This window comes from Streptomyces sp. NPDC058758 (assembly GCF_042746075.1).
Taxonomy (GTDB): domain Bacteria; phylum Actinomycetota; class Actinomycetes; order Streptomycetales; family Streptomycetaceae; genus Streptomyces.
Map to the genome: position 1 here is coordinate 1 of NZ_JBHYPS010000018.1, position 115343 is coordinate 115343.

The 115343-nt window shown below is 73.9% G+C and carries 94 protein-coding genes and 4 pseudogenes (1 of these 98 running past the window's edge); 63 read left to right on the plus strand and 35 right to left on the minus strand.

Features of this window, described 5'->3' with window-relative positions:
* The first annotated feature begins 110 nt into the window (after nucleotides 1–110).
* Nucleotides 111–569 (plus strand): YybH family protein, encoded by a 459-nt coding sequence (locus ACFW6A_RS21355; RefSeq protein WP_386642035.1) that lies wholly within the window; start codon nucleotides 111–113, stop codon nucleotides 567–569.
* Nucleotides 570–616: 47 nt separating this feature from the next.
* Nucleotides 617–859, plus strand: a pseudogene (locus ACFW6A_RS21360) (helix-turn-helix transcriptional regulator); the annotation flags it as partial.
* Nucleotides 860–1032: 173 nt separating this feature from the next.
* Here the strand turns inward: ACFW6A_RS21360 and ACFW6A_RS21365 are convergent.
* From ACFW6A_RS21365 to ACFW6A_RS21385, 5 genes and pseudogenes are all read right to left on the minus strand, one after another.
* Nucleotides 1033–1752 (minus strand): leucine-rich repeat domain-containing protein, encoded by a 720-nt coding sequence (locus ACFW6A_RS21365; RefSeq protein ID WP_351846141.1) that lies wholly within the window; start codon nucleotides 1750–1752, stop codon nucleotides 1033–1035.
* Between the two features lie 89 nt (nucleotides 1753–1841).
* Nucleotides 1842–3341, minus strand: coding sequence for a S1 RNA-binding domain-containing protein (locus ACFW6A_RS21370; protein WP_351846143.1), 1500 nt, complete (start codon nucleotides 3339–3341; stop codon nucleotides 1842–1844).
* A gap of 130 nt (nucleotides 3342–3471) precedes the next feature.
* Nucleotides 3472–4015 (minus strand): annotated as a pseudogene (locus tag ACFW6A_RS21375) (RNA polymerase subunit sigma-24); the annotation flags it as partial.
* A gap of 63 nt (nucleotides 4016–4078) precedes the next feature.
* Nucleotides 4079–4852 (minus strand): glycosyltransferase family 2 protein, encoded by a 774-nt coding sequence (locus tag ACFW6A_RS21380; RefSeq protein ID WP_351846145.1) that lies wholly within the window; start codon nucleotides 4850–4852, stop codon nucleotides 4079–4081.
* A gap of 14 nt (nucleotides 4853–4866) precedes the next feature.
* Nucleotides 4867–5229 carry a hypothetical protein gene (locus tag ACFW6A_RS21385; protein WP_351846147.1) on the minus strand — a complete coding sequence of 121 codons (363 nt, stop codon included), beginning with the start codon at nucleotides 5227–5229 and terminating at the stop codon, nucleotides 4867–4869.
* 139 nt (nucleotides 5230–5368) lie between these two features.
* On the opposite strand from ACFW6A_RS21385, the gene ACFW6A_RS21390 reads away from it, so the two are divergent.
* From ACFW6A_RS21390 to ACFW6A_RS21400, 3 genes are all read left to right on the plus strand, one after another.
* Nucleotides 5369–5551, plus strand: coding sequence for a hypothetical protein (locus ACFW6A_RS21390; protein ID WP_351846150.1), 183 nt, complete (start codon nucleotides 5369–5371; stop codon nucleotides 5549–5551).
* Nucleotides 5552–5797: 246 nt separating this feature from the next.
* Nucleotides 5798–6172: a PadR family transcriptional regulator gene (locus tag ACFW6A_RS21395; protein ID WP_351846152.1), complete on the plus strand. Its 375-nt coding sequence runs from the start codon at nucleotides 5798–5800 to the stop codon at nucleotides 6170–6172.
* Nucleotides 6169–6780 (plus strand): HAAS signaling domain-containing protein, encoded by a 612-nt coding sequence (locus ACFW6A_RS21400; protein WP_351846155.1) that lies wholly within the window; start codon nucleotides 6169–6171, stop codon nucleotides 6778–6780. Before ACFW6A_RS21395 ends, ACFW6A_RS21400 begins: the two co-directional genes overlap by 4 nt.
* A gap of 189 nt (nucleotides 6781–6969) precedes the next feature.
* Here the strand turns inward: ACFW6A_RS21400 and ACFW6A_RS21405 are convergent.
* Nucleotides 6970–7161 (minus strand): annotated as a pseudogene (locus ACFW6A_RS21405) (IS5/IS1182 family transposase); the annotation flags it as partial.
* A gap of 133 nt (nucleotides 7162–7294) precedes the next feature.
* Here ACFW6A_RS21405 and ACFW6A_RS21410 point away from each other — a divergent pair.
* Nucleotides 7295–7822: a GNAT family N-acetyltransferase gene (locus ACFW6A_RS21410; RefSeq protein WP_351846157.1), complete on the plus strand. Its 528-nt coding sequence runs from the start codon at nucleotides 7295–7297 to the stop codon at nucleotides 7820–7822.
* Between the two features lie 786 nt (nucleotides 7823–8608).
* Here ACFW6A_RS21410 and ACFW6A_RS21415 read toward each other — a convergent pair.
* A complete protein-coding gene (locus ACFW6A_RS21415) occupies nucleotides 8609–8908 on the minus strand; it encodes a sulfurtransferase TusA family protein (RefSeq protein WP_351846161.1) in 300 nt (99 codons plus the stop codon).
* Nucleotides 8905–9564 carry a class I SAM-dependent methyltransferase gene (locus ACFW6A_RS21420; RefSeq protein WP_351846164.1) on the minus strand — a complete coding sequence of 220 codons (660 nt, stop codon included), beginning with the start codon at nucleotides 9562–9564 and terminating at the stop codon, nucleotides 8905–8907. The genes ACFW6A_RS21415 and ACFW6A_RS21420 overlap by 4 nt, the downstream gene beginning before the upstream one ends.
* 566 nt (nucleotides 9565–10130) lie before the next feature.
* Here ACFW6A_RS21420 and ACFW6A_RS21425 point away from each other — a divergent pair.
* The 18 genes from ACFW6A_RS21425 to ACFW6A_RS21510 all read left to right on the plus strand — a co-directional run bounded on the left by ACFW6A_RS21425 (nucleotide 10131) and on the right by ACFW6A_RS21510 (nucleotide 34476).
* Nucleotides 10131–11696, plus strand: coding sequence for an alpha/beta hydrolase (locus ACFW6A_RS21425; RefSeq protein ID WP_386642046.1), 1566 nt, complete (start codon nucleotides 10131–10133; stop codon nucleotides 11694–11696).
* 707 nt (nucleotides 11697–12403) lie between these two features.
* Nucleotides 12404–12595 (plus strand): SflA family class IV lanthipeptide, encoded by a 192-nt coding sequence (locus ACFW6A_RS21430; RefSeq protein WP_351846170.1) that lies wholly within the window; start codon nucleotides 12404–12406, stop codon nucleotides 12593–12595.
* A gap of 2 nt (nucleotides 12596–12597) precedes the next feature.
* Nucleotides 12598–15309 carry a lanthionine synthetase LanC family protein gene (locus tag ACFW6A_RS21435; protein ID WP_351846172.1) on the plus strand — a complete coding sequence of 904 codons (2712 nt, stop codon included), beginning with the start codon at nucleotides 12598–12600 and terminating at the stop codon, nucleotides 15307–15309.
* Between the two features lie 465 nt (nucleotides 15310–15774).
* Complete coding sequence (locus ACFW6A_RS21440; protein ID WP_351846175.1) at nucleotides 15775–16956, plus strand: ROK family transcriptional regulator; 1182 nt, start codon at nucleotides 15775–15777, stop codon at nucleotides 16954–16956.
* A gap of 220 nt (nucleotides 16957–17176) precedes the next feature.
* Nucleotides 17177–18715 carry a sugar ABC transporter ATP-binding protein gene (locus ACFW6A_RS21445; RefSeq protein WP_351846177.1) on the plus strand — a complete coding sequence of 513 codons (1539 nt, stop codon included), beginning with the start codon at nucleotides 17177–17179 and terminating at the stop codon, nucleotides 18713–18715.
* A complete protein-coding gene (locus ACFW6A_RS21450) occupies nucleotides 18712–19743 on the plus strand; it encodes an ABC transporter permease (RefSeq protein ID WP_351846179.1) in 1032 nt (343 codons plus the stop codon). The genes ACFW6A_RS21445 and ACFW6A_RS21450 overlap by 4 nt, the downstream gene beginning before the upstream one ends.
* A gap of 66 nt (nucleotides 19744–19809) precedes the next feature.
* Nucleotides 19810–20853: a substrate-binding domain-containing protein gene (locus ACFW6A_RS21455; protein ID WP_351846182.1), complete on the plus strand. Its 1044-nt coding sequence runs from the start codon at nucleotides 19810–19812 to the stop codon at nucleotides 20851–20853.
* An 85-nt stretch (nucleotides 20854–20938) separates the two neighbouring features.
* Nucleotides 20939–22171, plus strand: a complete 1233-nt coding sequence (locus tag ACFW6A_RS21460) for a Gfo/Idh/MocA family oxidoreductase (protein ID WP_351846185.1) — start codon at nucleotides 20939–20941, stop codon at nucleotides 22169–22171.
* A gap of 32 nt (nucleotides 22172–22203) precedes the next feature.
* Nucleotides 22204–23211: a sugar phosphate isomerase/epimerase family protein gene (locus tag ACFW6A_RS21465; RefSeq protein WP_351846188.1), complete on the plus strand. Its 1008-nt coding sequence runs from the start codon at nucleotides 22204–22206 to the stop codon at nucleotides 23209–23211.
* 512 nt (nucleotides 23212–23723) lie between these two features.
* Nucleotides 23724–24842, plus strand: a complete 1119-nt coding sequence (locus ACFW6A_RS21470) for an inositol-3-phosphate synthase (protein ID WP_351846190.1) — start codon at nucleotides 23724–23726, stop codon at nucleotides 24840–24842.
* Between the two features lie 161 nt (nucleotides 24843–25003).
* The gene (locus ACFW6A_RS21475) at nucleotides 25004–26095 is read left to right on the plus strand and encodes an SCO3242 family prenyltransferase (RefSeq protein WP_386642053.1); all 1092 of its coding nucleotides are present in this window, start codon (nucleotides 25004–25006) and stop codon (nucleotides 26093–26095) included.
* Nucleotides 26092–26958 (plus strand): sugar phosphate isomerase/epimerase family protein, encoded by an 867-nt coding sequence (locus tag ACFW6A_RS21480; protein ID WP_351846192.1) that lies wholly within the window; start codon nucleotides 26092–26094, stop codon nucleotides 26956–26958. Before ACFW6A_RS21475 ends, ACFW6A_RS21480 begins: the two co-directional genes overlap by 4 nt.
* Nucleotides 26952–27596: an EboA domain-containing protein gene (locus ACFW6A_RS21485; protein ID WP_351846195.1), complete on the plus strand. Its 645-nt coding sequence runs from the start codon at nucleotides 26952–26954 to the stop codon at nucleotides 27594–27596. Before ACFW6A_RS21480 ends, ACFW6A_RS21485 begins: the two co-directional genes overlap by 7 nt.
* The gene (locus ACFW6A_RS21490) at nucleotides 27596–28444 is read left to right on the plus strand and encodes a TatD family hydrolase (RefSeq protein ID WP_351846198.1); all 849 of its coding nucleotides are present in this window, start codon (nucleotides 27596–27598) and stop codon (nucleotides 28442–28444) included. The genes ACFW6A_RS21485 and ACFW6A_RS21490 overlap by 1 nt, the downstream gene beginning before the upstream one ends.
* Nucleotides 28445–28454: 10 nt before the next feature.
* A complete protein-coding gene (gene eboE / locus ACFW6A_RS21495) occupies nucleotides 28455–29624 on the plus strand; it encodes a metabolite traffic protein EboE (protein WP_351846200.1) in 1170 nt (389 codons plus the stop codon).
* Entirely contained in the window at nucleotides 29621–31024 is a 1404-nt protein-coding gene (locus ACFW6A_RS21500) for a nucleotide pyrophosphatase/phosphodiesterase family protein (RefSeq protein WP_351846203.1), read from the plus strand. The genes eboE and ACFW6A_RS21500 overlap by 4 nt, the downstream gene beginning before the upstream one ends.
* A gap of 126 nt (nucleotides 31025–31150) precedes the next feature.
* The gene (locus ACFW6A_RS21505) at nucleotides 31151–32311 is read left to right on the plus strand and encodes a sugar phosphate isomerase/epimerase family protein (RefSeq protein WP_386486219.1); all 1161 of its coding nucleotides are present in this window, start codon (nucleotides 31151–31153) and stop codon (nucleotides 32309–32311) included.
* A gap of 41 nt (nucleotides 32312–32352) precedes the next feature.
* On the plus strand, nucleotides 32353–34476 hold the full coding sequence (locus ACFW6A_RS21510; protein WP_351846209.1) for a PQQ-dependent sugar dehydrogenase: 2124 nt from the start codon (nucleotides 32353–32355) through the stop codon (nucleotides 34474–34476).
* On the opposite strand, the gene pcaB is transcribed toward ACFW6A_RS21510, so the two are convergent.
* Both pcaB and ACFW6A_RS21520 read right to left on the minus strand, forming a co-directional pair.
* On the minus strand, nucleotides 34401–35990 hold the full coding sequence (pcaB, locus tag ACFW6A_RS21515; RefSeq protein ID WP_386642060.1) for a 3-carboxy-cis,cis-muconate cycloisomerase: 1590 nt from the start codon (nucleotides 35988–35990) through the stop codon (nucleotides 34401–34403). The two genes, ACFW6A_RS21510 and pcaB, sit on opposite strands and share 76 nt — an antisense overlap.
* Nucleotides 35987–38008 carry an FAD/NAD(P)-binding protein gene (locus ACFW6A_RS21520; protein ID WP_351846215.1) on the minus strand — a complete coding sequence of 674 codons (2022 nt, stop codon included), beginning with the start codon at nucleotides 38006–38008 and terminating at the stop codon, nucleotides 35987–35989. The genes pcaB and ACFW6A_RS21520 overlap by 4 nt, the downstream gene beginning before the upstream one ends.
* A gap of 470 nt (nucleotides 38009–38478) precedes the next feature.
* Between ACFW6A_RS21520 and ACFW6A_RS21525 the strand changes: the two genes are divergently transcribed.
* Both ACFW6A_RS21525 and ACFW6A_RS21530 read left to right on the plus strand, forming a co-directional pair.
* Nucleotides 38479–38889: a four-helix bundle copper-binding protein gene (locus tag ACFW6A_RS21525; protein ID WP_351846218.1), complete on the plus strand. Its 411-nt coding sequence runs from the start codon at nucleotides 38479–38481 to the stop codon at nucleotides 38887–38889.
* A 204-nt stretch (nucleotides 38890–39093) separates the two neighbouring features.
* Nucleotides 39094–40479 (plus strand): aspartate ammonia-lyase, encoded by a 1386-nt coding sequence (locus ACFW6A_RS21530; RefSeq protein WP_386642065.1) that lies wholly within the window; start codon nucleotides 39094–39096, stop codon nucleotides 40477–40479.
* 84 nt (nucleotides 40480–40563) lie between these two features.
* Here the strand turns inward: ACFW6A_RS21530 and ACFW6A_RS21535 are convergent, their stop codons facing one another.
* Nucleotides 40564–41994 carry a pre-peptidase C-terminal domain-containing protein gene (locus tag ACFW6A_RS21535; protein ID WP_386642068.1) on the minus strand — a complete coding sequence of 477 codons (1431 nt, stop codon included), beginning with the start codon at nucleotides 41992–41994 and terminating at the stop codon, nucleotides 40564–40566.
* A gap of 306 nt (nucleotides 41995–42300) precedes the next feature.
* On the opposite strand from ACFW6A_RS21535, the gene ACFW6A_RS21540 reads away from it, so the two are divergent.
* The 6 genes from ACFW6A_RS21540 (at nucleotide 42301) to ACFW6A_RS21565 (ending at nucleotide 48665) form a co-directional block, all read left to right on the plus strand.
* The gene (locus ACFW6A_RS21540; protein ID WP_351846226.1) at nucleotides 42301–43242 is read left to right on the plus strand and encodes an ABC transporter substrate-binding protein; all 942 of its coding nucleotides are present in this window, start codon (nucleotides 42301–42303) and stop codon (nucleotides 43240–43242) included.
* Between the two features lie 2 nt (nucleotides 43243–43244).
* The gene (locus tag ACFW6A_RS21545; protein ID WP_351846229.1) at nucleotides 43245–44210 is read left to right on the plus strand and encodes an amino acid ABC transporter permease; all 966 of its coding nucleotides are present in this window, start codon (nucleotides 43245–43247) and stop codon (nucleotides 44208–44210) included.
* Nucleotides 44211–44218: 8 nt separating this feature from the next.
* The gene (locus tag ACFW6A_RS21550; protein WP_351846344.1) at nucleotides 44219–44971 is read left to right on the plus strand and encodes an amino acid ABC transporter ATP-binding protein; all 753 of its coding nucleotides are present in this window, start codon (nucleotides 44219–44221) and stop codon (nucleotides 44969–44971) included.
* Nucleotides 44968–46185: a M20 family metallopeptidase gene (locus ACFW6A_RS21555; protein ID WP_351846232.1), complete on the plus strand. Its 1218-nt coding sequence runs from the start codon at nucleotides 44968–44970 to the stop codon at nucleotides 46183–46185. Before ACFW6A_RS21550 ends, ACFW6A_RS21555 begins: the two co-directional genes overlap by 4 nt.
* A gap of 125 nt (nucleotides 46186–46310) precedes the next feature.
* Nucleotides 46311–47603 carry a cyanophycinase gene (locus ACFW6A_RS21560; protein ID WP_351846235.1) on the plus strand — a complete coding sequence of 431 codons (1293 nt, stop codon included), beginning with the start codon at nucleotides 46311–46313 and terminating at the stop codon, nucleotides 47601–47603.
* 105 nt (nucleotides 47604–47708) lie between these two features.
* Nucleotides 47709–48665, plus strand: a complete 957-nt coding sequence (locus tag ACFW6A_RS21565; RefSeq protein WP_351846239.1) for an ABC transporter substrate-binding protein — start codon at nucleotides 47709–47711, stop codon at nucleotides 48663–48665.
* A 63-nt stretch (nucleotides 48666–48728) separates the two neighbouring features.
* Here the strand turns inward: ACFW6A_RS21565 and ACFW6A_RS21570 are convergent, their stop codons facing one another.
* Nucleotides 48729–49904, minus strand: a complete 1176-nt coding sequence (locus ACFW6A_RS21570; protein WP_351846243.1) for a MurR/RpiR family transcriptional regulator — start codon at nucleotides 49902–49904, stop codon at nucleotides 48729–48731.
* Between ACFW6A_RS21570 and ACFW6A_RS21575 the strand changes: the two genes are divergently transcribed.
* Nucleotides 49903–50082 (plus strand): DUF6480 family protein, encoded by a 180-nt coding sequence (locus tag ACFW6A_RS21575; protein ID WP_351846245.1) that lies wholly within the window; start codon nucleotides 49903–49905, stop codon nucleotides 50080–50082. The two genes, ACFW6A_RS21570 and ACFW6A_RS21575, sit on opposite strands and share 2 nt — an antisense overlap.
* A 176-nt stretch (nucleotides 50083–50258) precedes the next feature.
* On the opposite strand, the gene ACFW6A_RS21580 is transcribed toward ACFW6A_RS21575, so the two are convergent.
* The 3 genes from ACFW6A_RS21580 to ACFW6A_RS21590 are packed head-to-tail and all read right to left on the minus strand — an operon-like array spanning nucleotide 50259 to nucleotide 52948.
* Nucleotides 50259–51290, minus strand: coding sequence for an NAD(P)/FAD-dependent oxidoreductase (locus ACFW6A_RS21580; RefSeq protein WP_351846248.1), 1032 nt, complete (start codon nucleotides 51288–51290; stop codon nucleotides 50259–50261).
* Nucleotides 51287–51802: an isoprenylcysteine carboxylmethyltransferase family protein gene (locus ACFW6A_RS21585; protein ID WP_351846250.1), complete on the minus strand. Its 516-nt coding sequence runs from the start codon at nucleotides 51800–51802 to the stop codon at nucleotides 51287–51289. The genes ACFW6A_RS21580 and ACFW6A_RS21585 overlap by 4 nt, the downstream gene beginning before the upstream one ends.
* Nucleotides 51803–51811: 9 nt before the next feature.
* The gene (locus tag ACFW6A_RS21590) at nucleotides 51812–52948 is read right to left on the minus strand and encodes a type III polyketide synthase (RefSeq protein ID WP_386642077.1); all 1137 of its coding nucleotides are present in this window, start codon (nucleotides 52946–52948) and stop codon (nucleotides 51812–51814) included.
* Between the two features lie 45 nt (nucleotides 52949–52993).
* Here ACFW6A_RS21590 and ACFW6A_RS21595 point away from each other — a divergent pair, with 45 nt between their 5' ends.
* The gene (locus ACFW6A_RS21595; protein WP_351846254.1) at nucleotides 52994–53854 is read left to right on the plus strand and encodes a UbiA family prenyltransferase; all 861 of its coding nucleotides are present in this window, start codon (nucleotides 52994–52996) and stop codon (nucleotides 53852–53854) included.
* A 400-nt stretch (nucleotides 53855–54254) separates the two neighbouring features.
* On the opposite strand, the gene ACFW6A_RS21600 is transcribed toward ACFW6A_RS21595, so the two are convergent.
* Nucleotides 54255–55259: an NAD-dependent epimerase/dehydratase family protein gene (locus tag ACFW6A_RS21600; protein WP_386642081.1), complete on the minus strand. Its 1005-nt coding sequence runs from the start codon at nucleotides 55257–55259 to the stop codon at nucleotides 54255–54257.
* Nucleotides 55260–56377: 1118 nt separating this feature from the next.
* Nucleotides 56378–57466: a helix-turn-helix transcriptional regulator gene (locus ACFW6A_RS21605; RefSeq protein WP_351846255.1), complete on the minus strand. Its 1089-nt coding sequence runs from the start codon at nucleotides 57464–57466 to the stop codon at nucleotides 56378–56380.
* 739 nt (nucleotides 57467–58205) lie between these two features.
* Here ACFW6A_RS21605 and ACFW6A_RS21610 point away from each other — a divergent pair.
* From ACFW6A_RS21610 to ACFW6A_RS21630, 5 genes are all read left to right on the plus strand, one after another.
* A complete protein-coding gene (locus ACFW6A_RS21610) occupies nucleotides 58206–59093 on the plus strand; it encodes an ATP-binding cassette domain-containing protein (protein ID WP_351846258.1) in 888 nt (295 codons plus the stop codon).
* Entirely contained in the window at nucleotides 59090–59902 is an 813-nt protein-coding gene (locus ACFW6A_RS21615) for an ABC-2 family transporter protein (protein WP_351846260.1), read from the plus strand. The genes ACFW6A_RS21610 and ACFW6A_RS21615 overlap by 4 nt, the downstream gene beginning before the upstream one ends.
* A complete protein-coding gene (locus ACFW6A_RS21620) occupies nucleotides 59899–60696 on the plus strand; it encodes an ABC-2 family transporter protein (protein ID WP_351846263.1) in 798 nt (265 codons plus the stop codon). Before ACFW6A_RS21615 ends, ACFW6A_RS21620 begins: the two co-directional genes overlap by 4 nt.
* Before the next feature lie 99 nt (nucleotides 60697–60795).
* A complete protein-coding gene (gene vioD / locus ACFW6A_RS21625) occupies nucleotides 60796–61917 on the plus strand; it encodes a capreomycidine synthase (RefSeq protein ID WP_351846266.1) in 1122 nt (373 codons plus the stop codon).
* Between the two features lie 19 nt (nucleotides 61918–61936).
* A complete protein-coding gene (locus ACFW6A_RS21630; RefSeq protein ID WP_386642085.1) occupies nucleotides 61937–62659 on the plus strand; it encodes a LuxR C-terminal-related transcriptional regulator in 723 nt (240 codons plus the stop codon).
* Between the two features lie 91 nt (nucleotides 62660–62750).
* On the opposite strand, the gene ACFW6A_RS21635 is transcribed toward ACFW6A_RS21630, so the two are convergent.
* From ACFW6A_RS21635 to ACFW6A_RS21655, 5 genes are all read right to left on the minus strand, one after another.
* Nucleotides 62751–63749 (minus strand): hypothetical protein, encoded by a 999-nt coding sequence (locus ACFW6A_RS21635; RefSeq protein ID WP_351846272.1) that lies wholly within the window; start codon nucleotides 63747–63749, stop codon nucleotides 62751–62753.
* Entirely contained in the window at nucleotides 63746–64762 is a 1017-nt protein-coding gene (locus tag ACFW6A_RS21640; RefSeq protein ID WP_386642088.1) for a TauD/TfdA family dioxygenase, read from the minus strand. The genes ACFW6A_RS21635 and ACFW6A_RS21640 overlap by 4 nt, the downstream gene beginning before the upstream one ends.
* A gap of 53 nt (nucleotides 64763–64815) precedes the next feature.
* On the minus strand, nucleotides 64816–65787 hold the full coding sequence (locus ACFW6A_RS21645) for a D-2-hydroxyacid dehydrogenase (RefSeq protein ID WP_386483793.1): 972 nt from the start codon (nucleotides 65785–65787) through the stop codon (nucleotides 64816–64818).
* Nucleotides 65784–65987, minus strand: a complete 204-nt coding sequence (locus ACFW6A_RS21650) for an MbtH family NRPS accessory protein (protein WP_351846281.1) — start codon at nucleotides 65985–65987, stop codon at nucleotides 65784–65786. The genes ACFW6A_RS21645 and ACFW6A_RS21650 overlap by 4 nt, the downstream gene beginning before the upstream one ends.
* 83 nt (nucleotides 65988–66070) lie before the next feature.
* Nucleotides 66071–68071, minus strand: a complete 2001-nt coding sequence (locus tag ACFW6A_RS21655) for a carbamoyltransferase C-terminal domain-containing protein (protein ID WP_386642091.1) — start codon at nucleotides 68069–68071, stop codon at nucleotides 66071–66073.
* A 367-nt stretch (nucleotides 68072–68438) separates the two neighbouring features.
* On the opposite strand from ACFW6A_RS21655, the gene ACFW6A_RS21660 reads away from it, so the two are divergent.
* The 10 genes from ACFW6A_RS21660 (at nucleotide 68439) to ACFW6A_RS21705 (ending at nucleotide 83373) form a co-directional block, all read left to right on the plus strand.
* A complete protein-coding gene (locus tag ACFW6A_RS21660) occupies nucleotides 68439–71918 on the plus strand; it encodes an amino acid adenylation domain-containing protein (RefSeq protein WP_386642094.1) in 3480 nt (1159 codons plus the stop codon).
* Nucleotides 71915–72970 (plus strand): guanitoxin biosynthesis L-enduracididine beta-hydroxylase GntD, encoded by a 1056-nt coding sequence (gntD, locus tag ACFW6A_RS21665; protein WP_351846291.1) that lies wholly within the window; start codon nucleotides 71915–71917, stop codon nucleotides 72968–72970. Before ACFW6A_RS21660 ends, gntD begins: the two co-directional genes overlap by 4 nt.
* A gap of 15 nt (nucleotides 72971–72985) precedes the next feature.
* Nucleotides 72986–74146: an alanine--glyoxylate aminotransferase family protein gene (locus tag ACFW6A_RS21670; protein WP_351846294.1), complete on the plus strand. Its 1161-nt coding sequence runs from the start codon at nucleotides 72986–72988 to the stop codon at nucleotides 74144–74146.
* Nucleotides 74143–76629: an amino acid adenylation domain-containing protein gene (locus tag ACFW6A_RS21675; RefSeq protein WP_386642098.1), complete on the plus strand. Its 2487-nt coding sequence runs from the start codon at nucleotides 74143–74145 to the stop codon at nucleotides 76627–76629. The genes ACFW6A_RS21670 and ACFW6A_RS21675 overlap by 4 nt, the downstream gene beginning before the upstream one ends.
* 83 nt (nucleotides 76630–76712) lie before the next feature.
* Nucleotides 76713–77966, plus strand: coding sequence for a cytochrome P450 (locus ACFW6A_RS21680; RefSeq protein WP_386642102.1), 1254 nt, complete (start codon nucleotides 76713–76715; stop codon nucleotides 77964–77966).
* 64 nt (nucleotides 77967–78030) lie between these two features.
* Nucleotides 78031–78780 (plus strand): thioesterase domain-containing protein, encoded by a 750-nt coding sequence (locus ACFW6A_RS21685; RefSeq protein ID WP_351846303.1) that lies wholly within the window; start codon nucleotides 78031–78033, stop codon nucleotides 78778–78780.
* A complete protein-coding gene (locus ACFW6A_RS21690; RefSeq protein ID WP_386642105.1) occupies nucleotides 78777–80060 on the plus strand; it encodes a cytochrome P450 in 1284 nt (427 codons plus the stop codon). Before ACFW6A_RS21685 ends, ACFW6A_RS21690 begins: the two co-directional genes overlap by 4 nt.
* Nucleotides 80048–80830, plus strand: coding sequence for a thioesterase domain-containing protein (locus tag ACFW6A_RS21695; protein WP_351846309.1), 783 nt, complete (start codon nucleotides 80048–80050; stop codon nucleotides 80828–80830). Before ACFW6A_RS21690 ends, ACFW6A_RS21695 begins: the two co-directional genes overlap by 13 nt.
* Before the next feature lie 279 nt (nucleotides 80831–81109).
* On the plus strand, nucleotides 81110–82366 hold the full coding sequence (locus tag ACFW6A_RS21700) for a DNA glycosylase AlkZ-like family protein (protein WP_351846312.1): 1257 nt from the start codon (nucleotides 81110–81112) through the stop codon (nucleotides 82364–82366).
* A gap of 527 nt (nucleotides 82367–82893) precedes the next feature.
* Entirely contained in the window at nucleotides 82894–83373 is a 480-nt protein-coding gene (locus tag ACFW6A_RS21705) for an NPCBM/NEW2 domain-containing protein (protein ID WP_351846315.1), read from the plus strand.
* Between the two features lie 109 nt (nucleotides 83374–83482).
* On the opposite strand, the gene ACFW6A_RS21710 is transcribed toward ACFW6A_RS21705, so the two are convergent.
* Both ACFW6A_RS21710 and ACFW6A_RS21715 read right to left on the minus strand, forming a co-directional pair.
* Nucleotides 83483–84220 carry a dienelactone hydrolase family protein gene (locus ACFW6A_RS21710; protein WP_351846317.1) on the minus strand — a complete coding sequence of 246 codons (738 nt, stop codon included), beginning with the start codon at nucleotides 84218–84220 and terminating at the stop codon, nucleotides 83483–83485.
* Nucleotides 84221–84387: 167 nt separating this feature from the next.
* Nucleotides 84388–85053 carry an NADPH-dependent F420 reductase gene (locus ACFW6A_RS21715; protein ID WP_386642110.1) on the minus strand — a complete coding sequence of 222 codons (666 nt, stop codon included), beginning with the start codon at nucleotides 85051–85053 and terminating at the stop codon, nucleotides 84388–84390.
* Between the two features lie 103 nt (nucleotides 85054–85156).
* Here ACFW6A_RS21715 and ACFW6A_RS21720 point away from each other — a divergent pair, with 103 nt between their 5' ends.
* The 3 genes from ACFW6A_RS21720 to ACFW6A_RS21730 all read left to right on the plus strand — a co-directional run bounded on the left by ACFW6A_RS21720 (nucleotide 85157) and on the right by ACFW6A_RS21730 (nucleotide 86783).
* A complete protein-coding gene (locus ACFW6A_RS21720; RefSeq protein ID WP_351846322.1) occupies nucleotides 85157–85549 on the plus strand; it encodes a helix-turn-helix domain-containing protein in 393 nt (130 codons plus the stop codon).
* A gap of 429 nt (nucleotides 85550–85978) precedes the next feature.
* Nucleotides 85979–86344, plus strand: a complete 366-nt coding sequence (locus tag ACFW6A_RS21725; protein WP_351846325.1) for an RNHCP domain-containing protein — start codon at nucleotides 85979–85981, stop codon at nucleotides 86342–86344.
* 25 nt (nucleotides 86345–86369) lie between these two features.
* On the plus strand, nucleotides 86370–86783 hold the full coding sequence (locus ACFW6A_RS21730; protein WP_351846328.1) for an RNHCP domain-containing protein: 414 nt from the start codon (nucleotides 86370–86372) through the stop codon (nucleotides 86781–86783).
* A 219-nt stretch (nucleotides 86784–87002) separates the two neighbouring features.
* Here ACFW6A_RS21730 and ACFW6A_RS21735 read toward each other — a convergent pair whose 3' ends face one another.
* The 7 genes from ACFW6A_RS21735 to ACFW6A_RS21765 form a co-directional block, all read right to left on the minus strand.
* Nucleotides 87003–87839: an aldo/keto reductase gene (locus ACFW6A_RS21735; protein ID WP_351846330.1), complete on the minus strand. Its 837-nt coding sequence runs from the start codon at nucleotides 87837–87839 to the stop codon at nucleotides 87003–87005.
* 21 nt (nucleotides 87840–87860) lie between these two features.
* The gene (locus ACFW6A_RS21740) at nucleotides 87861–88208 is read right to left on the minus strand and encodes a nuclear transport factor 2 family protein (protein ID WP_386642113.1); all 348 of its coding nucleotides are present in this window, start codon (nucleotides 88206–88208) and stop codon (nucleotides 87861–87863) included.
* Entirely contained in the window at nucleotides 88205–88648 is a 444-nt protein-coding gene (locus ACFW6A_RS21745) for a heme-binding protein (RefSeq protein WP_351846335.1), read from the minus strand. The genes ACFW6A_RS21740 and ACFW6A_RS21745 overlap by 4 nt, the downstream gene beginning before the upstream one ends.
* A gap of 44 nt (nucleotides 88649–88692) precedes the next feature.
* On the minus strand, nucleotides 88693–89898 hold the full coding sequence (locus ACFW6A_RS21750) for an MFS transporter (RefSeq protein WP_351846338.1): 1206 nt from the start codon (nucleotides 89896–89898) through the stop codon (nucleotides 88693–88695).
* A 395-nt stretch (nucleotides 89899–90293) separates the two neighbouring features.
* Nucleotides 90294–91646, minus strand: coding sequence for an MFS transporter (locus tag ACFW6A_RS21755; protein WP_386642117.1), 1353 nt, complete (start codon nucleotides 91644–91646; stop codon nucleotides 90294–90296).
* 159 nt (nucleotides 91647–91805) lie between these two features.
* Nucleotides 91806–93458, minus strand: coding sequence for an amidohydrolase (locus tag ACFW6A_RS21760; protein WP_351855442.1), 1653 nt, complete (start codon nucleotides 93456–93458; stop codon nucleotides 91806–91808).
* 182 nt (nucleotides 93459–93640) lie between these two features.
* Complete coding sequence (locus ACFW6A_RS21765; RefSeq protein ID WP_351855440.1) at nucleotides 93641–94540, minus strand: Lrp/AsnC family transcriptional regulator; 900 nt, start codon at nucleotides 94538–94540, stop codon at nucleotides 93641–93643.
* A 222-nt stretch (nucleotides 94541–94762) separates the two neighbouring features.
* Between ACFW6A_RS21765 and ACFW6A_RS21770 the strand changes: the two genes are divergently transcribed.
* The 10 genes and pseudogenes from ACFW6A_RS21770 to ACFW6A_RS21815 all read left to right on the plus strand — a co-directional run bounded on the left by ACFW6A_RS21770 (nucleotide 94763) and on the right by ACFW6A_RS21815 (nucleotide 108224).
* The gene (locus ACFW6A_RS21770; RefSeq protein WP_351855438.1) at nucleotides 94763–95740 is read left to right on the plus strand and encodes a C-terminal binding protein; all 978 of its coding nucleotides are present in this window, start codon (nucleotides 94763–94765) and stop codon (nucleotides 95738–95740) included.
* Nucleotides 95737–96522: a class II aldolase/adducin family protein gene (locus tag ACFW6A_RS21775; protein WP_351855436.1), complete on the plus strand. Its 786-nt coding sequence runs from the start codon at nucleotides 95737–95739 to the stop codon at nucleotides 96520–96522. The genes ACFW6A_RS21770 and ACFW6A_RS21775 overlap by 4 nt, the downstream gene beginning before the upstream one ends.
* Before the next feature lie 356 nt (nucleotides 96523–96878).
* On the plus strand, nucleotides 96879–97124 hold the full coding sequence (locus tag ACFW6A_RS21780; RefSeq protein WP_386642123.1) for a hypothetical protein: 246 nt from the start codon (nucleotides 96879–96881) through the stop codon (nucleotides 97122–97124).
* An 18-nt stretch (nucleotides 97125–97142) separates the two neighbouring features.
* Nucleotides 97143–98429, plus strand: a complete 1287-nt coding sequence (locus ACFW6A_RS21785) for an alcohol dehydrogenase catalytic domain-containing protein (RefSeq protein WP_386642126.1) — start codon at nucleotides 97143–97145, stop codon at nucleotides 98427–98429.
* 187 nt (nucleotides 98430–98616) lie between these two features.
* A complete protein-coding gene (locus ACFW6A_RS21790) occupies nucleotides 98617–99954 on the plus strand; it encodes a hypothetical protein (RefSeq protein ID WP_386642129.1) in 1338 nt (445 codons plus the stop codon).
* A gap of 137 nt (nucleotides 99955–100091) precedes the next feature.
* Complete coding sequence (locus tag ACFW6A_RS21795; RefSeq protein WP_386642132.1) at nucleotides 100092–103532, plus strand: phosphocholine-specific phospholipase C; 3441 nt, start codon at nucleotides 100092–100094, stop codon at nucleotides 103530–103532.
* 408 nt (nucleotides 103533–103940) lie between these two features.
* Nucleotides 103941–104663, plus strand: a complete 723-nt coding sequence (gene cseB, locus ACFW6A_RS21800) for a two-component system response regulator CseB (protein ID WP_351855424.1) — start codon at nucleotides 103941–103943, stop codon at nucleotides 104661–104663.
* Nucleotides 104660–105919 (plus strand): ATP-binding protein, encoded by a 1260-nt coding sequence (locus tag ACFW6A_RS21805; protein ID WP_386642135.1) that lies wholly within the window; start codon nucleotides 104660–104662, stop codon nucleotides 105917–105919. The genes cseB and ACFW6A_RS21805 overlap by 4 nt, the downstream gene beginning before the upstream one ends.
* Nucleotides 105920–106394: 475 nt before the next feature.
* Nucleotides 106395–106925 (plus strand): annotated as a pseudogene (locus ACFW6A_RS21810) (D-alanyl-D-alanine carboxypeptidase family protein); the annotation flags it as partial.
* A 189-nt stretch (nucleotides 106926–107114) separates the two neighbouring features.
* Nucleotides 107115–108224: an endonuclease/exonuclease/phosphatase family protein gene (locus ACFW6A_RS21815; RefSeq protein ID WP_386642162.1), complete on the plus strand. Its 1110-nt coding sequence runs from the start codon at nucleotides 107115–107117 to the stop codon at nucleotides 108222–108224.
* Nucleotides 108225–108253: 29 nt separating this feature from the next.
* Here the strand turns inward: ACFW6A_RS21815 and ACFW6A_RS21820 are convergent, their stop codons facing one another.
* Together ACFW6A_RS21820 and ACFW6A_RS21825 are read right to left on the minus strand one after the other, a co-directional pair.
* The gene (locus ACFW6A_RS21820) at nucleotides 108254–108859 is read right to left on the minus strand and encodes a GPP34 family phosphoprotein (protein WP_386642138.1); all 606 of its coding nucleotides are present in this window, start codon (nucleotides 108857–108859) and stop codon (nucleotides 108254–108256) included.
* A gap of 212 nt (nucleotides 108860–109071) precedes the next feature.
* The gene (locus ACFW6A_RS21825) at nucleotides 109072–111972 is read right to left on the minus strand and encodes a LuxR C-terminal-related transcriptional regulator (RefSeq protein ID WP_351855412.1); all 2901 of its coding nucleotides are present in this window, start codon (nucleotides 111970–111972) and stop codon (nucleotides 109072–109074) included.
* Nucleotides 111973–112621: 649 nt separating this feature from the next.
* On the opposite strand from ACFW6A_RS21825, the gene ACFW6A_RS21830 reads away from it, so the two are divergent.
* Nucleotides 112622–114229 (plus strand): S8 family peptidase, encoded by a 1608-nt coding sequence (locus ACFW6A_RS21830; RefSeq protein WP_386642142.1) that lies wholly within the window; start codon nucleotides 112622–112624, stop codon nucleotides 114227–114229.
* Nucleotides 114230–114338: 109 nt separating this feature from the next.
* Here the strand turns inward: ACFW6A_RS21830 and ACFW6A_RS21835 are convergent, their stop codons facing one another.
* Nucleotides 114339–114950, minus strand: a complete 612-nt coding sequence (locus tag ACFW6A_RS21835; protein WP_386642145.1) for a class I SAM-dependent methyltransferase — start codon at nucleotides 114948–114950, stop codon at nucleotides 114339–114341.
* A 234-nt stretch (nucleotides 114951–115184) separates the two neighbouring features.
* On the minus strand, nucleotides 115185–115343 hold the final stretch of the coding sequence (locus ACFW6A_RS21840; RefSeq protein WP_386642148.1) for a glycosyl hydrolase family 18 protein. 1710 nt of this gene lie beyond the right edge of the window; 159 of the gene's 1869 nt are visible here — the last part of the coding sequence; the start codon falls outside the window, past its right edge — the gene reads right to left on this strand; the stop codon is at nucleotides 115185–115187.

Consider the following 115343-nt stretch of genomic DNA (forward strand, 5'->3'; position numbering starts at 1 on the left):
CCCCACAAGGGCCTGGCGGGCGGGGCTTTTTGCCCGCGGCCCGCCCGCCCTTAACTCCCCCCGGGCCGTCTCGTCCTTCTGGCAGCGGAACACAACCGGAGGAGTACACGATGACCACCCGCGAATCCGAGATCCGGACGCTCCTGGAGCGCCGCGCCGACGCCCAGCAGAGCAAGGACATCGATCGGCTCATGTCGTTCTACGCCCCCGACGCCGTCTACTACGACGCCGTCCCCCCGCTGCGGTTCACGGGCACCGACGAGATCCGGCGCAACTTCCTGCGCTGGTTCGACGGATACGTCGGCCCCCTCACCCTGGCCACCCACGACCTCACGCTCGAGACCGGCGAGGACACCGCCTTCGCGCACATGCTCCACCTGGACTCGGGGGAGCGCAGGGGCGGGCTCCAGGCGTCGATCTGGGTACGGGAGAGCGTCTGCTTCCGGCGGACGGACGGAGTGTGGGCGATCACCCACGAGCACGTCTCGATCCCGATCGACCCGTCGACCCTGTCGGTCTGGCTCCCCTCCGACAGGGACCAGCCCTTCTCGTTCGACGACGTGCGATGAGGAGGATCCGCATGGCCGCGCTCGCTTCGGCGAAGCCCGGGAAGACCGCCGCCGGGGCCGGGCTCTCCCGGGCACCCTTCGCCAAGCGCTTCGCCCGGCTGGTGGGCCGGCCGCCCCTGGCCTACCTGACCTGGTGGCGGATGACCACGGCTGCGCGACTGCTGCGGACATCGGACGCCCCGCCGAGGCCGGTCGCCGCCCAGGTGGGCTACGCCTCCGAGTTCGCCTTCGCCCACGCGTTCAAACGCGCGCACGGCACCCCGCCCGGGAGCTACCGCCGGGAGACCTGACCCGGAGTCGGAGCCGGACCCGGAGTCGGACCCGGAGCCGGAGTCGGGCCTGTGGCTGGGGCTGGAGTCGGGGCTCGGGGACGGGGGTTGGAGCCGAGCCCGCCCGGTCGTACGCCGCTCGCCCGTACGTGCCCGCGAGAAGCAGCGGCACCGGCGGGGTGGGGGTGGCCCTGTCAGGTCAGGACGACGCACCCCTGCCGCTCCAGCTCGCACAGGAGCGGCAGGGAGGGGTCGATCCCGTTCCAGCGCAGGTCCAGTTTCTCCAGTGCCGGCATCGACGCGAGCCAGTCGGGCAGCCGGACCAGGCGGTTGCTCCGCAGGTCGATCTGGCGCAGGCGCGGGAGGCCGGCGAGCGGCTCGGGGACCTCGGTCAGGGAGTTCTCGCGGAGGTCCAGGTGGCGCAGTTCGCGCAGCTCGGCCGTTGACGGCGGCAGGTGCGCGATCGCGTTCCCCCGGAGCCAGAGCTCACGCAGGGCGCGGAGCCTGCCGAGGGTGCCGGGGAGGGTGGTGAGGCGGTTGTGCTGCGCCCGGAGCTCGATGAGACCGCTCATCGAGCCGATGGCCTCCGGCAGGGCGGTGAGGGGGTTCTCGCCGACGTTGAGGTAGCGCAGACGGGTCAGGTTCCCCAGGGAGTCGGGGAGCCGGGAGAGCCGGTTGTCGTGCAGGTAGAGGCAGTCGGTGAGTCCGGTCAGTTCGCCGAGTTCTTCGGGCACCGACGTCAGCGCGTTGTGGCCGAGGTCCAGGGTCCTCAGCCGGCCGAGCCGCCCGATGTCCGGCGGGAGGTCCGTGAGTCCGTTGTCCGCGAGGATCAGCACGTCGAGGTCCGTCTGCCGCCAGACCGACGCGGGTACCTCTCCGAGTTCTCGCCGCCACAAGTTCAGTGTGTGTACCACGGCCGTCTCCTCTTCCTCGGCGGGCCGGGCTCCGATTCTCGTCTTCTCGTCTTTCCGTCCGGGACCTCTCCGGACGGTGGCCGGCCGGCTCAAGGCTTCCCGTGGGGCAGGGCTTGCAGGTGGGAGAGGGCGATGCGCCGTCGGAGGGGGTCGACGTGGAGGATCTTCACCACGAGGGGGTCGCCGGCCCGGACCGCGTGCTCGTGGTGGCCGGCGGGGTCCTCGTACAGTTCGGCGGTGCGCACGAGTCCTTCGAAGCCGTCCTCGCGCTCCTCGACGCGGACGAAGACGCCGAACGGCACGACTTTCGTGACCGTGCCGGTCACGACCCGGCCGGTCCGTCGTGCGAGGGACACCAGGGGGTCCGGCCGCAACGCCTTCAACGACAGGGACACCCTTTCTCTCGTCATGTCGACGTCGATGACCTCGGCCGAGATCTCCTGCCCGACCGCGACGACGTCGGAGGGATGGTCGAAACGGCGCCAGGACAGCTCGGGAAGGTCGATGATCGCGGTGAAGCCGCCGATGTCCACGAAGGTCACGCCGAAGTCGGCGGTCGCCGTGACCGTGCCGGTGCGGACCTGCCCCCGGCGGAGGGTCTTCAGGAAGGCCCAGTCCCGGTCGCTCGGCGTCGCCTCGGTCCTCCACCGGGCGCGCAGGACGCCGTCGTCGTCGGGCAGGACCGCGGTGAACAGCGGGTGGCGTTCGTCGGCGGCCAGGGGCAGGGCCGTGGCGGCACGGGCGTCCGCCACCCGGGCGGCGAGTTCCCGGTACTCGGACTCGTGGACCAGCGCACCGGAGACGGTCCCGTCCCGGTCCTCCCACACGAACTCCACCGGACCCTCGTCGGGAAGCGAGGCGAGGACCGCGCCGACGTCGGTGGACAGACCGGGCCAGACGGTCAACTGCGCACGCGGGGTGAGCCGGGCACGTACCGCGTCGAGCGTGTCCTCGGTGAGCCGGTGCCAGCGGGAGGCGTTGTGGAGGTACCCCTCCTCCAGCATCGCCGCCTCCCCCGTGCCGACGGACCAGCGAAGACGGTTCCAGAAGTCCTCGTCGGCGGGCCGCTGCACGCCGGGCTCGTCAAAGTCCGCGTCGTGGGGCGAGGCCTCCAGCCGCTCCGGAAAGAGACCGAGGGCCCGGGTGCGGGCGACGGCGCGCTCGCAGGGCCGGTCGCTGCTGACGTAGACGTACTGGTCCCAGCCGACCTGCACCTCGAACCTGTCCTCCACCGCCAGACGGCACCAGGCGCCGTTGTCGCGGAGCATGACCCGGACCAGCTCCAGACCGAGGGCGAGCGGCACCTCCGCACCGTCGTGGAACCCGCTGAGGTCGGACGGGAAGAGCCCGGCGAGACCGAAGCCGTCGACGGCCGGCTCCCGGCCGAAGTGGACCGGGCCGGAGATCCCCGGCTCGCGAACGGCCAGACGGTCGACGCCGGTGTCCTCGGCGAAGGCGGCGACCGCCTGGAGACAGGCGGCCTCGACCGGTCCGTGATCGCTGGTCGTGTCCTCGGCGCCGACGTAACCGCCGTGCTCGTCGCGGTCGGCGGGGTCGTACTTGGTGATCCGGTGGACGAAAGGCGGCACGTTGCTCCCCTGGCGGGCGACGGTGATCGCCCAGCGGCCGATCTCGTGACCGGAAGCGTAGACCGTGCGGTACGGGCCGCCGGACGCCTGGTCGGTCGCGGCAGGCGCCGCGCCGGCGACGTCCAGCCGGTCAGCCCGCCGTCCACGGGCGGAGTTTGCCGGGGTTGCGCACGGCCCGGATGCGCGTGATCCGGTCGTCCGCGACGTCGAACGCGTACACGGCCACGACGGCGCCTCCGTGCTCGATCACCAGACCGGCCCGGCCGTTGACCGTGCGCTCCAGGACCGTCAGGGCGCCGGACGCCCGGACGGCGAGGCCGGTGAGGTAGCGCGCGATCCCTTCGCCGCCCGCGATCGGGTGGGGCGCGGCGGCCACCACGCCGCCGCCGTCCGCCGTGAACGTCGCGCCGGGGGCGAGGAGCCCGACGAGGGCGTCGACGTCCTGCGCGTCCCACGCCCGCTTGAAGTCTCCGGACGAGCCCCGCCTGGTGGGCGGCCGGGGCCGCGGGGGCGCCGGGGCGCCCGCCGGTCCAGCCGGTCCGCCCGGGCAGCGGCTCCGGGATCCGCGCGCCCGTGCAGCGCTCGCGCCGGACCCGTGCCGAGCCGAGGAGGTCCAGGCACACGCGGGTGGCGACCGTCGTCAGCCAGGCGCCGGGGGATTCGACGGCGTCCCGCCCCCCGCCCCGTTCGAACCGATCGGCAGACGCGACGCGAGGGCGCGGACGCGGTCCGCGGAGCTAGATCCGTGAGTTGCGCAGGGACTGCCAGACCGCGCCGGCCAGCGCTTTCGTCGCCTTGGGGACCGGCAGGTGTTCGTGCTCGCGGTACAGGGCCCAGTTGTACTGCACGAGCGAGAGCTTGTTCGAGGACAGCGACCCCGCCTGGTGGGCCCTGTAGACCGCGAGCGGCTCGGCCAGGCCCCGGGCGTCCGCGCCGTCCCGCATGATCGACAGCCACAGGGCGTAGTCCTGGCGCTTGAGCATCGGGGGCATCAGCCTCGTGCCCAGGACCTTGCGGTCGTACATGGCGGTGAGGGCGCCGATGTGGTCCCTGACCAGCATCGCGCGGTAGTCCACGTGTGCGCGCGCGTGGATCACCCGCCCGTTCGGAACCCAGTCGGTGCTCTCGCCGGCGTAGTCGGCGTCCATCTTGAAGTACGAGGTGAACGTGAGCGGCGCGGTGCCCTGAGCGGCGAAGGCGAGCTGCTTCTCGGTCTTCTCCGGGAGCCACATGTCGTCGCTGTCGAGGAAGGCGATGTAGTCGCCGCGGGCCCGCTCGATCGCGAGGTTGCGGGCCCGGCCCGCACCGCCCCGCTCGGGCGCCGTCTCCGGCAGGACGCGCTCGTCCTGTTCGGCGAACTCGCGGAGGAGGTCCATGGAGCCGTCGGAGGACTGGTCGTCGGTGACCAGCAGCTCCAGGTCGCTGTGGGTCTGGGTGAGTACCGACCGGACGGCCGCGCCGAGAGTGGCTGCCGAGTTGTACACGGGCATCACGACAGACACCAGAGGCACAGGAGTTCTCCTCACTAGATCAGGAAGAATGGCTCATTCAACCAGAGCGCAGCCCGCGGGGGCACATCGGCGCCTCCGCCGGCTCGCCCCGCCGGCACGGTGCGCAGCCCCGTGACCACGACGTTCACCGTCGCCGTCCCGGCCGGCGCCACTCTGGCGGGCGGGCCCGCCGTGCCCATGGCGGGCGGCAAGGGCGCGCTGTCGTCCTCCCCGCCCGCGTCGGACCCGCCGGACGTGCCGTCTTCCTTGCGGGCGAGTTCCTCACGGTGCTCCGCACCGTCTGCGGCCCCGTCGTCGCCGAAGTCGCGCCGGCCGGCCGTGGCGCGGCGCCGCCGTGCCTGGCCCTGCCGCCGCGTGACCCTGGGCAGGGTCTTCACATGATCACCACTGGTGGTTCGTGGTGTCGTGATGCGTCTCCATGAACTGGCGGACGCAGAGCGGGAGTTCGTCCGGCCGCTGCTACTTGAGCGCTATGGTCCGTGGGCGACGCTGCGCACGCGTTTCCGCGGGTGGGCCATGGACGGAACATTCGACCGGATGGTGCGGGCCGCGAAGACGAAGGCGAAGGCGGACGCGGCAGGCGGCGTCGAGTGGCTTGTGTCGGTCGACCCCACCGCCGTCCGCGCCCGTCGGCACGCGGCCGGGGCTCGAGAAGAGGGCTCCGCGACCCGGCCCCCGGCCGGTCCCGAGGCGGTCTGACCGGCACGATCCGTCTGGCCTGTGACGGGCGGCAACACCCACGACTGCACCCGGTCCACCGCCGTGAGGGAGGCGGTCCGGGTGCTCCGGATCGGACCGGGGCGGCCCGGTTCCTCGCCTCGCGGCGGAGGGCCGTGCGTCGTGAATCAGCAGGTCACGTCCTGTGCGGCAGCGGATGGCGCCCCTCGCGGAGCAAAGCGGAATCCCCTGTTCAGTTTCGTGGCGCGACCAGGTACCTTGTATCGCATGGAACCAGGCGATGCCGCCAAGCAGGCCCGCGCGGCCGCCCAGCTGCGCAAGGGCGTCTTGGAGTACTGCGTCCTCGCCCTCATGCGGGACCGCCCCCGCTACGGCGTGGAGCTCCTGCACGCCCTGGGCGAGTCCGGGGCCCTGGCCACCGGCCAGGGCACGGTCTACCCGCTGCTCTCCCGGCTCCGCCGGGACGGCCTGGTCACCACCACCTGGAAGGAGTCCGCCTCCGGACCGCCCCGGCGCTACTACGCCCTCACCGACGGCGGCCGGGCCGCGCTCGACGAGTTCGCGCACGTCTGGCCCGCCTTCCGCGACACCGTCGACGCCTTCCTGGCCGCCCCCCGCCCCACCTCCGGAGACCCCGCATGAAGACCCCCGCCGATCCCGTCCGCGACTACCTCTCCGCCGTCGAGCGCGAGGTCTCCACGCTTCCCGCCGACCGCCGCCAGGAACTCCTCGCCGACCTCGCCGAGCACATCGCGGTGACGCGCGCCGAGCACCCCGGGGCGACGGACCGCGAGGTCCTGGCGGAGCTGGGCGACCCGCGGGTGATCGCGGCGACGGCGCTGGCGGAGGCGGGCGGCGGGACCGCGGCGGCCTGGGGCCGGCCCCGGGAGGAGCCCGCCCGGCGCGGCAAGGTCCACCCCCTGGTCCCGCTGCTGCTGCTCACCGTTCCCTTCGTCCTCGGCACGCTCTCCACCGCGTTCCTGACCGACTCCTCCGTGCCCCAGCTCGTCGTCGGCCTGGTCCGCATCGTCGGCGCGGTGCTCCTGTGCACCTCCGCGTTCTGGACCCCGGTCCAGAAGATCGTCGGCGTGGTGCTCACCATCGTGCTGTCGGCCGTCGCCAACCTCCTCTGGGAGGAGACCACCGTCGCCCCGGCGGGCGACACCCCGGCCCTGGTGGCGAACCTGGTGACGCTCGCCGTGCTGGCCGCCTCCGCCGCGTGGCTCTGGCGGGTCCGCCGGCGCGTCTGAGCCGGACCCGGGCGGCGGACGCCACCGGAAGCGGCGGAACCCCGGCCGCCGACGCCCGCCGCCCGGTACCGTACCGATCATGCTCGCGATACGGTCCGGCCGTTTCGGCGGTCCGAAGCGATCATCCCCGCCGAGGTCCCCGCCCGAGAAGGAGCGCCTCGCCCGTAGCCGGGCGCCGGCTAGGGCGAGGCGGTGCAGAATGACGAGTCCGGTTTCCGGGGAGCCGCCGTCGGCGATCGTGAGGGTCCCGCCGAGTGCGGCCTTGGCGCCGGGCTCTCCCCACGCCTTGCAGTCGTTGCGGTTCCCGGCGAGCGGCGGGCCGACCACGACGACCAGCCGGGTGTCGGCTTCGACGACGGCCTGGTGGTCGGCGGAGTACCGGGCTGTCCAAGACGGCACTGATGCCGTGATCACACCAGCCACACGGAGATCGGTCCCCTGTCACTCCGGAGCTGCGCGCGATGTCGCTCAGAATCCGATGGTACGGCTCGGCCCTGGCGCCAAGAATCACGGGATGCATGAAGTGAAGCTGTCCGACGGGATCGTCACCCTCTCCCCCCTGCGCCCGGACGACGTGGAGGCGCACCTCGCGGGGGAGGACGAGCTGCTCGTTCGCTGGCTCAACGGCGGTCCTGGCACGCGCGAGGGCGTCGAAGCCTACTTCCGACACTGCCGGGAGCAGTGGGACACCGCCGGGCCACTCCGCGCGTTCGGCATCCGGAGGGGTGCCGACGAGATACTCGTGGGCACGATCGACCTGCGGTTCGCGGGAGAAGGTCTGGCGCCCGGCCAGGTAAATGTCGCCTATGGCCTCTATCCGTCCTGGCGGGGCCGTGGCCTGGCCACCCGCGCGGTCCTGTTGGCGGTCCCGTACGCGGCGAGTGAGGGCGGGGCGGAGGCGGTGATCCAGGTGGAGCCGGAGAATCCCGCATCCGCCGCGGTCGCCCGGCGGGCAGGGTTCGCCCCCGGCAAGCCGACACGCAGGAAAGACGGCACACGCTTCGACTGGTACCTCCGGGACCTGCGCGCCGCCGCCCGGTGACAACCGAAGGTTACGGGACAACCCTTGGCTTGATCTTTAAGGTCTGGGCCGTGGGTGAGTCGCTGGACAGGGACCGGGTGATCTCAGGTCGCGGAGGAGCGGTTCGGCATGTACGTGATAGCTGACGGAGCCACGCCGGCCTCGCGGTTGGTGCTGGTGAAGGGCTTCGAGACGGACGGCGGGTACGTTTTCGAGCCGGCGAGCCCGTTCTTCCTGGCCGCCGGTGATCGAATCGCTTTCGAAGGCGACAGGCTTGTCGTCGTGCGGGCCGGTGGAGAGCGGCTATCGCCGACGGGCGACTGGTCCACGCGGTGCGGACCGGGGTCTTTGCGCCGCCGGTAGAAGTCGTTCCTCGAACGGTGCGTCGTACTCGACCACCCGGTTCGGTAACCGCCGTGCGCGGAAGCGCCCTTCGTCCGAAGAAGTGCTCCGACCGAGGAACACACACGTCCAGCACGAAGACCGTCAGGACGGGTCTGTGGCATCGTGACGCCTGGTGAGAGCTGCCGGCCGAGCTGCCGCTGGTGGTCAGGCACCGGCGCCGGCAGGGATACCTGCGGCGCTCCGACATCGAGCACACCTTCCGCCTGTGCAGGCAGACCCTGGGCTGGACCCGTCCGAAGATCCGCATCCTCGAGGCGGCGGACCGCCGGACCCGGCTGGTCCTCGCCGCCTCCACCCGACTGCGGCCGGCCCGGCCGCCGGAGGACCCAGCGGGGCCGCCAGGACCGGAACCGGCATCGGGTCCGGTACCGGCATTGGGACCGGTATGGGTTCCGGGTCGGGTCAACGGCGCGTGTCGACGGGGTGCCAGGGTGCGCCGGGGCGGGTGGCGCGGGGGGCGGCGGCGAGCCGGATCGCGTAGACGGGGGCTTCGCCGGGGAGGGGGCCGAGGTAGTCGTGGCCGACCATGTGGCACCAGGCCGGCAGGTCCAGCGGGGCGGCCGGATCGGTGGCCACGACGTGAACCACCGTGCCCGCCGGCGCGTGCGCGATCCGCTCGCGGAGTCTCAGCAGCAGGGTGACGCACAGCAGGCCGGTGCCGTCCACCACCAGGACCGCGCCGGGCGGCTCGGCGGCGCTCACCGGGGAAGGGCCTGGGTGACGCGCCACAGCCGCCGGGGCAGGCCGCCCTCCTCGAAGGGGTGGACCTCCTCCAGGGTCCAGCCGTCGGCGAGGGAGTCGACCAGGTCGCGGGGGAAGAAGTGGACGGCGAAACCGCCGTGCTCCCAGATGTCGTCGCCGTGCCCGGTGCCCGCGCCGTAGTGGGCGTCGCCGGTGTGCCGCACGGTGTAGACGAAGACGCCGCCGGGCCGCAGCACCCGGCGGACCTCGGCGACCAGGGCGTGGATCTCCTCGGTGGACAGGGCCATGCACAGCAGCATGTGCGCGAACACCGCGTCCACCGAGTCGTCCGCCAGCCGCAGGGGCTCGCGCACGTCGTGCACCGCGGTGGTGACCCGATCCTCCGTACCCTGGGCCGCGGCGGCCCGGCGCAGCTGCTCCAGGCCGACCGGGCTGAAGTCGGCGGCCAGCACGCTGAAGCCCTGACGGGCGAAGTACAGCGCGTCGCGGCCGTGCCCCGCACCCAGCTCCAGCACCTCGCGCACACCGGCGGTACGGAAGACACCGGCAGCGTGCACGGCCGGCTCGGACGGGTCCTCGCCGTACATGCCCGGGTGCGCGCCGTAGGTCTGCTGCCAGTGCTCGCGCTGGCCCTCCGCCAGCTCCCGCTCCGCCATCTCCGTACTCCTCCCACCGCCCGGCCCGCGCCGGGACATCCTGCAGGTCAGCCTAGATCCGCCGCCGTCCCGCACGGCGGGCGAGGCACGCCGGCCCGCGGCTGCGGCCCCTCGGCGGGCTTGCCGTCGTGGGGTTCGGGCCGCGCCGCAGGGCAAGGCACTCGGTTCGCCGCAGCGTCTACGGTGCGCTGGGCGGAGTGCTCGACACGTCCATGGCCGGGTTCTGAGCCGTTGCGGCGGAGGCGGCATCGTGACGAGCCGGCATCTGCTCGAACGCCGTGGCGCTGGACAGCCAGGGGAGGGGCACGCCGCCAGGCCGGCTGCACCGATCACCCCGTCCGGCCTCAGGACGGGGGTCCCCGCCCCGTGATCCGAAGGAAACGGCCCGGTGCCGTGACCGCATGCGTCCACTGGACGGGGACCGGTGACGTCAGGCGCTGAGCCGCTGTCGGAGGCGGCTTGTACTCTGCGCTCATTGACGATCATGAACACGGGCACAGGCACGGGCACAGGCATGGGCATGGGCACGGGGCGAGTGGTCAGGGGCGGGAGCGCGGGGGGTTTCGATGCGTGAGGAACGACCGGTACGAAGCCGTGGGACGGGTCTCTCCGTCGGTGGGTGGATCATCGCCGTGGGTTTCCCCGTGGTCGTGCTCGCCGTGATCGGGGCCGTCGGCACCTGGTTCCCGCACGACGCTTCCGGCCGGAGGGCGGAGCCGCGTACGGAGTTCACCGCGAGCAATCCGCCCGCCGGGCTGCCCGCCGCGCTCACCACCGGCCAGCACCTCCGCTGGTCCCGCTGCGCCTCGCCGCCCGCCGCGCGGACGGGCTACGACTGCGCCACCATGAAGGCCCCCCTCGACTACCGGAAACCGGACGGCAGGACGATCGACGTCGCCCTGATCCGCCGCAAGGCCACCGGCCCGAACGCCCGGCGCATCGGCTCCCTCGTCCTCAACTTCGGCGGTCCCGGCGTCTCCGGGGTGCGCGGACTGCCCGAGCGCCTCGGCCAGTACGAGTCGCTCCTCGACCGCTACGACCTGGTCTCCTTCGATCCGCGCGGGGTGGGCGCGACCATGCCCGTGCGGTGCGGGAAGACCGCGGACGACACCGGCTACGACGGGGCCGACGCCTGCGCCGAGCGCTCGGGGGCGCTCCTGCCGCACGTCGGGACCTCGCACACCGCGCGCGACCTCGACCTGATGCGCTACCTCCTCGGCGACGAGCGGCTCCACTACTTCGGCGTCTCGTACGGAACGGCGCTCGGCGCGGTCTACGCCCACCTGTACCCGTCGCACGTCGGACGGCTCGTCCTCGAAGCACCCGTCGACCCGACCGAGGACCTCGCCGAGGAGCAGGTGACGCAGGCCAAGGCGGTCCAGGCGGCGTTCGACCGGTTCGCCGCGCACTGCGCGGCCCGTATCCGCCCCTGTCCGACCGGCGACGGGCCCCGGGAGGCCGCGCGACGCATGGCGCGTCTGGCCGACCGCCTGGAGAAGAAGCCCGCCCCGGCCGGCGGCGGAAGGAAACTCGACGCCGACGACCTCGCGTACGCCGTGAGCGGCCACCTCGCCCTCGGCACGGACGGCTGGTCGCCGCTCGCCGAGGCCCTCACCGCGCTGATCGACCACAACGACGGCGGCCCGCTGAGCGAGGGCGCGGACGACACCGGCTCCGCCGATCGCGCGGCGGCCCCGCGCGACAACAGTCGCGTCGCCCGGACCGCCATCACCTGCGCGGACTCCAGTCTGCGCTCCGGCTTCGAACGCCTGGCCGAGGACGAGGCCCGCGTCAAAGCCGCCTCGCCCGTCTTCGGCGCGGCCTGGTCCACCGGCGTCTACCTCTGCTACGGCTGGCCGTTCGACGGCGAGAGCGCCACGCGCCGGGTGGACGCCCCGGGCGCGGTCCCCGTCCTGGTGGTCGGCGGCACGGGCGACCCGATCACGCCGTACTCCGGCGCCCGCCACATGGCCCGCGCCCTGGGCGACGGCGTCGGCGTGCTCCTGACGGCCGAGGAGGAGGGCCACGGCACGTACCCGCAGAACCGCTGCGTCGTGGAGAAGGTCGACCGGTACCTCCGTACGGGCCGCACCCCGGCCCCGGGGACGGTCTGCCGGGGCAGCATGTCCTGAGGCCCGTACGGGTCCGCGGCGCGACCGCCGACACGCCGGTCCGTCCGTTGCGCGGGGGCGGGCCGCGAGGCCACTCGGTCGGACGCCGACGCCGACGCCGACGCCGACGGCGAGGCCGACGCCGAGGCCGAGGCCGACGCCGAGCGAGCCGGCGAGCGCTGCGCGCCGAGCCGTCACACCCGCCCAAAGGCGCCCTTCGCGGTTCCCGGCCACGAGAGCGACACCGCCGTCACTCCGTCACTCCGGGAGCGGCGGGCCTCCTGCACGGCAGACGGGCCGGTGTCCGGGCGGGGCGTCAGGAGGGCGCCGAGGCGGCGAACGGCGCGTGCCCGGGCGGGGATCGGCGCGTGCCCGGGCGGGGATCGGCGCGTGCCCGGGCGGGGAACGGCGCGTGCCCGGGCGGGGAACGGCGCGTACGGCCCCCTTGACGGGGCCGCCCCGCGCCCGGGGCAGGTGGTGCCCCTCCCGGTGCCGATCGCCGGACCACCCCGTCCCACCTGGGCCTCCCGCGTTCCCGCCGGACCGTACCGCCGTTCCCGGAGGGCCGTTCAGGCACCGCCGGCGGCGCCGGGAGCATGGCCGAACCGACGCCTTGTCACCGGATGCGCCCCTCCCTACTTTTGTCCAGCGAGTTCACGGTCCGACGGGCCCACCGGCCCTCACCGGGCCTTCCCGCTCCTCAGCACGACCGACCCTGGAGGCGTCACATGCCCGTAGCCGTGCCGGAACTTCTGGAAGCCGACACCACCCCCGACTTCCGCGACGCGGGGCCCCTGGAGATCGACGACGCGGCGATCGCGTTCGAGGACGACGACCGCGGCGACCGCGAGTACACGGCGTGTCTCTCCGACCCCTGGGTGACCGCCACCACCCGTTTCGCCTGCGACTTCAACTCCTAGCGGTGGCCGTCTCCATCGCCGGCCGCGACGGCTGGTCCGACGACACGTGGGCGTACCTCAACGACCCCCGGATGCCGGCGATGGAACACGGCTGGAAACTGCACGTCTCGACGCGCCCCGGCGAACTCGACGCCGTGTCCCGGCTCGTCCTGCCGGTGCTGTCCCGGCACGTCTGCCACGCGAAGTTCGCCCGCGACCCGGAGACGCTGCGCCGCCTCAACTCCGGCGCGGTGGGCGCCGGGGCCGTCGGCAAGGCGATCACCGTCTACCCCCTCGCCGGGACCGTGGTCCCCCTCGCCCGGGAACTCGCCGCCGCCCTGCGCGACCGGGAGGGCCCCCGGGTCGTCAGCGACCGGCGGGTCGACCCGAGGGCCCCGGTCTACTACCGCTACGGCCCCTTCACCGGCGACTACCGGACCGGCAGGACCGGACGGCTCGAATCCGTCATGACCGGCCCGGACGGCCGGATCTTCGACGGCCTGGCCACCGGCCGCTACCGGTGCCCGCCCTGGGCCGAGGACCCCTTCGCGACCGGCCCCGCACACGCCGGAGCGCCGGACGCCCCCGCCCTCGGCGGCGGCCGCTACGCCGTCACCGCGGGCATCGCCCGTACGCCCCGGGGCAACGTCTACCGGGCGACCGACCGCACCCTCGGCCGGGCCGTGGTGGTCAAACAGGCGCGTGCCTTCGTCGGCGAGGAGGCGTCCGGCACCGACGCCCGCCACCACCTGCGCAACGAACACGCCGTCCTCACCGCCCTCGACGGCGTCCCCGGCGTGCCCCGCGCCCTGGACTACTTCGCCCACCGGGCCGACGAGTACCTGGTGACGAGCGACTGCGGCGACCGCGACCTGCGCCGGGAGGTCCTGCGAGGCGGCCCCTACCGGGACGACGGGACCCGCCCGGGACGCTCCCTGTCCGCGCTCGCCACCCGCCTCCTGGAGATCCTGGACGCGATCCACGCGCGGAACGTGGTCGTCCGCGACCTCAAACCCGACAACGTCGTGCTCGACGGCCCCGGCCACTTCGACCGTCCCGGCCACTTCGATCCCGCCGATCACCTCGACCGTCCCGGCTCCCTCGGCGATCCCGGCCGCCTCGGCCACGCCGTCCACCTCGTCGACTTCGGGACGAGCGAACGGAACGGTACGGGGCCGGGCGGCGCGACCCCCGGCTACAGCGAGCCGGTCCTGCCCGCGACCGGCCCGGCCGCCCCCGCCGACGACCACTACGCCCTCGGCGCCACCCTCTTCTTCGCCGCCACCGGCCTCGACCCCGTGATCGTCGACGCCGACCGCGTCACCAACCGGGACCGGACCCTGGCCTGCCTGGCGGAGGCCCTGCCCGGAGACGCCCACCGGAACGTCCGGGCGGCGATCACCGGCCTCCTGAGCTTCGACCCGGCCGTACGGACCGCCGCCGCCGACCGCCTGCGCACCGGCACGCCCGATCCCGAGCCCGATGCCGATCCCGAGCCCGCGACCGATCCCGCCCCTACCCCTACCTCCGCCCCCGCGCCCGCCCCCGCCCCCGCCCCCGTGCGTGGGCCGGCGGGCCGCCCCGCGGCCTTCCGGATCGACGACGACCTGCTGGACGAGGTCATCGCGCACACGGCCGCGTTCTGCGCCGCCGAGGCCGAGGCGATCACGGATCCGGTGCGGGCCGCCCGGCTCCCCGTCCCCACCTCGCTCGACGTCTACGGCGGCAGCGCGGGCCTCGGCCTGGAACTCCTCCACCACACCCACCGGCCCCGGGTCCGCGAGGCCGTCACCGCGCTGGCCGGGTGGACGGCGGCGCAGCCCAGGAACCTGCCGCCGGGCTTCTACACCGGCCGCACCGGCGTCGAACTCTTCCTCGCGGAGGCCGGGGCGGGAACGGCGCCCCACGAGGGCGGGGAGCCTCGGCACCTGCCGGACCGCGCCCCGGACGGCGGGCCGCCCGAGGCGGACCTCGTCGCGGGCGCCGCGGGCATCGGCATCGGCCGTCTGCTGCTCGCCCGGCACGCCCTCCGGTCCGGTGACACCGGCGCCGCCGACCGGCACCTCGCCGTCGCCGCCGGCTGCGACCGGATGCTGGCCTCGGGCACCGCCCGGCTCGCCCCGGCCGGCCCGGACACGCCCGGCAGCGCCGCGCTCCGCGAGGGCCTCGCGCACGGGGAGGCGGGCGTCGCCTCCTTCCTCCTCGCGTACGGGGCGTGGACCGGGGACCCGGACGCGGTCGCCCGCTCCGAGCGGGCCGCCGTACGCCTGGCCGCCGTGACGCCGGACGTCATCGCGGCGGCCGCCGCGCCCGGGGCGACCCGCCGCTACGGCTCGTGGTGCCGCGGCCTGGCCGGCATCGGAGCCGTACACCTCCAGGCCGCCGGAGACCTCGGGGATCCCCGCCACCTCGACCTCGCCCGGCGGGCCGCGCGCGCCTGCGCGGCCCTGGCGCCGAGGATGCCGCTGGTCACGCAGTGCTGCGGCCTGGCCGGGGTGGGCGACCTGCTGGTGGACGTCGCGGAGGCGACCGGCTCGGAGGAGTTCCGGGACGGGGCCGAGACCGTCGCCCGGCTCGTCCTGAGCCGCAGCGGCGGCACCCGCTCCCGGCCCGTCTTCCCGGACACCGGCCTCGCCCGCCCGAGCGCCACCTGGGCGGGCGGCTCCGCGGGCGTCCTCACCTTCTTCCGGCGCCTGCGCGACCGGGGCGGCCCGCGCCTCGGCCTCCCTTCCTGAACGCGGCGCGGCTGCTCCGTCCTTTCCTCCGGCCGGGAGCGTCGGAGTCCTCGCGTCCGGCGGAGGGCTCCGTCACCGGAACGGGGCCGGGCGCGTCCCGGCGAGGCGCGGTGGCCACGTGGCCGGCCTGCCGCCGGCGCGGCCGGCGTACCGGGCGTCGTGGACTCCGTGGCCGGCGGTGCTGCCGGGCCTCCTGAGGCGGTGGCCCCGGCAGCCGGACTGCACGGGCGCCGCGCCACGTACCGCGCCGCGCCCCCTCCCGCGACCGGAACACGACCCCGTCGGTCCCGCCGAGACGACCCTTTGTCCCGGGAGTGGAAGAAGTCGTACTCGTTTCCTGCGCAAGTAGTTCCCAGTCCGGCGGAGCGCTGCTACGTTCCTCTCGAAAGCCCGACGGACCAGCCGCCGCGGACGGGCATTCGGGCCCCAGCCGGAGGCGGGGGAGGGGAGGGATTCGTGAGACGGATGACCGCTCGACCTGCGAACGTGCACCAGGCGCGACTCCTGCGCCTGCTGCGCGACGGGGGACCCAACTCCCGTGCGCAGCTGGGTGATCTGGTGGACCTCTCCCGTTCCAAGCTGGCGGTCGAGGTGGACCGGCTGCTGGAGACGGGGCTGGTGGTCGCGGACGGCCTCGCCGCCTCACGGGGCGGACGCCGCTCGCACAACCTCCGGCTCGCCCCGGCCCTGCGCTTCCTCGGCGTCGACATCGGGGCCACCTCGATCGACGTCGCCGTCACCAACGCCGAACTGGAGGTCCTGGGGCACCTGAACCAGCCCGTGGACGTCCGCGAGGGGCCCGTCGCCGTCTTCGAGCGGGTCCTGGCCATGGCGGACAAGCTGAAGGCGTCGGGAGTCGCGGAGGGCTTCGACGGCGCGGGCATCGGCGTGCCCGGCCCCGTCCGCTTCCCCGAGGGCGTGCCCGTCGCCCCGCCGATCATGCCGGGCTGGGACGGCTTCCCCGTCCGCGAGGCCCTCAGCCAGGACCTCGGCTGCCCGGTGATGGTCGACAACGACGTGAACCTCATGGCGATGGGGGAGCAGCACGCGGGCGTCGCCCGCTCCGTCGGCGACTACCTCTGCGTGAAGATCGGCACCGGCATCGGCTGCGGCATCGTGATCGGCGGCCAGGTCTACCGCGGTACGACGGGCAGCGCGGGCGACATCGGGCACATCCAGGTCCAGCCCGACGGACGGGCCTGCGCCTGCGGCAACCTGGGCTGTCTGGAAGCCCACTTCAGCGGTGCGGCGCTGGCCCGCGACGCGGAGGACGCGGCGCGCTCGGGCCGGTCGGCGCAGCTCGCCGCGCGGCTGGAGACGGCCGGGGAACTGACGGCCGCGGACGTCTCGGCGGCCGCGGCGGCGGGCGACACCGTGGCGCTGGAGCTGATCCGCGAGGGCGGACAGCGGCTGGGCCAGGTCATCGCCGGGCTCGTCAGCTTCTTCAACCCGGGGCTCGTCGTCATCGGCGGCGGCGTCACCGGGCTCGGCCACACCCTGCTGGCCAGCGTCCGCACCCAGGTCTACCGCCAGTCGCTGCCGCTCGCGACCGGCAACCTCCCCATCGTGCTGGGCGAGTTGGGCCCCACCGCCGGAGTGATCGGCGCGGCCCGCCTCATCAGCGACCACGTCTTCTCACCGGCCTGACCCGGCCGGCCCCGCCCGGCCCCTCATCCCTTCGGCAGCGGTACGCCGCACGCCGAAGCACGTACGCACCACCTCACCACCGCACCACGCAACGGTCCCGTGGCTGTCAGCCATGCCCGCTCACCCCGCACGCGCCGGCACGTCCATGGCCGCGGGGCCCTGAGCCCTTCGCTCCGCTCCACCCTGCCCGCTCACGGCCGTACCCGCCGAGGGGATCCCGATGGCATCACACCCACCGCTGCTCACGATGAACCGCATCACCAAGTCGTTCCCCGGCGTCCGCGCCCTGGACGGCGTGGACCTCGAAGTCCACGCCGGCGAGGTCCACTGCCTCCTCGGTCAGAACGGCGCCGGCAAGTCGACCCTCATCAAGGTCCTCGCCGGAGCCCACCAGCCCGACGACGGCGAGATCACCTGGGCCGGCGAGCCGGTCTCCCTGACCTCTCCGATCGCGGCCATGCGACGGGGGATCGCCACCATCTACCAGGAGCTGGACCTGGTCCACGGACTGTCCGTCGCCGAGAACGTGTTCCTCGGGAACGAGCCGACCTCCGCCGGGTTCGTCGTGCGCGGTGCCCGGGCCCGTGCCGCCGCCGGACGGCTCCTCGAACGCCTCGGGCACCCGGAGATCGATCCGGCCCGTCTCGTCGGCGAGCTGTCCGCCGCCCAGCAGCAGATCGTCTCCATGGCCCGCGCGCTCTCCCACGAAGTGCGGCTGATCGTCATGGACGAGCCGTCCGCCGCGCTCGACCCCGACGAGGTCGACAACCTCTTCCGGATCGTCGCCGAGCTCACCGCGGACGGCGTCGCCGTCGTGTACATCTCCCACCGGCTGGAGGAGATCCGCCGCATCGGCGACCGGGTCACCGTCCTGAAGGACGGCCGCTCCGTCGCCGGCGGCCTGCCGGCGGACACCACCCCGACCCGCGACATCGTCGCCCTCATGACCGGCCGCACCGTCGAGCACGTCTTCCCGGTCCGCCCCGACGGAGCCGGCGGAACCGGCGGAGCCGCCACCGCCCGGGACCCCGTCCTCGAGGTCGAGGGCCTCGCCCGGCGCGGCGAGTTCGCCCCCCTCGACCTCGAACTGCGCCCCGGCGAGATCGTCGGCCTCGCCGGACTGGTCGGCTCCGGCCGCAGCGAGATCCTGGAGACGATCTACGGGGCGCGCAGACCCGACGCGGGCCGCGTCCTCGTCGACGGCGTTCCCCTCCGCCCGGGCAGCGTCCGCGCCGCCGTCCGGGCCGGGATCGGGCTGGCCCCCGAGGAACGCAAGGCACAGGCCCTGCTGATGCTGGAGTCCGTCGGCAGCAACGTCTCGGTCTCCACCCTCTCCCGCTACTCCCGCGCGGGCTGGCTCGACCGGCGCGCCGAGCGCGCCGCCGCGCACGACGCGGTGCGCGAGCTGTCGCTGCGGCCCGACGACCCGGACGCGGCGATCAGGACGCTGTCCGGCGGCAACCAGCAGAAGGCCGTGCTCGCGCGCTGGCTGCTGCGCGGCTGCAAGGTGCTGCTGCTCGACGAGCCGACCCGGGGCGTCGACATCGGCGCCCGCGCGGAGCTCTACGCCGTCATCCGCCGACTGGCCGACGAAGGGCTGGCGGTCCTGCTCGTCTCCAGCGAGGTTCCCGAGGTCCTCGGCCTCGCCGACCGCGTGCTGGTGCTCCGGGAGGGCTCCGTCGTGCACACGGCGCCGGCCCGGGAGCTCGACGAACACCGCGTACTCGATCTCGTGATGGAAGGGAACCCGACGCCATGACGCAGCCGGCCTCCGCCGCGCGGAAGGACGCGCCGACGTCCGCCGCCGCCTCCGACACCGCCGCGAAGGGAACCCGCCGACCGGCGCTGATGCGGTGGGACGTGCGCAGCGTGTCGCTGCTCGGGGTCCTCGTCGCCCTCGTCGCCGTCGGCGGGATCACCCAGCCCGACTCCTTCCTCGCCACCAGCAACCTCCAGCTCGTCCTGACCCAGGCGTCGGTCATCGGCGTCGTCACCGTCGGCATGACGTTCGTCATCACCAGCGGCGGCATCGACCTGTCGGTCGGCGCGATCGTGGCCCTGGCGTCCGTGTGGGCGACGACCGTGGCCACCCAGGAGTTCGGCTTCGCGGGCATCCTCTTCACCGCCGTGCTCGTCGGCGTCGGCTGCGGTCTCGTGAACGGACTCCTGATCGCGTACGGCGGCATGGTGCCGTTCATCGCCACCCTGGCCATGCTGGCCTCCGCCCGGGGTCTCGCCCTCCAGATCACGGACGGCAGGACCCAGATGGTGACCGTGACCGACGTTCTCGACCTCGGCGTCAAGGACGCCTACGTCCTCGGCGTCCCGCCGCTCGTCCTCGTCTTCGCCGCCGTCACCGTCGTCGGATGGCTGCTGCTGAACCGGACCACGTTCGGCCGCCGCACCGTCGCCGTCGGCGGCAACGCGGAAGCGGCCCGGCTCGCCGGCATCGACGTGCGCCGGCAGCGCCTGTACCTGTACCTGCTGTCCGGGCTGTGCTGCGGGATCGCCGCGTTCATGCTCGTCGTCCTCGCCGGATCCGGCCAGAACACCAACGGCAACCTGTACGAACTCGACGCCATCGCCGCCGCCATCATCGGCGGCACCCTCCTCAGCGGCGGCCGCGGCACCATCGTCGGCTCCGTCCTCGGCGTCCTGATCTTCACGACCATCACCAACATCTTCGCCCTCAACAACCTGGAGACGGCGGTCCAGCAGATCGCCAAGGGCGCGATCATCGTGGCCGCCGTCCTCGTCCAGCGCCGCAGCCTGCGCGGCGACGCCTGACCCGCCCCCCCCGCGTCCCTCACCACCGACCCGAACCGCCCCGCCCAGCCGAAGGGTTGATCCGCCATGTCCCGAACCGTCCCCAGCCGCAGAGGACTTCTGTTCGGCGGCGCCGCCGTCTCCGCCGGAGCGCTGCTGACCGCCTGCACCAGCAACGAGCCCAAGCAGCAGGAACAGCAGGCCGGCAGCACCCCGGCCGCCGACGACAAGCCCGGCAAGCCCGTCACCATCGGCTTCGCCGGACCCCAGGCCGACCACGGCTGGCTCAACGCCATCAACCAGAACGCCAAGTCCCGCGCCGCGAAGTACTCCGACGTCACCCTGGAGATCACCGAGGGCTCCAACGACACCGCCGCCCAGATCGGCCAGGTGCAGACCCTCATCAACAAGAAGGTCGACGTCCTCGTCATCCTCCCCGCCGACGGCAAGGCCCTCACCCAGGTCGGCCTCCAGGCGATGCGGGCCGGCATCCCCGTCGTCAACCTGGACCGCGTCTTCGCCTCCCCGCAGGCGTACCGCTGCTGGATCGGCGGTGACAACTACGGCATGGGGCTCAACGCCGGCACCTACATCGGCGAGCAGCTCAAGGACAAGCCGAACGCCAAGGTCGTCGAACTCGCCGGCCTCGACAACCTCGAACTCACCCGGCAGCGCACCCAGGGCTTCGACGACGCCCTGAAGAACTACCCCAACATCACCAAGGTCGCCCGCCAGGCCGCCGACTTCACCGTCGAGTCCGGCCAGGCCAAGATGGCCCAGCTCCTCCAGGCGCAGCCCGCGTTCGACGCGCTGTGGAACCACGACGACGACCAGGGCGTCGGCGCGCTCCGCGCCATCGCGCAGGCCGGCCGCGACGACTTCCTGATGGTCGGCGGCGCCGGCGCCAAGTCCGCCATGGACGCCATCAAGGCCGGCACCGGCGTCCTCAAGGCCACCGTCCTCTACCCGCCGACCATGGCCGCGTCCGCCATCGACCTGGCCCGCGCGCTCGCCCAGGGCAAGGGCGTGGGCGGTCTGGCGGAGCTGGAGATCCCGTCCTCGCTGACCCTCTACTCCGCCGTCGTCACCCAGGAGAACGTCGACGACTACCTGCCCACCGGCTTCAACTGACCGGGCCCGGGCCCGGGCTCCCGGGGGGACGCCCGGCCCCGCAGCACACCGACGAGACAGTGACTCTCCGACCAGGAGGAACCGTATGGAACAGCGGGACAGTGACGCGGCCTCGCCGCCCGGGCTGGGCGTCGGCATGGTGGGGTACGCGTTCATGGGCGCCGCGCACTCCCAGGGCTGGCGCAACGTGGGCCGGGTGTTCGACCTGCCGCTGCGGCCCGTCCTCGCGGCGATCGCCGGCCGGGACGCGGGCGCCGTCCGGGCGGCCGCCCGGCGGCACGGCTGGGCGGCCGCGGAGACGGACTGGCGTGCCCTGATCGCCCGGGACGACGTGCAGCTCGTCGACATCTGCACCCCGGGGGACAGCCATGCGGAGATCGCGATCGCGGCCCTGGAGGCCGGCAAGCACGTCCTGTGCGAGAAGCCGCTCGCCAACTCGGTGGCCGAGGCCGAGGCCATGGCCGCCGCCGCCGAGGCCGCCCGCGCCCGCGGCCAGGTGGCGATGGTCGGCTTCAACTACCGGCGCGTGCCCGCCCTTTCGTACGCCCGCCGGCTCATCGCCGAGGGCCGGCTCGGCACCCTCCGCCACGTCCGGGTGAGCTACCTCCAGGACTGGCTGGTCGATCCCGACTTCCCGCTGACCTGGCGCCTGGAGCGCGAACACGCCGGGTCGGGGGCGCTGGGCGACCTCGGGGCGCACATCGTAGACCTCGCCCAGTACCTGGCGGGGGAGTCCGTCGTCGGGGTGTCCGCCCAGACGGAGACCTTCGTACGGGAACGGCCCCGGCCCGTCGCCGCGGCGTCCGGCCTGGCCGCGCCGTCCGGGCAGACCGCCACCGGAGCCCCGCGGGGACCGGTGACCGTCGACGACGCGGCCGTCTTCACCGGCCGGCTCGCCTCGGGGGCGCTCGCCGCCTTCGAGGCGAGCCGGATGGCCTCCGGCCGCAAGAACCAGCTCCGGCTGGAGATCAACGGGGAGCGGGGCTCGCTCGCCTTCGACCTGGAGCGGCTCAACGAGCTCTCCTTCCACGACCACCGCGAGCCCGCCGCCACCGCGGGCTTCCGGCGGATCCTCGTCACCGAGGCCGAGCACCCGTACCTGGAGGCGTGGTGGCCGCCCGGCCACACCCTCGGCTACGAGCACACCTTCACCCACCAGGCCCGCGACCTGGTCGCCGCGATCGGCGCCGGCACCGACCCGTCGCCGTCCTTCGCCGACGGGCTGCGGGTGCAGCGGGTGCTCGCCGCCGTCGAGGAGAGCGCCCGGAAGAACGCCGTCTACACACCCGTCCAGGAAGTGCCGGCCGAGGTCCGCTAGCCGGAACCGCCCGCACACCGTTTGGAGGCTTCATGCCGCGTCCGTTCACCCTCTTCACCGGCCAGTGGGCCGACCTGCCGCTGGAGGAGGTCTGCCGGCTCGCCCGCGACTTCGGCTACGACGGCCTCGAACTCGCCTGCTGGGGGGATCACTTCGAGGTCGACCAGGCCCTCGCCGACCCGTCGTACCTGGCGGGCAGGCACGCCCTGCTCGACAAGTACGGCCTGAAGTGCTGGGCGATCTCCAACCACCTCGTGGGCCAGGCGGTCTGCGACCACCCGATCGACGAGCGGCACCAGGGCATCCTGCCGGCCCGGATCTGGGGCGACGGCGAACCCGAAGGAGTGCGCCGACGGGCCGCCGCCGAGATGCGGGACACCGCGCGCGCCGCGGCCGCCTTCGGTGTCGACACCGTCATCGGCTTCACCGGCTCCTCCATCTGGCACCTGGTGGCCATGTTCCCGCCCGTGCCGGAGCGCATGATCGAACGCGGCTACGAGGACTTCGCCGAGCGGTGGAACCCCGTCCTCGACGTCTTCGACGCCGAGGGGGTCCGCTTCGCCCACGAGGTGCACCCCGGGGAGATCGCCTACGACTACTGGACGACGCGCCGCGCCCTGGAGGCGGTGGACCACCGGCCGGCGTTCGGGCTCAACTTCGACCCCAGCCACTTCGTCTGGCAGGACCTCGACCCGGTCGGCTTCCTGTACGACTTCCGGGACCGGATCTACCACGTCGACTGCAAGGAGGCGCGCAGGCGCCTCGACGGGCGCAACGGCCGGCTCGGCTCCCACCTGCCGTGGGGCGACCCGCGGCGCGGCTGGGACTTCGTGTCCGCCGGACACGGGGACGTGCCCTGGGAGGACGTCTTCCGCATGCTGCGGTCCATCGGCTACGGGGGCCCCGTGTCGGTCGAGTGGGAGGACGCCGGGATGGACCGGCTCGCCGGCGCACCCGAGGCGCTGGCCCATCTGAAGCGGTTCGACTTCGACCCGCCGGCCGCCTCGTTCGACGCGGCGTTCTCCGGAGGCGACCGGTAGGACCTCAGGCCCGGCCCGGTGGCGAGGGGCGCCACCGGGCGGTCCGGCCTGCCCGCGCACAGCTTTGTCCTGTGGTGGGAGAAAGTTCGACCGATCTGCTGCGCAAGGGCTTTCCGTCGAGGACGAACGGGGCTACGGTCCCCTCACATCACCACCCACCGCCGCCACGGCCCTCACCGGCCACCACGGTCCTCACCGGCCGCCATGGTCCTCACCGCCACCACGGTCCCCACCCGCCACCACGGTCCTCGCCCTCACGGCCCCGCCCCTCGCACAGCGGGCCCGGAAGCGGACCCCTTCCCCGGCCCGCCCCCACCCGGACCGTCGGGACCGGGCAGGCCCTCTGGCACAGCGCCCCGCAGCACTCCGCAACCCCGCGCCCGGCCCCGCCCCCGCACCTCACCACCGGACGGCCCGCCGCACGCCGCCCGCACCGCTCAGGCGCCGCACCCCAACCCCGCACCCCCCAGCCCTCCACCCCACGCACCCAACGACCTGGCAGGAGGCAGCCCGTGACTGACACCCACGCACGCACCGGAGTCTGGTTCGCCGGAGCACGCGGCTCCGTGGCGACCACGGCCGTCGCCGGATGCGCCGCCGTCCGCGCCGGACTCCACCCGCCGACCGGCATGGTCACCGAGACCCCCGCGTTCGCCGGCGCCGGGCTGCCGTCCCTGGCCGCGCTCGTCTTCGGTGGCCACGACATCGTGTCCTGCCCGCTCCCCAAGCGCGCCGAACAGCTGACCGGCGCCGGCGTGCTCCCGCACGGTCTCGCCGCCGCCGTCCACGCCGAACTCGCCGCGGCCGACGAGGAGATACGCACCGGCGGCCCCCTCCCGGACGACTCCCGCACCGACGCCGAACTCGTCGCCGACCTCGCCGCCGACCTCGTGTCCTTCCGGGACCGCCACGCACTGGCACGCGTGGTCGTCGTCAACGTCTCCTGCACGGAGCCCCCACCCGCACCCGACGCCGAACGCCTGCCGCCCAGCTCCCTCTACGCCGCCGCGGCCCTGCGGGCCGGCTGCCCGTACGTCGACTTCACCCCGTCCACCGGGCTGCGCACCCCGGACCTCACGGCCGCCGCGACCGCGGCGGGACTGCCCCACGCGGGCCGCGACGGCAAGACCGGCCAGACGCTGCTGCGCTCCGTGCTCGCCCCGATGTTCGTCCAGCGGGCCCTGGACGTGCGGGCCTGGTCCGGCACCAACCTGCTGGGCGGCGGGGACGGGGCGACGCTGGCCGACCCCGCCGCCGCGGCGGCGAAGAACGCCGGCAAGGAACGCGTCCTCACGGAAACGCTCGGCCACCGGCCCGAGGGCCGGGTCCACATCGACGACGTCCCCGCGCTCGGCGACTGGAAGACGGCCTGGGACCACATCGCCTTCGAGGGTTTCCTCGGATCGCGGATGGTCCTCCAGACCATCTGGCAGGGCTGCGACTCCGCACTCGCCGCACCCCTCGTCCTCGACCTGGCCCGCCTGGTCGCCCGCGCCCACGAAGCCGGGATCTCCGGGCCGCTGCCGGAGCTCGGTTTCTACTTCAAGGACCCGGACGGCGGGCCCGCAGGCCTCGCGGACCAGTCCGCCGCGCTGCTGGCCTTCGCCGACCGACTGCGGGAGGCGAAGTGACCCGCCCCGCCCACCCGGGCCGCCCTGGACGGACCGCCCCCGCTCCCGAGCAGCACCACGGCCGCACGCCCGCCCCCGGCCCCGCGTCTTGCTCCGCACTCGCACCCACCCCCGCACCCACCCCCGCATCCGCGTCCGGTCCCGCATCCGGCCCCGGGCCCGTGCCCCCGCCCGGCTCCGTACCGGTCGTCGGCTCCGCGCTGCCCCTCGGTCCCGTACCGGCCGCAGGCTCCGCACCGGCCCTCGGTTCCGCGCCGTCGCCCGGGCCCGGTCTCGCGCCGGACGGCGGGCGGGGCCGGGCCTGGGCCGAACTGCTGCGCGTCTCCGCGCTGTTCAGCGTGCCCGGGGACGCGCTGGCCGGCGCCGCGGCCCTCGGCGTGAAGCCCGGTCGGGGGACGGCGTACGCGGTCGGTGCGTCGCTCTGCCTGTACGAGGCGGGCATGGCGCTCAACGACTGGGCCGACCGCGAGGAGGACGCCGTCGACCGCCCCCACCGGCCCCTGCCCTCCGGCCGGATCGCCCCGGCCGCGGCGCTGGGCGCGGCCGGCCTCCTGACCGCCGCCGGCCTCGCCCTCGCCTCCCGGGCCGGCCGCCCGGCCCTCGCCGTGGCCACCGCCCTGGCCGGCACGGTGTGGGCCTACGACCTCCGCCTCAAGCACACGCCCGCCGCCCCCGCCGCCATGGCCGCCGCCCGCGCCCTCGACCTCGTCCTGGGCGCGGCGGCCACGGGCCCCGCACGGAGACGGCCCGCCGTCCCGGCGTCCGCCCGCCGCGCCCCCGGCCCCGGCCTCACGGCACATGTCGCGCGACGCGGGGCGGTGGCGGCCCGCACCGAACTCCGGGTCGCGGCGTCCGCGGGCGCGCTCGCCCTCCACACGTACGCCGTCACCGCCGTCTCCCGGCACGAGGCGCACGGCGGTTCGACGCTCGCCCCGCTCGGGGCCCTCGCCGCGACCTCCGCGCTCGGGGCCGCCACCGCCCTCGGCGCGCTCCGCGAGCCGGCCGGCGCGGCGGCGCTGGCACCGCTGCTGCCCGCCGCCCTGTACGCCCGCACCACCGCCCCGCCCCTGCTCCACGCCGCGCTCAACCCGTCCCCGCCCCTCACGCGGCACGCCGTCGGCTGCGGGATCCGCGCCATGATCCCGCTCCAGGCCGCGCTCGCGGCCCGGGCCGGCGCGGTCGGCACCGGGCTCGGCCTGCTCGGGCTCGCCCCCCTCGCCCGCACCCTCGCACGGAAGGTGAGCGCCACATGAGCGCACGGCAGCGACTCCGCCTCGGGTACGGCACCAACGGCCTCACCGACCTCCGTCTCGACGACGCCCTCGGGCTGCTCGCCGACCTGGGCTACGACGGCGTCGGGCTCACGCTCGACCACATGCACCTGGACCCGCTCGCACCCGGCCTCGCCACCCGTACCGCCCGGGTCGCCCGCCGGCTCGGCGCGCTCGGACTCACCGCGACCGTCGAGACGGGGGCCCGGTACGTACTCGACCCGCGCCGCAAGCACGGCCCCTCCCTGCTCGACGCCGACCCGGGGGACCGGGCCGCCCGGGCCCGGCTGCTCCGCACGGCGGTTGGGGTGGCGGCGGACCTCGGCGCGCACGCCGTCCACTGCTTCAGCGGCGTCACCCCGCCGGGCACCGACGACACCACGGCCTGGCGGCGCCTGACGGAGGCGCTGGCCCCCGTGCTCGACGCCGCCGCCGGCGCGGGCGTGCCGCTCGCGATCGAACCCGAGCCGGGACACCTCCTCGCCACCCTCGACGACTTCCACCGGCTGCGCACCGCGCTCGGCGACCCCGAGCCCCTCGGCCTCACCCTCGACATCGGCCACTGCCAGTGCCTGGAAGCGGCGCCGCCCGCCGCGTGCGTCCGGGCGGCGGCACCCTGGCTGCGCCACGTGCAGATCGAGGACATGCGGCGCGGCGTGCACGAGCACCTGCCGTTCGGCGAGGGCGAGATCGACTTCCCGCCCGTCCTCGACGCCCTCGCCGCCGTCGGCTACCGGGGCCTCACCGTCGTCGAACTGCCCCGCCACGCACACGCCGGCCCGCGCCTGGCCGCGGAGTCCGCCGCGTTCCTGCGGGCCGCGGCGAAGGAAGTGTCCGCATGCTGACGCCGCCACCGGCCCGGACCCGCGCGGACATCGCGGCCCGGCTGCCCGACGACCACGCCCGCGCCTGGCTCGCCGAGGCCCTCGCCGACGCCGCCCGAGCGGCCGCGGCGCCGGGCACCCGGACCGCACCGGAGCCAGCGCCCCCCGCCTGGCAGCTGCGCTTCGTCACCGCCGGCCGGCACTGCGGCCAGGACGCCGCCGACGCCGTACGGACCCTGCTGCTGACCGAGGCCCGGGCCGGTACGGAGACGCTGACCCGCCTCTACCGGGAAGGCAGCGCCGCCGAGCGCCGCGCGGTCCTCCTCGCCCTGCCCTCCCTCGTCGACGGCCCGCAGGCCGTCCCCCTCGTGGACGACGCCCTGCGCACCCACGACACCGGGCTGATCGCCGCCGCCGTCGGCCCCTACGCCGCCTCCCACCTGGCCCCGCACGCCTGGCGCCACGCCGTCCTGAAGTGCCTCTTCACCGGCGTCCCGCTGAGCGCCGTGACCGACCTGGCGCGGCGGGCGGCCGGCGACGCGGAACTCGCCCGCATGCTCACCGCCCTCGCCGCCGAACGCACGGCGGCGGGCCGCGACCTCCCCCGGGACCTCCGCCACGCCCTGACCCTGACCGGCGCACCGACCGAGGAGCCGTGATGCGCATCTTCGACCCGCACATCCACATGACGTCGCGCACCACCGACGACTACGAGGCGATGTACGCGGCGGGCGTCCGCGCCGTGGTCGAACCGGCCTTCTGGCTGGGCCAGCCGCGCACCTCGCCGGCCAGCTTCCTCGACTACTTCGACGCGCTGCTCGGCTGGGAGCCCTTCCGCGCCGCCCAGTACGGCATCGCCCACCACTGCGCGATCGCCCTCAACCCCAAGGAGGCCAACGACCCGCGCTGCACGCCCGTCCTCGACGAACTGCCCCGCTACCTCGTCAAGGACTCCGTCGTCGCCGTCGGCGAGATCGGCTACGACGCGATGACCCCCGCCGAGGACACCGCCCTCGCCGCCCAGCTCCAGCTCGCCGCCGACCACGGCCTGCCCGCCCTCGTCCACACCCCGCACCGGGACAAGCTCGCCGGACTCCACCGGACCCTCGACGTCGTCCGCGAGTCGGCCCTGCCCGTCGAGCGGACCCTCCTGGACCACCTCAACGAGACGACCGTCGCCGCCGCCGCGGACAGCGGCTGCTGGCTCGGCTTCTCCGTCTACCCCGACACCAAGATGGACCCCGACCGCATGGTGGCCGTCCTGCGCACCTTCGGCACCGAGAGGATCCTCGTGAACTCGGCCGCCGACTGGGGCAGGAGCGACCCGCTGAAGACCCGCGAGGTCGCCGACGCCATGCTCGCCGCCGGCTTCACCGACGACGACGTCGACCGGGTCCTGTGGCGCAACCCCGTCGCCTTCTACGGACTCGGCGGCCGTCTCCGGCTCGACGTCGCCGCACCGGGCGCCCTTCACGAGGGCAACTCCGTGCTGCGCGGCGGGGAATGAGGAGGGACCCGTGCGCTTCCGCCACCCGGACGGCACCCTCGTCCACCTCTCCTACTGCACCAACGTCCACCCCGCCGAGACCCTCGACGGCGTCCTCGCCCAGCTCCGCGACCACTGCGAGCCGGTGCGCCGGCGCCTCGGCCGCGACCGGCTCGGCATCGGCCTCTGGCTCGCCAAGGACGCCGTCCACGCCCTGGCCGCCGACCCGGCGGCGCTGCGCGGGCTCCAGACCGAGCTGGACCGCCGCGGCCTCGAAGTCGTCACCCTCAACGGCTTCCCCTACGAGGGCTTCGGCGCCGAGGCCGTCAAGCACCGCGTCTACCGCCCCGACTGGACGGACCCGGAGCGCCTCGCCCACACCACCGACCTCGCCCGCCTCCTCGCCGCCCTGCTCCCCGACGACGTCACCGAGGGAAGCGTCTCCACCCTGCCGCTCGCCTGGCGCACCGGCTTCGACGAGCGCGCCGCCACCACCGCCCGAGCCGCCCTCACCACCCTGACGGAACGGCTCGACGCCCTGGAGGAACTGACCGGCAAGTCCGTCCGCGTCGCCCTCGAACCCGAACCGGGCTGCGTGGTGGAGACCACCGCCGACGCCATCGGACCGCTCACCGCCCTGCCCGGCGACCGCGTCGGCGTCTGCGTCGACACCTGCCACCTCGCGACCTCCTTCGAGGACCCGGCCACGGCGCTCGCCGCACTCGACGCCGCCGGCGTCCGCGTCCCCAAGGCCCAGCTCTCCACCGCCCTGCACGCCGAGGAACCCCACCGCCCCGACGTACGCGCGGCGCTCGCCGCCTACGCCGAGCCGCGCTTCCTGCACCAGACCCGCACGGCCACCCCCGCGGGCCTGCGCGGCACCGACGACCTGCCCGAAGCGCTCACGGGGGACGCCCTGCCCGGCACGGCCCCCTGGCGCGCCCACTTCCACGTCCCCCTGCACGTCCCGCCCGCCCCGCCGCTCACCTCCACGCTCCCCGTCCTCGAGGACGCCCTGGCCCTCCTGGTCGGCGGCGCCCGCCCCCTGACCCGCCACCTGGAGGTCGAGACGTACACCTGGCAGGCGCTCCCGCCCGGCGCGCGCCCCCGCACCCGCGGCCGCCTCGCCGACGGCATCGCCGCCGAACTCACCCTCGCCCGCGACCTGCTCACCGACCTCGGCCTGAAGGAACTCCCGTGACCGACGCGCAGCCCCCGGCCGGCGACCGCCCCACCCCCCTCCTCGTCCTCGACGTCGTCGGCCTCACCCCCCGCCTCCTGGACCACATGCCCCGCCTCCGCGCCCTCGCCGACTCCGGCTCGCGGGCGCCGCTGTCCACCGTGCTGCCCGCCGTCACCTGCGCCGCCCAGTCCACCTTCCTCACCGGCACCCTCCCCGCCGAGCACGGCATCGTCGGCAACGGCTGGTACTTCCGCGAACTCGGCGACGTCCTGCTGTGGCGCCAGCACAACGGCCTGGTGGCCGGTGACAAGATCTGGGACGCCGCCCGCCGAGCCCACCCCGGCTACACCGTCGCCAACATCTGCTGGTGGTACGCGATGGGCGCCGACACCGACATCACCGTCACCCCCCGCCCCGTCTACTACGCCGACGGACGCAAGGAACCCGACTGCTACACCCGACCTCCCGCCCTCCACGACGAACTCACCGCCCTCTTCGGCACGTTCCCCCTCTTCCGGTTCTGGGGGCCGGGCGCCTCCCTCGCCTCCAGCCGGTGGATCGCGGACGCCACCCGCCACGTCATGCGCACCCGCCGCCCCGACCTGACGCTCTGCTACCTCCCGCACCTCGACTACGACCTCCAGCGGTACGGCCCCGACGACCCCCGCTCGCTCCGCGCGGCCGCCGAACTCGACGCGGTCGTGGGCCCGCTGCTCGACGACGCCCGCGCCGAGGGCCGCACGGTCGTCGCCCTGTCCGAGTACGGGATCACCCCCGTCAGCCGCCCCGTCGACGTCAACCGCGCCCTGCGGCGCGCCGGGCTCCTCGACGTCCACACCCAGGACGGCATGGAGTACCTCGACCCGATGGCCTCCCGGGCCTTCGCCGTCGCCGACCACCAGATCGCCCACGTCTACGTCCGCCGCCCCGAGGACCTCGCGGCCGCCCGCGCCGTCCTTGAGGACCTGCCCGGCGTCGAGCGGCTCCTCGACGACGAGGGAAAGAAGGCGCATGGCCTCGACCACCCCCGCTCCGGCGAACTCGTCGCCGTCGCCGAACCCGACGCCTGGTTCACGTACTACTACTGGCTGGACGACGCGCGCGCCCCCGACTTCGCCCGGCTCGTGGAGATCCACCGCAAGCCCGGCTACGACCCGGCCGAACTGTTCATGGACCCCGAGGACCCCTACGTACGGCTCAAGGCCGCGGCCGCCGTGGCCCGCAAGAAGGCCGGCCTGCGCTACCGCGTCGCGGTCGTCCCCCTGGACCCCTCGCCCGTCCGCGGCAGCCACGGCCGGCCGCCCGCGAGCGACGCGGACGGCCCGCTCGTCCTCTGCTCGACCCCCGGCGCCCTGTCCGGCCGCACCGCGGCCACCGAGGTGAAGCCGCTCCTCCTGCGGCTCGCCGGCCTCGCCTGAGGCGACGCGCCGCTCCCCGTACCGCCCCCCACCCCGCTCCGCCGCTCGCCCCCGCGCGTTCCGGCGCGCCCGAAACGCGCCCGCACCCCCGTACCCCGTCACCACGAAAGCGAGAACACCGTGACCGTGTCCCCCGAAGAGACCACCGCCGGCGACGAGCTGCGCCGCACCCTCGGCGTCAGCCGCCGCCGCTTCCTCAGCACCTGCACGGCCACCGCGGCCGTGGCGATCGCCGCCCCCGTCTTCGGCTCCTCGCCCGCCCTGGCCCGGACCCGGGCCGAGTCCGAGCCGGCCGGCGACCGCGGCCGCTCCGCCCTCGTCCCGCCGGACAAGCGCGGACTGATCCTCTACACCGTCCGGGACGCGGTGGCCCGCGATCCGCTCGCCTCCGACCTGCCGTCCGGCTTCCGCGAGGTGTTCCGGCAGCTGTCCCGGTACGGCTACCGGCAGGTGGAGTTCGCCGGATACCGCCAGCACGCCAACGCCCCCGGCGGCGCGGACCTCGGCACCGTCGAGGGCGCCCGGCTGATGCGCTCCTGGCTCGACGAGTACGGGCTGCGCGCCCAGGGCAGCCACGGCTTCATCCCGGCCTCCTGGCCCCTCACCCCTGCCGACCTGGACGCCTTCCGCCGCGCCCTGGAGATCGCGAACATCCTCGGCATGGAGCACATGGGCACCGGCGGCGACCCCACCAACAGCCCCTACCGCGCCGACTGGGACACCGCCGCCGACAAGTGGAACACCCTCGGCGCCCTCGCCGCCCGGGAGGGGATCAAGCTCTACACCCACAACCACGACAGCGCCTACGACTTCCTCCTCGACGGCGGCCCGCTCGACGCCCAGGGCCGGCCGACCCGCAGCTCCGGCATCCGAAAGCTGGAGTACTTCCTCCAGGTCAGCGACCCCAGGAGCGTCTACCTGGAGCTGGACGTCTTCTGGGCCCACGTGGCCCAGTACAAGTTCCCCACCTACACCGCCCACGACGGCTCGCGGCAGGAGCAGATCTTCGACCCGGCCGGGCTGGTGGTCCGCCACACGCCCCGCTTCCCGCTCTTCCACGCCAAGGACGGCGTGATCAACCCGCAGAGCGGCATGGGCTACGACATGGTGCCGTTCGGCACCGGCGACATCGACTACCGGCGGTTCTTCACCCGCGTCGGGGCGAAGAACCGCCACCACCCGATGGTCGAACAGGACACCGCCCCGAGCGCCACCGTCCCCGGCCAGTCGCTGGAGTACGCCCGCGTCGGCTACGACAACCTCGCCGCCCTCCGCGCCCACCGCTGACCACGACGCACCGCCCCGAACCAGTAGCGAAGGAGTTCCGCGTGCGCAACAGACGGATCGTCACCCTCCTGGGCACGGCGGCGCTGGCCGGCGCCATCGGGCTGCTGCCCCTGACCCCGGTCCAGGCCACCACCGCGCCGGACGCGGCCCCACCCGCCGCGCCGGCCTTCCAGAAGGTCACCCTCAACGACCGGCCGGGCGAACCCATGGCCCTCGCCGTCCTGCCCGACCTGCGCGTCCTGCACACCGCGCGCACCGGCGAGATCCGCATCCACGACCCGAAGAGCGGCGTGAACTTCCTCGCCGCCGACATGAAGAAGAGCCCCGCCGGGCTCTACCAGCACGACGAGGAGGGCGTCCAGGGCATCGCCGTCGACCCCGACTTCGCCAGGAACCACTGGGTCTACCTCTACTACTCGCCCCGCCTCGCCACCCCCATGGACGACCCGTCCACCCCCGGCGTCAACGAGGGCGACGCCCCGCAGACCGGCACCCCCGCCGACTTCGCCCCGTACAAGGGCCACACCCGGCTCTCCCGGTTCAAGCTCACCGGCAACACGCTGGACTACGCCTCCGAGCAGAAGATCATCGACATCCCCGCCGACCGCGGCCTCTGCTGCCACGTCGGCGGCAAGATCGACTTCGACCACCGGGGCAACCTGTTCCTGTCGACCGGCGACGACTCCAACCCCTTCTCCTCCGACGGCTACGCCCCGATCGACGACCGCCCCGACCGCAACCCCGCCTACGACGCCCGCCGCACCTCGGGCAACACCGACGACCTGCGCGGCAAGGTGCTCCGCATCAAGGTCAAGCGCCACGGCGGCTACACGATCCCCGACGGCAACCTCTTCGCCCCCGGCACCCCGAAGACCCGCCCCGAGATCTACGCCATGGGCCTGCGCAACCCCTTCCGCTTCGGGGTGGACAAGCGGACCGGTGAGGTCTACGTCGGCGACTACTCGCCCGACGCCCGCACCGCCCGCCCGGACCGGGGCCCCGCCGGGCAGGGCCGCTGGATGGTCATCGACCGCCCCGCCAACTACGGCTGGCCGTTCTGCGTGACCCGCGACCAGCCGTACCAGGACTACGACTTCGCCACGCAGAAGTCCGCCGGGGCCTTCGACTGCGCCGCCCCGGTCAACGACTCGCGCCACAACACCGGCCTGACCGAGCTGCCGCCCGTCACGGACGCCGAGATCGTCTACGGCTACGACGCCTCCGCGCAGTTCCCGCAGCTCGGCACGGGCGGCATCGGCCCCATGGGCGGCCCGGCCTACCGCTACGACAAGCGCAACACCGCCGAGAACCGCTGGCCCGCCTCCCTCGCCGGCAAGCCCCTCTTCTACGAGTGGACCCGCGACCAGATGAAGGCCCTCACCCTCGGCAGGCGCAACGAGGTGCTGGCGATCGAGGACGCCGTCCCCGGGATCCGGACGGACGGCCCGATCGACGCGGAGTTCGGACCCGACGGCGCGCTCTACGTCCTGGAGTACGGCACCGGCTACTTCGCGGAACTGCCCGAGGCCCAGCTCTCCCGCATCGACTACGTCCGGGGCAACCGCACGCCCGAACCCAAGGCCGCCGCGGACGTGGTCAACGGCACCAACCCGCTGACGGTGCGCTTCTCCGCCGCCGGCACCACGGACGCCGACGGGGACGCGCTCCGCTACGCGTGGGACTTCGACGCCGACGGCACCGTGGACTCCACCCTGCCCGACCCCACGCACACCTTCACGGCGAACGGTGTCTTCGAGGCCACCCTGAAGGTCACCGACAGCACCGGCCGCTCGGCCTCCACCGCCGTCCAGGTCGTCGTCGGCAACAAGGCGCCGGCCGTCTCCCTCACCACCGACCCCGCGCCGCACGGCGGCACCGCGTTCCACTGGGGCGACACCGTCACCTGGAAGGTCGACATCACCGACGACCAGCCGGTCGACTGCTCCAAGGTCACCGTCTCGTTCATCCTCGGCCACGACTCCCACGGCCACCCGCTGTCGACGAGCACCGGCTGCTCGGGCTCCTTCCGGACGTTCGTGGACGGCGGCCACGCCGGCGCGGACAACCTGAAGGCCGTCTTCAACGCCTCCTACAAGGACACGCCCCCGCCGGGCCTCCCCTCGCTCTCGGGCAGCGCGGAAGTGGCCCTGACCCCGGCCGACTGACCCCCGCCCCCTCCACCCGGCCCCCGCCCGGACCCCTCCTCCGATCGGCGCGACGATCCGGAGGACGGCGTCCGGGCGGGGGCCGCCGTGGCGGCGGAGCCGTCCGGCGACGTGCCGAGGGCGCGGTCGACGAGCGGTCCGGCGGCGCCGGTGTAGCGGCCGGGGTCCAGCAGGCCGGCGAGTTCTCCGTCCTCGAACGCGTCGGCGAGCTCCGGGAGTTCGGAGAGGACGTCCTCCAGCGGGCGGTTCTCCCGGTCGGCGAGGACGGAGGCCCGGGTGAGGCACCGGCGGGCGGTCGCTTTGCCGATGCGGGGCGCGAGGACGGCGGCGAGGCGTTCCGTGACGACCTGGCCGCCGGTCAGGCGCAGGTTGGCACGCATCCGTTCCGGCCGCACCGTGAGCCCTTCCGCCAGCTCGACGGCGGTGTGCGCCGCGCCGCCCGTCAGGCGCAGGCATTCGCGCAGCAGCGTCCACTCGGCGTGCCAGGCGCCGCCGGACCGTTCGTCCTCGGTGGTCAGGCACTGCGTCAGTCCGGCCGCGAGCACCGGCACCTGGAGCGCGGCGGAGCGGATCAGCGTCGCCAGCACCGGATTGCGCTTGTGGGGCATGGCGGACGACGCGCCCCGGCCGGCCGGCGCGGGCTCGGAGGCCTCCGCGACCTCCGTGCGGACGAGAACCTGCACGTCCACGGCGAGTTTCCCGAGCGCCGCCGCCGTGTGGGAGAGCGCGGCGGCCAGGTCGGCGACCGGGGTCCGCAGCGCGTGCCACGGCAGGGCGGGCCGGGCAAGGCCCGTCTCCTGCGCGTACGCCGCGGTGAGCCGGTCCGCGTAGTCGCCCGGCGTCTCGCCGGGGATCTCTCCGTCGGCCTTCGCGTACTCCAGGTATCCGGCCAGCGTGCCGGCCGCGCCGCCGAGTGCCACCGGCAGTCCGTGGTCCAGGACCCGTTCCAGCCGCACCGCGGACTCCAGGACGAGCTGGCGCCATCCCGCCGCCTTGAGGCCGAAGGTGGTGGGCACCGCGTGCAGGGCGAGCGTGCGCCCGGCCATCGGCGTGTCCCGGTGCTCCCGCGCGAGAGCGGTCAGGGCGCCGGCCGTGCGGCGCAGGTCGGAGGTGATGAGCGGCAGAACGCGGGAGGCCACCAGCATGGTCCCGGTGTCGAGGATGTCCTGGCTGGTGGAGCCCCGGTGGACGTACTCGGCGGCGGCCGGGTCGTCCGCGGCGACGACGGCCGTGAGGGACCGCACCAGGCCCACCACCGGATTGGCCGTCTCCCGCGCGGCCAGCGCCAGCGCCCGGGCGTCCAGCCGCTCGGCGCGCGCGGCGGCGCCGATGGCCGCGGCGGCGGACGCGGGCAGCGTGCCCAGCCGCGCCTGCGCCCGGGCCAGGGCCGCCTCGGCGTCCAGCATCGCCTGTAGCCACGCCCGGTCCGAGGTCGCCGCCTCCACCGGGGTGCCCGCCCTGACCGGGGAGAGGAGCCCGGTGTCGATGCCGATGCTGGTGTCGGTGTCGTTCATGCCACTGTCTCCTCGGTGCGTGCGGGCTCGTGAGCGGGCCGGCCGGCGCGCTCGTCGGCGGGTGGGGCGGCGGGGCGCCCGGCGTGCCGGCCGCCGGCCAGCAGGCCCAGTACGGCGGCGGCGATCGCGTCGGAGTCCTCGACGGTGACCGAGCCGACGCCCGGCCTGATCCCGGCCGCCGTGACCCAGCGCACCGACTCGGTCGGCACGCCGTGGACGAACCGGCGCGGATGCGGCCGGCCCCGGTCGTCGAGCGGATGGAAGGGCCGCCCGGAGACCGCCACCCCGCCGGTCTCGTACGTCGTGCCGTGAGCACCGGGGATCCGGTACGGCACGTACCGGCCGGCCGTCAGCAGGTGGCGCATCAGCCGGTCGTCGGTGCGGCGCAGGTCCGGCTCGGGCAGCCGGGCCTCGATCAGCGCACCGGCGCGGTGCCGCTGCGCGGGTAACAGCCGGGAAGCCACCTCGAAGGCGCCGCCGGCGGAGCCGCCCGCGACGGTGCCGACGGTCAGGCCGGGGCCGAGGATCTCGACCGTGCCCGACTCGACGAGCGCGATGAGCTCCTCCGTCCGGGAGACGGGCGGTCCGATCGACAGGAAGGCGTTGAGCGGGGTGTACCAGCGCTCCAGCTCGTCCCGGTGGGAGGCGGCCTCCAGACCGCCGTGGTCGACGGCCAGCCGGATCTCGTTGCGCAGGTCGCGCAACACGTCGAGAGCCGCCTTGAGCGGGCCCCGAACGTTGCCCGCCCGGGCCTCGGCGACGTCCCGGCGCAGGTATTCCAGCAGCCAGGCCCGGTGCTCCTGCGCAGTCGCGAACTCCCTGTCCCCGCACGGCTCGGCGACGCGGTCCCAGTCCCAGCGCTCGGCGGGGGAGACGCCCGTCTCGTCGAGCAGCCGGTCCTTCTCCGCCGCCGTGTGCGCACGGGCCAGGAACCGCCGGGTGAAGGCCGCGGCCCCGGCCGGGCCCACCCGCCCGGCCAGCAGGGCGCCGTAGTACACGCTCTCCACCTCCGCCGCGATGAGCGGCCACAGGTGGCCGCGGAACCGGATCCACGCGCCCCGCTCGGCCAGCGCGCGCAGCTCCGCCGCCCTCTCCGCGGTCAGCAGCCGGGGCCGGTGCCGCCCGGACGCGCCCTTCTCGTTCTCGCCGCGGGAGTGGTACGGGATCCCGCGCCGGGACCCGGCGAGGATGCGCGGTTCCCGGCCGGAGGGACGGTAGGCGAGCCCCCGGGCCGTCCGCTCGAAGGAGCCGCCCCGGCCCGTGGTCAGACGGGCCACGTGGTCGAAGAAGTTGAGGCCGAGGCCGCGCAGGACGACGGTCTCGCCGGCCCCGATCCGGGAGTGGTCGGTGTCCGCCGGGTTGCAGGGCGGGACGTACACCAGACCGTGCTCGGCGGCGAAGGCGCCGAGCCGCGCCTCCTCCGCCGTGGCCCGCACCGGGACGTGGCCCTGTGCCAGCACCACCGCGTCGAGGCCGGAGAGCCGCCGGCCGTCGGCGAGCAGCAGCGTCTGCGGCCCGTCGAGGGCCTCCGAACCGTCGTCCAGCGCCACGGCGGTCGTCCGGTGCACCCGGATCTCCAGGTGCCCGGGAGCCCCCGCGACGAGCCTCCGGAACACCCAGTCCAGGTAGAAGCCGCAGAAGGCGCGGGTGGGGTAGGCGTTCGGGCCGAGGCGGCGGGCTTCCGCGAGGGCGGCCCCGCCCCGGTCTCCGGGCAGGGTGACCGCGCCGGCGGCGACCTCGCGGGCCCACGCGTAGAGGCTGGGGCCGTCGTCGACCGGGCCGGCCAGCTTCACGCTCGCGTCGGCGAACGCGGTGACCTGCGAGGCCACGGTGTTCATGAGCAGGTCGCGGGGCTGGTCGGTGCGCCACACCCGGCCCGGCCCCGGCGGGTACGGGTCGACGACATGGACCGTGACGCCGCTCGCGGGCGGGGACGCACGCGCCTGGGCGCAGAGTCGTTCGAGGACCGAAAGCCCCCGGGGCCCTGCCCCGACGACGGCGACGGATGCGGTGGTCATGTTCACGGGACTTCCCTCGACGGCGGAGACGGGAGAGGGCGACGGGAACCGAGGGCGCGGTGGGGGCCGGGTCGCGGGCGTGCGGGGACCGAAGACGGCCCCGAGGCCGAGCGGGGGTCGCCGGGGCTCGCCGATGGGGCACCTCCGCGGATCGCGGCGAGTGGAGACGCCGGATCAACGACCCACCGGGCCCTGTCGTCACGGCAGCCGGATCTCCGCCCTCCGCGCTCTGCCCCGGCCCGGAGGAGCGCGGGGTGCCCGCGCCCCGTTGATCGGCGGGGACACCGGGGAGAGAAGGAGCCGGTCGGCCGGTACGAGAGTGGGGCCGCGCGCGGCTTTCGGCGGGTTGCGCCGGCATGGAGGCGTTGCCGCCGGGCGCGACGGCGCCGAGGGGCGTTGGCTGGAAGGAGGACCCGGGACCCGTGAGGCGGACCGCTCCGGCCCGCCGGTCCCGGACGAAGGAGGCATCGATGTCCAGCACCGTCGAGGACATGCTCGCCACCTACCCCGCCGACCTCGGGGGAGTCGACCGGGAGAAGCTCACCCACTGCATCGAGCAGTGCATCGCCTGCGCACAGGCGTGTACGGCGTGCGCGGACGCCTGCCTGTCCGAAGGCATGGTCGGTGACCTGACCAAGTGCATCCGTACGGACATGGACTGCGCCGACATCTGCAACGCCACCGCGTCGGTCCTCTCACGGCACACCGGCTACGACGCCGACGTCACCCGCGCGGTCCTCCGGGCGTGCGCCACGGCCTGCAAGGCGTGCGGCGACGAGTGCGCCTCCCACGCGGACATGCACGCACACTGCCGCGTGTGCGCGGACGCCTGCCGCTCCTGCGAGCAGGCGTGCGACGCACTCCTCGGCGCCCTGGGCTGACCTGAGGTCCCGCACCGCGGGGAAAGGGCGGCACGCCGCCACCCCGACCCCCGCGCCACCGCCACGGCACGCTCACCCTCCCCTGTCCGACCCCACGGCATGTAACGTGTAGTACGAGTGGGACTTGAATCTTGCATCTGTAATGAAAGATACTCGGCATGGCTCGGTGCGGGCCGTTCGCCTACGAAGTGGGGAGCCCACGTGATGCGCAAGGAGCACGACCTGATCGGGGAAAGGGAGGTGGATCCCTCCGTGTACTGGGGGATCCACACGCTGCGCGCGTCGGAGAACTTCCCGCTCACGGGCATCGCCCTCTCGGCCCATCCCGAACTCGTCGTGGCCCTCGCCGGGGTGAAGGAGGCCGCCGCGCTGGCCCACCTGGACCTGGGGACGCTCCCGGAGGAGCGGGGCCGGGCCATCGTGCGTGCCTGCCGGGAGATCCGCGCGGGTCGCCTTCACGACCAGTTCGTGGTCGACGTCCTCCAGGGCGGCGCGGGCACGTCGGCGAACATGAACGCGAACGAGGTCATCGCCAACAGGGCCCTCGAACTCCTGGGCCGTCCCCGCGGCAGCTACGCGCACCTGCACCCCAACGACGACGTCAACCGCTCCCAGAGCACCAACGACGCCTACCCCACCGCCGCGAAGCTCGCCCTGTACACCGCCGCCGGGCGGCTGCTGGACGCGATGTCCGTGTTGCGCGACGCCTTCGCCGAGCGGGGGAAGGCGTTCGCCGGGACCGTCAAGCTCGGCCGTACTCAGCTGCAGGACGCCGTGCCCATGACGCTGGGGCAGGAGTTCGACGCGTTCGCCCTGACCGTGGACGACGACGTACGGCTGGTCCGCGACGCCTGCGACGCCCTCCTCGAGGTCAACCTGGGGGGAACGGCGATCGGTACGGGCCTCAACGCCGATGCCGGGTTCGCGGACCTGGCCGTGGCGCACCTCGCCGCCGTCTCGTCCGCGCCGGTCCGCTCCGCCCGTGACCGGGTGGAGAGCACGCAAGGGGTGGGCGCGTTCCTCCGCCTGTCCGGCGCGCTGAGGCAGTCCGCCCTGCGCCTGTCGAAGATCTGCAACGACCTTCGGCTCCTGGCCTCGGGGCCCCGCTCGGGGCTGGGCGAGATCAGGCTCCCGGAGCTGCAGGCGGGGTCGAGCATCATGCCCGGCAAGGTCAACCCGGTCGTTCCCGAGGCGGTCAACCAGGTCTGTTTCGACGTGGTGGGGGCGGATGCGGCGGTCTGCGCGGCGGCCCAGGCGGGACAGCTGCAGCTGAACGCCTTCGAACCCCTGATCGTCCACCACCTGCTCAACTCGGCCAATCGGCTGGACGCGGCGTGCGGGCTTCTCGCCGAGCGCTGCGTCGCGGGCATCGAGGCGAACGAGGACCACCTCCGGGTTCTCGTGGAGAACAGCCCCGGTCTCGCCACCGCTCTCAACCCGGTAATCGGTTACCAGCGGGCGACGGCCCTGGCCCGGCACTGCCAGGCGACCGGCGTGCCCGTCCGGGAACTCGCCTCTCGCGACGGGCTGCTCCCCGACGAGCAGCTCACGGCCCTGCTCGATCCACGGCACCTCGTCCGGCCGGTCTGAGCGAGGGCGAGGAGGGGCGGGAGAGGCCGTGCCCGGCGATCCGGCCGCACGTCGCGGTCCGGACGCCGGGCACCTGCCGGTCCGTCAGCTCTTCGTCACGTCGCAGCCGTAGGATGCCGTTCCTGAGCCGCTGTAGGCCTCCACGTCGAGGTAGTAGGTGCCCGTTCCGGTCGCGGTCCTGGTGAACGACAGGGACTCGTCGGTGCCCGCCCCGTCGTTCACGGACCGGGTCAGGGTGCTGCCGTTCGCGTCGAGCCAGTACGCGTCGGCGTCGTAGGCGGTGGGCACGGCGCAGTTCACCGAGACGGTCTGGCCGGCCGCCACCGAGACCTTGAAGTAGTCACGGTCACTGGTCGACTTCATGTTGCCCGTGAGGGTGCCGGGCGAGGCGAGCGCGGTGGCGTCGTCGGCCGTGTCGCGCGTGTCGTTGGGCTCGCTCTCCGCGAGCGTGGCCCCGCCGCCGCCCTGGGCGCCGCAGTCGGTCACGGGGGTGCCGTTGTAGAGGTTGGCGTCGGCCACGCCGTTCGTGACGCTGCGCAGGTAGTAGCCGCAGGTGGGGCGGTTCTTGAAGTCGAAGGTGGAGCCCGGTGTCAGGCGCCAGATCTTGAAGCCGCTGTAGGTGAGCGGCTTCCTGTCCACGGCCTGCTCCGGCTGGTGGTCGGCGAGGACCACGTAGGCGTCCTTGCCGTACTGCGTCGCCATGCCGTTGCGGTCGAGGAACAGGGACCCGCCGCCCTCCTCCACCCCGACGCCCCACGCGGAGCCGCCGGGCGCGAGGCCGTCCTTCACGGCGCGGGCCAGGAAGGACATGGTGCGGCCCATGCGATCGCGTGTGACGAAGTGGGAGTCGTTGATGACGGCCCCGTAGTTCGCCCATGCGAACATGCCGGTGGTGAAGCTGACGTACCGGTCGTAGGGGTTGGCGAGGGCTTCCGCGCTGGTGACGCTGCCGTTGCAGGCGTCGTAGACGATCGGGCTGTTGATGTGGTGGCCCGCGCTGCCGCCGCCGGAGCCGCCGCCCTTGGCGACGACCGCCTCGACGGAGGCCTCCAGGGCGGTTCCCTTCCAGGCGGCGTAGCGGCACTGGTCGCCGCCGGCGAAGTAGACGAACTCGGCGTTGCGGACGTCCGTGTTCACCTGGCTGTTGTTGCCGTCGGACGCCGTCGTCAGCGTCCACGTCGTACAGGAGTTGACGCCGGCCAGTCCCGTGATCGTGTCGCACTCCGGAGTCCTGCTGCCCGACGTGGGCGCGGACCCGGCCAGGACGACCACGTCGAGGCTCCCGGTGCCGCCCCTGATGTCGTCGATGGCGCGGGTCATCGAGGCGGTGACGATGCCGCCGGCGCCGTTCATCGTGAACGCCGGGCCGTTCCACGACGCACGGGTGACGTCGGCCGTGCTGCCGAGCCGGATCCGGTCGGCCGCGGCATGGGCCGGCTGATGGGCCGTCAGCGCCGTGACGACGGCGGCGAGGCCGACGGCGGCCGAAGTGAACCTGGGCGAACGAAGTGACATCTGCGCTCCAAGGAGGGGGCTGTGGGTTCCGCCGCGGCCTCGTGCGGGGCGGGCGGCTGGTTGCGGAACATACAAGTAATGGAAATGAAGCGGAAGATGTAAGAGGAATCCCACCTCTCCTTGGCTTCTCTTCCGGAAGGACATGGGTGTAAAACGCCCAGATCATGCTTTTTCTGGTTGCGAAGCGCGCGTTACATGAACGTAATGACTCTTACATCTAGCCATTCAGCACATGGATCTGTAACTTCCCTGCTGTGTCTGACGGCCAGATTCCGTCGGCAGGAAACCACCGAGAGGTTCCACGCGATGAACGCTCGTATCGCACGCCCCACCGCGGCCACCGCCCTCGCGGCGGCCATGCTCGTGTCCCTGTCCGCCTGCGGGGGCGAGGAGGCCGCCGCCCCGTCCGGCAAGGTCGTGGTCGCCGGCGTGGAGATCGTCAAAAACCAGAAGCTGCACGACCTCCTCCCGGAGAAGATCAGGAAGGCGGGGGAGGTCCGCGTCGCGACCGACGTCCCGTACCCGCCGTTCGAGATGTTCGTGAAGGAGGGCGAGCCGACGCTGACCGGCCTGGACTACGACCTCGGCCAGGCCCTGGGCGCCAAGCTCGGCGTCAGGTTCGCCTTCACCCCGCAGAAGTTCGACGGCATCGTCCCCGCCATCCAGGCCGGCAAGTTCGACGTCGCGATGTCGGCCATCACCGACAACAAGGAGCGGCAGAAGGTCGTCGACTTCGTCGACTACTCCCAGTCCGGCTCCGGCGTCCTGGTCGCCGAGGGCAACCCGTCGAAGGTGACCACCCTCGACGACCTCTGCGGCCGGAAGGTCGCCGTCCAGACCGCGACCAACCAGCTCGACCTCCTCAAGGAGCACCAGGCCGCCTGCGAGAAGGCCGGCAAGGGGAAGATCGACATCCAGACCTTCCCCAAGGACTCCGACGCCCAGCTCGCCCTGCGCTCCGGCAAGGTCATCGCCCAGGTCCTGACCAAGCCCGCCGCCGGGTGGGTGGCCAAGACCGCGGACGACGGCAAGGCCTTCGACCTCGCGGAGGACCCGGCCGCCCCCGGCGGCTACAACGCCTCGCCCAACGGCATCGCCGTCAGCAAGGACCTCCCGCAGCTGACCGAGGCGATCCAGAAGGCCCTCCAGGAGCTCATCGACGACGGGACCGTCGTCGCCGTGTACGGCACCTACGGAGTCGCCTCGATCGCCATCAAGGAAGCCACCAAGAACGCGGCGGTGGACTAGAGATGTCCGGCACCCTCAAGACTCCGGAGCGGACCACCGCCATGCACCCGCCACTCGGCGCGGAACTCGAGATCGTCCCCGTCCGCAACTACGGACGCTGGATGGCGGCGATCGCCTCACTGGCGGCCCTGGTGGGCCTCGTCGGATCCCTCGCCAAGAACGACAACCTGCGGTGGGACGTCGTCGGCGACTACCTCTTCGCCGACCTCATCTTCGACGGCCTGGCCACCACGCTCTGGCTGACGGCCGCCGCCATGCTCCTCGGCCTGGCGCTCGGCACGCTCATCGCGGTGATGCGGCTCTCCTCCAGCCCCGTGCTCTACGGTCTCGCCAACGCCTTCGTCTGGGTTTTCCGCGGCACCCCCCTGCTGGTCCAGATCATCTTCTGGGGCTACGCCGCGGCGCTGTACAAGTACGTGAAGATCGGCATCCCCTTCACCGACATCACGTTCTTCCAGGCCGAGACCAACGCCCTGCTCACGCCGGCGATCGCGGCTCTCCTCGCCCTCGGGCTCAACGAGGCCGCGTACGCCTCCGAGATCGTCCGCGCCGGCATCCAGTCCGTCGACCCCGGTCAGGCCGAGGCCGCCCACTCGCTCGGCATGCGTCCCGCCCTCACCATGCGCCGGATCGTGCTGCCCCAGGCCATGCGCGTGATCATTCCGCCGATGGGCAACGAGACCATCAACATGCTGAAGATGACCGCGCTCGTCTCGGTCATCTCGGCCCACGACCTGATGTCGAACATCCAGGACGTGTACGCCCAGAACTACCAGGTCATTCCCATGCTGGTGGTCGCCAGCATCTGGTACCTGGCCCTCGTCACCCTCCTCGGCGTGCCCCAGGCGTGGCTGGAGCGGCGCTACGGACGCGGCACCACGCGCGCCGGTCACGTCTCGCCCTTCCGGCGCCTGCTCGGCGGAACGGTGGAGCGGTTCGGCAAGAACAGCAAGGAGCAGAACCGATGAGCACCCCCATGGTGCGCGCCGAAGGCGTCCGCAAGCACTTCGGGAGGCTGGAGGTCCTCAAGGGCATCGACCTCACGGTCGGGCGCGGCCAGGTCTGCTGCCTCCTCGGTCCCTCCGGATCGGGAAAGTCCACCTTCCTGCGCTGCATCAACCACCTGGAGAAGGTCGACGGCGGCCGCCTCACCGTCGACGGAGAGCTCGTCGGCTACCGCCAGCAGGGCAACAAGCTCCACGAGCTGCGCGAACGCGAGGTCGCCGACCGTCGCCGCGACATCGGCATGGTCTTCCAGCGTTTCAACCTCTTCCCCCACATGACCGCCGTCGAGAACGTCATGGAAGCCCCCGTCAAGGTCGGGTCGGTTCCCAGGGGCGAGGCCCGCGAACAGGCCCAGGCCCTCCTGGAGCGGGTCGGTCTCGGAGACCGGTCGCACCACTACCCGGCCCAGCTCTCCGGCGGGCAGCAACAGCGCGTCGCCATCGCCCGCGCCCTCGCCATGAAGCCGAAGCTGATGCTCTTCGACGAGCCGACCTCGGCCCTCGACCCCGAACTCGTCGGCGACGTCCTGGACGTCATGCGGCAGCTCGCCGCCGACGGCATGACCATGGTCGTCGTCACCCACGAGATCGGCTTCGCCCGCGAGGTCGGCGACACCGCCGTCTTCATGGACGAAGGCGTCGTCGTCGAAGCCGGCGACCCCCGGCAGGTCCTCGTCGACCCGGAGCAGGAGCGCACCCGCGCCTTCCTGTCCAAGGTCCTGTGAGCGCCCCCACCCGCCGGCAGAAGAAGATCGACCACTTCCTCGACCTGGCCCAGGCCCTCCGCCCCCGCTACCTGCACGACCTCGAACAGCTCGTCTCCGTCGACTCCGGCTCCTACAGCGCCGACGGCGTCAACCGGGTCGCCGACTGGACCGAACGCCGGCTCGCACGGCTCGGCTTCGACGTCCAGCGCGTGTGCTTCCCGACCCCGCCCGGAGGGCACCGGACCGGCGACGCCCTCGTCGGCCGCAAGCGCGGCGCACTGCCCGAGGCGGAGGGAGGCCGCAGGATCCTCCTCGCCGCCCACATGGACACCGTCTTCGAGGACGGCACCGCGGCCGCCCGCCCCTTCAGGATCGAGGGCTCCACGGCGCACGGCCCCGGCGTCAGCGACGACAAGGGAGGGCTGCTCGCCGGGCTCACCGCCCTGGAGATCCTCGGCGAGTGCGGCGTCGACGCGTACGACGAACTGGTCTTCCTCGCCACCCCCGACGAGGAGATCGGCTCTCCCGCCAGCCGCACCCTCATCGAGAACACCGCCAGGGGCATGCACCACGGCCTCGGCCTCGAATGCGCCAGGGAGAACGGCGACCTCGTCATCGCCCGCAAGGGAGTCGCCGACTTCCGCCTCACCGTCACCGGACGGGCGGCCCACGCCGGCATCGAACCCGAGCGCGGAGCGAACGCGGCCCTCGCCGCCGCCCACCTCACCGTCGCCCTCCAGGCCCTCAACGGCCACTGGGAGGACGTGACCGTCAACGTCGGCGTCGTCCGGGCCGGCACCCGCGCCAACATCGTCTGTCCCCGGGCGGAACTGCGCATCGAGGTCCGCGCCGCCACGACGGCCGACATCGAACGGGTCACCCGGTCCATCCGGGAGGCCGCCACGCACCCGGGGGTCCCCGGCGTCACCGTCGAGGTCGAGCGGCTCGACCTCTGCCCGCCCATGGAGGACACCCCCGCCTCCCGGCGCATGCTCGACCACGCCAGGCGAGCCGCGCACGCGGTCGGCATCGAACTCGGCGCCGCCGCGACCGGCGGAGTGGGCGACGCGAACCTCATCGCGGGCGCCGGAGTCCCCGTCCTGGACGGTCTGGGGCCCGTCGGGGGCGCCGACCACACCCCCCAGGAATGGCTCGACCTCACCAGCGTCCCCCAGCGCGTCGCCCTGCTCGCCGGCCTGATCGCCTCCCTCGGCGACGCCGGCACCACCTGAACGGCCTCGGCGCCCAGCGCGAGGCCCGTCCTCCCCGCACCGGCAGCACCGGGCGGACCGACACGGCGCGGTCCGCCCAGCGGGCGGACGCGTCCCACCACCCCTCTCCCGACCCCGGAGGCCCCATGCGCACCCCACCCCTTCCCGCCCGCCGCACCGTCCTCGCCTGCGGCCTCGCCGTCGCCCTGCTCACCGGCGCTTCCGCCGCGCACGCGCAACCCGGACAGGACCGGACCCCGGCGGGCTCCCTCGTCCTGGTCGGCGGGGCCCTGAAGGAGAACAACACCCAGATCTACGGGGAGATCATCAAGCGGGCCGGCGGCGCGAAGGCCCGCATCGGCGTCATCACCGCCGCCTCCGTGCCCGAGAGCCAGGACCCCCACGCGGGCGACCCCGACCTGTGCAGCAACTCCGCCTGCAACGGTGCCTACTACGCCGGTCTCTTCGAGCGGCACGGCGCCGCCGACGCCGAGTGGATCCCCCTCGACGTCGACCACGTCGCCAACGCCGACTCGGACGCCGTCGTCGCCCAGGTCGAGTCCATGACCGGCTTCTTCTTCGGCGGAGGCGACCAGTACCGCTACGTCACCACGCTCCTGCGCGGCGACGGCCACGAGGACTCCAAGGTCCTCGCCGCCATCCGCGCCAAGCTCGCCCACGGAGCCGTCGTCGCCGGGTCCTCCGCGGGAGCCCAGATCGCCTCCGGCCCCGACATGGTCAGCGGCGGCGAATCCTACGAAGCCCTCCGGGACGGCAGCGCGCCCGGCTACTTCGACGACCCGACCCGCCTCGGGTACCTGCCCCGAGGCGGCTTCGGCTTCCTCCGCTCCGGCCTCGTCGACACCCACACCGGCGCCTACGGCCGCGAAGGCCGCGCCCTTCGTCTCGCCTCCGACACCGGCCACGACCGCGTCTACGCCCTGGAGGAGAACACGGCGCTGGTCGTCGACCGGCCCGGCACCCGCCGCGAGAGCCTGACGGTCCTCGGCCCGAACGGCGTCGCCGTCCTCGACCTGCGCGACAGCCGCGCGCACGACTCCGCGAACGGCTGGACCCTGCGCCGCGCCCGATACAGCTACCTCACCGACGGCGACCAGTACGACGCCCGCACCTGGACCGCGCGCATCGCCCCCGCCAAGCAGCCCCTGAGCCCCGTCGGCACGGCGCCCGTGCCGGCCAACGGCGACATCTTCCACTCGGTCGCGAACCCGGACGGCAGCGCCTACTCCTTCCGGACCACCGCCCGGGCACTCGCCTCGACCCGCGCCCAGAACAGCGCGACCGCCACCACCTTCGAGACCGGACCGCGGTTCACGGTGACCTTCACCAAGACACGGGAGTCCGCCGCCTTCACCGACGACGGCACCACGGCCAGGAGCCTCCTCGGCCTGCGGATCGACATCACGCCCCAGCGCTGAGCCGAACGGCCGGGCGGGCGCCCCACGCCGCGCCCGCCCGGCCGTTCCCGCACCGGGACGCCGTCCTCCTGCCACCCGCTCCTCTTCACCGAGAAAGGCCGCTCGATGCCCGCGCGTACCCGCACCGCACTCGTCTCCGTCGCCGCCCTGGTCCTCCTCGCCTCGGGATGCGGGGAGCCGCCCCGTACGCCATCCACCCCCGACGGATCCCGGACGGCCGGCCCGGTGGCCGTCCTGCCCGACCTCACGATCACCCCGGACCCCAGGCTCCACGCGATGCTCCCCGAGGCCATCCGCGCCGCGGGAACGGTCCGGGTCGCCACCGACGTCCCCTATCCGCCCTTCGAGATGTTCGCCGAAGAGGGAAGCGGCCGGATCACCGGAATCGACTACGACCTCGGCCAGGCACTCGGAGCCCGCCTCGGAGTCGCCTTCCGCTTCGAGGCGCAGAAGTTCGATGGAATCCTCCCGGCCGTCCAGGCCGGCAAGTTCGACGCCGTCATGTCGGCGATGACCGACAAGAAGGCCCGGCAGAAGTCCGTGGACTTCGTCGACTACATCAACGCGGGCCCCGGTTGGCTGGTCGAGAAGGGAAACCCCGAGAACATCGCCGTCGTGACCGATGTCTGCGGGAAGCCCGTCGGAGTGCAGACCGGCACCAACCACCAGAAGCTCCTGCAGCAGCGTCAGGAACTCTGCAGGGCGAAGGGCCTTCCGCCGATCGAGATCCTCGCCTTCTCGAAGGACTCCGAGGCGCAGCTGGCCCTCCGCAGCGGAAAGGTCGTCGCCGACTACCTCGACGAGGTCACGGCCGCCTACGTCGCCGCCGAGGCGGACGGCGGGAAGACCTTCTCCACCGTGACGGGCCGTCGCGCGGTGGGGGAGTACAGCGCCTCCCCGATGGGGATCGGCGTGTCGAAGGACCACCCCGGACTGAAGGAGGCCATCCAGGCGGCCCTGCAGTCCCTCATGGACGACGGCTCCTACCGCAAGATCCTCCTGAAGTACCGGGTCCCGAACATCGGGATCGCCGAAGCGACCGTGAACGGGGCGCTCGACTGACCCTCCCCGCCACCCGGCGGGGAGGGCGGGCCCGCCGCCCGGCTCCGCCCCGTCGGGTCCGCCTCACAGCAGACCGGTGCGCCGCGCGACCCTCTCGGCCTCCTTCATCCGCTCGTGGCCGTCGCCACCGATCCGGTCGAGGACGGCGGCGACGAGCGACTCGACGACGGCCAGCGCCGGCGTCAGGCTGTCGTAAGGGGAGTCGGAGGAGACCTGGGTGGTGAGGACGACGTCCCCGTGGGCCGCGGCGGGGGAGAGCCACGGGTCGGTGAACACGATGACCTTGCCGCCCCGCTCCCGCGCCAGCTCGGCGATGAGGGTCTTGTCCGCCTCGTAGCGCCGGTAGTCGAACAGCACCGTGACGTCCCGGCGGGCGAGTTGCGTGAGGAAGGACGTGCGCTCCACGTCCTTGTGGGGAACCAGGCTCACCTGGTCGCGGAACTGCATCAGGTGCAGGCCCAGGTACTCGGCCAGCAGGTGCGTGAAGCGTCCTCCCGCGAGGTGCACCCGGCGCCTGGGGTCGGCGAGGAGGCCCACCGCGTTCTCGAACTCGTGGGGTGCCAACTCGTCGAAGGTCCGGGACACCGCCTGCTCCACGAGCCCCGAACGCTCGCGCAGGGAGACCGCGGAGGAACCCCGCGGTGCCGGCGCCGTCCCCCCCTCCGAAGGGTCCGCCGCGGTGTAGAGGGTGATCGGCGAGGCGTTGCGCGCGTCGAGCTCCGCACGCAGGGCCGCCTGGAGGTCCGGGAAGCCCCTGTACCCCAACCGCGCGGCGCACCTCAGCACGGTGGGCCCCGAAACACCGGCACGATCCGCGATCGTCGCGACGGTCTCGAAAACCGCGGAAGGGTATCCCGCCAGCAGGACCCGTGCGACCTTTCGCTCCGCGGGGCTCAGCTCTCCGAGCCGACCGCGGATCTCATCGGCCAGGGTGGCGCTCATGGTCTTCCCTTCTCCGACGGGAGCACACCGAAGGCCGCGCACGGCCGACTGAGCCGTACGGCCCGGCCTCCCGCGTTTCAGAATGCCGAACTTCAGGCCGTAAATGTATCGTCCATTACGGATTCTGGACAGGGGATCGACGAGACCGCCTTCACCGCCGGTGACGGGACGCGGTGCCGCCCGGGGCCCGGAAGAGGCGATTCGACACAGGATCGACGCGTGCTGCGCACGCCGGGGGCCCGGGAGACGATGAGGCCATGAGGCGCACCGCCGCCCGCTCTGCGAGGGAGCAGCCATGACCGAACGGATCGTAGTCCCCGAAGAGACCCCGCCCGTGGAGGGATCGACGTCCTCGGCCCACCCGGAACGTGCCGACGGAGGCATCTGGGAGCATCCGACGGCATGGGTCTCCCTCATCATCGCCGGTGCCGCGCTGGTGGCGCTGTTCTTCGTGTTCCGTCTCGTCGCCCTCTGAGAGGGAACACGGGAGGATCGGGTCCGGACGCGGGCGGGGAGGACGGGCGGGGTCCCGCTCAGGGACTGCCGGTCGGCCCCCCACGGCCGTCCCGCCCCGGTGCCGGGCCGACGGGCGTCCGAGCCGGCGGTCACGTGACCGCCGGCTTTCGTGTGCGGGGGGAGTTCCCGACCTTCCTACGCCAGAGCGTTCACCACGGCGGCGAAGACGCGCGGCAGCCGCTCGGCGGCGGGCACGACGAGCGGAGCGAGCGTCCGCTGCTGTCGTGCCCGCAGCAGGGAGGTCGTCAGGAGCCTGTGACGGCGGGTCGCGCGTTTCCAGTCGCCGTCGTAGCGGTCCGGCGTGCCCCGGAGCACGTTGCCGACCAGCGCTTCTGCACCGATGAGGGCCAGGGAGACGCCCTCGCCCGTCAGCGCGTCGACGTACCCGGCGGCGTCCCCCACCAGCAGGACCCGCCCGTGGAGCCGGGTGCGGGTCTTCTGGCGCAGGGGGCCCGCGCCCCGCACCGCGCTGACGGCACTCTCCGCCGGCAGGCGGGCCGCCAGTTCGGGGAACCGTTCCAGCTGGGCGTCGAAGGAAGCGCGCCGGTCCGTCAGCAGCGCGACGCCCACGAGCCGGGGTCCGAGCGGGGTGACGTACGCCTCGCCCTGCGGTCCGCAGTGCACCTCGACGTACGAGGACCGTGGGGACACGGCGTAGTGGCGCCGCAACCCGTACCGGGGTCTCCCCCGGGAGCCGAGGCCGAGGCCGAGGGAGCGACGGATCGGCGAGTGCAAGCCGTCGGCGGCCACCAGCCACCTGCCGCGCAGTCCGGCGTCGGGCAGGGACACGCCGGCCGCGTCCTGCCGCACTTCCCCGACCCGTAGGGGCAGTACGGGAACACCCGCGGCGAGGACCGCCCGGTGCAGGAGGTCGTGCAGGTCGGTGCGCCGTACGCCGAGGCCGGGGCCGTGCCGGAACGCCGCGTGGACCTCACGGTGCCCCTGTACGTAACGGATCCCCCTGATCGGGTGGCCGGGGGCCTCCAGGCCGAGCGCGGCGAGGGCCCGCACCGCCCCCGGCATCAGGCCTTCGCCGCACGCCTTGTCGACGGGTGCGCGGCGCGGTTCGGCCACGACGGCGTCGAGACCGGCGCGCGCGGCGTGGAGAGCGGTCGCCAGGCCGGCGGGCCCGCCGCCCACCACGATCAGGTCGTGGTGCCGGCTCACGCGGGCACCGCCCGGCCGAGGGCCGCGTTCTCGGAACGGAGGCGGACGGTGAGCAGCGCCGCGTTGGCCGCGCTGAACACCGCCGCGCTCACCCACGCGGAGTGCACCAGGGGCAGGGCGGCGACCTCGGCCACGACGGCGGCGTAGTTGGGATGCCGCAGGAGACGATAGGGGCCGCCGGTGATCGGGCGGGTGCCGGGAACGACGATCACGCGCGTGTTCCAGTACGGCCCGAGCGTGGTGACGCACCACCAGCGCAGGGCCTGGGCCAGGAGGACCAGCGCCAGCATCGGCCATCCCAGGGCGGGCAGGAACGGCCGGTGGGCCAGCACGGGTTCGAGGACGCAGCAGAGCAGCAGGGCGGTGTGCAGGGCCACCATGACCGGGTAGTGGCCGCGGCCGTGCTCGACACCCGCGCGGGCGAGGGTCCAGGCGGCGTTGCGCCGGGCCACGACCAGCTCGACGACCCGCTCGGCGGCGACGGCCAGGACGAGGAGCGCGTACCAGAACATGAGGGCCCCTCACCAACGCATCAGGACGAACTCGGAGCAGAAGCCGGGGCCCATCGCCATCAGCAGGCCCCAGGTGCCGGGCTCGGGCCGGCGGGCTCCGTGGTGACTCTGCAGGACGTGCAGGACGGACGCCGAGGACATGTTGCCCAGGGCCGCGAGCGAACGCCGCGCACTGTTCAGGGCGTCGTCGGGCAGACCGAGGACCTCGGTCACGGCGGTCATCACCTTGGGGCCGCCCGGATGGCACACCCAGGCCCCGATGTCGTCGACGGTGAGTCCGTGATCGGCCAGGAAGGCCCGCAGGGGCGGCCCGAGGTGGTCCCGCACGACGGCGGGGAGACCGGCGTCGATCACGACGCGGAACCCGGTGGCCCCGATCTCCCACCCCATGAGGTGACCGGTTCCCGGGTAGAGGTGGCTGCGCGTGGCGACCACGGCCGGGCCGTCGCCGTCCCGCCCGGGGGAGTCGCGGCCGCGCGCGACGACGGCCGCGGCGCCGTCGCCGAACAGGGCCCCGGCCACGAGGTTGGCGGTGGAGTCGTCGCGCCGCTGGAGCGTCAGCGAGCACAGTTCCACCGTCAGCAGCACGGCGGTGTCGCCGGGGTGCCCGCGCAGGTAGTCGTGGACCCGGGCGAGGCCGGCCGCGCCCGCCACGCACCCCAGGCCGAAGACCGGGATCCGTTTCACGTCGTGACGCAGCCCCAGACGGCCGACCAGCCGGGCGTCGAGCGAAGGGGTGGCGACACCGGTGACCGAGTTGCACACCAGCAGGTCGACGTCGGCGGGTTCGAGCCCCGCCTCCCGCAGCGCCCCGGTGACGGCTTCCGCGCCCAGGTCCGTTCCGGCCTCGATCCAGGCGTCGTTGGACCGCCCGAAGTCTCCGAGTCCGGCGTACCGCTCGATGGGCAGGGCCAGATGACGCGTGCGCACGCCCGTCGAGACGTGCAGGCGGCGGAGCAGGACGCGGTCGGCTCCGGGCGCGAGGCACAGGTCGCCGATCGGCTCGGTCAGGTCTTCCTGGGCGTAGCGATGCGGCGGCACCGCGGTGTGGACGGCGGCGATCGTGGTCGCCGCCACCGGTGCGGGCGGCAGGCGCGGCGCGGGAGAGGCGGCTGCGGCATCAGGTGGGATCACGGGGACACGCATGGCGGGATGCCTACCTCGTTCCGGAAGCCTCACTACCTTGCGGAGGTGACTTTGCACCCGTCCGAGGTCTCCCCGCGGACGCCACTCCGCCTCTCGCCCCTGCTGCGTTCCTGCCACCTGGAGCCGGCGCTCGCCGTGTCGGTGTTCGCGACCGTGCTGGCCGTGGCGGCGGGCCGGAGCGCGGCGGGGGCGGCAGCGGTGGCCGGGGCGGTCCTGGCCGGCCAGCTCTCGGTCGGCTGGTGCAACGACGCGGCCGACGGGCAGCGCGACACGGTGGCCGGGCGCCGCGACAAGCCGGTGGCCGGCGGTGAGCTCCCGGCCAGGACGGCGGGCCTCGCGGCCGGGGCCGCCCTGGGGGCGTGCGTGCCGCTCTCCCTGCTGAGCGGGGCCGCGGCGGGAGGGGTGCATCTGGCGGGTGTCCTGGCGGCCTGGGCCTACAACCTGGGACTGAAGCGGACGGTGCTCTCGCCGCTGCCCTATGCCGTGGGCTTCGGCTCGCTTCCCGCCTTCGTCACCCTCGGCCTTCCCGGACAGCCCTGGCCCGCCTGGTGGGCCGTGACGGCGGGGGCCCTGCTGGGGGTGGGGGCGCACGTGGTGAACGTGCTTCCCGACATCGAGGACGACCTGGCGACCGGAGTGAGGGGGCTGCCGCAGCGGCTCGGCCGTGCGGCCTGCCGATGGTCGGCACCGTCGCTGATGCTGGCGGCCGTGGGAGTGCTCGCCGCAGGGCCGCCCGGAGCCGCCGGCGCCCCCGGCCGGGCCCTCGCCGCGGCTGCCGGGACCGTCGCGGTCCTCGGGACGGCGCTGCCTTCGGCCGCCGAGAGCCGATGGCCCTTCCGGGCGGCGATCCTGGTGGCGGCAGTCGCCGTGAGCCAGCTCCTCCTGAGCGGCTCCGACATGGCGTGAAGCGGGAAGCGGCCCGACGACCGGCGCCGGCCCGAGGCCTCGATTCCCGGCCCCGTCCCCGGAGCGCCCCGCACCGCGAGCGGGTCCGCCGCTCTTCCGGCCCGGCGAGAAGGCCCACGACCCGCAGGGCGACAGGAGTGCCCGCGTCCCGAGGGCGTCGCCGAGCGGTTCCGCCCGCACCCGGAGGCGGGGGCCGGGGCCGACGGGGGCCACCGAGGCCTGGCCGGCGACGTCCCTGCCCGGGCCGGCGATGTCCCTGCCCGGGCCGGCGATGTCCCTGCCCGGGCCGGCGATGTCCCTGCCCGGGCCGGCGATGTCCCTGCCCGGGCCGGCGATGTCCCCGCCCGGGCCGGAGCGCCGCACGACCCCGCCGGCCGTTCGGAGGCGGGGCCGAAAGGGCTCAGCGGGCGACCGGCTCTCCGGGCCGGGCGGTGGCGGGGGCGGCGCCGGCGGTCCGCTCGCGGAACCAGGCGACGGTCAGGGCCAGGCCGTCGGCGAGCGAGGTCCGCGGCTGCCAGGCCAGCAGGTCGCGGGCGAGCGTCAGGTCCGGGCGGCGGCGGCCGGGATCGTCCTGCGGCAGCGTGCGGTGCTCCACGGGCGGGACGGTCGCCGTCCCGCCCGCCGCCCGCGCTATCTCCGTGGCGAGCTCCAGCACGGTCCGCTCCTCCGTGCCGCCCAGGTTGACCGGCCCGCTCGCTCCGCCCAGCGCCAGCGCCAGCAGCCCTTCCACCAGGTCGTCGACGTAGCACAGGGTGCGGGTCTGGAGCCCCGAGCCGTACACGGTCATCGCCTCGCCCGTGAGGGCCTGCCGCACGAAGTTCGGGATGATCCGGCCGTCGTCGGCCCGCATCCGCGGCCCGAAGGTGTTGAAGATCCGGGCGATGCCCGTGTCCACCCCGTGGCTGCGCCGGTAGGCCATGGTGAGCGCCTCCGCGTAGCGTTTCGCCTCGTCGTAGACCGACCGTTCGCCCACCGGGTTCACATGGCCCCAGTAGCTCTCCCGCTGAGGGTGCTCCGCCGGGTCGCCGTACACCTCCGAGGTCGAGGCCAGGACGAACCGGGCTCCCCACCGCCGGGCCACCTCCAGCGCGTGCTCGGTCCCCCTCGAACCGGCCCTGAGCGTCTCCAGCGGCGCCTTCAGATAGGCGACGGGCGACGCCGGAGAGGCCAGGTGGAACACCAGGTCCACCGGGCCGGTGCTCCACAGCGGCTCCGGTTCCGCGACGTCGCCCTCCACGAAAACGAATCCCGGATCGTCCGTCAGGTGCGCGATGTTCTCCCGCCGGCCGGTACTGAGATTGTCGAGACAGACGACCCGGAAACGTTTTCGCAGCAGGCTTTCGCACAGATGCGACCCGATGAATCCGGCCCCGCCCGTCACCAGCGCTTGCCCGGTCAATGGCACGCAAAGCCTCCGCTCGGTTTCGATGGATGGGCTGGTCCCGGAACATGCTTGTGAAGGGCCGGACGGCCGGTCAACCGGCCTGCAGCAAGTTGCCGCGAGAGCCGAAATGGCAGCAAGCTGCCAGCGTTCCCGCATTGTTGGGCGGGGCTTGGGTGAATAGCGTGCGCCGGGTATACCGGAACAATGGTGGGGGTGTGCCTTGGAAAGCGGCAGCCGTACGAAGCAGATGATTCCCGCGGTGCACGTCAATTGGACCGGGCCGCACCGCCTGGGCTGGCGGCGCCAAGGGCTCGGATTCCGGGAGGAGGTCGAACGTCCCTACGAACTCCCGCCCGAGGAAATCGTCACCACCGTGCACAGCGTCCTGGCCTGGCGGGCGCACCACGGCCCGATGCACCTGATCACCGACGACCTGGGCGCCGCCTATGCCGCCGAGCAGAACCTCTCCGGCCTCTACGACCGGGTCGACACGTCCCTCGCCGGGCTGGACCGCCTCGACATCGATCCGCTGCTCTACCCGACGGCGGGCAAGATGTACGCCGCCACGCTCCGCCCGGCGCCGTTCGCCGTCATCGACACCGACCTGTACATCCGCCGCCCGCTGGACCTGGGCGGGGGCCACGGCTTCGGGTTCGCCCACTGGGAGACCGTGGACAACGCCGTCTACCCGGACCCGCGGACCCTGCCGGCGCCGGACGGAACCGACGTCCACACCGGGAAGTTCGACACCCTGGCCGCGAACATGGCCATCACCCTCCTCTTCGACGACCGCCACCGGCAGGAGTACGCACGCGCCGCCCTGGAGTTCATGACCGGCAACTCCGCCCCCCACGAAGGACTCCCCATGGCCCGCGCCCTCTTCGCGGAGCAGCGCGTCGCCCCCGCCGTGGCCCAGGCGATGGGGCTCGAACTCCGGCCCGTCACCCAGCGGTTGTGGAAGGTGGACGAGGGGCTGTGGGACGGCCCCTCGTACGCCGCCGACTTCCACCACACCTGGCACCAGAAGCACGTGCTCCGGCAGTTCCCCGAGCTCCGGCCGGCCTACCTGCGCTACCTCCTGGAGGACCTGCTGTGGCGCCACCCGGCCTCCGACGAGATCCTGCTCGCCGTTCCGGCGCTCACGCCGCACCATCGGCTGATCCGGTCCACCCGAGAGGATCTCCGGGCTCACGGTCCGACGACTCAATGGCCGGCACCAGACCCAGCGAGTGCGCCTCCACGCCTGCCTGGAACCGGCTCGCCGCGCCCAGCGACTGCATGATCTCCGAGATGTGACGGCGGCAGGTCCGCACCGACAGGCCGAGCCGGCGGGCCACCGCCTCGTCCTTCGCCCCGCCGGCCAGCAGGCGCAGGATGCTCTGCCGCAGGTGACCGGCGATCTGGTGGTGGTCCTTCTCCGACGGCGGGAACGGGCTGCCCTGGGACCAGGCGGTGCGGCAGACGGCGGTCAGCAGGGCCACGATCGCGGGCTGCAGGATCATCACCGTCGTGCCGACGCCGGCGAAGGGGGAGCCCTGCCCGGAACGGCCGGGGACCGACATGAAGCAGACGTCGTCGTCCAGCACGAAGAGGTGGGCGGGGAGTTCCGCGGCGGTCCGGAAGTCTCCGCCGGCGCTGCCGAGCCGTTCGACCATGGACCGGGTCGGCGCGTGGGAGAGCGCACCGTGCTGGAGCACCCCGCGCAGCCCGACGCCCCGGCCCAGGGCCTGGGCGAGCAGCGCCGCGGCCGTCTCGCGGAACGGCCAGGGCCGGTAGTCGTCCGGGTGGAGGACGTGGACCTGCGTGCGGCACGCCGCGAGGCGTTCGGCGAAGGTGGCGGCGAGCCGCGCCGGATCGTCGATCACGTCGACGTGGTGCCGCTCGTCGCAGGCGCCGGTCGCCGTCCGGTGCACGGGGATCAGCGACTGCAGCTGGGTGCGCAGCCGCTCCGCCGCCGCGGCGCTGCGCCGCGCCTCGTCCTCCAGCGGAAGGACGAGCCTGTCCATGGCCAGACGCGGTTCCACCGCACGCCACGCACCGGGCCGGCCGGGTGCCCTCTCCGCGACGCACAGCTCCGTCAGGACCCGGTAGATCTCGTTGATCCGGTCGGGGCCGATTCCGAACCGGCGGCACAGGTAATCGTCGTCACGCCTGCCGTGTTCCAGCAGGTGCCGATAGGCGGCGATGGCCAGCATATCGAGGCGCGTAGATATCTCGGCGGTCTGCAACCTTTTTCTCCCCCAGCCTTGAATGCTCATTCAACACTCGATGAAGAGTCCGGGATCGACTGCATGCGGCCAGTCAACCTGGATTGTCGTCGATACCGGCAATGACCGATTTATGCCTGACGTCGATCACTGACGTGATGGTAGGTGCCCGGGTTCGCTCCATCAATACTGCGCAAGGGTTTGCAGCATGTTGCGCCGATGCCCGCGGCAGGCGGGAGGGGGGTGGGTGCGGGGGAGTAAACCCGCTGGTGGAAGCTGGCAGGAAGTTGCCTGGCAGCTTGTTGCGGCGAGCTGTGAGCGGTTTTCCGGAATGATTTGTTCCGGGTCGCGACTCTGCGGGGGGCGGGGGAGGTGTGGGGGAGCGGGGCGGTGTCCGGACGGCGGGGTCTTTCTCGGCCTCGCCGTGACCGCCGACATTTTCGCAGGTCAAAGGCTGGGGATCGGCCGCCCGTGAGAGTTCGTGGTCCGTCCCGCGCGGCGGAGGGGCGGCGGGAGCGGAGCCGGCGGTAAGGGGATCCCGTGGTTCCCCCAGCCCGCGTAAAGGCGCGGAAGAGCGGGGCGGAGGGCCTCTGGAAACTTGTTCCGCAAATATTTTCACGCGCCGTCCGGCTCTGCTACGGTGCTCCGCGTGATCATAGCCGACGACTTGTCCATGGAATTTCGAAAATACCATCGTAAGTCGGGACTGCGCGGAGCGCTGACCAATCTCTTCAGCCGCGAATACGAAACGATCCGGGCGGTGGACAGCGTTTCGTTCGAGATTCCGCAGGGCTCGAAGACCGCGTACATGGGCGCCAACGGCGCCGGTAAATCCACCACCATCAAACTCCTCACCGGCATCATGACCCCCTCGTCCGGGCGGTGCCTGGTCGACGGGATCGAGCCCTACCGGGACCGCCGCACCGCGGCCCAGGCGATGGGCGTGGTCTTCGGCCAGCGGTCCCAGCTGTGGTGGGACCTCTCGGTGGCGGACTCCTTCAGGATCCTCCAGCGCATCTACGAGATCCCGGACGCCGTCTACCGGCGGAACATGAAGACCTACCAGGAGCTGCTGGACATCGACGCCCTCGGCGGCACGCCCGTCCGCATGCTCAGCCTCGGCCAGCGCATGCGCGCCGAGGTCGCCGCCTCGCTCCTGCACGACCCCAAGGTGGTCTTCTGGGACGAGCCGACCATCGGCCTCGACCCGGTCGTCAAGGACGCCGTCCGGGCACTGGTGAACCGCGCCAACACGGAGCTCGGCACCACCGTGATGCTCACCAGCCACGACATCGGCGACATCACCTCCATCTGCGACCAGGTGCTGGTGGTGGACCGGGGGAAGGTGATCCACCAGGGCACCATCGCCGGGCTGGTGGCCACGGCCGGCGAGCGCTCCGTGCTCTTCAGCCACGGCGGCCCCCAGACACCGGAGGAGACCGTCCTGGAGGTCGGCGCGATGCTGCCGAAGGCGACCGCCTCGGTCACCGACGACCTGCGCGTCCGCATCGACTACCCGGCCGACCGGCTCACCTCCCGCGAGGTGCTGGCCTGTCTGCTGGAACGGTTCGAGGTCACCGACTGTTTCGCCCCGGAACCCGACCTCCAGTCGGTGATCCACGAGATCTACCTGCGGAGAAAGGCATGAGGAAGACCGCGGTCCGCCGGTACGTGCCCTTCGCCACCAGCAGCCTCCAGGCCTCCCTGAACTACCGGGCCGACCTCTTCGTCTCCCTGCTCACCACCTCGGTGAGCACCGCCGTGGTCGTCTTCCTCTGGCGCGCGGTGATCACCCAGAACCCGGGCAGCGACCTCGGCGGCTTCAGCGTCGCCGGCATCACCACCTACCTGCTGGCCGCTCAGCTCCTCACCCTCATGCACCACAGCAAGGCGGGCGAGGACACCTCGCAGGAGATCGTCGGCGGCGACATCGCCGTCGCGCTGGTGCGGCCGGTCAGCTACCCGCTGAGCCGGGTGTTCATGGCGCTGCCGGTGGCCCTGACCAACCTGGTGCTGGTCGGCCTCCCGCTGGTGGTGATCTTCTCGCTGCTCTTTCCGGTGACGGCCCCGTCCCCGGCCGGCGTCGCCCTCTTCGTGCTCGCCGCGGTGCCCTCGGTCGCCATCGCCTTCACCGTGCAGCTCCTGGTGGGCATGTCCGCACTCATCACCACCAACACCTGGGGCGTCGGCATGGTCGTCAACAGTCTGGTCGTCTTCCTGTCGGGAGCCCTGGTCCCGCTGGACCTGCTGCCCCGGCCGATCGAGGCCGTCGCCTCGGCACTGCCGTTCCAGAGCATGGTGTACGGGCCGGTCCAGCTCCTGCTCGACCGCTACGACGGCCCCGCCGAAGCGGCGGCCATCCTGTTCCGGCAGGGCGGCTGGGCCCTGGTGATGGTGGCGGTGACCACCTTCGTCTGGCGCACCGCACTGCGACGGATCGAGGTGCTGGGCGGATGAGGATCCTCCGGACCCTTCGGCTGACCTGGTTCATGTGCGGCGTCTCGCTGCACCGGCTCGCCGAGTACCGCGGCGACTTCGTCCTCGGCGCCTTCGGCTTCCTGGTGATGTTCGGCGTCCAGGCCGCCCTGGTCGGCGCCCTCTTCGCGCTGGTCCCGACGATCGGCGGCTGGGGCTTCGCCCACGTGCTGTTCCTGCTCGGCTTCGCGATGCTGCCCCGAGGCCTCGACAAGATGTTCTCCGACAACATCTGGCTCATCAGCGCCTTCGAGATCCGCGGCGGCGAGTTCTACCGCTACCTGATCCGCCCGGTGAGCCCGCTGCTCATGGTGATGTCCGAACGCCTCGTCTGGCCCGACGCGTTCGGCGAACTGATCGTCGGCCTGGTGCTCATCCTGTACGCGGGGTCGCAGCTGGACCTCGCGGTGCCGACCTGGGAGGCCCTGCTGGTCGGCGGCGTGCTGGTGGTGTGCGGCGCGCTCATCCACTTCGCCGTCAAACTCGCGCTCGCCTCGCTGGCGTTCTGGACCACCCGCAGCTTCTCCGCCATGCGCGCCGTCACCGAGCTGTCGATGTTCTCCGGCTACCCGCTCGACCTCTACCACCCGGCCCTGCGCGCGATGCTGACCTGGATGGTGCCCTTCGCCTTCACCGCCTACTTCCCCGCCGCCTACCTGCTCTTCGGCGACGACGGCCTCGTGCTGCTCACCCCGCTCGTCGCCCTGGTCTCGGTGGCGATCGCCGCCACCGTGTGGCGGAGGGGCCTGCGCCGCTACGAGGCCACCGGAAGCTAGCGCCCGCCGCCGGCCGCCGGCCTGCCGGCGGTGCGGCGGCGCCCCACCCGCACGCGAATTCCCCAACCCTGGTCCCACCCACGGAAGGAGTACGGACGGATGAGAGTGGATCGGGCTCCGCTCGAGGACTGGATGCGCGAGTTCTACTTCGCCACCACGATCGACCTCGGCAGCAGCGGCGTGCAGTGCTGGTCGGTCGGCGAGCTGATGGACCTCCTGGGCATCACCGCCGAGGAGCTGCGCGGGCTGACCTTCGACGACAGCGAGACCTACGGCAGCCCGGGGCTGCGCGAGGCCCTGGCGGACCGCTTCACCAAGGGCGACCCCGACCGGGTCTTCACCACCCACGGATCCACCGAGGCGATCTTCCTCGCCATGAGCACCCTGCTCGAACCCGGGGACGAGATGGTGGTCGTCAGCCCCGGCTACCACTCGCTCAGCTCCGTCGCCGCCTCCATGGGCTGCCGGATCGTGCCGTGGCGACTGCGGGAGGAGGACGGCTTCGCGCCCGACCTCGACGCCCTCCGCGCGCTGATCGGCCCCCGTACCCGCCTGGTCGCCGTCAACTTCCCGCACAACCCGACCGGCGTCAGCCTCACCGCCGACCAGTACGAGGAGTTCCTCGACATCGTGGCCGGTTCCGGCGCCTACCTGGTCTGGGACGGCGCCTTCACCGAGCTCACCTACGCCACCGAACCCCTGCCGGAGCCCTCCCTGCGCTACGACCGCTGCGTCTCCACCGGCACCATGTCCAAGGCGTACGGCCTGCCCGGCACCCGGGTGGGCTGGTGTCTGGGCGACCCGAAGCTGCTGAAACGTTTCCTCCCCTTGCGTGACGCCCTCACCATCTGCCTGTCCCCGCTCACCCAGCTCTTCGCGGAGCACGCGATCCGGCAGGCGGACCTCCTGGTCTCCCTGCGGCGCGACCGGGCCCGGACCAACCTCGCCCTCCTCGCCGACTGGATCGCCGGACAGGAAGGCCGGGTCACCTGGACCCCGCCGGCCGGCGGCTGCACCGCCTACCCGCGCTTCCCGTACGTCCCCGACGCCGACGAGCTGTGCCGGCGACTGGGCCGGGAGGACTCGGTGCTGCTGGTCCCCGGATCCTGCTTCGGCCACCGCGACCGGGCCAGGCTCGGCTTCGGCGGCCCCACCGAGGAGTTCCGGACCGGCCTGGAGCGGCTGGGCCGGGCCTTGGCCACGAGCGGCCCGAGGCCGTGAGACGGACCGCGGAGACCCGGTGACAGGCGTGGAGGCGTACGTGGAGGCGAAGGTGACCGAGGTCCTCGTCCGGGTGGCCGTCCTGGAGCGCGATCCGCTGCTGCGGGCCGGGCTGGGATCCGTCCTGAGGGCCGCCCCGGAGATCGACGTCGTCGCCGATCTCGCCGCGGGATGGGACGACGTCGCGGCCGCCGCGCCGACGGCGCGCCCCGACCTGCTGGTGGTGAGCGGCGCCTGGCTGCGCGAGGACCCGCCCGCCCTCGGCGGTGCGGGCGGCCGCCGGCACCCCTGGCACGGACTGCCCACGGTGGTGGTGCTGGACGCCGAGGACTGGCCGACCCTGCGGCACGCGGTCACGACGAAGTCGGTGCGCGGCTTTGTCGACCGCGTCACCAGCCACGAGGACCTGGCGTCGGCCGTCCGCGACGCCGGGGCCGGCCGGACCTTCCTCTCCTCCTCCGTGGCGCGCTCGGTGGTGGAGTGGATGGCCACCCGGATGGACCGCGAGCCCGCCTCCCTCCCGGCGGTGGAGGCCGTCCTGACCGGGCGCGAGATGGAGATCTTCGAGGCGATGGGCCACGGCGTCACCAACAACGTCATCGCCCGGCGGCTCGGGATCCAGGAGGCGACGGTCCGCAGCCACGTCTACCGGATCCTCACCAAGCTCGACCTGCGCACCCGCACCGAGGCGGCGCTCGCCGCCTACGAGTACGCGTACCGGGACGCCCGTTCGGTCGGCTGACGCACGGCGGAAGGGGCGGCGGGAGGCACGGTGGGGCACGTGGCGGAACGGGCGGCGGGAGGCGGGCGTCCGGGACGGCGGGCAGGAGCGGTCACACGTTCCGCAGCTGCCGCACCGCCTCCCGCAGCGCCCGTTCCTCCGCCTTCCGGAGGCCGTCGAGCTCCGCGATCTCGGCGTGCCCGAACTCCGCCGGCCTGCCCGCCGCTTCGCGGAAGAACATCTTGTTGCGCAGCCGGAAGGCGTGCTTCTCCAGCGCCCGGGCGTCCTCGGCCAGCGCCGTGAACGGACCGCCCAGCAACTGGGCCATGCGCTCCACGCGCAGCGTCATCAGCTTCTTGTGCTCCCAGAGGATGTGCAGGTTGCGGATGTCGTAGTCGGCCCTGCCCTCGACCCACTCCGTCAGGTAGCGCTGGAGCGGCGGATACACGTCGACGCCGTAGGCGCGTTCCCAGGCCGGACGGAGCATCTCGAACCGCAGCGACACGTTCGTGCCGTCGAGGTACTCCTCCAGCGACTCCCGCACCACACGGAGGTTGAAGTCGTACGCGGCGTCCGGAACGACGCGGTAGAGGTACACCTGCGTGCAGTCCTCGGGCAGGGCGTCGAGGCCCCGGTAGGCGGCGCGGAACTCCTCGAACCCGATCGTGGAGCGCCGCAGGACGTCGGCCTTGTCGTACCCGTAGGTGGAGAAGGTCCGCGCCGCGTCGTCCACGCCGCACAGGAGGAGGTCGTGCGAGGAGTGCCGCACTCCGTACAGGGGGCGGCTCGGGACGTGGAAGTCGTCCAGGTTGAGGTAGACGTAGTGACCGGCGTGCACCGCGGTCCGGCAGTACTCCACCGGGTCGGCGTCCAGGTCCGCGAGCCACCGCCGGTTCGCGCGGACCACGTCCAGCCACGGGCTGATGGCGTAGTCGTACAGGTAGAAGCAGAACGGCACCGGGGTGGCCGGGTCGAGGTCGTAGGCGAGGTGGACGTAGTTGCTCAGGATCCAGTCCCGCGCCCGGTCCACCGTGCCGGCGATCGCCAGGGGGAAGCCGTAGAAGTGGTAGCCGTTGGCGAGCGGGTCCGAGAGCGGGAGTTCCTTCTTCACGACGCGGTCCGCCCTTCCGGGAACGCACCGCACGCGGCGCCCCGCCCCTGTGCGATCTGCCGCTGGCCGAAGCCGTGCTCCTGGCGCTCGGTGACCGGACGGCTTCGCGGCGCGCGGACCAGCACCCGCTTGAGCCACCGGTCGGTCCCGTCGTAGCGGGCGCGGAAGGAGCCCCGGCCGTGCACCGCGGCGTCGTTGTCCACGATCAGCAGATCACCCCGCTCCAGCGGGACCACGCGGCTCGCCCGGTCCAGCCGGCGGCCCAACTCCTCGTAGGCGAGCCGGAATTCCGCGTCCCCGGTCAGCATCCGCGTGTAGGTGGGGTCGTAGCGAAGGCAGGGGCGGCCGTCCCGCTCCCAGAGGGTCGCCATCCCCGGCGAGGCCCGGCCGCCCGCCCGCTCGTCCTGGTAGCTGTCGTCCGGGTGGATGACGACGTGCGGCCGGGACAGCGCGGTGACCAGGCGGGGCGGCAGGTCGACGTCCCCGACCGCGGCGATGCCGCTGCCGATGCCGTCCGGGTTCCGTACGCAGGCCAGCAGCAGCAGATCGGCGCGGTCCGGGTGGAAGGCGTCCTCAGTGTGCCAGGTCAGCGCCGTGGTGCTGCTGCCGCCGACCTGCATGTCCTCGTGGTGCGGGCTGGGCAGGATGTTGTGCACGATGTGGCCGTCCTGCTGGTTCTCCCAGCCGAAGACCGCGCCCTGCAGCGCGGCCACCAGGACGATCGCCAGGTCGAGGGCCGCCGTGCGCGTGCGGTCGACGTCCTTCCAGTGGGTGGCCGTCGGGCCCTGGTCGCCGAAGGCGGCGAACAGCCCCTTGACCACGCGGTGGCCGGTGCCGGGCTCCGGAGGCCGGGTCAGCCGTTTCAGCCGGGAGAGGACGCCGGGAGGGAGGACGGCCTCGGGGCGGACCACCGTGCCGTCCGCGGTCGCCCCGGACGCCGTCAGGGCGCCGGCCGCGTCGGCGAGAGCCCGGGACAGCTCCGCCGACTCCGCGTCGAGGTCGGTCAGGGTCATGGCAGAGCATCTCCTTCTGTCACCAGTGGAAGGGTGCGCCGGCGCACCGGTGGTCAGTAGCCCCGGTCGAGGTCGACGACGTTCAGCGGGCGTTCTCCCGACGAGAAGCGCCGGACCTGGTCCAGCAGCAGTTCCCGGCAGCGCCGCTCGGTCCGCTCGGTGCCGTCCGCGCAGTGGGGCGTGAGGACGACGCCCGGCGCCGACCACAGGGGCGAGGACGCGGGAAGCGGTTCCTCGGCGAAGACGTCCAGCCCCGCGCCCGCCAGGTGCCCGTCCGCCAGGGCCGCGAGGAGCGCCTCCTCGCACACGACCGGCCCCCGGCCGACGTTGACCAGGAACGCGCCGCGCGGCAGCAGGGCCAGCTCGGCGGCCCCGATCAGGGAGCGTGTCTCCCCGGTCAGCGGAGTCGCCACCACCAGGACGTCGAGCCGGCGGAGGAAGGCGGGCAGCTCCTCCGGCCGGTAGGTGCGCGTCACCTCGGGCACGTCGCCGCCGTCGCGGCGCAGCCCGACGACCACGGCGCCCAGGGCGGTCAGCAGGCGCGCGGTGCTGCGGCCGAGGTCGCCGAGGCCCAGCACGCCGACCGTGCTGCCGCGCAGCTCGCGCTGCTCGGCGGGCTCGCTCCAGCGCCGCTCGCGCTGCGCGTCGAGCAGGCCGGGCAGCCCCTTGAAGTGCGCGAGGAGCAGGGCCACGACGTGCTCGGCGACCGCCGGGCCGTGGGTGCCGGAGCCGTTGGTGACCAGGACGTCCCGGCCGCGGAGCGCGTCCACCACCGGACCGGGCAGCCCCGAGGCCCTGGTGTGCAGCCAGCGCAGCTCCGGCCGCGCGGCGACGAAACGCGTCAGCTCCGCCTCGTCGGCTTCCCACACCAGGGCCACGTCGGCGTCCGCACGGGCGGAGGGGCCGTACGGGTCCTGGACCTCCATACGGGCCCCGGGCCACGCCCGACCCAGTTCCGCCACGAGGAGCCGGGCGTCGGCGCCGCCCGCGAACAGCAGTACGCGCACCGGCGTCCCGGCGGTCATCCGCCGTTCCGCGTGTGCGCCCGCACGCTCCGCGGCCGCATGTCGGTCCAGACCAGGTCGACGTGCCGGAGGCAGGCGTCGTGGTCGCCCTCGAAGCCGGCGCCCCGCCAGCCGTCCGGCACCGGCCGGCCGGACGGCCAGACGGAGTACTGCTCCTCGTCGTTGACGACCACCTGGAAGCGCTCCTGCGACTCACTCATGGCGAACAACTCACTCTCCGGAAGACGACGCGGCGGGGCGGGGCGAGGGGGAGGGGGAGGGGGCGTGGACGTGGAGGGCCGGGTCATTCGACGACGACCGGCTGGGGCAGCCGGCCGGGGCCCTCGACGAAGCGGGAGCCCGGACCGGCGTCGCGGCGGAACGAGGCGGCGAGCGCCGCGAAGCTCTCGTCGTGGGCCAGGTAGTAGTCGGCCAGCTTGTTGACCGTGGCGGCGGGGGAGGAGGCGGCCTTGGCGCGGATGTCCGGGGACCAGGACAGCAGGAAGATCCCCGCGTCGGTGTACCCGCGCTCCCGCCACCGCTGCCACAGCGCGTCCCGCTCGTCCTCCTGGCCCGCGAAGTGGTGGACGGCGCGCAGGCGCGGCGTTCCCGGACGCGCGACGGCGGGCACCGGTTCGGACCGCAGGACGACCCGCCGGCCCGCGAGGTAGAGCAGGGCGATGCCCTTGTTGACGCAGAAGGTGAGCGCCTCGGCCGCCGTGTTGACGTTCGGTTCGCCCCGGTCGTTGAGCGAGGTGTTGCAGACGACGGGCACGCCGGTCTCCGCGTGGAAGGCGCTGATCGCCCGGTGCAGCGTCGGGTTCACGGCCGCCGTGAGGGTCTGGTGGCGCGCCGTGCCGTCCAGGTGCAGGACCGCGGGGATCCGGTCGGCCGCGTCCTCGCGGACCCGTACGGCCTCCAGCATGTACGGGGAGGGCCGGCTCTGCTCGAACCAGTCGCCGGCGTGTTCCGCCAGGACGATCGGCGCGACCGGGCGCCACCACTGGCGCTGCTTGTACCGGTTGAGCAGCTCCTTGACCTTCGCCGAGCGCGGGTCGCCGAGCAGGCTGCGGTTGCCCAGGGCGCGCGGGCCGATCTCGGCCGGCCCGTCGGCCCACGCCAGCACGTTGTCGGCGAGGTCCGCAGCGAAGCGCTCCGGGGCGAAGTCCGTGACCTCCTCCACCCAGGGCGCGAACTCCTCCAGCGCCTCGTCCACGTCGCGCAGCGGCGCACCGTGGGAGGGCGAGTTGATCAGCAGGTCCGCCTCGTCGAGGACGCCGGAGCCGTGCAGGCCCAGGAGCCCGAGACCCAGGGCCTGCCCCGAGTCGTTGGCGCAGGGCGGGGTCAGCAGCCCGAGGAAGCCGAAACGGTCCAGCAGCAGGGTGTTGGTCGGGCAGTTGAGGGCGAAGCCTCCGCTGGTCGAGAGGTAGGCGTCCGCCGGGTCGACCCCGCCGAGCGCGCAGAGCAGTTCCACGTTACGGATCGCGACCAGGTCGCAGGCGCGCTGCACGTGCTTCATGACCGCGCTGCGGACGCGCTCCTCGCGGCTGAAGCCGGTCTCCTCCGGCCGGCCCGCGAGCTGCCGCTCCGCGCTCTCGATCAGCGCGTCCACCAGTCCGAACGCCGCGCCCCAGGGGGTGACCCGGCCGCCGTGGAGGCGGAGGGAGGCGGTCGCCGCCTCGATGTCGAAGTCGACGGTCGCGCGGCAGGCCGAGGCCAGCGCCATCAGCGAGCCGGGCTCCAGCCCGAACCGGGTGGACGCGGCGGTGTACAGCGGGCCGGGTGACTCCACCGGGGCGAAGGTCATCTCGCCGCGCCGCGAGACGCAGCCCGCGTACCAGTGCTCCGGCCCCCGTTCGTCCAGCACGGTGTCCGGGGCGCCGTCCATGGCCATGGCCACGATGGTCCCGCTCTTGAACAGCGCGGTGTCCATGAGCAGTCCGCCGTAGAGGTGCGCGAGGCTGTGCACGGGGAACTTCTCCGCGCCCTTCGGGACCGTGATCCCGGCGGCGCGCGGCAGTCCCGGCGTCCCCCAGACGGTGCGCACGTCGGCCAGGCCGAGCCCTTCCGGTGCGAGCAGCGCCTCCAGGAAGGCCTCCGTGCGCCCGGCGGTGTAGAGCGGCCAGGCGTGGTGCTTCTGCCCGCTGATCCGTTCCACCTCCCACATGCGGACCAGCTCCACCCGGGCGCCGGCCCGCCGCCAGAGGGCCACACCGTGGTCGTGCCGTGCGGAGACGACCGACAGGTCGCCGGGCGGCGTCAGATAGCACGAGAGAAAGAATTCGTTGTCGCTGCTGCCTTCCACGGTGTCTCCCCGGTCTCGGCCTGCGAATTTCGCGCTGCGTTCCTCGCTTCGGTTCCTGTGCTTTTCGCGGTGCAGCGTAAAGCGGCCGGACGGGCCGGGTCGACCCCATCCTGAGCAGCGGAGATAAGCCAAATGTGGACTCCGTCTCCACGTTTCGTTGATGCCGGTGTTCGCTGTTCCGATGATTTGTCGGCCCGAGTCGCTGCTGTAGCATTCGGGAGGCAAAAATCTCGGCCATGTGTTCGGTACAGCTGATCGAGCGGAATTGGAACGAGGAATGCGTACACTGCCGCAGAATCATGGAGAATCTTTTTCGCCCGGCCCGTCCGACGCATGGGAAAGCGTGCCCGGCGCCTTCGAGCAAGGGGTGCGGAAGCACCCGGACGCGGTCGCCGTCGAGTCCGGCGGCGAACGCCTGACCTACCGGGAGCTCGACCGGCTCGCGGACCGCCTGGCCCACCGGCTGACCGGCCTGGGAGTCGGCGCCGAGACGCCGGTCGCCGTCTGCGCCGAACCCTCGCTCTCCCTCGCCGTGGCGGTCCTCGGAGTGCTCAAGGCCGGCGGCGCCTTCGTGCCGCTGGACCCCGGCTACCCGCCGCGACGGCTGGCCCACCTGCTCGCCGACTCGGGCGCCGAGATCGCCGTCGTCGAACGCGGGCTCGCCGGGAAGGTGCCGGGCGGGGTCGGGACCGTCGAACTGGACCGGGGCCGGACGGACGGCGACGAGGACGGACCCGGCCGCACCGGCCCGGTGGAAGCCCACGCGAGCCCGGTGGAAGCCCACGCCGCCCCCGCCCGGCGGCACGGGGCCGAGGTGCCGCCCGACGCGGTGGCCTGCGTCTACTACACCTCCGGTTCCACCGGCTCGCCCAAGGGCGTCCTCGTCACCCACCGGGGCCTGCTGAACCTGGCCTCCGCCGCGGCCGAGGAGTTCGGGCTCGGTCCCGACGACCGCTTCCTGCAGCTCGCCTCGATCGGCTTCTCCGCCGCCCTGGAGGAGATCTTCCCCCCGCTGCTGTGCGGCGCCACCCTCGTCCTGGCCGGCTACCGCCGGGCGCTGCCCACGGTGGACCACTTCCTCGGCCTGCTGCGCGACGCCCGGATCACCGGCTTCGAGATCACCACCGCCTACTGGCACCAGGTGATGGACGAGCTCACCGCCACCGGCGCGAAGCCGCCGGACACGCTCCGCTTCGTGGTGGTGGGAGGGGACCGGGCACGCGCCGAACACGTCGTGGCCTGGCGGGCCACCGGCATCCCGCTGATCAACGTCTACGGCCCCACCGAGGCGACCGCCACCGCCAGCTACCACCACACCGCCAAGGAGGCGCCGCACCCCGACGGGCTGCTGCCGATCGGACGCGCCATCGCCCGGACGCGGATGCACCTGCTGGACCCCGGGATGCGTCCCGTCGCCCCCGGCGAGGTCGGCGAGATCCACGTCGGCGGCGCCTCACTGGCCCGCGGTTACCACGGCTCCCCCGCCCAGACGGCACGGGCCTTCCTGCCCGACCCCTTCGGCGCGCCCGGCGGACGCCTGTACCGGACCGGCGACCTCGGCCGCGAACTGCCGGACGGCACCCTGGAGTTCCTCGGACGCAGGGACAACCAGATCAAGCTGCGCGGCGTCCGCGTCGAACCCGCCGAGGTCGAGGCCGCGCTCCAGAGCCACCCCGCCGTCCGCCAGGCCCTGGTCTCGGTGACCGCCGACGAGCCCGAGGACCGCCACCTCGTCGCCTACCTGACCGCCCGGCCCGGCAGGACACCGGACGAGGACGCACTGCGCGCCCACGTCGGTGACCTGCTCCCCGCCCAGATGGTCCCGACCGTCTTCGTGGTGCTGGACGAGATGCCGCTCACCCCGCACGGCAAGGTGGACCGCGCCGGACTCCCCCCGGTCACCGCCGACCGGCCGCGGCCGTCCACCGCGTACGCCGCGCCCCGGCCCGGCGTGGAGACGGAGCTGGCGGCACTCTGGGCCGAGGTCCTCAAGCGCGAACAGGTCGGCGCGCACGACGACTTCTTCTCGCTGGGCGGCAACTCGCTCCAGGCGGTCCGGATCGTCGCCAGGGCCCGCCGCCGCTTCGGCATCGACCTGCGGCCCGGCGCCCTGCTCGCCGAACCCACCGTCGCGGCCTTCGCCGCACGGATCGAGGACCTGCTCCGGGAATCCGCCCCGCCCGGGAACGCCGGAGAGGAGGCCGGCTTCACGCACTGGCGGCGCGCACGGCAGGAGTTCGAACGGACCACCGCCGCCCGCACCGGACTGGAACGGACCGGACCGCTGGCCCCGTCGCAGCAGAGCCTGTGGATGCTGTCCAGGTTCCAGCCCGGGATCCCCCTCTACAACGAGGCCTGGGAATGCCGGCTGCGCGGCCCGCTCGACACGGCCGCGCTCCGCCACGCGCTCACCGCGATCAGCGGACGCCACGAGGCGCTGCGCACCCGCTTCGTGACGGCCGGCGGGCAGCCCGTCCAAGTGGTCCACGAGCAGGCCGACTTCCCCCTGGAGGAGGTCGAACCGACCGCCGGCGGGACGGCCGCGCGGCTGGAGAGGGCCCGCGCCCTGCGCGACGAGGCGATCCTCACCCCGCTCGACCCCGCCGCGTCCCCGCCGGTCAGGGCATGGCTCCACCGGCTGGCCGACGACGACCACCTGCTGGTGTTCGTGATGCACCACCTCATCTGGGACGGAGTCTCCAAGGAGGTCTTCCTGGACGAACTGGTGGCGAACTACCGGGCGCACCGGGAAGGCGCCGAGCACGCCCCGGAACCGCTCCCGCTGAACCACCGCGAGGTCGCGCTCCGGCAGCGGGACGAACTCACCGGCCCCCGGCTCGAAGGGCTGCTCGACCACTGGCGCACCCGGCTCGCCGACCCGCCCCCGCCACTGCCCCTCCCGCTCGACCGCCCCGCCCCGGCGACCCAGGACCACGCCGGCGCCAAGATCGTCCTGCCGCTGGCCCCCGCCCTGCGGGACCGGGTCGTGGAGGTGGCCCGCCAGGAGAACGTCACGCCGTTCATGCTCCTGCTCACCGCCCTGTGCGACCACCTGCGCGACAGCACCGGGGAGAGCGACCTCTGCGTGGGCACCCCGCTGGCCAACCGCACCCGGCCGGGCGAGGAGCGGGTGATCGGCTGCCTGATCAACTCCGTCGCCCTCCGGGTCCGCATGGACGCCCGCATGACCGGGCGCGAGGCGCTGCGGCACGCCCGCACGGTCTGCCTGGAAGCGATCGAGCACCAGGAACTGCCCTTCGACAAGCTGGTGGAGGAGCTGAAGCCGCACCGCCACCCCGGACGCAGCCCCTACTTCCAGGTCTGGTTCGCGATGGGCGACGACACCGTGCTGCCGCGGGAGGCGCCCGGACTGAGGATCGACACCTTCGAGGACCTGTCCACCGGCCTGTCCACCGGCGTGGCCAAGCTCGACCTCAACTGGATAGTGGTCGACCGGGGCGACCACTACGTCCTCTCGCTCGCCTACCGCACCGCCCTGTTCGAGGAGACCACGGCCCTGGCCATGGCGGACGCCTTCCGGACACGGCTCGAAGCACTCCTGCGCGACCCCGCCGCCCCGCTCGGCGCGGCGGCCGGCGAACCGACCGCGGACGAAGGGGACGACGTGGAGGAACGGCTGCTCGCCCTCTGGCGGGAGGTCTTCGACGACCCCCAGGTGGGCCCCGACGACGACTTCTTCGAACTGGGCGGCTACTCGATGCTCGCCGTCGAGGTGGTCACCCGGGTCCAGGACGAGTTCGGGGTGGAGGTCTCCTTCGCGGACTTCTTCGAGAAGCCCACCGTCGCCGAACTCGCCCGCAGGATCACGTCGGCGGACGCCGCATGAGCGCCGGCGACGAGAAGGGAGCCCCGGTGCTGTTCGTCATCGAGGTCACGGACGAGGACCGCCGCCGGGTGGAGGGCACGGTGGAGGAACTCGCCGCGCGCCACGCCTCCGCGGAGGATCCCGGACTGCTCGACGAGATCACCCTCGCCGCACAGGAACTGCCGAGGGCGCTGCGGGAGCGGGCCAACCGGTTCCGCCTCCACGAACCGGCCGGCGGGTGCCTCTTCTCCGGATTCCGGGTGGACGACGGCATCGGCCCCACCCCGGCCGTCTGGAACGCCGCCGGGCCCGGCGCCACCCTGCGCGAGGACCTGCGCCTGCTGCTGTGCGGCGCCCTGCTCGGCGACCCGATCGCCTGGGCCACCCAGCAGGAGGGCAGGCTCGTGCACGACGTGATCCCCATCAAGGGCCACGAGAACGAGCAGCTCAACTCCTCCACCACCGAACCCCTGTGGTGGCACACCGAGGACGCCTTCCACCCCTACCGCGCCGACTACGTGGGCCTGGCCTGCCTGCGCAACCCCGACGCCGCCGAGACCACCCTCGCCCACTTCGACGACCTCGGCCTGGACGAGGAGACCGTCGGCCTCCTGGCCGAACCGCACTACGTCATACGGCCCGACGAGTCGCACCTGCCGAAGAACCGCCGCGACGACGACCGCCCGGACGTCCCCGCCGAACTGCTCGCACGCGGCCTCGCCCGGATCGAGCGGATGAACACCTCGCCCGAGCGGACCGCCGTGCTCTTCGGCGACCCCCGCGCGCCCTACGGCCGGCTCGACCCGTACTTCATGGAACAGGAGGACGCCGACCCCCGCGCCGCCCGCGCCTTTGACACGCTCGTGGCCCGCATCGACGCCCGCCTCAGGAGCGTCGTGCTCACCCCCGGAGACGTGCTCTTCATCGACAACTACAAGGCCGTGCACGGACGCAGACCCTACGCCGCCCGCTACGACGGCGCCGACCGGTGGCTCCGGCGGATCAACGTGGCCCGGGACCTGCGCAAGTCGCGGGACGCGCGGACCGCGCCCGCCGCGCGGGTCATCTTCTGAGGGAGAGGAACATCCATGAAGAAGTACCGGCTCGCCGTGCCGGGCCCCACGCCCCTGCCCCCCGAGGTCTCCGCGGCCGCCGTCCTGCCCATCGAGGACGAGCGCACCGAGCGCTACTCGGCCGTCTTCCTGCGGGTGCTCGAAGGGCTCCGAAAGGCCATGGGGACCAGCAACGAGGTCCTGCTCTTCACGTCGAGCATGACCGGGGCCTTCGAGAGCGTCCTGCAGAACCTCTTCTCGCCGGGCGACCGCGTCCTCATCGTCAACAACGGTGCTTTCGGAGCCCGTTGGGTCGCCATGGCCCGGGCGTTCGGGCTCGACGCGGTCGAGGTCGCCGGCGAGTGGGGCCGGCCCGCGGACATGGGACGGGTCGCCGAGGCCGTCGCCTCCACACCCGGCCTGGTCGCGGCCGTCGCCGTGCACTGCGAGACCTCCACCGGCGTCGTCAACGACCTGCGCGCCTTCGGCGAGGCCACCCGCTCCCTCGTCAGCATCGTCGACACGGCCTCGGGCGTCGGAGCCTGCGAACTGCGCGCCGACGAATGGGGCCTCGACGTCGTCGTCGCCGGCTGCCAGAAGGCGCTGATGACACCGCCCGGCCTCGCCTTCGCCGGCATCGGCCCCCGGGCCTGGCTCCAGCACCGGCAGGCCACGCTGCCGCGCTTCTACTTCGACTGGGACGCGGCCCGCGACGCCATGCGGGGCACCGTCCCCGGCACCCCCTGGACCCCCGCCATCTCGCTCATCAGCCAGCTCGACGTCGCGCTGCGCAGACTGCACGAGGAGGGCATGGACGAGGTGATCGCCCGGCACGTCCGCCTCGGCCGCATGACCCGTGCGGGCGTCCGGGGCATGGGCCTCGACCTCTACTCGCCCGACGACGACCGGTGCGCCGCCGTCACCGCGGTGCGCGTGCCGGACGGCATCGACAGCCGGTTCCTCGTCGACCACCTCGTCGAGGAGTACGGCGTCCAGCTCGTCGGCGGTGCCGGACCGCTCGCGGGCCGCGTCGTCCGGATCGGCCACTGCGGTTACGTGGACACCCTCGACGTGATCACCACCCTGAGCGCCCTCGGGCTCGCCCTCCAGGACCTCGGGCACCCGCTCGACGTCGCCGACGGAGTGGCCGCGGCGCTGCGCCACGACCGCCACGCACTCGTGAGAGGACTCCGATGACCGCCCCGGACCTGACCGCGACCGCACCCGACGCCGGTCCTCTGCCCGCGCCCGACGCCGCCGGCCCCGCGCCCGACGCCGCCGGCCCCGCGCCCGACGCCGGTCCTCTGCCCGCGCCCGACGCAGCCCCCGCACCCGATAGCGCGCTCGCACCCACGCCCCGGACGGTGCCCCGCCCGCCGGGCGTCGCCTGGCCGGAGCGGCGAGCCGGCGGAAACGGCGTGATCGAGGCGGAGGCGCTCGCCGCCTTCCTGGCGGTGCTGCACCGGTTCACCGCGCAGGAGACGGTCACCCTCACCTGCCGGAACGCGGCGGGAGACCCCACGGAGGTCACCGCCGACTTCGCCACGGCCCCCGCCTTCGGCGACCTCCTCGCCCTGGTCGCCGCGGAACCGGGCACGGACGGCGTACGGGGGGACGGGGAGGGGCCGGTCGAGGCGGAGTTCACCGGCGCACGCGACGGCTACCTCCTCGTGCGGGACCCGGCCGGGGCCGCCCCGCCCGGGCGGGCCTACCGGGTGAGCGCCGAGGGCGGCACCGACCCCGCCCTCGCCGCCGCACTCGCCGACGCCCTCCGGGCCGCCGCCCACGACGGCACGCGGAACCCCGACCGCCCGGTGCCCCTGCTGCGGCTCACCGACGTCGAGGAACGGGACCGCACCCGGGGGACCGCCGCGCCCGCCGCGCCCCCGGCCCGCTGCGTGCACGAACTGGTCGGGCTCCAGGCCGCCAGGACGCCGGACGCCGTCGCCGTGGGCCAGGGCGACGACACGCTGACCTACCGGGCCCTGGACGCCCGGGCCGACGCCCTGGCCGCCGTCCTGCGGACCCGGGGCATCGGCGAGGGCGACGTGGTCCCGGTCCTGCAGCGCCGTTCACCGTCGCTCGTGGTCACCCTGCTGGCCGTCATGAAGGCGGGCGCGGCCTACCTCGCCCTCGACGCGCAGGACGCCCCCGGCCGCACCACGCGGCTGATCTCCGAGTCCGGCGCGCGCCTGGTCCTCGCCGACCGGCACGCCCCGGACCTGGTGCCCGACGGCGTCCACGTCCTCGACCCCGACGACCCGCGGCACCCGGACGGCCCGCCCGGCCACCGGGGCACGGCGCCGACGACGGACACCGCCCAGCATCCGGACACGCTGGCCTACGTCAGCTTCACCTCCGGCACCACCGGAGAACCGCGCGGCGTCGGCGTGCCGCACCGCGCCGTCTCCCGCCTCGTCCGCGCCCCGAACTGGATCGACATCCGCCCGGACGACGTCTTCCTGCTCCTCGCACCCGTCGCCTTCGACGCCTCCACCCTCGAACTGTGGGCCCCCCTCGTGCACGGCTGCCGCCTGGCCATCGCCCCCGACGGCGTCCTCGAGATCGACCACCTCGCCCAGGTGCTGAAGGAGGAGGCCGTCAGCGTCCTGTGGCTCACCGCCGGGCTCTTCCACCAGATGGCCGCCCACCGGCCGGACGCGTTCGGCGGCGTCCGCCACCTGGTGGCCGGCGGCGACACCGTCTCGCCCGGGCACCTGGAACGACTCCTGCGCGCCCACCCCGGCATCGTCTTCACCAACGGCTACGGGCCCACCGAGAACACCACCTTCACCACCTGCTGGACCACCACGACCGCCCCTCCCGACGGCGCCACCGTGCCCATCGGACACCCGGTGACCGGCACCAGCGTCGCCGTCCTCGACACCGGCCTGCGGCCCGTCCCGGCCGGCTGCTGGGGGGAGCTGTACGCGTCCGGCGACGGGCTGGCCCGTGGCTACGTGAACTCCGCGACGGCCACGGCCCGCCACTTCCTGCCCGACGTCTTCTCCGGCGTGCCGGGCGCGCGGATGTACCGCACCGGCGACCTGGCGCGCCGGCTGCCGGACGGCACGCTGGAGTTCCTGGGCAGGGCGGACCGCCAGCTCAAGATCCAGGGCTTCCGGGTCGAACCGCACCAGGTCGAGTCCGAGCTGTCCAGGACGGCCGGAGTGCGCGACGCCGTGGTCGTGGCGCAGCCCGACGGCGCCGGAGGCAAGCGGCTGCTCGCCTACGTCGCCGTCGAGGACGCCGCCGCCACCGCCGACCTCGGAGTCCGGCTGCGGGAGAACCTGCGCGAGGTGCTGCCGCCCTACGCCGTGCCCTGGGCCATCGTCGTGGTGGACCGGCTCCCGCTGAACGCCAACGGCAAGGTCGACCGCCGGGCGCTGCCCGTCGCCACACGCGTCCCCCGCAACGTCGGCGACCCCTTCGTCGAACCGCGCGACGCGGAGGAACGCGGCCTCGCCGCCCTGTGGGGCGAAGTGCTCGGAGTCGAACCCATCGGCGTGGAAGACGACTTCTTCGACCTCGGCGGGCACTCGCTGCTGGCGGCCGAGCTGCTGGGCACGCTCAAGGAGCGGTTCGGGGTGGACGTGCCCGCACGGGTGCTCTACCTCCAGCCCACGATCGCCGAACTCGCCGAACACCTCAGGAACCAGGGCCCGATCCGACGTCCGTGACCGGACGGGCCCCAGCAGGTACGACACGGTCGGCCGAAACCGCCGGCCCGTCCCGCCCGGTCCACGCAAGGAAGGCGAAGACGATGACGGTACAGACCAGCCGGTGCCCCGTGACGGCGGGCCGCCCCGACCTGACCGACCCGGTGCTGCACGGCGACGGAGACCCGCACGCGGTCTTCCGCGCCCTGCGGCGGCACGACCCCGTCAGCCGGCAGGAGAACGGCGACAAGCCCGCCTTCTGGTCGGTGACCAAGTACCACGACGCCGACACGGTGCTGCGCGACCACTCCCGCTTCACCTCCGAACGCGGCACCCTGCTCACCATCCTCGGCACCGACGACCCCGCCGGCGGCAAGCAGATGGCGGTCACCGACCCGCCCCGGCACGCCCGGATGCGCGAACCGCTCCAGCGCGCCCTGTCCATGAAGGCCGTCGAGCGGCACCGCGAGGCGATCCGGAAGACCGTCGTCGGGCTGATCGAACCCCTCGCCGACGGAGGCGTCTTCGACTTCGCCGCGCCCATGACCGCCATGCCCATGGCGGTCACCGGCACCCTCATGGGCCTGCCGCCCGCCGACTGGCCGTACCTCACCTCCCTGACCACCGCGTCCATCGCCCCCGACGACCCCGAGTTCATGCTCGCCCGCGGACCGCAGGCCACCCTGGAGGCCGCCCACCGGGGCCTGTTCGCCTACTTCCAGGACATCGTCCACGAGCGCCGCGACGCTCCCGGCGACGACCTGATCAGCTTCCTGACGGGCATGGAACTCGACGGCCGCAGGATGAGCCTCGGCGAGATCATGTCCAACTGCTACAGCCTGCTGCTCGGCGCCAACGTCACCACGCCCCACGTCGCCCTGGCCGCGATGGCCACCCAGACCCGCACCGGCGTCCTCGAGGACTGGGCGGCGCACCCGGAGCTGACCGTCACCGGCACCGAGGAGGCCCTGCGATGGGCCTCGCCCGCCAGCCACTTCATGCGCTACGCCCTCCACGACACCGAGCTGCGGGGCCGGCGGATCCGGGCCGGGGAGGCCGTGGTGGTCTGGCTCGGGTCGGCCAACCACGACGAGGAGGTCTTCGCCGACCCCTTCACCTTCGACATCCGCCGCAAGCCCAACCGGCACATCGCCTTCGGCATCGGCCCCCACTACTGCGTCGGCCACACCGTGGCCAAGGTGACGCTCCGCCTGCTCTTCGGCGAACTCCTCAGCCGGTTCCGGGACTTCGAACTCGCCGGGAAACCGGAGAGGCTCCGCTCCAACTTCGTGGCCGGCTACAAGCACCTGCCGATCGTCGCCACCGTCCGGCCCAAACCCGGCACCGTCGCCTACTGAACTCCCGCGCCCGACCGCACGGCACCCGTCCGACCTCCCCTCCGCCCCCACCAGGAGCTGCCCGATGACGACGAGCACCAGGAACCGCGGCGCCGGCAAGTGGCTGCTGCGCGAGCCGAGTCCGGACGCGCGGAGCCGGCTGTTCTGCATCCCCTATTCCGGCTGCGGCGCCAGCATGTACCGGCTGTGGCCGCAGTTCGTCGACGACACGGAGATCTGCCCCGTCCAGCTCCCGGGCCGCGAGAACCGGCTCCGGGAGAGCCCGCACGGCACCTACCAGGAGATGGCCGACGACCTCGCCGACGCCCTCCTGCCCTACCTGGACCGCCCCTACGGGCTGTTCGGGCACTGCGGATCGGCCCTCGGCGCCTACGAGACGGCCGTGCGCATCACCGAGCGCGGACACCCCCGGCCCGCCCGCGTCTACGTCTCCTCCCAGGTCGCCCCGCACGAGGGCCCCTGCGGACGCTTCCTCGGCATGACCGACGCCGAACTCCTCCAGGAACTCAGGACCCTGGTGATCAAGATGGGCGGCACGCCGGTGGACAGCCTGCTCGAACTCTCGCTCGGCGTGCTGCGCGCCGACATCGAGGCCAACAAGCTGTACCACGTCGCCGAGCCGACGCGACTGCCCGGCCCGATCACCGCCATCGGATGGTCCGGCGACACGGAGGTCCCGCACACCACCATGACCGGCTGGCCGGTCTGCGGCGACACCACCTACGAACTGCTCGACGGCGAGCACTACACCTTCACCGAGGCGCCCCCCGCCCTGCTCGACGTCCTCGCGCGCGGCCTGGGAGCCCGCCCGTGACGGCCGGGGCGCGCCCCGCGCCCGCCACCGACCGGGCGGACCTCCTCCACGACGACGGCGAACCGGTCGACTTCGACAGCCACGACCCCCGCCACGCCCGCGACCCGTTCACGGCCCTCGACGCCCTGCGCGACAGGTGCCCCGTCTCCTGGACCGGCGCCTGGGAGGGCCACTGGGTCGTGACCGGGCACCGGGAGGCCGTCCGGGTCGCGCGCGACCCCCGCTTCCTCACCAGCCACGTCCGGCCCGACGGCGCCCTCCAGGGCGCCAGCATCCCCACCATCGGCCAGACCGGGCGGCTCGTCCCGCTGGAGATGAACGTCCCGGAGTCCCTCGGCTACCGCAAGCTGATCGCGGGCTTCTACGCGCCGAGCAGGGTCGCCGCCCGCGCAGGGGAGTTCCGCCGGCTCGCCGACGCGTGCCTGGACGACCTCGTCCGGGAGGGCGGCGGCGACCTGGTCCGCGCCCTCACCGAGCGCCTGCCCAGCATCCTGACGCTGCGGGACATCGGACTGCCGGAGGACCGCTGGGAGGAGGTGGACGCCCTCGTCGAGGTCGCCCTGCTCAGCGCGCCCCACGATCCGGACCGGGCCCGCGACGCCGCCCAGGAACTCTGCATGATGATCGTCGAGGAGATGGAGGAACGCCGTGACGGCTCGGGCGGCGGACTGCTGACCGAGCTGCTCACCACCACCCTCCACGGCCGGCCGGTGCCCGACGAGGCGATCGTCTCGATGATGTACGTGCTGCTGCTCGGCATCCACCCGACCTCCGCCCTCACCGCCACCGCCCTGTGGCACCTGGCCCAAGACCCCGGGCTGCGAGCCCGCCTGGCCACCGAGCCGGGCCTGATTCCCGGGGCCGTCGACGAGTTCCTCCGCTGGCTCTCGCCGATCCAGTCGACGGTCCGCACGGCGGCGGAGGACCTCGACGTCGGCGGAACCGAAGTGCGAGCGGGCGACAGGGTGTTCCTCTCCTGGGCGGGCGCCAACCGCGACCCGTCGGTCTTCCCCGACCCCGCGCGCCTCGTCCTCGACCGCGACGCCCGCGGCCACCTCGCCTTCGGCGCCGGCGCGCACTACTGCGTGGGCGCGGCCGCCGTCCGCGCCATGTTCGGCACCATGCTGGAAGCCGTCCTCCGCAGGATGCCCGACTACGCGCTGGACCCCCGGGCGAGCGTCTCCTGGTTCCCGGACGTGAGCTTCTTCCACGGCGTCACCTCGCTGCCCGTCGTGACGCGGGCGGACCGGACGGCGGGAGGCGCGTCGTGGGAGCGGTGACCGCCACCGGCGCGGAGCGCTGGCTCCGCCGGTACGGGCAGGCCGGCGGACCCGGACCCACGGGCGTCCGCACGCGCCTGTTCTGCCTGCACTTCGCCGGAGGAAGCGCCTCCGCGTTCCGCGACTGGCCCGACTCGCTGCCCCCGCACATCGCGGTGGAGGCGCTGATGCTGCCCGGCCGCGAACGCCGCTTCCGGGAACCGCCGATCGACCGGATGGACGTCCTCGTGGACGCCCTGGTCGAGGCTCTGCGCCCGCGCCTCGACCTGCCGTACGCCCTGTTCGGCTACAGCTTCGGCGCCCAGGTCTCCTTCCACCTCGCGCACGCCCTCCGCGCGGCCGGCCTGCCGATGCCGGTCGGGCTGTTCGTCGGCGCGAGCGCCGGGCCGAGCGTGCTGGGCGAGGTGCCCGGAGTGCGGGAGACCGACGAGGAGCTGATCGCCTACATGCGCGACCTCGGCGGCGTGGGCGACGACGTGCTCGGCGAACCGGACATGCTGGACCTGGTGCTGCCCGCGCTGCGGGCCGACCTCACGGCGGTGGCGACCTGCCCCTACACCCCGCGCCCCGCCCTGGACCTGCCCGTCCACGCCTTCTCCGGCGAGGACGACCCCACCACCGCCCGGCCCTCCCTGATGGCCGAGTGGAGCCGCGAGACGACGGGTCCCTTCACCCAGACCGTCCACCCCGGCGGCCACTTCTTCATCGACCACGCCCGCGAGGACCTCGTCGCCGCCATCGCCGAGGACCTCGACCGCCTGACCGCCTGACGGAATGCGGCAATCCGCGGCGAAGACCGCCCGGCTCGTGTGAGGCTGCACGCATGGGTCCCTTCGCACAGGAGAAGGCGGACCGGCTGCGTTCCGACCGGCCCCGCTCCGCGTCGGGACCGGGCTGCCGGCCGCCGGCACGGAGCCCGGCGCGGTCGGGTCCGCCGACCGGCGGCCGCACCCGTCCGGGCCCCTGGCGGAGGCCCGGCCCCCGCGGGGCGCGGCGTTGTGCGCACGCCCCGACGACCGAAGCGAAGCGAACCGGATGAAGAGCCGACCATGAGCGACATCGAACTGAGCATCGAACACGCCCGGCGCATGGCCGTCAGCTGCCAGCACCTGGAGGGACCGGCGCCCCGGCGGGGCGACGAGCGGCTCAGGGAGGTGCTGAGCACCCTGCGCTGTCTCCAGCTCGACCCGATCGACGCCGTCGCGCAGAGCCACCTCCTGGTGCTGTGGAGCAGGCTGGGCTCCTTCGACCGGCGGCGACTCGACACCCTGCTGTGGAAGGAGCGCTGGCTCTTCGAGTACTGGGCGCACGCCGCGTCCATCGTCCTCACCGAGGACTATCCGCTGCACCAGGCCCTGATGCGCGGCCACCTGACCGGCGAGCAGCCCGCCCACGCGCGCAGGGCGGCCGAATGGTGCGAGGCCAACGGCACGCTCCGGGACGCGGTCCTGGCCCGCCTCCGCACGGACGGCCCGCAGCCGACCGACGGCTTCGACGCCGAGGCGGCGGTCCCGTGGGACACCGGCGGCTGGTCGGCCGGACGCAACGTCGACCGGATGCTCGACCTCCTGTGGACCCGCGGCGAGATCATGGTCGCCGGGCGGAACGGCAGAAGGCGGCTGTGGGACCTCGCCGAGCGGTGCCTGCCCGAGTGGACCGGCCACGAGCCGCTGCCCGAGCGGGAGGTGGTGTCCCGCGCCGCCGAACACTCGCTCCGGGCGCTGGGCGTCGGCAGGCGCCGGGACATCGAGCAGCACTTCGTCCGCTCCCGCTACCCCGGCCTCGCCGACCTCCTGCCCGACCTGGTGGCCCGGGGCCGCTTCGTACCCGTCACCCTCCAGGACGCGCCCGAGCGCGAACGCTGGTACGTGCACGCCGACCGCCTGCCGCTGCTGGAGCGCATCCAAAACGGCCGGTGGACCGCCCGCACCACGCTGCTGTCGCCGTTCGACAACCTCATCTGCCACCGCGAACGGACCCAGCGCCTCTGGGAGTTCGACTTCACCTCGGAGATCTACGTCCCCAAGGCCCGCCGCCGGTACGGCTATTACGTCATGCCCATCCTGCACGGCGAGCGGCTCATCGGCCGGGTGGCCCCGCGGTACGACCGCCGGCAGGAGACCCTCACGATCGAAGGCGTCTACGCCGAGCCGACCGCCTCGCGGGCGAAGACCGTGGCCAGGGCGGTCGGCCGGTCCCTGACCGGCCTGGCCTCCTTCGTCGGCGCCCGCAGGATCGCCGTCGACGGCCCGGTCCCGCCCGCCTGGCAGGACGCGCTCCTCCCGGTCCTCCTCGGCTCCCGCTGACCGGCGGCCACCGCGCGGCGGCTCCGGCGGGCGCCCCCGCCCGTGACCCCGCCGAGCCCCTCGCGGACCCCGTCGGCGTGAGGCGCGGAAGCCGCGCCGGAACCCGCCCTCACGAACGGAGCCGCCCGGGACCGACCGGACCGGTGACCCCCCTCCCGGGAGAGATCCCCCGGAAGAGATGTACGTCCCGCGGGGCGGCGGGCATCATGGCAGCACATCCGTGACCGCCGGGGGGAAGCATGACGGAAGAGCCCACGAGCGCGCCCTTACCCGAACCGCCGCCGAACCCGCCGACGCCCGGCGGTCCTCCACATACTCGGCCCCCTCAGCCCGCTCCTCCGTCCGCTCCGCCTTCCGCCCCGGCGGCCCCTCGGAGGAGCCTCGGCGAGATCGCCGCGCTCATCTCCGCCGTCTCCGCCGTCCTGGGCGTCGTTCTGGGGTTCCTGGGACTTCCCGTCTTCTTCCATTCGCCGACGGCCAGGGTTCCGGCTGCCGCCGGGCCCCCTCCCACCACCGCCCCCGGACCCGTGGTGACGCCCAGCGCCACCGCGCCGGCGAGCCCGACCGAAGCGCCGCCGCAGACGCCGGCCCCGACGACGCGGACCACCGCGCCGCCGAAGGGCGAGACGAAGTCCCTGATCCGCGACCTGCACCCCATCGAGACCGACCGCTATCCCTACGACGTCGGACCGGTCACCGTGGCGGGGAAGACCTACCCGGCCACCCTCACCACCACCTGCTCGGTCGCCACCTGGCAGCTGGACCGCAAGTACAGCACCCTGCGGACCGGCCTGGCCGTCACCGAGACCACGCGCTCCGGCTACACGTTCGTCTTCACCGTCGAGAAGGACGGCAACGAGGTCAGCACGGTGACGCGCGAGGCCGGAGATCCGGTGCTTCCCCTCACCGTCGATGTCCGGGACGCCTTCCGCGTCACCCTCAGGATGGACAGCTGCGGCGAACCGAACGGCAAGGCGGCGTGGATCGATCCCGTCGTCACCGGATAGGTCCCGGCGACCCCCGGGGCGAGCCCGATGTTCCACATGCCGCATCGGCGCCCTCGTCCAAGCCGTCCCTCCAGCGCTGTCGCGGAACGGCCCCGACCGTGCGCCCGGGTCACGCCCGCGGCTCCTCCGCCACGGGCAGGCACTCGGCGAGCAGGTCGACGACGTCACGCCACGCTCGCCGCGCGTGCCGCGGGTGGTGACCGACGCCGGGGACCGTGGGGTGGTCGACCGGAGGGTGGTGGAAGGCGTGCGAGGCGCCGCCGTAGACCGTGAGGCGCCAGTCGACGCCCGCGGCCTGCATCTCGGCGGCGAACGCCTCCCGTTGCGCGGGCGGCATGATCGGGTCCTCCGAACCGACCCCGGCCCACACCGGGCAGCGGATGCGCGCCGCCTCACCCGGACGCCCCGTGGTCAGCGCGTTGACCGTCCCGATCGCGCGCAGGCCGGCCCCGTCGCGTCCGAGTTCCAGCGCGACGGCGCCCCCGGTGCCGTAGCCGACGGCGGCGATCCGGTCGGGGTCGGTCCGCGGCTCGGTACGCAACACGTCGAGCGCCGCACGGCCGATGCCGCGCATGCGGTCGGGGTCGGCGAGCAGCGGCATGCAACGGGCCAGCATCTCCTCGGGGTCGCCCAGGTAGCGCCCGCCGTGAAGGTCGAAGGCCAGCGCCACGTATCCCAGCTCGGCGAGGGCGTCCGCCCGGCGCCGCTCGACGTCGCTGAGTCCCGTGCCCTCCGGCCCGAGCAGCACCGCGGGCCGGCGGTCGGCACCGGCCGGGAGCGCGAGGTGCCCGATCATCGTCAAACCGTCCGCCGGGTACGCGACCGCCCGCGTCGTGATCGTCGTCATGGGACGGGACTGTAGTGACCGCCTGCCCAGGACCGGCCGCTGTTCCGCCACCGGCGGAACAGCGCGCGCGTCCCCCGTACTCCTCCGGCCGCCGACCTCACCGACAGCGCCGCCGCCCGCTCCCCGCGCGTGCGGGTCCGTCAGGGGGCCAGGACCGTGCGGCGGGGTCAGGCTTCGTCGTCGACCGCGCCGGGGGCCAGGGCCGGTGAGGGGAAGGCGTGGCGCGCCTCGCCTCCGGACCACCACACGCCGACGGCCAGGACGGCCGTCGCCTCCAGCAGGGCCGCGCGGGACAGTCCGCCGCAGGGCAGCGGGGAGCAGCCCATCGACGTGATGAGCCGTGCGGTCACCTCGGCCGCGACGGGAGTTCCGGCGCAGAACGGCACGGCCAGGGCCGCTCCTTCGAACGCGGGCCGCGGCAAGGTCCAGACGCTCTCGTGGCAGATGCCGAAGGCTTTGGCGACACCGGCGCCCGGTGCGGCGGCGGCGATGCGCGCGGCCACGGAGTCCGTGCCGCCCCCGGTGGTCAACGAGGGTCCGTCCGGGCCGGGTGCCATGGGCACCGTGCAGTCGAGCACCGTCCGCCTGGCGAGCAGGGGGGCGAGCTCCCGGGCCACCGCCGGCGCGCTGTCCGCCGGCAGGGCGAACAGGACGGCCTCGCCGTGGGCCGCCGCCTCGGCGAGGCCGCCGTGCCCCGCGGCTCCGATCCGGGCCGCGGTGGCGGCCGCGCTCGCCGCGTTCCGGCCGCCCACCAGGACCTGGTGCCCCGCCCGCGTCCAGGCCCCGCCCAGGGCCGCCGCCATCGAGCCCGTACCGAGAATGCCGATGCGCATGTTCCCGCTCTCCTTCGTGTCCGTGCCGTGGAACGTCGTGCCCTTGACGCTAGGAGGGCCGATGCACACCACACGGTGCGCATCGGCCGGGCACCATGGGCGCATGGGAGAAAGCGAGAAGCTGGGGGACGAGGGGTTCGCGGCGGACTGCAAGGCCCGCGTCGCCTTCGAGGTGCTGGCCAACCGGTGGGACAGCGTGGTGGTGTTCGTCCTCGGAGAAGGAGGCCCGATGCGCCCGCGCGCCCTGCTGGACCGGATCGGCGGGATCGGCCCCAAAGTGCTCAACGACGCGCTGCGACGGCTGGAGCGCAACGGCCTGGTGGAGCGCCGCCGATACTCCGAGGCACCCCCTCGCGTCGACTACGCCCTCACCGAGGCCGGCACGGCACTTCTGGTCCCCATCCGCGCGATGGGAACCTGGGCCGCCCACCACGCGGACGCCGTCCTGCTCTCCCAGGACCGCTTCGCCACCCTCCGGGAGCTCCCGGAGGAATGACCCCCGAGGCCGCGGGGCCGTCGCGAAGGCCGCGTCCCCAGGGCGCGGTGCGGGTCGGCCGCAGCCGTGGCGCGTCGACGGCGAACCGGGGCCGGTCCCACCACCTCCGGATCCGCTACGAGAGCCGAATAATGCTTTGACAGCCCTGGAAGACGTCCTGTTAGCCTGACCGCGTCGTTCTGATTCGTTCTGGGCCTGTGCGCCCTGGAAAAGGGTGTTTGATGTCCCGGCCCGCGCCGAGTGCGCCTCGCCACACCGCGTAACCGTCCGCAGCCTTCCCCTGCCCGGCTCTCCGGGCCGCTGCCGGATGTGCCCTCCGGTGCTCTGACCTGCCCATTCGCCGCTCCGCGGTGTCATCGGGCTGCCTTCTGACGAGGCCACTCGGCCTGCTCTTGCTGCTTTGACCACTTCCCAGCAAGGAGCACCCCGGTGTCCAGCCACACCAGCAACAACACTCTCCGCCTCGGCACCTTCGCCTGCGCGTGGTGCGGCCTGACCGTGTCCGCGTACGCCCCCGACGGCGCGCCGCGCGACCACTGCCCGTCCTGCCTGCACTCCCGGCACGTCCTCGACCACGTCGAAGGCGGCCCGAGCGACTGCGAGGGCCGGATGTCCCCGATCGCCATCGCCGTGCTCCGCACCGGTGACTGGAGGGTCATCCACCGCTGCGTGCGCTGCGGCGAGCTCACCTCCAGCCCGGTCCGCGAGGACGACAACCAGCTCGTCCTGATGCGCATCGCGGTCCGCCCGCTGGCCCAACCGCCTTTCCCGCTCGAAGCGTTCGGAACCCTCTGACCGACCGGCAGGAAAGGAACACGCCATGCCACGCAACAACAACCGCCGTCAGCGCCGCCCACAGCGGCACAAGGACGTCCTGCACACCCGGGGCGGCCACCGGGCAGGCGACTTCCGGTGCGCGTCCTGCCGGCTCGACGTCTCCCCGGACGCGCCCGGGACCGCCCACCGCAACCACTGCCCCAACTGCCTGGCCAGCCTGCACGTCGACCGGAAGATCCCGGGCGACCGGGACGCCGACTGCCGGGGCCGGATGGACGCACTGGGTCTGTCCGTCCGTACCGACGGCGAGTGGCTGATCATCCACCAGTGCGCCTCCTGCGGCGAGCTCTCCGCCAACCGCATCGCCGGCGACGACAACCCGCTCGCCCTGGTCCGCCTGGCCCTCAGGCCCCTCGCCGACGCCAAGGCCGCAGGCCGCGCCCTGCTCACCCTGTGACCCTGGCGCGGCAGGCTCTGAGGGGGGCGCGCCCCCGGTCGCGCCCCGCCCCCTGCTCCACCTCCACCACGACTTCCACCACCGAAGAAACCACCGAAGAAAGGGAGCACCTCAGCAGTGAGGGTCGGGGCCGAGACCCTCCACGACACCACCCGCGGGCGCGGGGCCTCACCACTGCCTTCGGCATGCCGGCCACGGTGTCGGGCGCCACGAGGGATCTCAGTGCTGGTTGAACCGGTCCGGGTGCGGGCCGGTGCGCAGGTCGCGGTCGAGGCCGGCGATCGCGGCCATCTCGTCGTCGGTGAGGGTGAAGTCGAAGACGTCGAGGTTCTGCCGGATGCGCTCGGGCGTCACCGACTTGGGGATGACGATGTTGCCGAGCTGCAGGTGCCAGCGCAGGACGATCTGGGCCGGGGACTTGCCGTGCCGGTCGGCGATGGCGGTGATCGGCTCGTCCCCCAGGACGGCGCCCTGGGCGAGCGGGCTCCACGCCTCGGTGGCGATGCCCAGCTCGGCGTGTACGGAGCGGAGTTCGGCCTGCTGGAGGCCCGGGTGCAGCTCGATCTGGTTGACGGCCGGGACGAGGTCGGCGCCGTCGATCAGCCGCTTCAGGTGGTCGGGCTGGAAGTTGGAGACGCCGGCGGTCCGGACCCGGCCGTCGGCGACGAGCTTCTCGATGGCCTTCCAGGTCTCCTTGTACAGGTCACGGGCCGGGGTGGGCCAGTGGATCAGGTACATGTCGACGTACTCGAGGCCCAGCTTGGCGAGGCTGTCGTCGAAGGCGCGGAGCGTGGAGTCGTAGCCCTGGTCGGCGTTCCACAGCTTGGTGGTGACGAACAGGTCCTCGCGGGCGATCCCGGAGGCCGCGAGGGCCTTGCCGACGCCGGCCTCGTTGCCGTAGACGGCGGCGGTGTCGACGGAGCGGTAGCCGGCCTCCAGGGCGGAGGAGACGGCGGCGGTGGTCTCCTCGTCGGGGACCTGGAAGACGCCGAAGCCGAGCTGGGGGATGTCGACGCCGTTGTCGAGGGTGACGGTGGGGATGCTGAGGGGTGCCATGGTGTGCGGGCCTTTCGTGGTTCAGGCGGTGCGGGGGGTGAGGGTGTAGCGGACGGTCTGGGCGCTGATGAGTCCGTCGCAGAAGACGAACGTGTCGACGCCGTCGGTGACTTCGTGGGTGTCGGTGGCGGCGGTCCACTGGAGGAACAGCACGTCGCCGGCGAAGGCCGGGTTCAGCTGCCAGTCGGCGCCGGGGAGATCGGCGAGCAGTTTGCCGATGCCCCGCCGTACTCCCTCGCGTCCGGTGAGGGTGCCCTCGGGGGTGAGGAGGACGGCGTCCTCGGCGTAGTTCCGGCTGACGAGGTCGAGGTCGCCGGTGCCGAGGCGGGTGCCGTGGTCGGCGAAGACCTCCTGTGGGGTTCGGTTCATCGGGTGGATCCGGCCAGCTCGGTGAGGGCGGCGGTGGCGAAGCCGTGGTCCTGGTCGGGGGCGCCGCCGCCGACGCCGATCGCGCCGATGAGGCGACCGTCGCGGTGGACGGGGACGCCGCCCGCGATGAAGAGCAGAGGCTTGTCGAGCGCGGTGGGCAGCGAGTGGAACGGCCCGTCGGGCTTGACCAGGTCGACGAGGTCGGCGGTGGGGGCGTTGAGCTGCAGTGCGGTGTACGCCTTGCGGGTGCTGGTCTCGCCGGAGACGAGTACGGCCCGGTCGTCGCGGCGGAAGGCGAGCAGGTGGCCGCCGGCGTCGAGGACGGTGACGCTGACCGTGACTCCGGCGTCGTCCGCGGCGCGGCGGGCGGCGGTGATCAGGGTCTCGGCGTCCTGCGTGCTCAGCGGGGCGACGGGGGCCGGGGCGGTGGTGGTGCTCATGAGGGGTTCCTTCGTGGAGGGGTTGTCGCTGTGTGGGGGTGGGGTCAGACCGTCGCCGGGGCCGGTTCGGCCGTCGCGGAGCCGGTGACGACGCGGCTCGCCCTGCGGGTGCGGCGGTCCAGGTGGGCGGCGAGGAGGGCGAGCAGCAGCGCCGTGCCGGAGAGGATCGCGCCGACCCAGTTCGGGGCGGTGAGGCCGAAGCCCGCGGCGATCACGACACCGCCGAGCCAGGCGGCGAGGGCGTTGCCGAGGTTGAAGGCGCCGATGTTGGCGGCGGAGGCCAGGGTGGGGGCGGACGACGCCTGGTCGAGGACCCACTTCTGCAGGGGCGGCACGGTCGCGAAGCCGAGGGCGCCGATCAGGGAGAGGGTGATCGCGGCCAGGACCTTGTCGTGCGCGGTCGCGGTGAACAGGAGCAGGGCGGCGGTGAGGGCGGCCAGGGCGGTGAAGAGCATCGGCATCAGGGCGCGGTCGGCGAACTTTCCGCCGAGCAGGTTGCCGAGGAACATGCCGATCCCGAACAGGACGAGCAGCCAGGTCACGGCGCCCTCGGTGTAGCCGGCGACCTCGGTCATCATCGGGGTGATGTAGGTGATCGCGGCGAACACGCCGCCGTAGCCGAGGACGGTCATCGCCATGGCGAGCCAGACCTGCACGTTCTTGAAGGCGGCGAACTCGCGGCGCACGCTCACCGACTCCGGGCGGCCGGCCTCGGGGACGAGCTTGGCGACGCCGAGGAAGCCGACGACGCCGAGCGCGGCGACGGCGAGGAAAGTGACGCGCCAGCCCGCGGCCTGCCCGAGGGAGGTGCCGCCGGGGACGCCGACGATGTTGGCCACGGTCAGGCCCATGAACATCAGGGAGATCGCGGACGCCTTCTTCTGCGGGGCGACGAGGTCGGCGGCGACGACGGAGCCGATGCCGAAGAACGCGCCGTGCGCGAGGGAGGCGACGACCCGGCCGGCCAGCATGAGGCCGAAGGTCGGGGCGAGGGCGGAGAGCGTGTTCCCGACGACGAAGAGCGCCATGAGGGCCATGAGCATCTTCTTGCGGGACACCCTGGTGCCGAGGACGGTCAGCAGCGGGGCGCCGACGACGACGCCGAGGGCGTAGCCGGAGACGAGCCAGCCTGCGGTGGGGATGGTGACGCCGAAGTCTCCCGCGACCTGGGGCAGCACGCCCATGATCACGAATTCGGTGGTGCCGATCCCGAAGGCCCCGATGGCCAGGGCCAAGAGCGCGAGAGGCATGGAGGAGACCTTCCAGGTGATTGCATAGGACGCTTACACCGGAGAACAATAATTGCATGCGCGGGATAAATGCAAACGCACAAGAGTCGGGTACGCGTAGTCCGCGTGTGCAACTATCGAGGGAGGGGAGGTCGCCGACGCCGTCGCCCTCGGCCGGAGCACCACCACCCGCCCGGTCACGCACCTGGAGGGCCGCGGCCTGCTCATGCGCTGCCTGTGCCCCACCGACCGCCGCGGACCCGCAGCTCGCGCCCCTCGTCCGGGTGGTCGAGGGGCGCGGGCGTGCCGATGGGGCCACCCGCGGCCTGAAGCGCGGTCCCCCTATGCCTCCGCCCCCGTCGGCGGGGCCGGCGGGGGCGGAGGCGTACGGGGAAGGGGTCGTTCCCTCCGGGCGCTCAGGCGGAGACGGTGACCGGTCCGGCCGGTGCCGGGGTGGTGGCGGCCGCTCCGGCGGCGAGGCGGCGCAGGTGGTACGTCCGCAGGCGCAGGGTGCACCAGATGCCGAGGACCGAGACCGCCATCAGGGCGACGGCCGGGGGCCAGTACGCCCCGTCCGCCAGCGACGACAGCCACACGGCCGCGACCGGGGCGAAGCCGCCGAAGACCATGTTGCAGACCTGGTAGGAGAGCGAGATGCCGGTGTAGCGGACGTGCGGGGCGAAGCCGTCGGCGAGGATCGCCGCGATCGGCCCGTACAGCGCGGACATCACGAACCGCATCGCCAGCATCATCAGGTAGATGAGGACGACGCTGCCGGTGTCCATGACCAGGAACTGGGGGACGGCGAGCAGGACGACGCCGCCGAGGCCCGCGACGACGACCCGGTGCGAGCCGATCCGGTCTCCGAGGAGGGCGAGGAAGGGGGTGACGACCAGTTCCAGGAAGGCGGCCAGGGAGAGGCCGTTGAGCAGCATCGACTCGGACAGGTGGAGGGTGTCGGTGCCGTAGGCGAGCAGGTAGCTGGTGACGACGTAGTAGCCGCCGGTGGCGGTGGCCAGCGCGAACACGCCGACGAGGACGGTCCGCCAGTCCTTCTGCAGGACCTCGGCCACGGGCAGCCTGTCGTTCTCCCCCTGTCCGGCGCGGACGTCCTCCATCACCGGGGAGTCCTCCAGCCGGGTGCGGATCACCAGGCCGATGACGACCAGGACCGCGGAGGCGAGGAACGGCACGCGCCAGCCCCAGCTGTCGAACGCCTCGTCGCCGAAGAGGTTCATGAGGCTGAACGCGCCGGTGGAGAGCAGGGCGCCGACGGAGGAACCCAGCTGGGCGAAGGAGCCGAAGAAGGTGGCCCGGCCGGCGGGCGCGTTCTCCACGGCGATCAGGACGGCCCCGCCCCACTCGCCGCCGATGGCGACGCCCTGCACGAGGCGCAGGACGATCAGCAGGATCGGGGCGAGGACGCCGACCTGTCCGTAGGTGGGGAGCAGGCCGATCGCGAAGGAGGCGGTGCCCATCATCAGGAGGGTGATCACCAGGGTCTTCTTGCGGCCGACCCGGTCGCCGATGTGGCCGAAGACGATGCCGCCGAGCGGGCGCAGCAGGAATCCGACGGCGAAGGTCGCGAAGGAGGAGAGGGTCCTCAGCGCGGGCGGCATGTCCGCGGGGAAGAAGACGTCGTCGAAGACAATCGCCGCGGCGGTGGCGAAGGCGTAGAAGTCGTACCACTCGATGGAGGTGCCGGCCAGGGCCGCGAAGGCTGATCTGTACGGGCTCCGGGACTTCGTGGAGGTGGTGCGGTCCGTCATGGGGGACCTCCGGCAGGAAGGAGAGAGGGGGACGGGGAGGGGAAGGGCGGGAAGGGGCGTCCGGTGGCCGGAGCCCGGGGCGTCCGGCCACCGGGGGTCGTGGGGGCCGGGCCCGGTACGGCCGTCCGGGCCGTGCGAGGCGGGCCCGGCGGGGTGGCCTCAGCGGGCGGCGGTCCAGGCGAGCCGTCCGCCGACCCAGGTCTCGCGCACCCGGATGCCGGGCAGTTCCTCGGCGGGCACGGTCAGCGGGTCCGCGTCGAGGACGGCGAAGTCGGCGAGCATGCCGGGCGCGAGGGCGCCGATCTCGTGCTCGCGGTGCAGGGCGCGGGCGGCCGCCCCGGTGTGCGCGTGCAGGCCGTCCGCCACGGAGAGCCGCAGGGTCTCGTCGCCCAGGACGGTGCCGAGGACCGTCCGCCGGGTCGCGGCGGCGGAGACCGCCTCCAGCGGGGCGGGCGGGGCGACGGGGGCGTCGGAGGAGAAGACGACGGGGACGCCCGCCCCGGGGCACCGGCCGGCCGGGTTGTAGCGGTGCCCGAGTTCGCCGACCGCGGTGAGGGTGCCGTCGCCGGTGCGCAGGTGGTGCTGGGGCTGCATGACGGGGACGACGCCGAGCGCGCCCATGCGGGTGATCTGCTCGTCGGTGGGCAGGCCGCAGTGCTCGATGCGGTGGCGCGCGTCGGGACGGGGGCGGTCGGCCTGGGCCTTCTCGATCGCGTCCAGCACCATGCCGATGGCGTACGGCGACTGGGCGTGGGTGGCGGTCTGGAGTCCCGCGGCGTGCGCGCGCCGGATGATCTCGGCGTACTCCTCGACCGAGTGGTAGAGCTGTCCGTGGTGGCAGCAGTCGGCGGCGTACCCCTCGGGGAAGTAGGCGGTCCAGCCCCCCAGGGTGCCGTCGGCGTAGAACTTCACGCCCTGGATCCTGAAGCGGTCGTCGCCGAAGCCCCGCACGGCGCCGAGTTCGAGGGCGGTGTCGAGGAGCGCGGAGGTCAGGTAGGCGGAGACGCGCATGCGCAGGGAGCCGTCGGCGTGCGCGCGCAGGTAGGTCTCCATCTCGCGCCGCGAGACCTGCGCGTCGCCGATGGTGGTGACGCCGGCGGCGAGGAAGACCTCCTGGGCGCGGAGCAGGTGGTCGGCCATGATCTCGTCCGGCTCGGAGAGGTGGAAGTTCGGGCCGTGGTTGCCGATCTTCACGCCGGCGGGGCCGGTGAGCAGGTCGCAGGCGGCGTCCCACAGCTGTCCGTCGGGCTCGCCGTTCTCGAAGCGGCCGATGCTGCCGCCCTCGGGGGAGTCGGTGCCCGCGGTGATGCCGCAGGCCCGCAGGGTGTGGGAGTTGACGACACCGCCGTGACCGGAGGCGTTCATCACGTACACCTCGCGGTCCTCGGCGACCCGGTCGAGGTCGTGGCAGGTGGGGTGCCGCTGTTCGGCGAGACGGCGGTGCTCGTACCCGAAGCCGCGCACGGGGACCCCGGCGGGCAGGTCGCGGGCGGTCTCGCGCAGCACCGCGACCAGGCTGTCGATGTCGGGGACGCGCTCGGGGCGCAGGTCCACCCAGGCCAGCGCCTGCCCGTACATGACGGGGTGGCAGTGGGCGTCGACGAAGCCGGGGTGGACGAGGTCGCCGTCCAGGACGACCTCCTCGTCCACCCGTCCGAGCGCCGCGCGGGCCTCCTCGACGGTGCCGACGTGGACCACGCGCTCGCCGCGGACCGCCAGGGCCTCGGCGCGCACCGGGGTGCCCGGGACGGCCACGGGAGCGCCGGTGACGAGGAGCGTGCGGTCGGGGGAGGCGGGGGGAGGGGTGGGCATGGCAGGGCCTGCTTTCGACCGGGGGAGGACAGAAGGCCGACAGACGGTTCGGCCTGCTGAACCATAAAGAACGATCGAGTGGTCTGCCAAGGGTCACCTGAACAACTTTTTGGAAAGTGAGTCGCCCTTCCTCCTTCCGTATCGATCGCCCCGGATGTGCGGGGAGGGGTAGCCCGGGCGGCTCAGGCGGGGTGGGGGCCCGTGTCGTACCGCTCCTTGACCAGTTCGAGATGGAGCCAGCTCTCCACCTCGCGTACGGCGGGCAGGGCGCGGATCTCCTCGAGCGTGGCGCGCACCGCCTCGAACGACTCCGCCGTCACCGTCCCGACCAGCTCGGCCCGGCCCAGGCAGGTGGAGAGGAACGAGACGCGGTCGTGCCGCGCGACCTCCTCGGCGACCGTCGCGGCCGGCCCCGCCACGCGCAGGGAGAAGCCGCAGAGGTACCCCATGCCCAGGACGTCCGGCCGCACCAGGGCGACCACCTTGGCCACGCCCCCGTCCAGCAGGCGGAGCGTCCGCGCCCGGGTCGCCCCGGCCGAGAGGCCGACGCGCACGGCCAGTTCGGCGAACGGCAGCCGCCCGTCCTCCTCCAGCTCGGCGAGGATCCGTTCGTCCAGGGCGTCCTGGACCATCACCGTCGGCTCCCCGGTGAGCAGGTACGGGTCCTTCACGTGCCGGGTCGCCACCAGCGGGTCCACCGTGCGCACCGCCGGCAGCGCCCGGATGTGCTCGATGGCCCGCTCCAGCTCCTCGAAGCCCGCGGTGCGCAGCTCCGTCATGATCGCCCGGCGTCCGCTGGTCAGCGTCACGAACGGGGCCTGGGGGAGTGCGGCGATCTCCCGCGCGACCGGGGCCGCCGGGCCGTGGGTGTCGATCGCCAGGTGGGCGGAGGCCGACAGGCCGCGGACCGCGGGGTGCACGATCGCCGCGACCCGTACGGCCCCGGACTCCTGGAGGCGGTGGACCCGCGTCCGGGCCGCCGGCCGCGACAGCCCCACCTGCTGGGCGAGCGTCTCGTAGGTCAGCCGCCCGTCACCCTGCAGCGCCCGCACGATCGACAGGTCGGTCTCGTCGAGTTCCACGCCTCGCCCCTCCGCTTCGATGGGTCGCCCGGGCGCCGGTGCGCCGGGCCCGCCCATTGTCGATCAGCGGCCGGGTGGTGCCGAAGGCCGGGTCCGTCACGGCGGGGCGTCGAGAAGATTGTCGCATCATCCGAGCTGGACAGGATCTGCAATCGAAACGTAAGTTTCCTTCGAGATGACAAACGAATCGTCATGGGAGGTTCTATGGGGCGGCCTGTAGTCGTGATCACCGACACGGAGGAACTCGACCCCGAACCCGGCGTCCGGCTCCTCGTCGACGGCGGGTTCGACGTCCGCGTGGTGGGCAGCCGGGACCCGGACCGCATCGCCTCCGCGGCCTGTGACGCCGACGCCCTGATCGTCGGCTACGCACGGATCGACGCGGCCCTCCTCGACCGCATGCCCCGGGTGCGCCTCCTGGCCACCATGTCCGCCGGCCACGACATGATCGACACCCAGGCGGCGGCCCGGCGCGGCCTGTGGGTCACCCACCTGCCGCACGCCGCCACCGAGGACGTCGCCGTCCACGCCCTCGCCTCCGCCCTCTGCCTGCTGCGCCGACTGCCGCAGGCCGACGCCACGGTGCGCTCCGGCGGCTGGAGCGCGGACTTCGCCGAAGTCCCCCGCCGCGTCGGCGAGACGACCCTGGGCCTCGTCGGCATGGGCCGCATCGCCCGCACCCTCGCCCGCCTCGCCGCCCCGCTCTTCGGCCGGATCGTGGCCCACGACCCGCGCGCCGAGGAGTGGCCCGAGCACGTCGAACGGCTCGACCTGGACGCCCTCGCCGCCCAGGCCGACGTGATCTCCCTGCACGTCCCGTCCACCGCCCGGACCCGGGGCATGGTGGACGCCGCCCTGCTGGCCCGCACGCGTCCCGGCACCCTGCTCGTCAACGTCTCCCGGGGCGACCTCGTCGACCCCACGGCGCTGCTCGCGGCGCTCGACAGCGGACACCTGGCGGGCGCCGCCCTCGACGTCTTCCCCGAGGAACCCCCCACCCCCGGCGACCGCCTGCGCACCCACCCCCGACTGCTGCTCTCCCCGCACAGCGCCTTCCTCAGCGACGCCTCACTGCGCGCCTACGCCACCGAGCCCGCCCGCAACGTCCTCGCCTGGTGGACGACGGGACGCCCGCTCACCCCCGTCGTCGTTCCCGACGCCCCCACCCGTACCCCCCGCACCCAAGGAGCCCCCGCGTGACCGACACCCTCACCGCCCCCGCCGCCCCCGTCGACACGGCCGCCGAGGAACTCCGCCTCCGCCGCGAACTCGCCGCCGTCTACCGGCTGGTCGCCCACTTCCGCATGACCGACCTGATCTTCACCCACATCTCCCAGCGGCTGCCGGGCCCCGACCACCACTTCCTCATCAACCCCTACGGACTCCTCTTCGAGGAGATCACCGCGTCCAACCTCGTGCGGATCGACCTCGAGGGAAACCCTGTCGAACCCACCCCCCACCCCGTCAACCCCGCCGGTTTCGTGATCCACAGCGCCATCCACAAGGCCCGCCCCGACGCCCACTGCGTCCTGCACACCCACACCAGGGCGGGCTGCGCCGTCGCCGCCCAGCAGGGCGGGCTGCTCCCGGTCAACCAGATGTCGATGGAGTTCCACAACCGGGTCGGCTACCACGACTACGAGGGCGTCGCCCTCAACCTCGACGAGCAGCGCCGCATCGTCGACGACCTCGGCACCCACCCCGCCCTCATCCTCCGCAACCACGGCCTGCTCACCGTCGGCGGCAGCGCCAAGCAGGCGTTCCTGCGCATGTACTACCTGGAGAAGGCCTGCGAGATCCAGGTCACCGCCCAGGCCGCGGGGACCCCGCTGGTCCTCCCGCCGGAAGAGGTCTGCGCGTACACGGCCCGTCAGCTCACCGGCGAGGCCACGGCCGACTTCCAGGACGACCTCGCCTACGACCTCGCCTGGGCCGCGATGCTCCGCCTCGTGGAGCGGATCGCCCCGGACTACAAGGACTGACCCGCCTCGACCACAGGAACGAACCGCCCGGCGCCCGGTGCGAACGCCCGCAGCGGCCCGGCACCCGGCGGCGGACGGGACGGGCCCGGACGAGGCCGTGAGCCGGGGCGGACGTACCACCCGGCTCGGAGCGCGGCTACCCGCCCGGGCCCGCCTCACACGGGCGCCCCACGCGGGGCTCCGCCGCCCGGACGCCCTCCCGCGAACGGCTTCGAAGCGGCACGGGGCACGGTCCCGCGCCGCGGCGGAGCGGAGGGTCGCATGCGGGGCGGAACGTCGGGTACCGGCCAACCAAGGCCCGGCACAGCGGCTCGGAACGCGGGCCGGTCGCGGTCGTGAAGACACGAGGAGGCGCCATGACGCACGAAACGGCCGGCGGTACGGAGACCGGCGGGGTCACCGGCACCAAGGACAAGGACTACAACCTCATCTGGTACGTCGAGAGCTGCCTGGCCAACGCCCTGCGGCTGGAGACGTACATCCAGGACGCGGAACGCGAGGACGACGGCGAGGTCGCCGAACTCTTCCGCAAGGCCCAGGCCGACAGCCGCAAGGGCGCCGAACTCGGCAAGCGGCTCCTGAGCGCGCGCATGGGAGGCTGATGCCCCCCGAAGGCAGTCGTGTGGCACGGCATCGGCGACATACGCCTGGACGACGTGCCGGAGCCCGCGATCCAGGACCCGTACGACGCGATCGTGCGCATCACCACCTCCGCGATCTGCGGCACCGACCTCCACTTCGTCCGCGGCACGATGCCCGGCATGAAGCGGGGCCGGATCCTCGGCCACGAGGCCGTGGGCGTCGTCGAGGAGGTGGGGACCGGAGTGCGCAACTTCCGGGCCGGCGACCGCGTGGTCGTGCCGTCGACGGTGGCGTGCGGCGTGTGCAGCTACTGCCGCGCCGGCTACCACGCGCAGTGCGACAACGCCCATCCGGGCGGCCGGCGCGCGGGCACCGTCTTCTTCGGCGGCCCGGAGGCGGCCGGCGGCCTGGACGGGCTCCAGGCGGAGTACGCCCGGGTGCCCTTCGCGCAGGTGGGACTCGTCCCCCTGCCCGACACCGTGGACGACGACCAGGCCGTCCTCCTGTCCGACATCTACCCGACGGCCTGGTTCGGCGCCGAGCTCGCGGAGGTGGGCGACGGCGACACGGTCGTGATCGTGGGAGCCGGGCCGGTGGGTCAGGCGGCCATCGCCTGCGCCCGTCTGCAGGGCGCGGGCCGGATCATCGTGGTCGACGGGACCGCCGACCGGCTGGAGCTGGCCCGGCACCAGCACGCGGAGACCGTGGACTTCGACGGCGAGGACCCGGTCGAAGCCGTGCTCGGCCTCACCGGCGGCATCGGCGCGGACCGCGTGATCGACGCGGTGGGCGTGGACGCCCGGCGCCCCTCGCGCGGCCCGGCGGCCGAGGCGCTGAGCGACCAGGCGGAGCAGTTCGCCCACGAACGGGCCGAGGCGGCGCCGGAGCGGAACCCCGACGGGAACACCTGGGTGGCCGGGGACGCGCCGTCCCTCGCGGCCCGCTGGGCGGTGCGGATGGCCGCCAAGGCAGGCACGATCGGCACGGTCGGGGTCTATCCGCCGCAGGTCCGGCACTACCCGTTCGGCGAGGCGTTCATGAAGAACCTCACGCTGAAGGCGGGCAACTGCCACCACCGCCGCTACCTGCCCCACCTCGTCTCCCTGGTCGGCTCCGGCACCCTCGACCCGACCCCCCTGGTCACCCGCTGGTCCGGCCCCGAGGACGCCATCGCCGCGTACCGGGCCTTCGACCGCAGGGAAGCGGGCTGGACCAAGGTCGCGCTCGGTTTCGACGACCGGGGAGCCGTCGCACCCGGCATGGGCGAGGAGGCCGGCACCGGAGCCGCCACCACCGCCGGCTCCCACGAGGGGACCAGCGGCTGACTCCCCACCCGCCCGAGCCGGACGCCGGCCCGCGCACCACGACTCCTCACCCGCGCAACAGCGCACCGGCCGACGCACGCCGACCCCACCCCCTCACCCGCCCCGGAGCGCGACGCCGTCACGAAAGGGAAACAAGCGGGGCGGGCCGGCCCGCAGGCGTCCTACCGTGTCTGTGGAACCGGGGGGTGTGATGCGGCGTCAGGGGTGGCGATGGCTGCTGATCGTATGGACGGGCCTCCTGGTCACGGGGTGCTTCGCCCCGCAGGGGCCACAGTTCGGCGACGGCAGGGCGGTTCCCGAGGAGGCCTCCCGCATCCGCGTGCCGGTGCCGCCGGGGCCTGACGGCACCTGGACGGTGAACTCCCCCCGGGAGGGGCTGCTCGGCCAGGGCCGCGTACTCGTCCGACGGGAAGGGCCGGACGGCCGGGGCTGGCGACTGACGCTGCCCGGCGAGTTCCGTCTGACCTCGTCCCGCCCGGGCTCGGCACACTCCGCGCTCGTCCAGGACCATCAGGTCGTCCTGGTGGGCGGACGCGAAGAGGGCCGGGGCCCGAGCGCGATCGCCGGGCTCGACCTGGAGAACGGCCGCCTGGCCTGGCGTCGCCCCGTGGCGCCGGGCAGCCGGGTCTTCCTGTACGACTACGGGGCGGCGACCGTGCTCGTGGCCGGCTGCCGCACCGGTTCCTGCCGCCTGACCGGCTACTCCCGGTACGGACAGCTCCTGTGGAGCCGAACCGAACCGGGAGCGGTGGGAGTCCTGGACGGCTGCCGGGCCGACGCCTTCACCACCGCCCCGCCCGACGCCGACAGGCGCTGCCACGCCTTCCTGGTCACCCCCGACCGCACGGCCGTGCTGGACATGGACACCGGCCGACCGCACTGGAACGCCGCACTCCCCATCCCCCGTGGCGGCATCGACCGGATCACCGAGGACAACGGCAGGATCATCCTGGCCACCGCGCCGGCAGAGGGAAGCTGCCGCGCCACCGTTCTCGCCGGACCGGACGGGACGGGCGGCGAAGACGCACAGGCCGGCTGGCAGCACACCTTCGTGTGGGACCAGCCCCAGACTCCGCGCGACCCGCGCACCGGATGCCGCTGGGACCGCACCCTCCCCCTGCTCGTCGGACACTCCCTGGTGCTGCCGGACGCCAAGGGCGCCCTCCTCGTCACTCCCTACTTCGGCACCCGGGGCCACTCTCGGCGACTCGCTCCGGGGGAGTACCTGGTCACCGACGGGACCGAGAACGAGATCGTCCGCGCATCCGGCCGGCCGGACCGGCACCTCAACGAGCCCGTCCGCCCGGTCCGCCCCGACGGCCTGAGCCCCGCGGCACGCGCTCTCACGAGAAACTTCTGGCAGGACGGCGAGCGCCTGCTCCTCCTGGACCACGAGAACCGCCCGCTCTGGGAAGGCACATCCGCCTGCCGGGCTTTCCTGCACGACGGCGCGGGCCCCCACGTCTTCGTGACCTACTGCGACGGCACCGATCTCGTCGACCTCCGCCCCGTGCACAGGAACTGATACCCACCGTGTCCGCCCACGCATCCTGATCATGGCTTTGACCTGCGGATTTCGTAGGAGTCCCTGGTGTGAACAGTGGGCGAATCCCTGGCGTGACGGGTTCTGGAGGTGCCGTGTCACGTCCTAGCCTCCCCGGCATGCCCGACTTCTCACGCCGTAAGGTCCTCGGCACCCTCGCCGCGGGGTCCGCGCTCTCCGTCCTGCCGCCCTCCCTCCTGACGGCCCTGGCCGCCCCCTTGCCGCGCGGCGGCCTGCGGGCCGTCGAGCACGTCATCGTGCTGATGCAGGAGAACCGTTCCTTCGACAACTACTTCGGCACCCTCAGGGGCGTCCGCGGCTTCGGCGACAACAGGGCGCTGCGACTGCCCGACGGTACGAGCGTCTTCGAGCAGCCCCGCTCCGGCGGGCCCGCTGTCCTGCCGTTCGCCGCGCGGCAGGCGGCCGTCGACGCCGGACGGCCCGAGAGCGACATCCAGTACCTCGGCTCGCTGCCGCACGGCTTCACCGACGGGGTGCAGGCCCGCGCGAACGGGTGGTGGAACGACTGGATCGCGGCCAAGGGCCAGAGCACCATGGCCCACTACGACCGGCGCGACATCCCCCTCCAGTACGAACTCGCCGACCGCTTCACCATCTGCGACGCCTACCACTGCTCCGTCTTCGGCTCCACGAACCCCAACCGCAACTACCTGTGGACCGGCACCACCGGCTTCGAACCGGGCGGCGGTGGCCGGGCCGTCACCAACGCCGCGTACTCCTACGGCCACGCCGGCTACGACTGGACCACCTATCCGGAACGCCTGGAGGCCGCCGGTGTCTCCTGGCAGATCTACCAGGAATGGGACAACTTCACCGACAACGCGGTGGAGTACTTCAAGCCGTGGAAACGGATCGGCCGCAAGATCCTCACCTCCGCCGGTTTCGCCCACGCCACCACCGAGGAGTTCTACGACAAGCTGTGGGCGAAGAGCGACAGCGAGCGGCAGGCCGATCTCGCCCGCTTCCGCACCGCCGTCGACGCCCTCCCCGAGGACGAGCGCCGGCTCTTCCTGCGCGGCGCCCACCGCTCCGAACCGGGCACCCTGATCCCCCGGATCAAGGCCGACATCAAGGCCGGGACCCTCCCCCGGGTCAGCTGGGTGGTGCCCACCGCCGCCCTGTCCGAACACCCCGGCTCCTCCACCCCCGCCGGCAGCGCCGGCCTCGTCTACGACCTCCTGGACGCCATCGCCTCCGACCCCGAGACCTGGTCGAAGACCGTACTGTTCATCAACTTCGACGAGAACGACGGCTACTTCGACCACGTCCCCGCCCCCACCGCGCCCAGGCCGGACACCGGCGACGGCGACGACTGGGTGGGCGGCCGCCCCGTCGGTCCCGGACCGCGCGTCCCGATGACCGTCGTCTCCCCCTGGACGGTCGGCGGGTTCGTGAACTCCGAACTCTTCGACCACACCTCGGTGATCCGGTTCCTGGAGAAGTGGACCGGCGTTCAGGAGCCCAACATCAGCGCCTGGCGGCGCAGCGTCTTCGGCGACCTGACCTCCGTGTTCGACTTCGACCGCGCCTACCGGCAGCCCTACGTGGAGCAGCCCGGCCCGGTCCCGGCACCGATCGGCCGCTGGAACCCGGTACCGCCCCCGACGCAGGCGCGGCCCGTCCAGGAGCCCGGCGTCCGCCCCACCCGGCCGTCCCCGTACCGGCTCTCGCTGCGCGCCGCCGTCACCGGCACCGAGGTGCGGCTGGTGCTCGGCAACGAGGGGCGGCGGGCCGCCCCGATCACCGCGTACCCGGGGGACGGCACCGCCCCGCGGACCTGGACCGTCGCCGGCGGGGACAGCACCACCGACAGCCTGCCGTACGGCCCCGACGGCTACGACCTCCAGGTGCACGGCCCCGGCTGGGCCCTGTGGGAACTGCGGGGCGCGGGCACCGGCGCCGAGGCACACGTCGTGGAGCACGCCCACGCCCGCAGCGTGCGGGTGGAGTGCAGCAACCCGTCGGGGCGCACCCGCACGCTCCTGGTGGGGGAGTCCACCCATCCGCGGCGCGGAGAGGGCGGCGTGCACACCGTCCGGCTCGCACCCGGCCGCACGAAGACCGTGTCCGTACCGCTCGCCCGGCACGGCTGGTACGACATCGTGGTGCTCGACGAGGACGACCCGCGCTTCCTGCGGCGGATGTCCGGCCGGCCCGCGGACAGCGGACCGGGCGCCACCGACCCGGCGATCGGGACCGGGCCGGCCCTGAGCGCGGCGCTCACCCTGCCGGAGCCGCTGCCCCCGCTGACCGCCCCGCTCGTGCAGGGCAGCCCCGCCGAGGTGACGGTGCGCGTGCACAACGAGGGGACGGGTCGGCTGCGGGACCTCGCGGTGTCGCTGCCGGCGCCGGCCGGCTGGACGGTCACGCCCTCCGGGCCCGCCCCGCGGACCCTGCCCGGCGGCGGCTCGGCGGAACTGCGCTTCACCGTCACCCCCGCCGTGGACGCCACCACCGCCCTCCTCGCCGTGACGGCCCGCGCCGAGGGCGACGGCCTGCTGCGCGTCGCGGACGCCCGGGTCCGGGCCGAGGTCGCCCGCGCGGTGACCCTGACCCTGACCGCGCCGGCGAGCTCGCCCGGCACCGACGGCTGCGCGCTGTACCCGGAGCGGCCGCTGGCCGTGACCGCCACCGTCACCAACGCGGGCAACGCCCCGCTCACCGACCTGTCGGCGGCGCTGGCGACACCGGACGGGTGGCGTGCCGAGCCGGCGGCCGGCACCCCGGCCTCGGTTCCCGCCCGCACGTCGGCGAAGGTGGTCTGGAAGGTCACGGCGCCCGCGTCGGCGGCCCGCACCTCGGCGACCCTGAAGGCGACCGTCGGCGCACGCACCGCGGGCGGCGCGGCGGTGGAGCAGACGGCGGAGCTGGCCGCGCGCGTGGGGCCGGTGATGACCGGCTACCTGCTCGCCGAGAACTTCGAGTCCCTCGCCGACCGGCTGGCCCCGGCCACCGACCTGAGCCGTCCGGGGCTGCGGGGCTGGACGCGGACCGCGCCCGAGGGATGGACGGTGACCAACGCGGCCGGGATGCCGCAGGGAACTGAGGAACTCAACGGCTGGTCCTTCCTGTCCCGGCAGTTCTGGTTCCCGGCCGGCCAGGAACGCGCCGCGTTCGGCCGGTCCCTGGGCGTCGTCGCCGTCGCCGACCCGGACGACTGGGACGACACGGGCAGCCCGTCCAGCCGCGGCACCTTCGACTCGACGCTGATGACGCCCCCGGTCGCGATCCCGGCGGGGACCCCGACGCTGTACCTGGCCTTCGACTCCCACTACCGGCAGGAGAGCCCGCAGGAGGCGGAGGTGACCGTCGTCTTCGACACCGGAGCCACCTCCCGGGTGCTGCACTACTCCGGCGCGCCGTCGGGGAACACCAACAGCGGCCGCGACCAGCAGAACCGCCTCGTGACCTGCTCCCTGCCGGTGCCGGCCGACGCCCGCTCGGCGAAGGTGGGCTTCCGGATCCACCACGCCGGCAACAACTGGTTCTGGGCCGTGGACAACATCAGGCTGGCGGCCTCTCCGATCGCCGACGCCTGACCGCCTCCCGGCCCTGCCCCGTCGTCCCTGCCCCCGTCCCCGCCCCCTCCGCCGGAGTCGGCCGGTGGCGGGGGCAGGTGCCGGGGCGGGGCGGAGGAGGGCGGCGGGGGCGGGGCCGAGGGGCGCGAAGCTCGGCAGCTCGGCGGTTCCGCGACAGCCGGCCCGTTCGCCCCCGCCGACCTCGTGGCCGCCGCCGCAACTCGCGCGGGGCGGCCACGCCACCGAATCCCGCCCCGCCGCCTCCGTGTCCGTACCGGCTCGGGTGGGTGTCGGTCACCGCGCGGTGGTGTATCCGTCGTGTATCGGCCCAGGTCGGGGGCGTGTCGGCGGTGCTCAGGGGCCGCCGGGGGCGCGGTGGGGGTGAGGCATGATGGAGGACCCGCCCGGTCCCGTGCCCGAGGAACGCACATGTCTGATTCCGTGTCGGCGTCCGCGCCGACGCCCGTGACGGTCCTGCTCGTCGAGGACGACGAGGTGATCCGGCGGTCCGTCGCGATGGCCCTGGAGCGCTACGGCTACCGCGTGCTCGTCGCCGCCGACGGGCTGACCGGGCTCGAACTCTTCCGGGAGGGGCGGCACGACCTGCTGCTGCTCGACGTGATGCTGCCGGGCCTGGACGGCATCGGGCTGTGCCGGCGCGTCCGGGAGACCTCCACGGACCCGATCCTGATGATGTCCGCGCGCGGCGACTCCCTCGACGTGGTGTCCGGCCTGGAGGCCGGGGCCGACGACTACGTGGTGAAGCCCGTCGACACCGCCGTCCTGGTCGCGCGGATCCGCTCGCTGCTGCGCCGGGCCGCCTTCGCGCCCCCGGCGGCCGGACCCGTCGGCCCCCCGGAGCCGGACGGCCCGCTCGTCTTCGGCGACCTCTCCCTCGACCCCGCCGCCCTGGAGGTCCGCAGGGGCGGCGAGCGGATCGCCCTCGCCCCCACCGAGCTGCGGCTGCTGCTCGAATTCGTCGCCCATCCCGGGATCGTGCTGGACCGTCAGACCCTGCTGCGCGAGGTCTGGGACTACGGCTGGGACGGCGACACCCGGGTCGTCGACCTGTGCGTGCAGCGGCTGCGCAAGAAGATCGGCGCCGAGCGCGTCGAGACGGTCCGGGGCTTCGGCTACAAGTGGAAGCGGTGAGCGGCGGACGCGGGGGAGCGGTCGCCGGCCTGGTGCCGCACCCCCGCTCGCTGCGTTGGAAGATCGTCCTCCTGGTGGCGCTGGCCTGCGCCTCGATGGCGCTGACGGTCGGCGTCCTGGTGCACGACTCGGTGCTGCGGCGCTCCCTGCACGAGGGCGGGATCAGGGCCGGCGCGTCCCTGGAGAAGGCCCTGGAGGAGGCCGCGGCCGCCGGCGAGGAAGGCCCCCTGGTCTCCCCCGGGGAGCTGCCCGACCCGCTGCTGCGGCAGGTCGAGCACGGCGGCGAGGCCACGTTCTACGAGGACGGCCCGCCCGCCCCCGTCTTCTGGGCGGCACGGAACGAGGGCGGGAAACTGTACGCGGTCGAGGTCGACATGACCGCCGATCTGCTCACCCGGCAGGCCCTGGACCGGCACATGTGGAAGTACTCGCTGCTCACCCTGGGCGTCGTCGTCCCGGCCACAGCCCTGGCGAGCGAACTCCCCGCCCGGCGGCTGCGCCGGGTGGCCCGCACGGCCCGCCGCATCACGGCGGGCGACCTCGACGCCCGAACCGGGCCGGTGCGCGGGGGCGACGAGGTCGCCGAGATCTCGGCCGTGGTCGACTCGATGGCCGACAGCCTCCAGCGCCGGATCGACACCGAGCAGCGCTTCACCGCCGACGTCGCGCACGAGCTGCGCACCCCGCTGATGGGCCTGGTCACCTCGGCGGAGCTGCTGCCCGAGGGCGAGGTGACCGACCTGGTCCAGGGCCGGGTGCGGGTGCTGCGCGACCTGGTGGAGGACCTCCTGGAGATCTCCCGGCTCGACGCGGGCGCCGAACGGTCCCGGCCGGGACCGGTCGACCTGGCCGGACTCGTCCGGGACGCGGTGAAGCGTACGGGCCTCGCCGCGCGGGTGTCCGCACAGGACGCCGCGGTGGTCGAGACGGACCCCCGGCGCCTGGACCGGATCGTCTCCAACCTCGTCGTCAACGCCCACCGGCACGGCGCCGGCCCGGTGGAGGTCGTCGTCATCGGCCGGACGGTGACCGTACGGGACCACGGCCCCGGCTTCCCGGCCGACCTGCTGGCCCACGGCCCCCAGCGGTTCCGCACGGGCACGGCCGAGCGGGGGCGCGGGCACGGCCTGGGCCTGACGATCGCGTCGGGCCAGGCGAAGGTGATCGGGGCGGCCCTGGACTTCGCCAACGCCCCGGACGGCGGCGCGGTGGCGACCCTGAGCCTGCCCCCGGACGGCACGCCCGCCGACGCGTGACCCCCCCGTGCCCGCGGACGCGTGACCCCCCGTGCCCGCGGACGCGTGACCCCCGCGTCCGCCGACGCGTGACCCCCTCCTCCCTCCCCGGCCCCGGCCGGTTCTGCGGCGCGTGCCCCTTTCGCCGCCCCGCTGATACACGACCGACGGGTTCCCGAGCACGGGCCGAGCCCCGGTGCCCGCGGACCGGAGACCTCACCCCGGGAGTCTGGCTGCCGTACCGATCCCGTACCGCAGCCCCCGGAGGCAGCCCGTGTCCCTTCCCCGCACATCCCGTCACCGCCTCGTCGGCGGTGCGCTGGCCCTGGCTCTGCTGACGGCCCTGGGCATCGCCGTCGTCGCCCCCTCGGCGCCGGACGGCGGGCTGCCGCCGGTCGTCTCCGGCATCGGCCCGCTCCCGTGGCCGCAGGACGGCCAGAGCGCCGTGGAGCTGGAGGGGAGCGGCTCGCTGGGCGAGCGGGGAGGGCGGCGGCCCGTGCCGATCGCGAGCCTGGCGAAGGTGATGACCGCCTACGTCGTGCTCGACGGGCACCCGCTGCGGCCGGGCGAGGAAGGCCCCCTGATCGAGGTGGACCCGCAGGCCGCGCACGAGGTGGGGGTCGGCGGCGAGTCGACCGTCCCCGTGCGGGCGGGGGAGCGCCACTCGCAACGCCGGCTCCTGGAACTGCTCCTGATCCCCTCCGGGAACAACGTCGCCCGCCTGCTGGCCCGGTGGGACTCCGGCAGCCAGGAGGCCTTCGTGGCGAAGATGCGGCGCGCCGCCGAGAGGCTCGGCATGCGGGACACGGCCTACACGGGGGCGAGCGGCATCGAGCCGACGACCGTGAGCACCGCGGCCGACCAGGTGCGGCTGACGCGGGCCGCGATGAAGGACCCGGTCTTCCGGGAGATCGTGGCCACCCGTGAGATCACCGTCCCCGGCCTCGGGACGATCACCAACACCAACCCCCTGCTGGACACCCCGGGCGTCCTCGGGGTGAAGACCGGCTCCAGCACACCGGCGGGCGGAAACCTGCTGTGGGCCTGCGAGGTGCGGGTGGGCGGCACGCCCCGCCTGCTGGTGGGCGCCGTCCTGCACCAGCGGGCGAACACCACGCCCGCCGAGGGACTCCGTGCCGCCGCCGACGCCGGCCGCGGCCTGCTCACCGCCGTCCGCGACGGGCTGGCATCCGCCGGGACGGGGGGGCCGGGGGCGATGACGGCGACGACACGCCCGGACCCCTCCGCCGGGACACCGGACGGCAGCACGGCACCGCCGCGCCCCACGGCCGGGGCGGACGGCACGACGGCCCTCCCGGCCCGTGCCTCCCTGACGGGGGACCCCGCCGCGGTACGGCCGGACCCGGCACCCGGCGCGGCGGGCGCCGAGCCGCGCCGGCGGTGGAGGCGGCGGCGCGGGACGGCGGTCACCGGCTGCTCCGTCCTCCTCGCGGCGGGCGTCGCGGGGCACGGACTGCTTCCCCGGCTGCCCGGGCGGCTGAGCAGTCTGGCCGAGACCCTGCTGCCCTGGAGCGCACTGGCCGTCCCCGTCCTGGTGGCCGCCGCCCTGCTGCGGCGAGCGGTGGTGGCGGCGGTGGTGGCCCTGCTGGTGCCGACGGCGGCCTGGCTGGCGGTCTTCGGCGGGGCCCTGGCCGACAAGTCGTCCCCCGGCGGTGACCTCACGGTGGTCAGCCACAACGTCAACCAGGCCAACCCCGACCCCGCCGGGACCGTGCGGAGCCTGCTGGCCGCCGGCGCGGACGTCCTGGCGCTGGAGGAGCTGAGCCCGGCCACGGCGCCCGCCTACGAGCGGGCCCTGGCGGACGCCTACCCGTACCACTTCCAGCAGGGCACGGTGGGCCTGTGGAGCGTGCATCCGCTGCGGGACGCGCGAGCCGTGCCGATCATGCCGTGGACGCGGGCGATGCGGGCCACGGTGGACGCGCCCGGCGGACGCCTGGCCGTGTACGTCGCCCATCTGCCGTCCGTCCGCGTGGGCCCCTCCGGCTTCACCTCCCGGACGCGCGACGAGGTGCTGGGCCTGCTGGCGGCGGAGGTGCGGGCCGAGTCCGTACGGCGCGTCGTCGTCATGGGCGACCTCAACGGCTCCACCGACGACCGCGCGCTGCGGCCCCTCACCGACCGCCTCGTCTCCGCGCAGACCGAGGCCGGCGCGGGTTTCGGCTTCACCTGGCCGGCGCGCCTGCCGGCCGTCCGGATCGACCAGATCCTCCTCGGTGGCGTCCGGGCCGCCTCGGCGTGGACCCTCCCCGCGACGGCCAGCGACCACCTCCCGGTGGCGGCCCGGATCATCCTCCCCCCCTGAGCCCGGCCCCTGACCCGGCCCGGTCTGCGTCACGGCCCGCGCCAGAGGTTCGCGAAGGCCGCGTTCTCGATGGTCCGCCGCTGGCGGACGGCCTCCAGCTCCATGACCGCGTCGTGCACGGCGGCGACCACGGCCGTGGCCGCGTCGTCGTCGAGCCCCGGCTCCTCGTCGGACGGTCCGCCGCCGATGCCCACGACCGAGGCGAGGGCCGTCAGGACGGGTTCCCGCCGCTCCCAGCGCTCGACGGCCCCGTGAAGGGCCGGCGTGTCGACCGCTTCCACGCGTCGCGCGCCGAACGACAGGCGGCCGGGGGCCTTCGGCGCGAGCTCGCCGTCCGCCTCCAGCGCGCTCTGGTACGTGGCCGCGAGGTCCCTGCCCCGGCGCCACAGCCAGTCCTCGACGCTCTCGTAGGGCGCCTGCCGGACGATCAGCGCCCCCGCCTCGCCGAGGAGCCGGTCGTCGGGGGCCGGCGCCCCGCCCGGTACGAGGAGGCCGTCCTCCAGGGCGAGGCCCCCGGCTCCGAGGAGGTCGATCAGCTCGGCACCGGCGAGCGCGAGCGACAGGTCCCCCTGCCCGACGGCCTGCTCCCGCCGGGAGCGCACCGCGAGGACGAACAGGTCTTTCGCCGTGGTCATGAACGGCTCCCTCCGAAGGCGTCGACGAGGGCGCGCCCCGCCCGCCGCCCGGCCGCGCAGGCCGTCGCGGACGCGGCACGCCGCCCTCGCCAGTATCGTCCCGGCCGATCGCTCCCGTCCCGGACTCCGCCGGATCGCGGCCGACGGACGGCCGCCCGGGCGCGGGGACGGCGCGGTCGCGCGGGTGCTCCGGGCCGAGGCCGCCTCCTCCCTCACGGCAGGGTGATGTCGCCCCTCGACGCGGCGCGCTGTTTCCGCATGATGCGGGCCACGTGGTGCTCCACGGTGCGGGTGGACAGCACGAGGCTCTCGGCGATGTCCCGGTTGGCCCGGCCCTGGACGACGAGACGGGCCACCTCCTCCTCGCGCGGGGACAACCGGTCGCCGTAACCGAGGCGGCCCCGGCGGTGGGTGGTGACGATGGCGTGGCGGCGCAGCAGCCGTTGGCAGCGGGCGACGTCCCAGCGGGCGCCCAGATGCCGGTAGACCTCGACGACGTCCTGGACCCCCCGGGCCGCCGCCTCTCCGTGCAGGTCGAGCAGACACCGCCCGCGGGCCTCCACGGCGCGGGCGGCGTCGAGCGGGCGGTCGAGCAGGCGCCACCGCTCCTCCGCGTCCGTCAGCAGGGCGACGGCGTCGTCGGGCCGGCCCGCGGCCTCCGCGAGCAGCGCCCGGCACACGGCGAGTGCCGCGCGGGCGGCGGGCGCGTCGGCGTCCGCGGACCCCGCGGCGAAGTCGGCGACGAGCCGCCGGGCCCGCGCCGTGCGGCCGCTGCCGCGGAGGGCCTCCACCGCGACGGGCAGCACCTCGCTCGCCCACACCCAGCCCCGGGTCCGTTCGATCCGGCCCAGCACGTCCTCCACCACCTCGCACGCCTGCTCGGGGCGGCCCGCCTCCAGGTGGACACGGGCGGTGGCGGCGGCCGACGAGGTGAGGACGAAGCCCGTGTCGTAGCAGGCGGTGCGCGCGGCCTCCGCGAGGTCGTGGCGGGCCCGGGGGACGTCGCCGAGCACATGGAGCGAGGCCAGCCCGCGCACCAGCATCGCCTCGGCGGTCAGGTCGGGTATCTCCTGGTAGAGCCGGGTGGTGCGGTCGGCGGCCGCGTGCAGACCGTCCCAGTGGCCGGCGTGCCACGCGAGGACCAGACGGGCGGTCGCCACGAGTCCTTCCAGGTACGGGCTGCTGCTGTCGGCGAGACCGGCGACGGCCCGGTCGAGGAAGTCCCGCGCCCGCGCGCCGTGCCCGAGCGCGCTGGCCGCGTGCGCCAGGTTGGTCCAGCCCCGGGCGTGGTGCGCGGCCTCCATCGCCGATCCGGCCGGCCCGCGCAGCGCCTCCGCGGCGTGCCAGGCGCGCCGGTCGCCCACGAGCATCAGGGCGGTGGCCCGGTTGGCGGCGATGGCAGCCCGGGCGACCGGGTCGGTGACCTGCTCCGTGAGCGTCTCGCCGCGGTCCAGCCAGTGCCGGTGCCGGTCGAGGGGCCAGCCCTGGAGGGAGGGGATGGCGGCGACGGCCATGGCCCGCGCGGCGGTCTGCGGGTGGGACGCCTCGAGGTCGGGGATGGCACGGGCGACCTCTTCGAGGCTGTCCAGCGCCCCTCCGGTCTGGTTGCGCAGGACCACGCCGAGGTGCAGGCGGATCTCGCCGCGCAGGTGCGGCGGCGGGTCGTCCTCGTCGAGGACCGCGCGCACGGCGGCGACCACCTGCTCGCCGGCCCGCGCCAGTTGGGCGGTGCGGGCCAGTTTCGCGGCCGTGCGCACCCGCCCCCCGGCCCGGGGGTCCTCGACGACGGCCCGGGTGTACAGGCGGGTGGCGGTGGCGTAGTCGCCGGCGGCCGCCGCGCGGTCGGCGGCCACCACCAGGCACCGCAGGCCCTCGCGGACGTGCCCGGCGGCCGTGTACAGCCGGGCGAGGTCGACCAGCGGCACCGGCCGGTCGCCCGCCCGGTGGAGGGCGCGGGCCGCGCGCAGACTGAGCCGCGCCACCCGGGGCCCCGGCACCCGGGCCAGCGCGGCCCGGCGGTCCAGCGGGTGCCGGAAGGACAGCGCCGCCCCCTCGGCGCGCAGCACGGACCGCCGTACACAGGCGTCGACCGCCGCTTCGGCCGCCTCGGGGGGACACTCCGCCACCTCGGCGAGAATGCCGACGGGAGCCGGCCGGTCGAGCACCGCCGCCGCCTCGACGATCCGCCACGCGTCCTCCGCGAGGGGCGCGCACCGCCGGGCGAACTCCCGGGCCACCCGTCCCGGCACCCCCGCCTCCCGCACGGCGGCCGGCACCGCGCGCCCTGCCGTGCCGCCCTCCCCGCCGGCCGACAGCAGCTCCCCGGCGTCGGCGAGGAGAGCACCGGCGGCTCCGGGCAGCCCACCGGACAGCTCGTGCACGAGCGCCGAGAGCTCCGGCAGCTCCTCCGGTCGCACCCGCGGGCGCCCCGCCGCCCACAGACGGACGAACTCCTCCGTCTCCTCCGGTGTCCAGGGCGGTACGAGGATCTCCTCGTACCGCCCCGACGCCGGGGCGCGGACGGCGAGGACCGGCAGCCCGGGCGCGGCGTCCTCGGTGACCACCAGCCGCAGCCCGGCGGGCAGGGCGCCCGTCAGCCGGTCGAGCAGCCGGAGCGTCTCCGGGTCGGCGAGGTGGACCTCCTCCAGGACCAGCACGGTGTCACCGAGCGAGCCGAGCAGGGCCCCCACCGCGCGGGGCAGCAGCCCCCGACGCACCTCCGGGTCCGAGGCCGACGCGGGCGGCTCCGGCAGGCGGTCGGCCAGCTCGGGCACGAGGAGCCCCACGACTCCGGTGACCGGAGGCATCCGGTCGGCGAGGCCGGGACGGTGGGGGAGCCGGGCCAGGGCGGACGTGACGGCTTCGAGGGGCGGCTGTTCCGCGCCGTCCGGGCACCGGGCGCCCAGCTGCGTCCACCGGGCGAACTCCGGCCCGGCGAGCACCTCGTCCACGAGCCTCGACGTCCCGGCCCCGGCCTCCCCGCGCACCACCACGACACCGGGCCCCGCGCGCAGGGCCGCCCGGAGCCGCCGCGCCTCCTCGGACCGGCCGACGAACCCGGCACCCTCGGAACGCACTCCGTCGTGCGGCGCGTCGAAGGGACGACTCTCCACTGTTCCGCCTTTCGCCGGCCACGCACCCGAAGGCTCCGCCGAACGCCGCGGCGGCCCCTGGGGACCGGACTCCACGCGTCGCGGCGCGGGCGTGGCCGCGGTGCCCGCCGGGCAGGTGTGTCCACCCGCAGGTGGTCTACCGGCAGCGGAGCCGGTCCCGCAATAGGGGGCGACCACCCAGGGAATGCCGCCGACCGGCCGCCCTCTCCGCCGGACGACGGGCGGCGACGCCCCGTCCCCGCTCTTTGGGTAGCGCTACGCATTGCCGGCCCCCTTCCGGTGGGCCGAAGCTCTGGGCGGTCCGGTCGCGCCGTCCCCGTCCACCACGGTCCCCAACCGCCGGAGGCACGGGGCGGCGGCACCCCACGCAGCCGTACGGCGTGACCGGACCCGTGCGCCGCGGAGCCCGCTCCGTACGCCACGTCACCTCGTCCCGCCGTCGGGCGCCGCCACCGGAGGCGCCCGTACCACCGCCTTCGGCCGACGGATCGTCACGGTCCCACCCGGACCGCCGTCCCGGCCGGCCGACGGCCACCTCCCGGGCGCGCCCTCCCACCCCTGACGGAGCGCTCCCGGACCCACCGGCGGGACGGATGCCGCCCTCCGGACACCGAGCCGGGTCCGGACACCTCCCACGAAGGAAGCAGTCATGGAGTTCGACGCTCGCGCCCTCCGGCGCCTGCTCGCCGTCAGTACCAGTGCCGCCCTGCTCGCCGCGGCCTCCGCGACCGCCGCGGCCACGGCCGCCCCCACCCCGCCGGGCGGCGGGGAGAACCGCATCGTCGGCGCGGACCGGCCGGGCGCGGTCGAAGGCTCCTACATCGTCACCTTCAAGGGCTCCGTCAACCCGGCCGACGTGCCCGCCGCCGCCCGCGCCCTGACCGCACGCCACGCGGGCAGCCTCCGCTACACCTACACCACCGCCCTGCGCGGCTTCGCCGTGCGCATGACGGAGAGCAAGGCGCAGGAACTGGCCGCCGAGCCCACCGTGGCCCGCGTCGAGGCCGACGGCCTGGCGTACGCGGTCGACACCCAGCCCTCGCCGCCCTCCTGGGGCCTGGACCGCATCGACCAGCGCGGCCTTCCCGTGGACAAGAGCTACACCTACGGGACCACCGCCACCGACGTGAACGCGTACATCGTGGACACCGGCATCCGCATGAGCCACCGCGACTTCGGCAACCGTGCCGTCAGCGGCTACGACTTCATCGACGACGACTCCAACGCCTCCGACTGTCAGGGGCACGGCACCCACGTCGCGGGCACCGTCGGAGGCGCCTCCCACGGCGTCGCAAAGGGCGTCAAGCTCATCGGCGTCCGCGTGCTGAACTGCCAGGGCACCTCGGGCGACACCTGGGCCCCGGTCCTCGCGGGCATCGACTGGGTCACCAGGAACGCGGTCAAGCCCGCCGTGGCCAACATGAGCATCGGCGGCGGGAAGACCCAGTCCGTGAACGACGCGGTCGCGGCCTCCATAGCCTCCGGCGTCACCTGGGTCGTCGCGGCCGGCAACAACAACGCCGACTCCTGCTCCTACTCCCCGTCCTCCACCCCGTCGGCCATCACCGTCGGCGCCACCAACAGCCGCGACGCCCGGGCCACGGGCTGGTCCAACGGACAGGGCTCCAACTACGGCACCTGTCTCGACCTCTTCGCCCCCGGCGACAGCATCGTCTCCACCTCCAACTCCGGCGACACCGCCTCCCAGACGATGAGCGGCACCTCCATGGCCGCCCCTCACGTCGCGGGCGCCGCCGCCCTGCTGCTCGCCGCCAACCCGACCTGGACCCCGGCCCAGGTCCGCGACAAGCTGGTCGCCGACGCCACGCCCGACAAGGTCACCGACGCCCGCACCGGCTCCCCCAACAAGCTCCTCTACACCGGTACCGGCACCACCACCCCGCCGCCCACCGGCAAGAAGTTCGAGAACACCGGCGACTACCAGATCCGCGACAACGCCACCGTCGACTCCCCGCTCACCGTCACCGGAGTCACCGGCAACGCCCCCTCGAACCTCGCCGTCACCGTCGACGTCCGCCACACCTACCGCGGCGACGTGAGGCTGGAGCTGATCGCCCCCGACGGCACCGCCTTCCTCCTCAAGGACTACGACTCCAACGACAGCGCCGACAACATCCAGGGCACCTTCACCGTCAACGCCTCCGGCGAGACCGCCGACGGCACCTGGAAGCTCCGCGCCACCGACAACTGGACCAACGACACCGGCTACATCAACGCCTGGTCGCTCCAGTTCTGACCCGACGCCCTCCCGCACGACGCGGGCGCCCCGCCCCGAGGACGGCCCCGTTCCCGGCGATCTCCGCCGGGAACGGGGCCGTCGCGCCGTCGCGCGTGACCGCGAACCCTCAGTCGCCGGCCCCGCCCTCGGCGCGGCTCAGGACCCAGACGCCGTAGGCCTCGTTCGCCGGGTGCAGCTGGTAGGTGCCTGCCCGCAGGTCGACGCGGAGTCCGGCGGCCGCGAGGTCCGTCTCGAACTCGGCCGTGGTGTAGGCGTAGGCGTGCGGGGGCCGGTCCTGGAGGTGGAAGCCGATCAGGATCCGGCCGTTCTCGCCGAGAACGGCGCGCATCGCGCGCAGGGCCGCGCGTTCGGTGCCCTCGGCCAGGTAGACCATGACGTTGCCCACGCAGACGACCAGGTCGAACGGACCGTCGCCGGGGCCGAGGTCGAGGATGTCGCGTTCCTCGATCGGCAGCCCGGGGTAGGTCTCCCGGGCCTGTCGGACCAGTGCCCCGTCGGGCTCGATCGCGACCACGTCGTGCCCGCGCCGCAGAAGGGCCGCGGTGACCCGGCCCATGCCGGCACCGGCGTCGAGCACCCGGGCGCCCCGCGGCAGGAGCGTGTCGGCGAGCCGGGCCTCACCGTCGATGTCCTCGCCGGCGGAGACGAGCTCGGCGAACCGCTTGCCGAAGCCCTCGCTGTTGCCCGCCTCCTGCCAGCGGGTGCGTCGCGCCGTCATCGGCAGGGGTTCGCGTGGGCCGGCGTGGTGCTGTTCATGCTCCTCATCCTAGGACCGCCGGCATCTTCCCACTTCATTCGGGGCCTCCCCCCCCGCACACACAGCGCGGCGGAGCCTCGGCGGCCAGTCGGCCCGTCCTCCGGGCCCGCCGCTCGCCCCCGGCCTGGTCGCGGACGTGCGGCGGCCCGCCCGCCCCCGGCCGGGGGCGGGCGGGCCGGTCGTTCGCTCCGCGGGTTACTTCAGGCCGTTGCTGATCGCGTTCACGAGTTCGCCGTCGGCGGTGTCGCCGTTGAACTCCCAGAAGAACGCGCCGCCCAGGCCCTGGCTCTTGGCCCACGTCATCTTGGTGCCGACGGTGGCGGGGGTGTCGTAGCTCCACCAGTCGGTGCCGCA

Excerpts from the sequence above, each read along its gene's own strand:
- ACFW6A_RS21355 (WP_386642035.1), top strand. The coding sequence starts at position 111 with ATGACCACCCGCGAATCCGAGATCCGGACGCTCCTGGAGCGCCGCGCC.
- ACFW6A_RS21390 (WP_351846150.1), top strand. The coding sequence starts at position 5,369 with ATGGACGGAACATTCGACCGGATGGTGCGGGCCGCGAAGACGAAGGCG.
- ACFW6A_RS21395 (WP_351846152.1), top strand. The coding sequence starts at position 5,798 with ATGGAACCAGGCGATGCCGCCAAGCAGGCCCGCGCGGCCGCCCAGCTG.
- ACFW6A_RS21400 (WP_351846155.1), top strand. The coding sequence starts at position 6,169 with ATGAAGACCCCCGCCGATCCCGTCCGCGACTACCTCTCCGCCGTCGAG.
- ACFW6A_RS21410 (WP_351846157.1), top strand. The coding sequence starts at position 7,295 with ATGCATGAAGTGAAGCTGTCCGACGGGATCGTCACCCTCTCCCCCCTG.
- ACFW6A_RS21420 (WP_351846164.1), bottom strand. The coding sequence starts at position 9,564 with ATGGCGGAGCGGGAGCTGGCGGAGGGCCAGCGCGAGCACTGGCAGCAG.
- ACFW6A_RS21425 (WP_386642046.1), top strand. The coding sequence starts at position 10,131 with ATGCGTGAGGAACGACCGGTACGAAGCCGTGGGACGGGTCTCTCCGTC.
- ACFW6A_RS21430 (WP_351846170.1), top strand. The coding sequence starts at position 12,404 with ATGCCCGTAGCCGTGCCGGAACTTCTGGAAGCCGACACCACCCCCGAC.
- ACFW6A_RS21440 (WP_351846175.1), top strand. The coding sequence starts at position 15,775 with ATGACCGCTCGACCTGCGAACGTGCACCAGGCGCGACTCCTGCGCCTG.
- ACFW6A_RS21445 (WP_351846177.1), top strand. The coding sequence starts at position 17,177 with ATGGCATCACACCCACCGCTGCTCACGATGAACCGCATCACCAAGTCG.
- ACFW6A_RS21450 (WP_351846179.1), top strand. The coding sequence starts at position 18,712 with ATGACGCAGCCGGCCTCCGCCGCGCGGAAGGACGCGCCGACGTCCGCC.
- ACFW6A_RS21455 (WP_351846182.1), top strand. The coding sequence starts at position 19,810 with ATGTCCCGAACCGTCCCCAGCCGCAGAGGACTTCTGTTCGGCGGCGCC.
- ACFW6A_RS21460 (WP_351846185.1), top strand. The coding sequence starts at position 20,939 with ATGGAACAGCGGGACAGTGACGCGGCCTCGCCGCCCGGGCTGGGCGTC.
- ACFW6A_RS21465 (WP_351846188.1), top strand. The coding sequence starts at position 22,204 with ATGCCGCGTCCGTTCACCCTCTTCACCGGCCAGTGGGCCGACCTGCCG.
- ACFW6A_RS21480 (WP_351846192.1), top strand. The coding sequence starts at position 26,092 with ATGAGCGCACGGCAGCGACTCCGCCTCGGGTACGGCACCAACGGCCTC.
- ACFW6A_RS21485 (WP_351846195.1), top strand. The coding sequence starts at position 26,952 with ATGCTGACGCCGCCACCGGCCCGGACCCGCGCGGACATCGCGGCCCGG.
- ACFW6A_RS21490 (WP_351846198.1), top strand. The coding sequence starts at position 27,596 with ATGCGCATCTTCGACCCGCACATCCACATGACGTCGCGCACCACCGAC.
- pcaB (WP_386642060.1), bottom strand. The coding sequence starts at position 35,990 with ATGAACGACACCGACACCAGCATCGGCATCGACACCGGGCTCCTCTCC.
- ACFW6A_RS21520 (WP_351846215.1), bottom strand. The coding sequence starts at position 38,008 with ATGACCACCGCATCCGTCGCCGTCGTCGGGGCAGGGCCCCGGGGGCTT.
- ACFW6A_RS21525 (WP_351846218.1), top strand. The coding sequence starts at position 38,479 with ATGTCCAGCACCGTCGAGGACATGCTCGCCACCTACCCCGCCGACCTC.
- ACFW6A_RS21530 (WP_386642065.1), top strand. The coding sequence starts at position 39,094 with ATGCGCAAGGAGCACGACCTGATCGGGGAAAGGGAGGTGGATCCCTCC.
- ACFW6A_RS21535 (WP_386642068.1), bottom strand. The coding sequence starts at position 41,994 with ATGTCACTTCGTTCGCCCAGGTTCACTTCGGCCGCCGTCGGCCTCGCC.
- ACFW6A_RS21540 (WP_351846226.1), top strand. The coding sequence starts at position 42,301 with ATGAACGCTCGTATCGCACGCCCCACCGCGGCCACCGCCCTCGCGGCG.
- ACFW6A_RS21545 (WP_351846229.1), top strand. The coding sequence starts at position 43,245 with ATGTCCGGCACCCTCAAGACTCCGGAGCGGACCACCGCCATGCACCCG.
- ACFW6A_RS21550 (WP_351846344.1), top strand. The coding sequence starts at position 44,219 with ATGGTGCGCGCCGAAGGCGTCCGCAAGCACTTCGGGAGGCTGGAGGTC.
- ACFW6A_RS21560 (WP_351846235.1), top strand. The coding sequence starts at position 46,311 with ATGCGCACCCCACCCCTTCCCGCCCGCCGCACCGTCCTCGCCTGCGGC.
- ACFW6A_RS21565 (WP_351846239.1), top strand. The coding sequence starts at position 47,709 with ATGCCCGCGCGTACCCGCACCGCACTCGTCTCCGTCGCCGCCCTGGTC.
- ACFW6A_RS21575 (WP_351846245.1), top strand. The coding sequence starts at position 49,903 with ATGACCGAACGGATCGTAGTCCCCGAAGAGACCCCGCCCGTGGAGGGA.
- ACFW6A_RS21570 (WP_351846243.1), bottom strand. The coding sequence starts at position 49,904 with ATGGCTGCTCCCTCGCAGAGCGGGCGGCGGTGCGCCTCATGGCCTCAT.
- ACFW6A_RS21585 (WP_351846250.1), bottom strand. The coding sequence starts at position 51,802 with ATGTTCTGGTACGCGCTCCTCGTCCTGGCCGTCGCCGCCGAGCGGGTC.
- ACFW6A_RS21590 (WP_386642077.1), bottom strand. The coding sequence starts at position 52,948 with ATGCGTGTCCCCGTGATCCCACCTGATGCCGCAGCCGCCTCTCCCGCG.
- ACFW6A_RS21615 (WP_351846260.1), top strand. The coding sequence starts at position 59,090 with ATGAGGAAGACCGCGGTCCGCCGGTACGTGCCCTTCGCCACCAGCAGC.
- ACFW6A_RS21620 (WP_351846263.1), top strand. The coding sequence starts at position 59,899 with ATGAGGATCCTCCGGACCCTTCGGCTGACCTGGTTCATGTGCGGCGTC.
- vioD (WP_351846266.1), top strand. The coding sequence starts at position 60,796 with ATGAGAGTGGATCGGGCTCCGCTCGAGGACTGGATGCGCGAGTTCTAC.
- ACFW6A_RS21640 (WP_386642088.1), bottom strand. The coding sequence starts at position 64,762 with ATGACCCTGACCGACCTCGACGCGGAGTCGGCGGAGCTGTCCCGGGCT.
- ACFW6A_RS21645 (WP_386483793.1), bottom strand. The coding sequence starts at position 65,787 with ATGACCGCCGGGACGCCGGTGCGCGTACTGCTGTTCGCGGGCGGCGCC.
- ACFW6A_RS21650 (WP_351846281.1), bottom strand. The coding sequence starts at position 65,987 with ATGAGTGAGTCGCAGGAGCGCTTCCAGGTGGTCGTCAACGACGAGGAG.
- gntD (WP_351846291.1), top strand. The coding sequence starts at position 71,915 with ATGAGCGCCGGCGACGAGAAGGGAGCCCCGGTGCTGTTCGTCATCGAG.
- ACFW6A_RS21670 (WP_351846294.1), top strand. The coding sequence starts at position 72,986 with ATGAAGAAGTACCGGCTCGCCGTGCCGGGCCCCACGCCCCTGCCCCCC.
- ACFW6A_RS21675 (WP_386642098.1), top strand. The coding sequence starts at position 74,143 with ATGACCGCCCCGGACCTGACCGCGACCGCACCCGACGCCGGTCCTCTG.
- ACFW6A_RS21680 (WP_386642102.1), top strand. The coding sequence starts at position 76,713 with ATGACGGTACAGACCAGCCGGTGCCCCGTGACGGCGGGCCGCCCCGAC.
- ACFW6A_RS21685 (WP_351846303.1), top strand. The coding sequence starts at position 78,031 with ATGACGACGAGCACCAGGAACCGCGGCGCCGGCAAGTGGCTGCTGCGC.
- ACFW6A_RS21700 (WP_351846312.1), top strand. The coding sequence starts at position 81,110 with ATGAGCGACATCGAACTGAGCATCGAACACGCCCGGCGCATGGCCGTC.
- ACFW6A_RS21710 (WP_351846317.1), bottom strand. The coding sequence starts at position 84,220 with ATGACGACGATCACGACGCGGGCGGTCGCGTACCCGGCGGACGGTTTG.
- ACFW6A_RS21715 (WP_386642110.1), bottom strand. The coding sequence starts at position 85,053 with ATGCGCATCGGCATTCTCGGTACGGGCTCGATGGCGGCGGCCCTGGGC.
- ACFW6A_RS21720 (WP_351846322.1), top strand. The coding sequence starts at position 85,157 with ATGGGAGAAAGCGAGAAGCTGGGGGACGAGGGGTTCGCGGCGGACTGC.
- ACFW6A_RS21730 (WP_351846328.1), top strand. The coding sequence starts at position 86,370 with ATGCCACGCAACAACAACCGCCGTCAGCGCCGCCCACAGCGGCACAAG.
- ACFW6A_RS21735 (WP_351846330.1), bottom strand. The coding sequence starts at position 87,839 with ATGGCACCCCTCAGCATCCCCACCGTCACCCTCGACAACGGCGTCGAC.
- ACFW6A_RS21740 (WP_386642113.1), bottom strand. The coding sequence starts at position 88,208 with ATGAACCGAACCCCACAGGAGGTCTTCGCCGACCACGGCACCCGCCTC.
- ACFW6A_RS21745 (WP_351846335.1), bottom strand. The coding sequence starts at position 88,648 with ATGAGCACCACCACCGCCCCGGCCCCCGTCGCCCCGCTGAGCACGCAG.
- ACFW6A_RS21750 (WP_351846338.1), bottom strand. The coding sequence starts at position 89,898 with ATGCCTCTCGCGCTCTTGGCCCTGGCCATCGGGGCCTTCGGGATCGGC.
- ACFW6A_RS21755 (WP_386642117.1), bottom strand. The coding sequence starts at position 91,646 with ATGACGGACCGCACCACCTCCACGAAGTCCCGGAGCCCGTACAGATCA.
- ACFW6A_RS21760 (WP_351855442.1), bottom strand. The coding sequence starts at position 93,458 with ATGCCCACCCCTCCCCCCGCCTCCCCCGACCGCACGCTCCTCGTCACC.
- ACFW6A_RS21780 (WP_386642123.1), top strand. The coding sequence starts at position 96,879 with ATGACGCACGAAACGGCCGGCGGTACGGAGACCGGCGGGGTCACCGGC.
- ACFW6A_RS21795 (WP_386642132.1), top strand. The coding sequence starts at position 100,092 with ATGCCCGACTTCTCACGCCGTAAGGTCCTCGGCACCCTCGCCGCGGGG.
- cseB (WP_351855424.1), top strand. The coding sequence starts at position 103,941 with ATGTCTGATTCCGTGTCGGCGTCCGCGCCGACGCCCGTGACGGTCCTG.
- ACFW6A_RS21815 (WP_386642162.1), top strand. The coding sequence starts at position 107,115 with ATGACGGCGACGACACGCCCGGACCCCTCCGCCGGGACACCGGACGGC.
- ACFW6A_RS21820 (WP_386642138.1), bottom strand. The coding sequence starts at position 108,859 with ATGACCACGGCGAAAGACCTGTTCGTCCTCGCGGTGCGCTCCCGGCGG.
- ACFW6A_RS21830 (WP_386642142.1), top strand. The coding sequence starts at position 112,622 with ATGGAGTTCGACGCTCGCGCCCTCCGGCGCCTGCTCGCCGTCAGTACC.
- ACFW6A_RS21835 (WP_386642145.1), bottom strand. The coding sequence starts at position 114,950 with ATGACGGCGCGACGCACCCGCTGGCAGGAGGCGGGCAACAGCGAGGGC.